This is a genomic window from Carnobacterium sp., from assembly GCF_040274945.1.
Classification (GTDB): Bacteria; Bacillota; Bacilli; order Lactobacillales; family Carnobacteriaceae; genus Carnobacterium_B.
Map to the genome: position 1 here is coordinate 1 of NZ_JBEMAR010000004.1, position 115343 is coordinate 115343.

At 35.5% G+C, this 115343-nt stretch carries 119 protein-coding genes and 1 pseudogene (1 of these 120 running past the window's edge); 104 read left to right on the plus strand and 16 right to left on the minus strand.

Going from position 1 to position 115343, the window contains the following annotated elements:
• Window positions 1–373: 373 nt before the first annotated feature.
• From ABS916_RS05125 to ABS916_RS05135, 3 genes are all read left to right on the plus strand, one after another.
• A complete protein-coding gene (locus ABS916_RS05125) occupies window positions 374–1054 on the plus strand; it encodes a hypothetical protein (RefSeq protein WP_350450860.1) in 681 nt (226 codons plus the stop codon).
• A 50-nt stretch (window positions 1055–1104) separates the two neighbouring features.
• Window positions 1105–1317 carry a hypothetical protein gene (locus ABS916_RS05130; protein WP_350450861.1) on the plus strand — a complete coding sequence of 71 codons (213 nt, stop codon included), beginning with the start codon at window positions 1105–1107 and terminating at the stop codon, window positions 1315–1317.
• Between the two features lie 159 nt (window positions 1318–1476).
• Window positions 1477–2028 (plus strand): tyrosine-type recombinase/integrase, encoded by a 552-nt coding sequence (locus ABS916_RS05135; protein WP_350450862.1) that lies wholly within the window; start codon window positions 1477–1479, stop codon window positions 2026–2028.
• A 21-nt stretch (window positions 2029–2049) separates the two neighbouring features.
• On the opposite strand, the gene ABS916_RS05140 is transcribed toward ABS916_RS05135, so the two are convergent.
• The 3 genes from ABS916_RS05140 to ABS916_RS05150 form a co-directional block, all read right to left on the minus strand.
• Complete coding sequence (locus tag ABS916_RS05140) at window positions 2050–2508, minus strand: DUF6568 family protein (RefSeq protein ID WP_350450863.1); 459 nt, start codon at window positions 2506–2508, stop codon at window positions 2050–2052.
• A gap of 155 nt (window positions 2509–2663) precedes the next feature.
• Window positions 2664–3455, minus strand: a complete 792-nt coding sequence (locus ABS916_RS05145) for a DUF2599 domain-containing protein (protein ID WP_350450864.1) — start codon at window positions 3453–3455, stop codon at window positions 2664–2666.
• Window positions 3456–3486: 31 nt separating this feature from the next.
• A complete protein-coding gene (locus ABS916_RS05150) occupies window positions 3487–3720 on the minus strand; it encodes a hypothetical protein (protein WP_350450865.1) in 234 nt (77 codons plus the stop codon).
• 286 nt (window positions 3721–4006) lie between these two features.
• On the opposite strand from ABS916_RS05150, the gene ABS916_RS05155 reads away from it, so the two are divergent.
• The 8 genes from ABS916_RS05155 (at window position 4007) to pepF (ending at window position 13063) form a co-directional block, all read left to right on the plus strand.
• Complete coding sequence (locus tag ABS916_RS05155; protein WP_350450866.1) at window positions 4007–4162, plus strand: hypothetical protein; 156 nt, start codon at window positions 4007–4009, stop codon at window positions 4160–4162.
• Window positions 4163–4229: 67 nt separating this feature from the next.
• Window positions 4230–4574: a hypothetical protein gene (locus ABS916_RS05160; RefSeq protein ID WP_350450867.1), complete on the plus strand. Its 345-nt coding sequence runs from the start codon at window positions 4230–4232 to the stop codon at window positions 4572–4574.
• A 1496-nt stretch (window positions 4575–6070) separates the two neighbouring features.
• Window positions 6071–6565: an RNA polymerase sigma factor gene (locus ABS916_RS05165; RefSeq protein ID WP_350450868.1), complete on the plus strand. Its 495-nt coding sequence runs from the start codon at window positions 6071–6073 to the stop codon at window positions 6563–6565.
• On the plus strand, window positions 6562–7116 hold the full coding sequence (locus tag ABS916_RS05170) for a zf-HC2 domain-containing protein (protein WP_350450869.1): 555 nt from the start codon (window positions 6562–6564) through the stop codon (window positions 7114–7116). The genes ABS916_RS05165 and ABS916_RS05170 overlap by 4 nt, the downstream gene beginning before the upstream one ends.
• A 2-nt stretch (window positions 7117–7118) precedes the next feature.
• Complete coding sequence (locus ABS916_RS05175) at window positions 7119–7802, plus strand: YfjL-like protein (protein ID WP_350450870.1); 684 nt, start codon at window positions 7119–7121, stop codon at window positions 7800–7802.
• A gap of 390 nt (window positions 7803–8192) precedes the next feature.
• Complete coding sequence (locus ABS916_RS05180; protein ID WP_350450871.1) at window positions 8193–9863, plus strand: peptide ABC transporter substrate-binding protein; 1671 nt, start codon at window positions 8193–8195, stop codon at window positions 9861–9863.
• Window positions 9864–9874: 11 nt separating this feature from the next.
• Window positions 9875–11104, plus strand: a complete 1230-nt coding sequence (pepT, locus tag ABS916_RS05185; RefSeq protein ID WP_350450872.1) for a peptidase T — start codon at window positions 9875–9877, stop codon at window positions 11102–11104.
• 147 nt (window positions 11105–11251) lie between these two features.
• Window positions 11252–13063 carry an oligoendopeptidase F gene (pepF, locus tag ABS916_RS05190; protein ID WP_350450873.1) on the plus strand — a complete coding sequence of 604 codons (1812 nt, stop codon included), beginning with the start codon at window positions 11252–11254 and terminating at the stop codon, window positions 13061–13063.
• A gap of 509 nt (window positions 13064–13572) precedes the next feature.
• Here pepF and ABS916_RS05195 read toward each other — a convergent pair.
• The 6 genes from ABS916_RS05195 to ABS916_RS05220 form a co-directional block, all read right to left on the minus strand.
• Entirely contained in the window at window positions 13573–13851 is a 279-nt protein-coding gene (locus tag ABS916_RS05195) for a hypothetical protein (protein ID WP_350450874.1), read from the minus strand.
• A 182-nt stretch (window positions 13852–14033) separates the two neighbouring features.
• Window positions 14034–15017 carry a permease prefix domain 1-containing protein gene (locus ABS916_RS05200; protein ID WP_350450875.1) on the minus strand — a complete coding sequence of 328 codons (984 nt, stop codon included), beginning with the start codon at window positions 15015–15017 and terminating at the stop codon, window positions 14034–14036.
• A gap of 2 nt (window positions 15018–15019) precedes the next feature.
• A complete protein-coding gene (locus ABS916_RS05205; RefSeq protein WP_350450876.1) occupies window positions 15020–15349 on the minus strand; it encodes a PadR family transcriptional regulator in 330 nt (109 codons plus the stop codon).
• Between the two features lie 137 nt (window positions 15350–15486).
• The gene (locus ABS916_RS05210; RefSeq protein ID WP_350450877.1) at window positions 15487–15735 is read right to left on the minus strand and encodes a hypothetical protein; all 249 of its coding nucleotides are present in this window, start codon (window positions 15733–15735) and stop codon (window positions 15487–15489) included.
• A 239-nt stretch (window positions 15736–15974) separates the two neighbouring features.
• The gene (locus tag ABS916_RS05215; protein WP_350450878.1) at window positions 15975–16787 is read right to left on the minus strand and encodes a DUF1129 domain-containing protein; all 813 of its coding nucleotides are present in this window, start codon (window positions 16785–16787) and stop codon (window positions 15975–15977) included.
• A 1-nt stretch (window position 16788) separates the two neighbouring features.
• On the minus strand, window positions 16789–17121 hold the full coding sequence (locus tag ABS916_RS05220; protein WP_502880583.1) for a helix-turn-helix transcriptional regulator: 333 nt from the start codon (window positions 17119–17121) through the stop codon (window positions 16789–16791).
• 165 nt (window positions 17122–17286) lie between these two features.
• Between ABS916_RS05220 and ABS916_RS05225 the strand changes: the two genes are divergently transcribed.
• On the plus strand, window positions 17287–17700 hold the full coding sequence (locus ABS916_RS05225) for a DUF4275 family protein (RefSeq protein ID WP_350450879.1): 414 nt from the start codon (window positions 17287–17289) through the stop codon (window positions 17698–17700).
• A 210-nt stretch (window positions 17701–17910) separates the two neighbouring features.
• Here the strand turns inward: ABS916_RS05225 and ABS916_RS05230 are convergent, their stop codons facing one another.
• Window positions 17911–18087 carry a hypothetical protein gene (locus ABS916_RS05230; protein ID WP_350450880.1) on the minus strand — a complete coding sequence of 59 codons (177 nt, stop codon included), beginning with the start codon at window positions 18085–18087 and terminating at the stop codon, window positions 17911–17913.
• A gap of 222 nt (window positions 18088–18309) precedes the next feature.
• Here ABS916_RS05230 and ABS916_RS05235 point away from each other — a divergent pair, with 222 nt between their 5' ends.
• The 3 genes from ABS916_RS05235 (at window position 18310) to ABS916_RS05245 (ending at window position 21657) form a co-directional block, all read left to right on the plus strand.
• A complete protein-coding gene (locus tag ABS916_RS05235) occupies window positions 18310–18729 on the plus strand; it encodes an Hsp20/alpha crystallin family protein (protein ID WP_350450881.1) in 420 nt (139 codons plus the stop codon).
• A gap of 187 nt (window positions 18730–18916) precedes the next feature.
• Window positions 18917–20038 (plus strand): NADH-dependent flavin oxidoreductase, encoded by a 1122-nt coding sequence (locus ABS916_RS05240; RefSeq protein ID WP_350450882.1) that lies wholly within the window; start codon window positions 18917–18919, stop codon window positions 20036–20038.
• Window positions 20039–20250: 212 nt separating this feature from the next.
• Complete coding sequence (locus ABS916_RS05245) at window positions 20251–21657, plus strand: uracil-xanthine permease family protein (RefSeq protein ID WP_350450883.1); 1407 nt, start codon at window positions 20251–20253, stop codon at window positions 21655–21657.
• 218 nt (window positions 21658–21875) lie between these two features.
• On the opposite strand, the gene ABS916_RS05250 is transcribed toward ABS916_RS05245, so the two are convergent.
• Window positions 21876–22823 carry a nuclease-related domain-containing protein gene (locus tag ABS916_RS05250; RefSeq protein ID WP_350450884.1) on the minus strand — a complete coding sequence of 316 codons (948 nt, stop codon included), beginning with the start codon at window positions 22821–22823 and terminating at the stop codon, window positions 21876–21878.
• A gap of 101 nt (window positions 22824–22924) precedes the next feature.
• Between ABS916_RS05250 and ABS916_RS05255 the strand changes: the two genes are divergently transcribed.
• The 51 genes from ABS916_RS05255 to ABS916_RS05505 all read left to right on the plus strand — a co-directional run bounded on the left by ABS916_RS05255 (window position 22925) and on the right by ABS916_RS05505 (window position 68392).
• Window positions 22925–23047 (plus strand): hypothetical protein, encoded by a 123-nt coding sequence (locus tag ABS916_RS05255; RefSeq protein WP_350450885.1) that lies wholly within the window; start codon window positions 22925–22927, stop codon window positions 23045–23047.
• A gap of 172 nt (window positions 23048–23219) precedes the next feature.
• On the plus strand, window positions 23220–24131 hold the full coding sequence (locus ABS916_RS05260; RefSeq protein WP_350450886.1) for an aldo/keto reductase: 912 nt from the start codon (window positions 23220–23222) through the stop codon (window positions 24129–24131).
• Between the two features lie 268 nt (window positions 24132–24399).
• Window positions 24400–26472: a methyl-accepting chemotaxis protein gene (locus ABS916_RS05265; protein ID WP_350450887.1), complete on the plus strand. Its 2073-nt coding sequence runs from the start codon at window positions 24400–24402 to the stop codon at window positions 26470–26472.
• A gap of 91 nt (window positions 26473–26563) precedes the next feature.
• A complete protein-coding gene (locus ABS916_RS05270; protein ID WP_350450888.1) occupies window positions 26564–27013 on the plus strand; it encodes a chemotaxis protein CheW in 450 nt (149 codons plus the stop codon).
• 34 nt (window positions 27014–27047) lie between these two features.
• Entirely contained in the window at window positions 27048–27530 is a 483-nt protein-coding gene (locus ABS916_RS05275; protein WP_350450889.1) for a chemotaxis protein CheD, read from the plus strand.
• A gap of 24 nt (window positions 27531–27554) precedes the next feature.
• On the plus strand, window positions 27555–28577 hold the full coding sequence (locus ABS916_RS05280) for a protein-glutamate methylesterase/protein-glutamine glutaminase (protein WP_350450890.1): 1023 nt from the start codon (window positions 27555–27557) through the stop codon (window positions 28575–28577).
• The gene (locus ABS916_RS05285) at window positions 28577–29347 is read left to right on the plus strand and encodes a CheR family methyltransferase (protein WP_350450891.1); all 771 of its coding nucleotides are present in this window, start codon (window positions 28577–28579) and stop codon (window positions 29345–29347) included. Before ABS916_RS05280 ends, ABS916_RS05285 begins: the two co-directional genes overlap by 1 nt.
• Before the next feature lie 38 nt (window positions 29348–29385).
• Window positions 29386–31440, plus strand: a complete 2055-nt coding sequence (locus tag ABS916_RS05290) for a chemotaxis protein CheW (RefSeq protein ID WP_350450892.1) — start codon at window positions 29386–29388, stop codon at window positions 31438–31440.
• A complete protein-coding gene (locus tag ABS916_RS05295; protein WP_350450893.1) occupies window positions 31391–32026 on the plus strand; it encodes a chemotaxis protein CheC in 636 nt (211 codons plus the stop codon). Before ABS916_RS05290 ends, ABS916_RS05295 begins: the two co-directional genes overlap by 50 nt.
• A 14-nt stretch (window positions 32027–32040) precedes the next feature.
• Complete coding sequence (locus ABS916_RS05300; RefSeq protein WP_350450894.1) at window positions 32041–32403, plus strand: response regulator; 363 nt, start codon at window positions 32041–32043, stop codon at window positions 32401–32403.
• Window positions 32404–32416: 13 nt separating this feature from the next.
• Entirely contained in the window at window positions 32417–32818 is a 402-nt protein-coding gene (locus tag ABS916_RS05305) for a chemotaxis protein CheW (RefSeq protein ID WP_350450895.1), read from the plus strand.
• 16 nt (window positions 32819–32834) lie between these two features.
• Window positions 32835–33833 (plus strand): flagellar motor switch protein FliM, encoded by a 999-nt coding sequence (gene fliM, locus ABS916_RS05310; RefSeq protein WP_350450896.1) that lies wholly within the window; start codon window positions 32835–32837, stop codon window positions 33831–33833.
• Window positions 33830–34912, plus strand: a complete 1083-nt coding sequence (gene fliY / locus ABS916_RS05315) for a flagellar motor switch phosphatase FliY (RefSeq protein ID WP_350450897.1) — start codon at window positions 33830–33832, stop codon at window positions 34910–34912. Before fliM ends, fliY begins: the two co-directional genes overlap by 4 nt.
• 544 nt (window positions 34913–35456) lie before the next feature.
• Complete coding sequence (gene flgM / locus ABS916_RS05320) at window positions 35457–35759, plus strand: flagellar biosynthesis anti-sigma factor FlgM (protein WP_350450898.1); 303 nt, start codon at window positions 35457–35459, stop codon at window positions 35757–35759.
• The gene (locus ABS916_RS05325) at window positions 35759–36127 is read left to right on the plus strand and encodes a flagellar motor switch protein (RefSeq protein WP_350450899.1); all 369 of its coding nucleotides are present in this window, start codon (window positions 35759–35761) and stop codon (window positions 36125–36127) included. Before flgM ends, ABS916_RS05325 begins: the two co-directional genes overlap by 1 nt.
• A 12-nt stretch (window positions 36128–36139) precedes the next feature.
• On the plus strand, window positions 36140–37561 hold the full coding sequence (gene flgK, locus ABS916_RS05330) for a flagellar hook-associated protein FlgK (RefSeq protein ID WP_350450900.1): 1422 nt from the start codon (window positions 36140–36142) through the stop codon (window positions 37559–37561).
• A 3-nt stretch (window positions 37562–37564) separates the two neighbouring features.
• Window positions 37565–38488 carry a flagellar hook-associated protein FlgL gene (gene flgL / locus ABS916_RS05335; RefSeq protein WP_350450901.1) on the plus strand — a complete coding sequence of 308 codons (924 nt, stop codon included), beginning with the start codon at window positions 37565–37567 and terminating at the stop codon, window positions 38486–38488.
• Between the two features lie 205 nt (window positions 38489–38693).
• Window positions 38694–39545: a flagellin N-terminal helical domain-containing protein gene (locus ABS916_RS05340; RefSeq protein WP_034537488.1), complete on the plus strand. Its 852-nt coding sequence runs from the start codon at window positions 38694–38696 to the stop codon at window positions 39543–39545.
• Window positions 39546–39680: 135 nt separating this feature from the next.
• The gene (locus ABS916_RS05345; protein WP_350450902.1) at window positions 39681–40550 is read left to right on the plus strand and encodes a flagellin N-terminal helical domain-containing protein; all 870 of its coding nucleotides are present in this window, start codon (window positions 39681–39683) and stop codon (window positions 40548–40550) included.
• 99 nt (window positions 40551–40649) lie between these two features.
• Window positions 40650–41021: a flagellar protein FlaG gene (locus ABS916_RS05350; RefSeq protein ID WP_350450903.1), complete on the plus strand. Its 372-nt coding sequence runs from the start codon at window positions 40650–40652 to the stop codon at window positions 41019–41021.
• A 4-nt stretch (window positions 41022–41025) separates the two neighbouring features.
• Window positions 41026–42510 carry a flagellar filament capping protein FliD gene (gene fliD / locus ABS916_RS05355; protein ID WP_350450904.1) on the plus strand — a complete coding sequence of 495 codons (1485 nt, stop codon included), beginning with the start codon at window positions 41026–41028 and terminating at the stop codon, window positions 42508–42510.
• A 34-nt stretch (window positions 42511–42544) separates the two neighbouring features.
• On the plus strand, window positions 42545–42910 hold the full coding sequence (locus ABS916_RS05360) for a flagellar cap protein (RefSeq protein ID WP_350450905.1): 366 nt from the start codon (window positions 42545–42547) through the stop codon (window positions 42908–42910).
• A 33-nt stretch (window positions 42911–42943) separates the two neighbouring features.
• Window positions 42944–43309: a flagellar export chaperone FliS gene (gene fliS / locus ABS916_RS05365; protein WP_350450906.1), complete on the plus strand. Its 366-nt coding sequence runs from the start codon at window positions 42944–42946 to the stop codon at window positions 43307–43309.
• A 427-nt stretch (window positions 43310–43736) separates the two neighbouring features.
• Entirely contained in the window at window positions 43737–44117 is a 381-nt protein-coding gene (gene flgB, locus ABS916_RS05370; protein WP_350450907.1) for a flagellar basal body rod protein FlgB, read from the plus strand.
• 28 nt (window positions 44118–44145) lie between these two features.
• A complete protein-coding gene (flgC, locus tag ABS916_RS05375; RefSeq protein ID WP_350450908.1) occupies window positions 44146–44583 on the plus strand; it encodes a flagellar basal body rod protein FlgC in 438 nt (145 codons plus the stop codon).
• Window positions 44584–44609: 26 nt separating this feature from the next.
• The gene (fliE, locus tag ABS916_RS05380) at window positions 44610–44930 is read left to right on the plus strand and encodes a flagellar hook-basal body complex protein FliE (RefSeq protein WP_350450909.1); all 321 of its coding nucleotides are present in this window, start codon (window positions 44610–44612) and stop codon (window positions 44928–44930) included.
• Window positions 44931–44957: 27 nt separating this feature from the next.
• Window positions 44958–46529 carry a flagellar basal-body MS-ring/collar protein FliF gene (gene fliF, locus ABS916_RS05385; RefSeq protein ID WP_350450910.1) on the plus strand — a complete coding sequence of 524 codons (1572 nt, stop codon included), beginning with the start codon at window positions 44958–44960 and terminating at the stop codon, window positions 46527–46529.
• Between the two features lie 8 nt (window positions 46530–46537).
• Complete coding sequence (gene fliG / locus ABS916_RS05390) at window positions 46538–47542, plus strand: flagellar motor switch protein FliG (protein ID WP_350450911.1); 1005 nt, start codon at window positions 46538–46540, stop codon at window positions 47540–47542.
• Window positions 47526–48284: a FliH/SctL family protein gene (locus tag ABS916_RS05395; protein ID WP_350450912.1), complete on the plus strand. Its 759-nt coding sequence runs from the start codon at window positions 47526–47528 to the stop codon at window positions 48282–48284. Before fliG ends, ABS916_RS05395 begins: the two co-directional genes overlap by 17 nt.
• A 2-nt stretch (window positions 48285–48286) precedes the next feature.
• Complete coding sequence (gene fliI, locus ABS916_RS05400) at window positions 48287–49618, plus strand: flagellar protein export ATPase FliI (protein ID WP_502880585.1); 1332 nt, start codon at window positions 48287–48289, stop codon at window positions 49616–49618.
• A 41-nt stretch (window positions 49619–49659) separates the two neighbouring features.
• Window positions 49660–50073, plus strand: coding sequence for a flagellar export protein FliJ (fliJ, locus tag ABS916_RS05405; protein ID WP_350450914.1), 414 nt, complete (start codon window positions 49660–49662; stop codon window positions 50071–50073).
• A 56-nt stretch (window positions 50074–50129) separates the two neighbouring features.
• A complete protein-coding gene (locus ABS916_RS05410; RefSeq protein WP_350450915.1) occupies window positions 50130–51617 on the plus strand; it encodes a flagellar hook-length control protein FliK in 1488 nt (495 codons plus the stop codon).
• A gap of 13 nt (window positions 51618–51630) precedes the next feature.
• Window positions 51631–52062, plus strand: coding sequence for a flagellar hook assembly protein (locus tag ABS916_RS05415; RefSeq protein ID WP_350450916.1), 432 nt, complete (start codon window positions 51631–51633; stop codon window positions 52060–52062).
• Window positions 52062–52442 carry a TIGR02530 family flagellar biosynthesis protein gene (locus ABS916_RS05420; RefSeq protein WP_350450917.1) on the plus strand — a complete coding sequence of 127 codons (381 nt, stop codon included), beginning with the start codon at window positions 52062–52064 and terminating at the stop codon, window positions 52440–52442. The genes ABS916_RS05415 and ABS916_RS05420 overlap by 1 nt, the downstream gene beginning before the upstream one ends.
• Window positions 52443–52515: 73 nt before the next feature.
• A complete protein-coding gene (locus ABS916_RS05425; protein WP_350450918.1) occupies window positions 52516–53385 on the plus strand; it encodes a flagellar hook-basal body complex protein in 870 nt (289 codons plus the stop codon).
• Window positions 53386–53432: 47 nt separating this feature from the next.
• Window positions 53433–53669, plus strand: coding sequence for a flagellar FlbD family protein (locus ABS916_RS05430; protein WP_350450919.1), 237 nt, complete (start codon window positions 53433–53435; stop codon window positions 53667–53669).
• A complete protein-coding gene (locus tag ABS916_RS05435) occupies window positions 53666–54475 on the plus strand; it encodes a motility protein A (RefSeq protein ID WP_350450920.1) in 810 nt (269 codons plus the stop codon). Before ABS916_RS05430 ends, ABS916_RS05435 begins: the two co-directional genes overlap by 4 nt.
• Complete coding sequence (locus tag ABS916_RS05440; protein WP_350450921.1) at window positions 54468–55181, plus strand: flagellar motor protein MotB; 714 nt, start codon at window positions 54468–54470, stop codon at window positions 55179–55181. The genes ABS916_RS05435 and ABS916_RS05440 overlap by 8 nt, the downstream gene beginning before the upstream one ends.
• A gap of 5 nt (window positions 55182–55186) precedes the next feature.
• Entirely contained in the window at window positions 55187–55657 is a 471-nt protein-coding gene (locus ABS916_RS05445) for a flagellar basal body-associated FliL family protein (RefSeq protein WP_350450922.1), read from the plus strand.
• A gap of 24 nt (window positions 55658–55681) precedes the next feature.
• Entirely contained in the window at window positions 55682–56074 is a 393-nt protein-coding gene (locus tag ABS916_RS05450) for a flagellar biosynthetic protein FliO (protein ID WP_350450923.1), read from the plus strand.
• A 47-nt stretch (window positions 56075–56121) separates the two neighbouring features.
• A complete protein-coding gene (gene fliP, locus ABS916_RS05455; protein ID WP_350450924.1) occupies window positions 56122–56841 on the plus strand; it encodes a flagellar type III secretion system pore protein FliP in 720 nt (239 codons plus the stop codon).
• 11 nt (window positions 56842–56852) lie between these two features.
• Window positions 56853–57116 carry a flagellar biosynthesis protein FliQ gene (gene fliQ, locus ABS916_RS05460; RefSeq protein WP_350450925.1) on the plus strand — a complete coding sequence of 88 codons (264 nt, stop codon included), beginning with the start codon at window positions 56853–56855 and terminating at the stop codon, window positions 57114–57116.
• 10 nt (window positions 57117–57126) lie between these two features.
• Window positions 57127–57879 carry a flagellar biosynthetic protein FliR gene (fliR, locus tag ABS916_RS05465; RefSeq protein WP_350450926.1) on the plus strand — a complete coding sequence of 251 codons (753 nt, stop codon included), beginning with the start codon at window positions 57127–57129 and terminating at the stop codon, window positions 57877–57879.
• 252 nt (window positions 57880–58131) lie between these two features.
• A complete protein-coding gene (gene flhB, locus ABS916_RS05470; protein WP_350450927.1) occupies window positions 58132–59199 on the plus strand; it encodes a flagellar biosynthesis protein FlhB in 1068 nt (355 codons plus the stop codon).
• A gap of 27 nt (window positions 59200–59226) precedes the next feature.
• On the plus strand, window positions 59227–61308 hold the full coding sequence (gene flhA / locus ABS916_RS05475) for a flagellar biosynthesis protein FlhA (RefSeq protein WP_350450928.1): 2082 nt from the start codon (window positions 59227–59229) through the stop codon (window positions 61306–61308).
• Window positions 61309–61405: 97 nt separating this feature from the next.
• Window positions 61406–62122, plus strand: coding sequence for a sigma-70 family RNA polymerase sigma factor (locus ABS916_RS05480; RefSeq protein ID WP_350450929.1), 717 nt, complete (start codon window positions 61406–61408; stop codon window positions 62120–62122).
• Window positions 62115–62873: a flagellar hook-basal body complex protein gene (locus tag ABS916_RS05485; protein WP_350450930.1), complete on the plus strand. Its 759-nt coding sequence runs from the start codon at window positions 62115–62117 to the stop codon at window positions 62871–62873. The genes ABS916_RS05480 and ABS916_RS05485 overlap by 8 nt, the downstream gene beginning before the upstream one ends.
• Before the next feature lie 12 nt (window positions 62874–62885).
• Window positions 62886–63641, plus strand: coding sequence for a flagellar hook-basal body protein (locus ABS916_RS05490; protein ID WP_350450931.1), 756 nt, complete (start codon window positions 62886–62888; stop codon window positions 63639–63641).
• Window positions 63642–63757: 116 nt separating this feature from the next.
• A complete protein-coding gene (ftsE, locus tag ABS916_RS05495) occupies window positions 63758–64474 on the plus strand; it encodes a cell division ATP-binding protein FtsE (RefSeq protein ID WP_350450932.1) in 717 nt (238 codons plus the stop codon).
• 347 nt (window positions 64475–64821) lie between these two features.
• Window positions 64822–66450, plus strand: coding sequence for a methyl-accepting chemotaxis protein (locus ABS916_RS05500; protein ID WP_350450933.1), 1629 nt, complete (start codon window positions 64822–64824; stop codon window positions 66448–66450).
• Window positions 66451–66697: 247 nt separating this feature from the next.
• The gene (locus ABS916_RS05505; protein ID WP_350450934.1) at window positions 66698–68392 is read left to right on the plus strand and encodes a methyl-accepting chemotaxis protein; all 1695 of its coding nucleotides are present in this window, start codon (window positions 66698–66700) and stop codon (window positions 68390–68392) included.
• Between the two features lie 305 nt (window positions 68393–68697).
• On the opposite strand, the gene ABS916_RS05510 is transcribed toward ABS916_RS05505, so the two are convergent.
• On the minus strand, window positions 68698–69141 hold the full coding sequence (locus tag ABS916_RS05510) for a YaiI/YqxD family protein (RefSeq protein ID WP_350450935.1): 444 nt from the start codon (window positions 69139–69141) through the stop codon (window positions 68698–68700).
• A gap of 104 nt (window positions 69142–69245) precedes the next feature.
• On the opposite strand from ABS916_RS05510, the gene ABS916_RS05515 reads away from it, so the two are divergent.
• From ABS916_RS05515 to ABS916_RS05525, 3 genes are all read left to right on the plus strand, one after another.
• A complete protein-coding gene (locus ABS916_RS05515) occupies window positions 69246–69668 on the plus strand; it encodes a secondary thiamine-phosphate synthase enzyme YjbQ (RefSeq protein WP_350450936.1) in 423 nt (140 codons plus the stop codon).
• A gap of 77 nt (window positions 69669–69745) precedes the next feature.
• Window positions 69746–70189, plus strand: a complete 444-nt coding sequence (locus ABS916_RS05520; protein WP_350450937.1) for a MarR family winged helix-turn-helix transcriptional regulator — start codon at window positions 69746–69748, stop codon at window positions 70187–70189.
• Window positions 70182–70613, plus strand: coding sequence for an organic hydroperoxide resistance protein (locus ABS916_RS05525; RefSeq protein ID WP_350450938.1), 432 nt, complete (start codon window positions 70182–70184; stop codon window positions 70611–70613). The genes ABS916_RS05520 and ABS916_RS05525 overlap by 8 nt, the downstream gene beginning before the upstream one ends.
• Before the next feature lie 99 nt (window positions 70614–70712).
• On the opposite strand, the gene ABS916_RS05530 is transcribed toward ABS916_RS05525, so the two are convergent.
• Window positions 70713–71201, minus strand: a complete 489-nt coding sequence (locus ABS916_RS05530) for an arginine repressor (protein WP_350450939.1) — start codon at window positions 71199–71201, stop codon at window positions 70713–70715.
• Window positions 71202–71440: 239 nt separating this feature from the next.
• On the opposite strand from ABS916_RS05530, the gene arcA reads away from it, so the two are divergent.
• The 20 genes and pseudogenes from arcA (at window position 71441) to ABS916_RS05630 (ending at window position 95279) form a co-directional block, all read left to right on the plus strand.
• Window positions 71441–72682, plus strand: a complete 1242-nt coding sequence (gene arcA, locus ABS916_RS05535) for an arginine deiminase (RefSeq protein ID WP_350450940.1) — start codon at window positions 71441–71443, stop codon at window positions 72680–72682.
• A 44-nt stretch (window positions 72683–72726) separates the two neighbouring features.
• Complete coding sequence (gene argF / locus ABS916_RS05540; protein WP_350450941.1) at window positions 72727–73743, plus strand: ornithine carbamoyltransferase; 1017 nt, start codon at window positions 72727–72729, stop codon at window positions 73741–73743.
• Window positions 73744–73877: 134 nt separating this feature from the next.
• A complete protein-coding gene (arcD, locus tag ABS916_RS05545; protein WP_502880584.1) occupies window positions 73878–75305 on the plus strand; it encodes an arginine-ornithine antiporter in 1428 nt (475 codons plus the stop codon).
• Window positions 75306–75320: 15 nt separating this feature from the next.
• Window positions 75321–76262, plus strand: coding sequence for a carbamate kinase (gene arcC, locus ABS916_RS05550; RefSeq protein ID WP_350451071.1), 942 nt, complete (start codon window positions 75321–75323; stop codon window positions 76260–76262).
• Window positions 76263–76408: 146 nt separating this feature from the next.
• Window positions 76409–77113 (plus strand): Crp/Fnr family transcriptional regulator, encoded by a 705-nt coding sequence (locus ABS916_RS05555; RefSeq protein ID WP_350450942.1) that lies wholly within the window; start codon window positions 76409–76411, stop codon window positions 77111–77113.
• Window positions 77114–77328: 215 nt separating this feature from the next.
• Window positions 77329–78189, plus strand: coding sequence for an ROK family protein (locus tag ABS916_RS05560; RefSeq protein ID WP_350450943.1), 861 nt, complete (start codon window positions 77329–77331; stop codon window positions 78187–78189).
• Between the two features lie 30 nt (window positions 78190–78219).
• Window positions 78220–79215, plus strand: a complete 996-nt coding sequence (locus ABS916_RS05565; RefSeq protein WP_350450944.1) for a LacI family DNA-binding transcriptional regulator — start codon at window positions 78220–78222, stop codon at window positions 79213–79215.
• A 220-nt stretch (window positions 79216–79435) separates the two neighbouring features.
• A pseudogene (locus ABS916_RS05570) lies at window positions 79436–80815 on the plus strand (sucrose-specific PTS transporter subunit IIBC); the annotation flags it as partial.
• Window positions 80816–80855: 40 nt separating this feature from the next.
• Window positions 80856–82265 carry a glycoside hydrolase family 32 protein gene (locus ABS916_RS05575; RefSeq protein WP_350450945.1) on the plus strand — a complete coding sequence of 470 codons (1410 nt, stop codon included), beginning with the start codon at window positions 80856–80858 and terminating at the stop codon, window positions 82263–82265.
• Between the two features lie 123 nt (window positions 82266–82388).
• A complete protein-coding gene (locus ABS916_RS05580) occupies window positions 82389–83048 on the plus strand; it encodes an undecaprenyl diphosphate synthase family protein (protein WP_350450946.1) in 660 nt (219 codons plus the stop codon).
• Between the two features lie 90 nt (window positions 83049–83138).
• Entirely contained in the window at window positions 83139–83933 is a 795-nt protein-coding gene (locus tag ABS916_RS05585) for a histidinol-phosphatase HisJ family protein (protein WP_350450947.1), read from the plus strand.
• 162 nt (window positions 83934–84095) lie between these two features.
• Window positions 84096–85490 (plus strand): 6-phospho-beta-glucosidase GmuD, encoded by a 1395-nt coding sequence (gene gmuD, locus ABS916_RS05590; protein WP_350451072.1) that lies wholly within the window; start codon window positions 84096–84098, stop codon window positions 85488–85490.
• Window positions 85491–85718: 228 nt separating this feature from the next.
• Window positions 85719–86999 carry a PTS cellobiose transporter subunit IIC gene (celB, locus tag ABS916_RS05595; protein WP_350450948.1) on the plus strand — a complete coding sequence of 427 codons (1281 nt, stop codon included), beginning with the start codon at window positions 85719–85721 and terminating at the stop codon, window positions 86997–86999.
• 170 nt (window positions 87000–87169) lie between these two features.
• Window positions 87170–87886 (plus strand): GntR family transcriptional regulator, encoded by a 717-nt coding sequence (locus tag ABS916_RS05600; protein ID WP_350450949.1) that lies wholly within the window; start codon window positions 87170–87172, stop codon window positions 87884–87886.
• Between the two features lie 79 nt (window positions 87887–87965).
• Window positions 87966–90620 carry a sigma-54-dependent transcriptional regulator gene (locus ABS916_RS05605; RefSeq protein ID WP_350451073.1) on the plus strand — a complete coding sequence of 885 codons (2655 nt, stop codon included), beginning with the start codon at window positions 87966–87968 and terminating at the stop codon, window positions 90618–90620.
• Between the two features lie 159 nt (window positions 90621–90779).
• The gene (locus ABS916_RS05610; protein WP_350450950.1) at window positions 90780–91097 is read left to right on the plus strand and encodes a PTS sugar transporter subunit IIB; all 318 of its coding nucleotides are present in this window, start codon (window positions 90780–90782) and stop codon (window positions 91095–91097) included.
• Window positions 91098–91128: 31 nt separating this feature from the next.
• Window positions 91129–91458 (plus strand): PTS lactose/cellobiose transporter subunit IIA, encoded by a 330-nt coding sequence (locus tag ABS916_RS05615; RefSeq protein ID WP_350450951.1) that lies wholly within the window; start codon window positions 91129–91131, stop codon window positions 91456–91458.
• Between the two features lie 127 nt (window positions 91459–91585).
• Entirely contained in the window at window positions 91586–93004 is a 1419-nt protein-coding gene (locus ABS916_RS05620) for a glycoside hydrolase family 1 protein (RefSeq protein WP_350450952.1), read from the plus strand.
• Window positions 93005–93133: 129 nt separating this feature from the next.
• Complete coding sequence (locus ABS916_RS05625; protein WP_350450953.1) at window positions 93134–93895, plus strand: sugar phosphate isomerase/epimerase family protein; 762 nt, start codon at window positions 93134–93136, stop codon at window positions 93893–93895.
• Between the two features lie 211 nt (window positions 93896–94106).
• Window positions 94107–95279, plus strand: coding sequence for a hydroxymethylglutaryl-CoA synthase (locus tag ABS916_RS05630; protein WP_350450954.1), 1173 nt, complete (start codon window positions 94107–94109; stop codon window positions 95277–95279).
• 334 nt (window positions 95280–95613) lie between these two features.
• Here ABS916_RS05630 and ABS916_RS05635 read toward each other — a convergent pair whose 3' ends face one another.
• Window positions 95614–96900: a hydroxymethylglutaryl-CoA reductase, degradative gene (locus ABS916_RS05635; RefSeq protein WP_350450955.1), complete on the minus strand. Its 1287-nt coding sequence runs from the start codon at window positions 96898–96900 to the stop codon at window positions 95614–95616.
• Between the two features lie 162 nt (window positions 96901–97062).
• Entirely contained in the window at window positions 97063–97674 is a 612-nt protein-coding gene (locus tag ABS916_RS05640; RefSeq protein ID WP_350450956.1) for a 50S ribosomal protein L25, read from the minus strand.
• A gap of 319 nt (window positions 97675–97993) precedes the next feature.
• Here ABS916_RS05640 and ABS916_RS05645 point away from each other — a divergent pair, with 319 nt between their 5' ends.
• From ABS916_RS05645 to ABS916_RS05675, 7 genes are all read left to right on the plus strand, one after another.
• The gene (locus tag ABS916_RS05645; protein ID WP_350450957.1) at window positions 97994–98632 is read left to right on the plus strand and encodes an SGNH/GDSL hydrolase family protein; all 639 of its coding nucleotides are present in this window, start codon (window positions 97994–97996) and stop codon (window positions 98630–98632) included.
• A 27-nt stretch (window positions 98633–98659) separates the two neighbouring features.
• Window positions 98660–99430 (plus strand): MurR/RpiR family transcriptional regulator, encoded by a 771-nt coding sequence (locus ABS916_RS05650; RefSeq protein WP_350450958.1) that lies wholly within the window; start codon window positions 98660–98662, stop codon window positions 99428–99430.
• Window positions 99431–99553: 123 nt separating this feature from the next.
• Window positions 99554–101158 (plus strand): PTS transporter subunit EIIC, encoded by a 1605-nt coding sequence (locus tag ABS916_RS05655; protein WP_350450959.1) that lies wholly within the window; start codon window positions 99554–99556, stop codon window positions 101156–101158.
• A gap of 34 nt (window positions 101159–101192) precedes the next feature.
• Window positions 101193–102521, plus strand: coding sequence for a 6-phospho-alpha-glucosidase (locus ABS916_RS05660; protein WP_350450960.1), 1329 nt, complete (start codon window positions 101193–101195; stop codon window positions 102519–102521).
• Between the two features lie 246 nt (window positions 102522–102767).
• Complete coding sequence (locus ABS916_RS05665; RefSeq protein ID WP_350450961.1) at window positions 102768–104318, plus strand: gluconokinase; 1551 nt, start codon at window positions 102768–102770, stop codon at window positions 104316–104318.
• Between the two features lie 254 nt (window positions 104319–104572).
• Window positions 104573–105337 carry a threonine/serine exporter family protein gene (locus tag ABS916_RS05670; RefSeq protein WP_350450962.1) on the plus strand — a complete coding sequence of 255 codons (765 nt, stop codon included), beginning with the start codon at window positions 104573–104575 and terminating at the stop codon, window positions 105335–105337.
• The gene (locus ABS916_RS05675) at window positions 105334–105792 is read left to right on the plus strand and encodes a threonine/serine exporter family protein (protein WP_350450963.1); all 459 of its coding nucleotides are present in this window, start codon (window positions 105334–105336) and stop codon (window positions 105790–105792) included. The genes ABS916_RS05670 and ABS916_RS05675 overlap by 4 nt, the downstream gene beginning before the upstream one ends.
• A 106-nt stretch (window positions 105793–105898) precedes the next feature.
• On the opposite strand, the gene ABS916_RS05680 is transcribed toward ABS916_RS05675, so the two are convergent.
• Entirely contained in the window at window positions 105899–106723 is an 825-nt protein-coding gene (locus ABS916_RS05680) for an aminotransferase class IV (protein WP_350450964.1), read from the minus strand.
• A gap of 151 nt (window positions 106724–106874) precedes the next feature.
• On the opposite strand from ABS916_RS05680, the gene ABS916_RS05685 reads away from it, so the two are divergent.
• The 8 genes from ABS916_RS05685 to ABS916_RS05720 form a co-directional block, all read left to right on the plus strand.
• On the plus strand, window positions 106875–107507 hold the full coding sequence (locus tag ABS916_RS05685; protein WP_350450965.1) for an NUDIX hydrolase: 633 nt from the start codon (window positions 106875–106877) through the stop codon (window positions 107505–107507).
• A gap of 134 nt (window positions 107508–107641) precedes the next feature.
• A complete protein-coding gene (locus ABS916_RS05690; protein WP_350450966.1) occupies window positions 107642–108733 on the plus strand; it encodes an ABC transporter permease in 1092 nt (363 codons plus the stop codon).
• Window positions 108734–108748: 15 nt separating this feature from the next.
• Window positions 108749–109429, plus strand: a complete 681-nt coding sequence (locus ABS916_RS05695) for an ABC transporter ATP-binding protein (RefSeq protein ID WP_350450967.1) — start codon at window positions 108749–108751, stop codon at window positions 109427–109429.
• A gap of 47 nt (window positions 109430–109476) precedes the next feature.
• Window positions 109477–109932 carry a MarR family winged helix-turn-helix transcriptional regulator gene (locus ABS916_RS05700; protein WP_350450968.1) on the plus strand — a complete coding sequence of 152 codons (456 nt, stop codon included), beginning with the start codon at window positions 109477–109479 and terminating at the stop codon, window positions 109930–109932.
• A 59-nt stretch (window positions 109933–109991) separates the two neighbouring features.
• Window positions 109992–111500 carry a phytoene desaturase family protein gene (locus ABS916_RS05705; protein WP_350450969.1) on the plus strand — a complete coding sequence of 503 codons (1509 nt, stop codon included), beginning with the start codon at window positions 109992–109994 and terminating at the stop codon, window positions 111498–111500.
• A gap of 45 nt (window positions 111501–111545) precedes the next feature.
• Window positions 111546–112406 (plus strand): phytoene/squalene synthase family protein, encoded by an 861-nt coding sequence (locus ABS916_RS05710; protein WP_350450970.1) that lies wholly within the window; start codon window positions 111546–111548, stop codon window positions 112404–112406.
• 92 nt (window positions 112407–112498) lie between these two features.
• Window positions 112499–114004: a phytoene desaturase family protein gene (locus ABS916_RS05715; protein WP_350450971.1), complete on the plus strand. Its 1506-nt coding sequence runs from the start codon at window positions 112499–112501 to the stop codon at window positions 114002–114004.
• Window positions 113994–115343 carry the 5' portion of an aldehyde dehydrogenase family protein gene (locus ABS916_RS05720; RefSeq protein WP_350450972.1) on the plus strand. It continues 63 nt past the right edge of the window, so only the first 1350 of its 1413 coding nucleotides appear in the window; it begins with the start codon at window positions 113994–113996; its stop codon lies off the right edge, out of view. Before ABS916_RS05715 ends, ABS916_RS05720 begins: the two co-directional genes overlap by 11 nt.

Below are 115343 nucleotides of genomic sequence, written 5' to 3' on the forward strand. Positions count from 1 at the left end.
AACGGTAAGTTTGAAATGAAATGAGGTTATTCTTTTTAATACACCAATTTACATAAAATAATGTATTAATAAAAATGCAGTTTCATTTAAAGACTGCAGCAAGAGACTAATTACTTTTATTTAGTAATTAGTCTCTTTTACTAAATATTTTATAACAAATGTACTTTTTTTATTTGATTGTTAGTCTATGTAAACCAGTGGTTGCTAATTGTAAACTAATAGGTGCGTTACTTTTTAAGCGAAAATTGAGAGAATATAGTTATTAAGTTAAGGAGGATAGTAATGATTCAAAATTTTAAGTTATTATTTACAGGAGATAATAATATCAAGATTGTGGTATCAACAATAAAAAAATAAGGTAGGTAATTTTATTATGAAAATAAAAAATATTATAGTAGGAAGTTTTGTTCTGTTATTAAACATTTTAGTTTTAAATCCAAGCACTACATATGCTGAAAGTTTAGATGAACAAGTGATTACGATTGATAATACGATGTCTTTAGTGGAACAAAATGAAGCTATTAGCGAGTTTGAAAGTAATTCTGATATAACTGAATTAATTGTGCTAGATGAAACATTACTTGAAGATAATAGTTATGAAGATGAAACATTAGATGATGATATCATTCAAACAAGAGCAATTATTAATCAATATAGAATAACTGGAGTTTCAACGGGTTCTGATTATACAGGAGGGGCTATTGCTACGACTTCTGGAGGTCCGGGGATTAATTTAGCAATATCTCAAACTAAATCTGTTGCAACTACTGTTAGTGCTTCTTTTGGTGCTAGTGCTAAAGTCTTAAATGCGGGTATTGGATGGAATACAACAGGTTCTACGTCAATAAGCATTAGTGGTTCTTACAAAGTTCCTTCAAAAGTTGGAACTAAACAAGTAAAAACAGGTACATTAAAGGCTCATACTGTTTATAAAACCAAAAAATATAATGTTCAAAAAATGGCTTGGAATTCTACAACATGGAAAACAAGTGGTTCAGGTACAGCAAAAAAAGCATATGGAGTTAGTTTTAAAAAAACCTTTACTTATAAATAAAATCCATATATATTTTCTTATGAGTTAGAAAAACTGGAAGGAAATTAGTTATGAAAAATTATAAAAAAATTATAGGCTATATTTTAGTTTTAGTCGCTGTTTTAATATTAGTTAGTTTACCCAATATAGTCTATCCGGTACCTAATGAGGATGGAATGGATATTTATCTCTATATCCTAGAAACAAGTTTAAATGTGGTAAGATATGTTGTTCTTTCAATCTTTTCTTTTATTTTAGGTATCAAATTTGTGTTTAAGAGTTAGACATAAATTTGATATTATTAATACATGAAATTGTATAAAAACGTGTATCGGGAATCCTATTCCAATAGGGTTCTTTTTTTATATTGTCCTCCAATACATGATTGTGTGGTATACTAAATAAAATCATGTATCTCTTTTGTGAGAGGAGAGGGCTTTTAAATGAGTTACAATGTCCAACCATTACGGACTCAACAAGAAATAAACGACTTTTTATTCTGTTTGAGGCGCAATAAAAACGCAGATCGGGATGTTTTTCTGTTTTTGATCGGCATTAATAGCGGGTTGCGCATGTCGGATATCGTAAAATTGAAGAAATTAGATCTAATTTCTTCAAAAAATCCCCGAATCGTCGAGAAAAAAACAGGAAAAACCCGTATTTTGTATTTAAGTAGTTTGCAGGACTTGATTCAGGAGTATACGAAAGACCTAGAACCAGAGGATTATTTGTTTCCTAGCACCAAAGGTGGTCATATAGAAGTGAATACGGTCTATCAGATGTTTCAAAAGGTCGCTCAGCTGTTAGGAAGAGACGATATCGGCACGCACACGCTGCGTAAGACGTTTGGGTACCACTATTATAAGAAAACAAAAGACGTAGCTACACTGATGGAAATCTTCGGCCACAGCAGCGAGAAAATCACGAAGCGCTACATTGGGATTAATGAAGATGAAATCAGCGAGACCTTATTGAATTTTCGTTTAGGATTTTAAAAATTTTAGTCTAACAAAAATTTATTTTATAAAGTTACTTATTTCCTCAACAGTTATATTTTCACTATCTATATCTAAGAATTTTTTTTCATTAATTTTATTAAAGTAAATTAAACTAGGAACATATTGTAGTTCTATTGATTGTAAAAAGAGATCAGTATCGTCATTTTCACTAATATTTTCTGTATCTAAGTAATAAATTTTAATATTTTCTTTTTCTGCAGCAGTATGTAATTTAGGTGCGAAAATTTGACAGTATGGACAAGTTTTTCTCCCAATATACAATAAAAATTTATCATTATCATCTCTTTTTTCTTTGATTTCTGCAATAGTTATTATTTCAAAATCTTCCACTAAACTTTCATAATTAGATGAATCTGATTGTTGTATATCGTCAAAATTATCTGAGCTTTTACTTTTACAACCAGAAAACACTAAAAAACTTGTCAAAAATAAAAATACTAGTACTTTCTTTTTCATTTTTCTCTCCCTTTTTTTTTATTATTTGCTATATAGTTTTTTATAAAGCAAATATCTAGACCGTATAAAATTGATTACGGTCTAGATATTACTTATAAATCTTACAAGAATAACTACTTTTAATTTTTATGATCTTTAGACTTGGAATCCAGGTTTTAAGGATTACATAAATTCTTTAAAGTAGCGGTTCCTGTTCTACGTGGTTCCAAATTCCAAGGAGTTTTAAATGATTTGGCATTGTTATAATGACATATATATTGAGATTTCATACTACTAGTATTTTTCCATTTTGAATCTTTTGAATGTTTTTCAACAATACGATTCCAACTATCAGAAGCTCGTATCGCACCATAGTTAGGATTGCTTGTTCCTGCAGTTAACGTTGATTTTGGTTGTATTGATAGGGAAATACCATCAGTTCGAGTAATCCATTTACTACTGCTGAAATAATGAGAATAAGAATAAGCACCACTTGCATAAGCGGTAGCAGTTAGAGTACCTTGGATACCAGAAACATCTACTCTTTGAGTAATATTATTTCCATCAACTGTTTGTGAAATAACTCTATCTGTTAAATCGTTTCCGTTCTCATCTTCAATATCAAAAAATGAAATCTCGGTTTCTACAATATTTTTAGCCTCATCTACTACCTCAATAGTATTAAAATCATTGTCGATTTCAAGTTTTTTATCGCTATTGTCCATAACGTCACTTATAGCCATTTTGAAGTCAATAAAATCTTTATTTCTTACTTCAGCTTCAATCACGATAGCTTGATTTTCTGAATAAGTACCATCTTTTTCAATATAAGTATAAATTTCTGAGTCATTAGTTGAATTTTCAATTTTTACTTCTTCTAATTTTACCTCGTCTAGTTTTATTTCTTCTGCTTTTACATGTGTAGTAGAAATAAAAAATAATCCGCTTAAAATTTTTATAGATTTCATAAATATCCTCCTTGATAATATTAGTTTATGCTTATTTTTTTAATCTCAAACTGAAAAAAAATATAATTAAATTTAATAGAAAACCTAAAATAAATAAACCCATGGCCCATTTTATAACAAAAACATCAGCGTCTAACCACTTGCCTAAATCAAAATTATTTGTACCAACTGCAAGTATTGAAGGAGAAACTAACAAGAATCCCGCTAGCGATATTCCCAGAATTATAATAGATAATACTTGAAATATTAGTATTTTATTTTTCATATTCATCCCACACATTCTTATTTATTTTATTATCTTTTTATTAAATACCTGCCCTCCTTTTATAAATTTAATGTTATGCACATGAAGTTATAAAATCTATTTATTCCTTTATGTACTTAATAGTATCTCGTAATTCTTTAATAATAGAAAGAACGCACTGGTTTACATGGTAGCAACCATTAGTTGCTACCATGTAAACCAGTGCGTTCTTTTCGTTTTAGTAAATTAAATAGATAATAGGATTAAGAATTAGATGGTGAGGAGATTAACTATGGGAGATATCATAATGAAAAAAATAACTAGAAGAAGTTGTTATCAGGTTGTATCGATTCTTATTTTTTGTGGGGCTATTTTGGCTGTATTAAATACAGAACTTATTTTTGGCTATTTTTTAATTATTCTAGGTTATTATCTCCTGAGAAAATCAGATTCAGAAAACTAAAGAACCGAAATAATCCTGTCTATCGAACAACAAATAAAATTTATAAACAATTGAATTGAGGTTTTTTTTGATACATACTATAACTACTACTTTTTTATCGCTACTTATTTTAGGTAAACTGATTGGCATACTCAATATTTTACTGGGTAGATATACTTCTCCTTTTGTAAGCTATTTTACGGTAGCGCCTATTGACTCCTATCAAATCAACGAACTAACTAAAGAAAAACAGACTAAATTTAAACGTTTAGCTATCTTAAGTGGATTGATAGACATCTTTATTTCTATTATTGTGATCCTAATTCTCTCAAAAGTAGAAACAGAAGTGATACTACTCTTTGCCTTTATTCTCTATGCAAATGCCACTTTTTTTTCTAACTATATGGAAAAAAATTTACGACTTAACTATTAATTGGATTACCGGAAACTGTAGTATGAGGCTTGTTGACAGCATGAGAATAGACTAAATTAGTAAATTAGCTAAAACAGCAGTTGCATAACAATGGAATCAAAGTAACTATTTAGGTTAGAGGTGAGATTATGTTTAATAAATATAAAATATTTACAGAAAACCACCCGTATACTTATGTCGTATTACTAATGGTATTTACTAGTTTTATTGGTATTTCAATAGAGTATCTAGTAAGTAAAGACTTTATTGGTGCAGGACTATATAGCTCCCTAGGGATTACTTTAATCGAAATTTTAAGAGTCAGAAGAAAAAATAAACAAAAGAGATAATCATCCAAATAATGACTACATAGATTTTTACTAATTAAGGAGTTGTATCATTGAAATATATTATTATTATTATCTGGATTTTCTTAGTTAGTTATATTAGTGGCGAAATATTTAACCTAAACAAAGATATCTATTATTTTATTATTACCGGTATTTTAAAATTTGGCGGGTCATTTTTTATACTAAATGTTTTTGAGAAAAAAAGGGGATAGCATGCAAAAAATCTAAGTTAACATAAAACCCATTAAACAAAGAACCCCTCCATAATAAAATGGAGGGGTTCTTTGTTTAATTACTATGAAAAAAAAACAACAAGGTACCATACTTGTGAAGATTCTTGGTCACTATAGCGAAAAAAATTACTCAACGCTTTAGCGGAATCAATGAAAATAGATTCAGTGAAAATTTATTAAATTTCAGATTAGTTCTTTTATTTTATTAGGGAATTAAATTCTTTTCGATATCCTTACAAAGAAGTTTAGCATCTTCTTGGTATTCGATAATAAACTTGTCTTTATCGTCTATTTCAAAAAAGACAAGTTCAACATCGGTTAATAAATTTTTAAGTAAGGTATTCTTTTTACTAGAACTTAATTTTGTAGATTGGATAATCGCTCTATGGTTCGCATGAAAATTTTCAAGTAGTCCTCTCAAAATAACTCACAGTCCTCTCGGCTAAGTGCTGCCTCCCTTGAGTATACGTTTTAAAAGTATTAGAACGATGAATAGTCACTTATAAATGAATTGTTTTTCCTGAAAAACGACACTTCCTGTCCACATGTCTCCATTTTCATGTCTATATTCTTTTTCTGGATATTATTTTTAATGTTAAGGTTTATTTTATTAAATATTTTTCATATGATTAGTCTTTAGTTTTAATAGTTGATTTGTAATACTCTATTTAGCATAAAAATCAATTATCAGAAGCTGGTTAAATACGAAAGAAGAGAATAAAGAGGATTTCGGTACATTGAACCGAAATCCTCTTTTTTTGCCATTCGAAGTCGCTTATTTTTAATTTTTTCTTGAGGTTCAAAAATATTTTTTAACTTTTGTTATTAAAAAGTTATAGAATGATAGGTTAAAGATAAATTATTAAAAAAAATTTGTAACGAAATAGAAATTCGGGGTATTAATACTAAGAGCAGCAAGAAAGAGAGGGCAGTTATGAATAGGCTTGATGAAGAATACGAAAAGATTTATCCAAAAATATATGCATTTTTCTATGCTAAGACAGGAAATCAGACGACTGCTCAAGACCTTTGCCAAGACACCTTTTATGAGGCATGTAAAAATATAACCTCTTTTAATAGTCATTCTACCTTATCGACTTGGATATTTTCGATTGCAATTAATTTATTGAAAAAGTATTACCGCAAAAATAAGTATCAGCAGAGCTTAATGCAAAAACTCGCAATAATTCCAGAAACTGAAATTCATTCAATAGAAGGGTTGACAGAAATCAATGAAGATACAAAAATACTTTTGCACCACATTTCGAAATTGGATGATGCTGCAAGAGAAATAGTGTTGCTGCGCATATACGGAGAGCTGAGTTTTACAGAAATCGGGTCATTGATCGGAAAATCAGAAAACTATGCGCGTGTGACCTTTCATCGATTGAAATTGAAGATTCAAAAATTAATGGAGGTGACAATATGAACAAGGATTGTGCAATTTTGCAAGATCTTTTACCATTATACGAAGAAAAGTTATTGCATCCTGATACAGAAGAATTTATCGAGGAGCATTTGAAAATTTGCCAAGAATGCAGGCAAATTGCAAAAAAATCACATATTCCTCTACCTCTACCTGCGGAAGTAAAACCAAGTGGGTCTTCCAAAAAGATGATCCGGAAAATAACCCTGCGGTTAACGACAGTACAAATTTTCTTTGTGGCGATTGCATTTATGTTAGCGATGAGTACAACTGTTATGAATGATAAAGCAGGATTTATCCTGACCTATACTATTTTGGGAGCAGTAACGTATCTGTTTTACCGTTCGGTTCTAGTTGCCGTATTGCTTGCAGGCGTGCCGACATTCATTTGGAACTGCCTGATATATATGACGGATCTGTTTGGTGACTTCCCTATTGATAGTTTTTCAGATGGGATATCACTAATCTTGTTTTCACTAATCTTGAATTTGATGTTTACTTTTATTGGAATTGCCATCGGCTTTTGTATTCTTAAACTAACGGAGGGAAATTAATTATGAAAAAGAAAATAATATACAGTGTGATTGCGATCTCATTAATTGCCATCGTAGTGTTTGCTTATATACAAATGAACGGAAATCCCATTGAAAAAAATAAATCAAAGGAGAGTTTGGAAGAGTTTTTAGAACAAACGTATCCGGAAATGGATTACAAGATCAAGCGGTCGGCAGAGTATGGCTGGGTCGATGGCACGTTCCGTTTTAATGTAGTAACAAAGGATTCTTTAGAAGTTGAAACCACCTATCCATTTGATGTCTCCGCTTTCGAACCGTATGAAATTCTTGGCGATACGATCCACGTATCCAACATAGATAAAGAGGCATCAAATAAATTGAATATGGAGGCAGAACAGTATATTCTAGCACTTCTCCAGGAAAAAGTTCCAGAAATCGATGGAGTCTCAACAGATGTAGAGGTTTACGACAATGTTTCCGAGGAATGGACACCACAGTTGCAAACACCAAAGCCTATTCATATTATGTCGGGACTTGAAAAAGGCGATTTGACAAGAGAGCAAATGCTGGAGCAAAGTAAGAAAATCCAACAGCAATTGAATGATGAATCCATTGATTATTATATAGCGGAAATAGGCTATCACAGCATTGTAGATGGTGAAGAAATTTATGATTATATTAGTTTTACGCCAGAACAAAAACTAACGCTAAAGGATGTTAATTAAATAGAAAAGAATAAACTCCTTTAGTCAAACGGCATTTAGTAATAAGAAAATCACTAAGCACATAAGTTAGTGGTAGATGATGAATCAGCTTGACAGGTATACGAGTAAAAAAAGAAAAAAAACAATGAAGTTTATTCTCGAACGGAGAATGACTTCATTACACGCCTTATAGTCAATGGTATTAAATAAAATCAGCGAAACTGTAGATTAGTGTTTTAGTAAGACTAGTAAGTAGTCCTATAAGGATTTACTTACTGGTCTTACTTTCAGTTATAGTTTCATTCGATTAGCTCGTTTATAACAAATTATGGATATTAAATGATAAAAAGGTTAAAAATAAATGTGTAATGTGTTAAGATAAGCATACTTTAAATTTTTGGGGGTATATTTGTGAAAAGAAACAAAATAGGCGTGTTGTCTGTAGCACTTACACTAACCGCTGCACTAACTGCAGCGTGTGGAGGAGCTAATGGCGATACAAAGTCAGCGAGTTCAGGTGAATCAAACAATGGGGAAAATCTTGCAGCAGATCAAAGTATCTCTGTTGGAGTATTAAATGAATTATCTACAGGGGACACCTTACTCGTATCGGATATTGGAACGAATACGGCAATGAATCAATACTTAGAAGGTCTCTATCGATTGGATGAAAATAATCAGCCGATTCCAGCTCTTGCCGAAGAAACAATCGTATCGGAAGATGGTTTAACGTATACCTTTAAACTTAAAGAAGATGCTACATGGTCAAATGGAGATCCAGTCACGGCACATGATTTTGTGTATGCTTGGAGACAAGCTGTCAATCCTGAAAAGGCTGCCCCGTATTCCTATATGTTTACTTCAGTGGTAAATGCAGAAGAAATTATTAATGGCGAAATGCCACCAGATGAACTAGGTGTAGAGGCAGTCGGAGACTATGAATTCAAGGTTCAATTAAACGTGCCAGTCTCTTATTTCTTAGGAGAAATGGCCTTTATGCCTTTCTTCCCTCAAAATCAAACATTTGTAGAAGAAATGGGTTCAGATTATGGGACAAGCAGCGATACAACACTTTCAAATGGACCATTTATTTTAACTGGTTGGAATGGAACAAACCAATCTTGGAGTTATGAAAAAAATGAAGACTATTGGGATGCGGAAAAAGTCACTTTAGAGAGCATTAATGTTCAAGTGATTAAAGAGGTTTCAACAGCACTTAATTTGTTTGAGTCTGGTGGGATAGATGACGCCATTCTTTCAGGTGAAATTGCTAAACAATACGTTGATCATGAAGCTTATGTAGTTGAACCAGAAGCTCGTACAAATTTTCTGCAATTTAATTATACTGATGTACCAATGCTTTCTAATGCAAAATTGAGAGAAGCTTTCTCTTTGGTATTAAACCGTGAAGAATTAGCAAATACGATCTTAGGAAATGGTTCTCTTCCAGCAAAGGCACTTGTTCCACATGATTTTGTCACAAACCCTGTTACTGGAAATGATTTTGCAGACGATGCAGGAAATTTTTTGACTTATGATAAAGAAAAAGCTATGCAACTTTATGAAGAAGCAAAAGAAGAATTAGGGACAGATACGATTGAAATTGCGTTGGTTGCAGATGATGATGAAACAAGCAAACTTGTAGGACAATACGTTCAGGGGGAACTACAAAATAACTTTGAAGGGTTAACCATTAATCTGACAAATGTACCGAAGAACAACCGAATTGAAAAAGGTCAATCTGGTGATTTTGATATGATTCTAGGCGGTTGGGGTGCCATCTTGCCTGATGCTATCAACTTGTTGGATATTATGAACAGCGAAACGACTTTCAATAATGGGCCATATAAAAATGAAGAAGTCGATCAATTGTTAAATGATGCAGAAACAAGCAATGCGAATGATCCAGAAACCCGTTGGCAAAATATGTTGGATGCTCAAGGTCTTATGTTAAATGAAAAAGGGTTCATTCCTTTGTACCATACAGCAGAAGTGCATTTGCGCAATCCAAAATTAAAGGGTGTTGAAGTTCATTCCGTAAGTTCTCGTTATGATTACCGCAATGCTTATGTTGAAGAATAGGAGAATAAAAAATGAATGAACGCTTACTCGAACGATTTGTCAAATACGCTAAAGTCAATACACGGTCTGATATGAATAGTCAGACCGTTCCAACCACCTATTCACAAGTTGAATTTGCTTTAAAATTAGCTGAAGAATTGAAAGAAATAGGGTTGGAAGAAGTCGAATTCAACGAAAAAAATGGATTTGTAACAGCCACATTGCCGAGCAATTTGCAGCATGAAGTTCCGACGATTGGATTTATTGCTCATATCGATACGGCCGATTTTAATGCAGAAAATATTCAACCACAAGTCCACACAAATTATGATGGCCAAGATATTTTACTTAATGAAAAATTAGGTATTGTCATGTCAACAACTGAATTTCCTCAGCTAGCGAACTATGTGGGAAAAACGGTGATCACAACAGATGGGACAACTTTATTGGGAGCAGATGATAAAGCGGGAATGGCTTCTATCGTTACGGCTATGGAAGAATTTATCCAGCATCCAGAACTTCCGCATGGAAAAATACGGATTGCTTTTGGACCAGATGAAGAAATTGGCCGAGGTGCATTGCTATTTGATGTCGACCATTTTCAAGCTGATTTTGCTTACACATTAGACAGCGGAGTAGTTGGGAAATTCGAATACGAAACGTTTAATGCAGCTCAAGCAGAACTGACAATTAAAGGAACAAGTGTGCATCCTGGAACAGCTAAAGACAGTATGATTAATGCGTTATTAGTTGCTGCTCAATTTGCCACAGCGTTGCCGCAAGAAGAAGTACCCGAAAAAACAGAAGGGTATCAAGGGTTCTACATGCTTTCAAGTCAAGTGGGAACGATTGATGAAGTCAAAGCAACCTACATTATTCGAGATCATGATAAAGAAACTTTTGAACATCGGAAACAACACTTTATAGCTTTGGTTGATCAGTTCAATGAAACCTTTGATCAACCACGTATTGACTTGAAATTATACGATCAGTATTACAATATGCGCGATATTATTGAAAATGATTTATCTATAGTAGAGTTAGCCATAGATGCCTATAAATCGTTGGGCATTGAACCAGATGTAAAAGCTTTTAGAGGTGGAACAGACGGCAGTATTATTACCTATAAGGGACTGCCTACTCCAAATATCTTTACTGGAGCTGAAAATTTACACGGTAAGTATGAATTTGTTTCGGTAGAAGGTATGGAGCAAGCTGCTCAAGTTGTTATTGAGATTGCTCGGATGAACGCAGAAAAATAAAGGCTACACAAAATCAGACTCAGCAGTACTGGGTCTTTTTTTTCTAAGATAAATAAATTTGGCAACCGATAAATTAGTAGTGTTATACTAGATAAGTAATTCTATTAAACGAAGTAAATAAAGTACTGGATGAAGGAGCGCGATAAAATGGCACAAGAAGAATTGAAAAATAGAGCAGATGTCTCTGAAGCATTAACCTGGGATCTTACAGGTTTATACCCAACGAAAGAAGCATTCGAAACAGCAGTAGCAGAGCTGAAAGCAGCTGTTACACAGTTCAGCACAACTTATGAAGGCAAATTAACGAATGCCCAAACCATTCGTGCGGCTTTAAAAGAATATGAAGCTATCATGCAAACAGCTGACTGGACGAATCATTATGCTTTTTTACCAGCCACGACTGATTTAACAAATCCCGCAAATACTGAATTATCTCGTTCAATGGACAATGTGTTAGCTGAAGTAGGCGCACAATTATCTTTTTTTGATTCAGAATTAAAAGCAGCAGATACAGCTGTCTTAGACCAAGTTGAAACAGAAGAGCCACAATTTGCTTCTTTTATCCGTCACATTAAAGAAGATAAATCGATTCAGCTGGACCCTAAAGTCGAAAAAGCACTAGCTCAACTTTCGCCTGTTCTTGGAGCTCCTGAAGCTATTTATGAACAAGCTCGTTTGGCGGACATGGATTTTGGAATGTTTAGTGTAGCAGGAAAAGAATACCCATTAAGTTTTGTTTTGTACGAAGATCACTATATGTACCATGCGGATACAGCTATTCGACGTGCGGCATTTGACCAATTTTCAGCAGTCCTGAGTGATTATCAAAATGTTGTGGCAGCTGCTTATTACACGCAAGTGCAAAAAGAAAAAACACTTGCTACGATGCGTGGTTTCGATTCTGTAATTGACTATCTTTTGTACGATCAAGAAGTCGACCGCGACTTATACAATCGCCAAATCGATCGCATTATGAATGATCTAGCTCCTGTTATGCAAAAATACATTACCCATGTTAAAGAAATTAATGGGCTGGATAAGATGACTTACGCCGACTTGAAAATTGATTTAGACGCTGATTATTCGTCAACGATTACAGTGGAACAGTCAAAAGAAGTTGTGGCAGATGCATTGAGTGTTTTAGGACAAGATTATGTTGACCTTGTTATGAAAGCTTATCCAGAACGTTGGGTAGACTTTGTTCAAAATAAAGGGAAATCAACTGGTGGATTCTGTACGTCTCCATATGGCAAACACCCTTATATCTTGATGTCATGGAATAATCAACTATCAGATGTGTACACATTCATCCACGAAATAGGACATGCTGGACAAGGGATACTTTCTGCTGAAAACAACAGCATTTTGGGGGCAGAACCATCTCTTTATTTGATAGAAGCGCCATCGACATTCAATGAATTGTTGTTGACTGAATCATTACAACGCAAAAGCGAAGACCCGCGTGAAAAACGCTATGCCTTATCAAATATGATCTCAAATACGTACTTCCATAACTTTATCACTCATTTATTAGAAGCCGCTTATCAACGTGAAGTTTATCAATTGATCGATGAAGGCAAAAGTTTTGATGCTGCCAAATTAAGCGACATCAAACGTTCTGTATTAAACCAATTCTGGGGAGATGCTGTTGAAATCAATCCAGGGGCAGAATTAACCTGGATGCGTCAAAGTCATTACTATATGGGATTGTATTCATACACGTATTCTGCAGGATTAACGATTGCAACTCAAGCATTCTTACGGATTAAAGAAGAAGGACAGCCAGCTGTAAACGAGTGGTTAGAATTTTTAGCTCTTGGGGATCAGTGCCGTCCAGCTCCAGCTGCTAAAATGGCAGGTGTGGATATTACTACTGATAAACCTTTATCAGATACGATTCAGTATTTAGATGAATCCGTTGATACGATTATTGCCTTGAGCAAAGAAGTAACCATTTAAAGATAGCTAAGGGAAATGCTTATCCTTAAACACATTCTAAATTTTGATGATCTCATTCATCAGAATTTAGAATGTTTTTTTTATCTATTTTGCTTGTAGTTTTGTGTCACTCTTCCGAGGAATGACTGTTAACGGAAAAGTGGAGCAGAAAAAAGGTGTCACTTTTCCATGAAACGGCTCTTCATGGATGAGTGGCACCAAAAAAGATCATCACTCTTCCATCAAAGTGGGTTTCATGGAAGAGTGAAGCTAGAAAAAGAGCGTACTTGTCCATGAAAAGGTAAACCAAATCTATAAAAAAAGCCTTTGCTATTTATCGCAAAGGCTTGAAAAGGGGTATAACTATTTATTTATGGGGGTAAATAAATAGAAGAGAAAAGAAAAGGTTTAAGGTTTGGTATGTCTTTAGTATAACTAGTCGATGTGAAAAAATAATGTTCTTTTCGTCTTATTTTATGATGACGAATGAAAGAAAATGTGAAGATTTTAGGAATATTGCTTCAGCTGATCTAACCAATTAAAAGTGTATAGATTGTAAAAGCTATAAAAGCAATAATCAGCACATTAAGAACAAATAAAAGAATGGTATAAGCTTGGTTTCTAGATTTTGTTGCCAATACTAATGATAGTGTGTTTAATAAAACTGCGACAATCAGCACGCCAAGAAAAATCGGAAAGCTAAACAATGAAAATTGATTTTGAATAAAAATAGAGACAACCGTTAAGATGAAAGAAATAGAAATTAAAACCGTTGGCCATTTGGTAGTGTTTTTTTTAGTGTTATACATAAGTTTAAACTCCAGTCTTTTTTTATGAACTATCGATAAACTTAAGTATACAATTTGAGAATCCGCTTCACAATAGTTTCTTAGAAGAAGACTTATTTTTGTAAGAATAGTCATGAAGCAATTGGAATCATTATAGATAGAAAAAAAACCTCCACTCGGATCAGAGTAGAGGTCTTAGAACATTATTTTCTTCGTTTTGTCTTAATGAGACTTTGGTATAAGGAAGAAAATGCGGCAAAGAGGATACCGGTTATTGGAAAAATGATCCAAGCTGTTCCCCAAGCATTATAGACAAAACCTAAAAGTAGATAAACGGCTGTCGCTATTGGAAATACAACTCCTGCAATGGTATCCGTCAGCTTACTGGCAATAACTTTTTCAGGCTGATAGTCTCCTAGCGAAAGGAGTTTTTCATAGGTGGAGTATAAAACACCATAGAAGACAAACAAGAAAACACCAACGGATACAAAACCTAGAAGAAAGATAACAGACCACGCGTTATCGTCTCCTAGAAGAACAATTGCGAGCAATAAAGAGATAGGGGCTAAGATGCATAGGATAACTCCAGCTGCGATCGCTTTTGCAAAACTAGGTTTGAACTCCTGCATTTCTCGATCTAAGTGGATACGTGTAGAAGGATCAAGAATTACAACTTTTTTATCAAGGTTGTATTGTTCTTCTTTTAAACCAAAGATAATAAAAATTCCAACAGCAATAGCGATGAAAATAAAAAGTGGAATAATCGATAATAAATCTATGCCTTCCATATTTGCGGGAGAACTAAAGGAAAACAAGTTTGCTAGTTCATTGAACAAGAGCATCATAGCTGGAGCGAGAATACAAAGAGCAACTCCTGTCGCAATTCCCATTCCAAATTTTGTTCGATGCTGCATAAAATCCTCAACTTCTGCTTCTGATAAAAAGACAGAGTCCTTGTCAACTTCTTCCGATTCCTTCTCTAAATTGTACTCTTCGATGATTTCATCGATATTGCCAAATTCGGATAAAACAGTTCCAATTGCTTCATTTTCACTTTGACCTTCTGATTTTAACTGAAGGTATTTATCTTCCATATTGGTCAGCATATCTTCTTTGAGTCGCTGCATCTCGGGAGTGCGTGGCAATTGAATAAAAACTGATTCGACATAACTTTTAATTGTATCCATTCTTACGATTCCTCCTCAATAAATCTATCCATCACATTTTTTGTATCCAGCCATTCGCTTACTTTATCGGTATACGTTTTCTTACCTAATTCTGTAATTCGGTAGTAGGTTCGCGGTTTGCCATTGGTTTCGGTACTAGAATAAGATTGAATAAGAGCATTTTTTTCTAATCGGTTAAATGCAGAATAAAGAGTGGTTTCCTTCATGACATACTTTCCATCTGTTATTTCTTTAATTGTATTTGAAATTTGATAGCCATAAGAGTCCTCTTTCATCAAAATAGACAATAAAATTAAACTATTAAATCCGCGCATGACATCACTTGATATCACATCATCACCCCGTTTTTTTACTTCATCTATCGTAGTAATTAAAGTATACTCCTTTTACTACGACAGGTAAAGTAATTTGAACGAAATAGGCAAACAAAAAAAGAGATAGCTTATAGAAAGCTCATCTCTTAAGCGAATTAATTGCTTGATACGTTTACTATTTTTTTAGAACGAAAGATGTTTAAGATAACGGTTCCTGTATGAAAGAAAAAGACGATTGTCGAATACCCCATTAAAAAAAGGATTAAATTATCTGTGGGAATATTTAACTCATCATACAAAATACCAGAGAAAAAAGAAGCAGAAATAACGGTTATAAAGGTAGTCAATGAAGGAATCCATAACAACAGTAAATGTTTTATTGAAGTTTCTTTTCCTTTATTCATCAAGAAGGAGGCCACCAATAACGCTGTTAAGGTAATGCTTAAAAATATAAAAATAGTTTGAAATGAAGACCAATATAAATTATAAATAGGATGCATTGTCAAAATCCTTTCTTCCGTTAAAATTTTTATCTGTATTCTTTATTATGATATAAGCGTACATTATAACCTTTGTTATGCCTAGATAGAAGTTGACAAATTAATGAAAGTTTAAACTATAGAATTTTAAACTAGATTGTTTATTACCTTAATTTTCGATTATTTAAGAAAATTAATAAGTACTGAAGAAAAAGGATGATGATGAGAACAGTCATTGTTCCTGTTTTTCCTTCTTTTGTATGTAATAAATCTGAAAAAGTATCTAGCCTAACCATAATTCCTAGGATAGCAGAAGTGACTAGGACTGGGATAAAGAATGACCATAATTTTTTATCCGTTTCTTTATAAAATAGATAGAGTAAAATTACAGAGATAGAAATGATTATGAAAATTCCTAGATTGCCATTAAGATTTAACTTTAATGGGGTAGATACATAAGAACCAAGTGTAAAACCAATTGTGACTCCTACACCAAGTAATAATAGAAAAAATAATTTGAATAATTTATTTTTAAAACGATATAAGTTAATTCCTAAAATCCATAATCCAAAGATAGAAAAAAGCATCCAGTAGATTCCAATAACTGTAAATCGTCCTATATCTAATCCTTTTTCTGGAAGAATAAGCGCTGGTAAAATACAAATGATACTGTAAACTCCTAGTGAACTTAAAAAGATTTTTAAGATGTCGAGTAAGTTAATAGGCAATTGTTTAATAATTTCATCAGCAATCTTTTTAGGATTTCTACCAAAATAATGTTCTGCAGAAACACCTTGATTTTGTGCATCTAAAATATCTTGTAAGACTTCTAACAGCAACTCTTCACTCTTTTTTTCATCCCTAAATAATGACATCGCTCTAACATAGATAACTAAATTTCCGTAGTATTCATTGTTTTCTTTTGTTAAGGATTCTTGTAAGGTGGCGTTTGCTTTTATTAGTTCACTTGTTTTCATTTCATTCACGTCCTTCAATCAAATTATCAACACTACTTTTAAGATTATGCCATTGTGTAATAAACTCATTTTTTTCATCTGATCCTGTATTGGTAAGGGAATAATATTTTCGTTGAGGACCTGTATCAGATGGTTTCATTGTTCCTTTAATCAGCTTCTTTTTCTCAAGTGAGAGCAGAAGAGGGTAGATCGTCCCTTTGGGTATATCGCTAAAGCCAAAGTCTGTGAGTTTTTCACTCAACTTGTAACCATATAGTTCTTCTTGAGAAAGTAAGAGTAGAATGCTGCCTGATAAAATACCTTTCAGCATCTGGGAGTTTACTTTGCTATCCACGGAATTCCTCCTCTAGTATGTTTTACAAGTTAGTTATATCAAATATAAACTAGTTTGTAAAGCAAGATAGCTAGTGAATTTACTTATTTGGAAGATTCCCAAATGTTATAGTAAGATAAAGGTGTTTTTTAAGGATGTTAATTAACAGATTGAGGAGATTAGAATATGACAATCAAACAAGTAGACGGTTATGGACCATATTTCCGATCACAATTCAAAAAATTATTTGCTAGTGGATTATCAAAAAAAGAGCAAGAGAACATCTATTTAGATTATATGCTTTGGCATTTATGCAGTTATCAAAAAACTGACTGTTTAAGTGGAAGATCTGCAGTGGAGCATTTTGAAAAAATAAAAAAAAAGAAGTTTACAATATTTTTTCAATTTTCTAATACTGTTTTTGTAGTCGAAAACGAAGTGGATTTTAACATTACAAAATTAAATCAAACAGTGCAGTACTTTAATACCTTTGAAACAAGCGATTGTTATGTAATGGATAATTATGGTGAATGGTGTTTTATTACTACTCATGAACAAGAATATGGACTAGGACCGTACTTTATAGAAAATAATCACTAACAATAAATGATGAGTAGCTATAGATTTAAATAGCTAGTTTGCTTATAAAAGATACTACTATTTTTTTAAAGTCAGCTGATTAATAAAAATATCCATAGTTAACTGACTGCAAAAAAAGATGGATCAATCTTTAATAGATTGATCCATCTTTTTTATTTAAATCTAATAGCAACAGTAATTTCAACGTCGTACTTTTGATGGTTAGATTGATTATACTCTAGGTGGTAAGTTACGGCCAAAGACAAAAGCTAAAGCTGCAATAATGATACCAACTACAATAAATAGGGTTCCAATAATTGGGTCGCCAGACTTAACAGGTCCAAAATAACCAAAAATGATGATAATGATACCAACGATTAATAAAATTTTTCCTAAAAGGTTAAACATAGCACACACCTCCATTACCGTATTTGTCTAGTTAGTATAACAAAAAAAGGTGAGGAGAAATAATAATATGAATGCTATAAAAATAAAGTAAAAAAAATTGAGAAGAATAAAGTTTTAAAATAATGGTACTTCTTTGACTAGGGTAGCTGATTTGACTATACTAAATGTGAGCGAGGATAAAACTTGTTCAAAAGTCTAAAAAAAAGAAAGAAGGAGAGATTTGTGAGTAATTTATTTCCAGTAGGACGTGATTTCATGAATTTTGGCAGAAACTTTTTCGAAGACCCTTTTGATCACTTGTTAGAAAGTACATCAAACTTTAATGTAGACATCCGTGAGGAAGAACAGGCTTATATTGTAGAAGCCGAGTTACCGGGTATGTCTAAAGATTCTATTCAGTTAAAGTATGAAGACAATGTATTGTCCCTTGGCGCAACTCAAGAAGAAAGCAAAGATGAAAAAGACGATAAAGGCAATTACATCCGCAGAGAACGTTCAACTAAATCCTTCAGCCGCCAGTTTCTTTTGAAAAATGTCAAAGAAGAAGACATCGCTGCATCTTTTGAAAATGGAGTTTTAACAGTAACTTTACCTAAAAAGGATTCAGACGAAACAACTCCTAAACAAATTGAAATCCAATAAATAAATACAATATTATTAAGAGTAGTTGAGAGGAAGTTTCTCAATTACTCTTTTTTTACATAGACAGACGTAGTTTTTTACAAATTGTAAGTAAAAACAATTGAAAAAAGATGGCCGTTCTTTTACCATTAGAAGAATGATGTTAGTTGCTTAAAAAATAAATGAATGAAGAAGTAGGAGAAAATTTATGAAACCAAAATACGATCCACTGTTTGAACCTTTTACATTTGCATCAGGAGTTAAAATTGATAACCGTCTGTTTATGGCGCCGATGACGACGAATTCTTCATTTGAGAATGGTATGGTCACGACTGATGAAAAAGATTATTATAAAAGACGTGTTGCTGGACTAGGCGCTGTGGTGACTTCGTGTGCTCAAGTCATGGAAAACGGACGCTTTGCTGGATCATTAAGTGCAGCATCTGACGACCGAATCGACAGTCTTGCGGGGTTAGCAAAAACGATTCAAAATGAAGGTCCCAAAGCTATTTTACAAATTTTCCATGTAGGAAGACTTGGCTCAAAAAGAACGTTACGAGGTGAGCAGCCGGTTAGTGCAAGTGCTGTCCCGATTGATTTTGAAGGAGCCGAAGTACCTAGAGCGTTAACAGATAAAGAAGTACGTGAATTAGTTGATGCATTTGGACAAGCGACTAGAAGAGCCATTCAAGCGGGGTTTGATGGAATCGAATTGCATGGAGCAAATAATTATTTGATTCAACAATTTTTCTCTCCACATTCCAATCAAAGAGAAGATCATTGGGGCGGATCGCTTGAAAAACGAATGAACTTCCCCTTAGCTGTTGTTCAAGCGGCAAAAGAAGCGATTCAAACTTATGCTAAAAACCCCTTTATTTTTGGCTACCGTATTTCCCCTGAAGAAATAAAAGAACCTGGGATCACTATAGAAGATACCTTACAGTTAGTAGCTAAGTTAAAAGAACAAGGACTAGATTACATTCATGTTTCAACAAACAAATGGACGCAAGGTTCGGTTCGTGATCTGTATGAAACGAGACCCGTAGTCCAACGTATCCAAGAACATGTAGGAAAAGATTTTCCGATTATTGGTGTCGGTTCAATTATAACGCCAGATGATGCTGTGGAAACGATGGCATTAGGTATACCACTTGTGGCGATTGGACGAGAGTTAGTCGTTGAACCGGACTGGATTCAAAAAGTGAAGTTAGGAAACGAAACTGCCATCCGTAAAAAAATCAAACCAGAATACCGTGAAGATCTCACACTACCAGATGCAATGTGGGAATATATCGAAAGCAGACCAGGTTGGTTCCCAATCGTAGATTAAGAATTTCAAGAAATCATCAAAAGACCTTTCACTCCAAAGTGAAAGGTCTTTTCTTGTAAAACACGAACATTAAACAATAGGAAATTATAAAATAATTCGCTTTTAGGTATTTACATCTTGTTTAATTGAGGTTATACTACAAATGAATCATCAATAAACGAAGTATAATTAAAATTAAAAAATAAATGTTCGTATTTAATAGGAGGGTTATTTTGGAAGAAAGAATGAAACAGCCAGCAGGAACAATTATATTGCCGAAAAGAGAAGGGAAGAAAGCAAAGGTTACGCCAAAACCTGAATCAAATCTTATTTATCAAGTAGACGATAAACCAGGATTTGTCTTGATGACACTTTTAGGTTTTCAAAATATACTGACTGCTTTTGGTGGAATTGTTGCTGTTCCTTTAGTTATTTCCGGTATGGCAGGATTTGGGGTTGCGGATACTTCTTATATGATTAGTGCAGCTTTATTGGGTTCCGGTGTTGTTTCAATCATTCAGTCTAAAGGATTTGGACCAAAATGGTTTCGTGTAGGAGCTGGGCTTCCAACAATTATGGGAACCGATTTTGGATTTGTTGGACCTGCAAATGCGGTCATCAACACGATGGGTGGAGGTATTGCCGGTTATTTTGGCGGAACCATGATGGGTGCCGTTTTAGAAATTATCTTGAGTTATTTTATTAAACCGCTAATGAAATTTTTCCCTCCTGTTGTTACAGGTACCGTTATTTCACTGATGGGATTAACGTTGATGCCTGTAGCATTCGATTGGGTGGCTGGTGGAGTTGGTGCAGCCAACTACGGATCGCCTCTTAATTTAGCAATTGCTACTATTGTATTTTTATTGATCGTGGTATTGAATCACTATGGCAGCGTCAAAATTGGACCTGCTGCTGTATTGATTGGTATTGTAGCTGGTTATATTATGTGTATCCCACTTGGAATGGTGGATTTTAACCAAGTAGCTCAAGCCAATTGGTTCGCTATGCCACAATTGTTTAAATATGGCGTTAATTTTGATTTGAAATTTGCAATTCCATTTATTTCTGGTTACTTAGTTACAGTTATCGAAACTGTGGGTGTGATGCAAACAATTGGAGAAGTCACAGAAACAAAATTAACGGATGAAGACATTGCAAATGGTGTTCGTGCTGATGGTGTCGGTTCATTTATTGGACCCGCAATGGGATCAGGTCCAGTAGCTACTTTTAGTCAAAATGCTGGATTGATTCCTTTGACCCGTAATGCTTCTCGTTCCGTTGCGATTACTGCTGGTGTACTTTTAATGGCAATGAGTTTCCTACCAAAATTTGCTACGTTGGTTTCTATTATGCCAATGGCGGTATTAGGTGGAGCAGGAGTCTTGATGTTCGGAAATGTAGCAGCATCTGGTGTTAAGTCTTTGTCACGTGTGAATTTTGATAACCGCAATTTAGTGATAGTCGCTGCAGGTTTAGGCGTTGGACTTGGTGTAGCTTTTCGTCCTGAAGTGGTAGCTGGATTGCCTGGAATTCTTGGCGGACTGTTCTCATCTGGAATTTCAGCTGGAACGATCGTTACACTAGTGTTAAATATTATTTTAAAAGAAACACCAGAAATGGAAACTCAGGAAGTATAATAGGAAAAGCAAAACGTTTATCACTCAGATTTATAGGTGATGAACGTTTTTTTGTTGTAGGAGGGATGCCACTCTTACGTGGGATAGCCTTCCATGTAAAAGTGGAGTAGAAAAACTGTTTCACTCTTACGTCAAACAAGTCTCCTCGTAAAAGTAGACTATAAAAAAAATCTCACTCTTTCGTGGAACGGCTCTCCACGGAAAAGTGAGAATGAAAGTTAGGGTATTTTATCAAATAATGGGACTTTTGAGGGTGATTTTTCACTATAGTAAGTCATATGTCGTGATAAATGACTCTGGTAATTTTTTTTTAAGATAATACGAATACGTTCTTTGGAATAGTTTTTCCCACACCATTCGTAAATCTGACTTGTTGTCATTAAATTATCAGGAAATAGCAGTTTGAATTCTTTTATACTTCGCTCGATTGCAGTTGTAATGATTTCTTTGTGTTTGCATGCAGTACAAAGATAATTTTGCCTAGTATCTGTATGACTAAGCGAAAAGCAAATAGGGCACAAAATACCTTTCTTCAATTGCCCCAATTGATAGATAGGAAGATTATCGGGGCGATAATCTTCATTATGTAACTCTTTAAGTTTATGCGCTAAATCCAACTGTTCTTGTTTTATCAAGAAGTTTTGATTAGATAGAGCACTAAGATGTTTAGGCACTTGAGAGGAAAACAAGAAATGTTTATTTGGCAGGATAGAGTAGAGAGTGAATTCCGGATTAATAAAAACAACCATTGGGTGTATGGGAAATCGGTATCCTAGGCGAAGCAGCACGTTTTGTAAATAGGTCACGCTTCTATCGATTTGCCTTAATGGGTTAAGAATTTGATAGCCTGATTCTGTGAAAAAAGAATCTTCTTTATAAAAGTAAGAACCGGTATAATTTTTTACTTCATATAAATAGATAGAATCATTCACAATAAAGAGGGAATCAATTTGAAAAACGGTGTCTCTATAATTTAGAACGAGATCATTTAGTACAAGTCCTGACTGGTGAAATTGACTCATATAGAAATCGAATTGTTTTTCACCAGCCCAACCTTTCACTTGATTCTCATATTTTAGTTGTTCTTCAACAGGTAAGTTCATGCGAAAATTTAAAGATTCCAATACACGATGAGTAATCGATTTTGTTCGTTCTTTTAGTATCATGATTTTCGTGCGCTCCTTAAATTTAATCGTTCTCTCTTAATATAAGAAAAAATAGCGAGAATCATTTTTTATGTAAGGTATTTTTTGCAAATTGAGTCCTCATGGAAGAGTGGCAAGGAAAAGAAGCTTCAGTTGTCCATGAAACTGCAGTTAATGGACAACTGAAGCAGAAAAAGGGCATCACTTATCCATTAACAGGTCTTTCATGGAAGAGTGAACCATAAAACTACACTCACTTAGTCATTAAATGACAATTATGACAATTATATGGAAGAAAGAGTATTCAGAAGCCGGTATTATGATTTGATCGAGGAACAGTTTTATTTTAGTAAAAAATGTGTAGTAGTGGTATACTGAAAACGATTTCTTATAAGAGAAGAAAGAGGGTTGATGGACATGAAAAGAATGTTTTTAGGGAAAAGTGAGTTAATGGTACCGAATATTGCATTAGGATGCATGTCAATGGGAAAACTATCTCCTGACGAAGCTAGTAAAGTCATCAATAATGCATTAGACCATGAAATTGATTTTTTTGATTTAGCGGATATCTATGGTGGAGGAAAAGCTGAAGAAATATTTGGAAAAGTAATCGAAATGGATCCCTCTATTCGAGAAAAAATGTTGATTCAATCTAAAGTAGGGATTCGAAAAGGCAGTTATGATTTTTCAAAAGATTATTTGATTGAAAGTGTTGACGGAGTTCTTAAACGTTTGCAAACGGACTACCTAGATGTATTGTTGTTGCACCGTCCAGATGCATTGGTAGAACCTGAAATCGTCGCGGAAGTTTTTGACGAATTAGAAAAGAGCGGTAAAGTCCGCAACTTTGGAGTCAGCAACCACAATCCTTATCAAATTGAATTGTTGAAAAATTATGTTCAACAGCCACTTGTTGCAAATCAATTGCAATTTAGTGTGATGCATACCGGAATGGTAGACGCTGGAATAAATGTCAATACGAAGTTCGATAGTGGCATCAATCGAGACGGCGGAGTATTGGATTACAGCCGTTTAGAAGCTATGACTATACAAGCTTGGTCACCGATTAAGAGTGGTGGGGATATTTTTGTGGACAACAAAAATTATCCGGAAGTAAATGCTAAATTGCAAGAAATTGGAGAACGTTATGGTTTATCTAATTCAGCAACTGCTATTGCTTGGATCTTACGTCACCCAGCTAACATGCAAGCCGTTGTAGGCACGATGACTCCGGATAGATTAACAGATTACAGCAAAGCTTCCGAAGTGCGAATGACTCATGATGAATGGTATGAGATCTACCGAGCAGCTGGAAATGAACTGCCTTAAAAAGATATTGTAATTTTTTACAAATTGAATCGTAAAGAACCTCCTTTGATCAAAGATCAAAAGAGGTTCTTTTTTTATTAATTGAATAAGATGTGACAATAGTGGAAATAAATAAAAAAAGGAACCTTAACGACTTAAGAAAAAAGAAAAAATACCGATATGCTATTTAGTAAACGTTTAAATAAAAGTAGTGTTAGGGACTTCGAATAAAACACGTGAAAAATGGTAAAAGTGTTCTAAGGGAGTTTTACATAAGGAGGAGCAATTGGTGAAGAATGTGCGCAAAAAGAAGAGCCCGAGGAAAAAAAGTATAAGAGTCGTTATTATCCCTACGTTGATTGCTATGATCACGATACCCATTATTATTCTATTAGTCATCAATTATTACAGCACACAAAATTTATTGTCTCAACGTGTTGAGCAAAGTGAAAAAAATCTAGCAACACAATTTACTACACAATTAGATTGGATCGGTCAAGAATTAGAAAATACCATTAATTCTTTAGCAGAAAAACCTGAATTTCAAGAGGTTGCTGAGGATGAAGAAGCTCAAGCTTTCGTTCAAGAAGAATTACAATTTGTTTTAAACAACAGTATGTACATAGGAAATGCTTATTATGCTCCTGAAAATCAAGGAGTACTTGGAACAGTTGAAAATTTGGCTTCTGACTTTAATGCCAGTGCAACAACTTGGTACCAAAGAGCGGTTGACCGCAATGGTGCGCTGATTTGGAGTGAACCTTACCGTGATGCAACTACAGGAGTTATGGCAATGACCATCTCTAGAGCTATCATTGTAGATGATGTTTTTTATGGTGTTTTAGCAATTGATTTGAACTTAGAAAGAATGAACACGTATTTGACATCAGTAAAAAATGGGAGTACCGGACACTTTTTTGTGCTTTCTGAATCTGGGGATTATTTGATGTCAAATGATCCTAAGAAAATTGGGACAAACATTGGTGAAAGCGACTTGTTTAAAGAAGCAACCGAACAAACAGGCTATGTTTACGCTGATAGCAGCAATCAAGAGATTGGCAGTTATTACGCTAAAGTCAGTCGTCTAGGCATGACTGTTTATGGAGTAGTTGGCGAAGATGAGATGGCTAATGAAGTCGCTGCTACCAATAGAGCCGCGCTTATTGGTTTAGTGATTGGAATCATCATTGCGATTTTAAGTGCCTTACTTGCATCTAGATACGTTATGACGATTGCAGCAACATTAACTAAAGCCTTCCACAGAGTGGAAGACGGTGATTTAACTACTGAAATTACTGGAAATGATTTACACATTTTGCCAGATAAAAAATACTTTAAAGCAATTAGAAAACAAAAAGAGATCAATGAAAACAGCGATGAAATTGGTCGAATTGCATTTGCATTTAATCAAATGATGGTTCAGTTTAGACAAATGGTTGGAGGCATCCAACAAAAGAGCAATCATTTGATGGATATGACCCAAACACTGAATGATATTTCTAAACAAACGACTTCAGCAACAGAAGAAGTATCCGAAACCATCACTGGAATTGCTCAAGCCACAAGCATCCAAACCAAAGACACGGAAGATACAGTAGGGAAAATGGAAGAATTATCCAAAACTGTGGGTGAAATTGATCAAAATATTCAAAAAATGGGACAACATACAGATGATACAACGATTGCCAATGGGAAAAACAATCAAATGATGTCTGAAGTTCATGACAACTGGGAAACAACGGTTGATACCATGGCTAAGTTAGCCAAGAGCATTCATGGTGTAAACGAAGATATTCAAAACATTGAAAAGATCGTTAAAGTGATTGATGGAATATCTGAGCAAACCAACTTATTGGCGCTAAATGCTTCAATTGAAGCTGCTCGTGCAGGTGAAAGCGGTAGAGGATTTGCGGTAGTTGCAAATGAAATCAGAAAGCTTGCTGAAAAAAGTGATGCATCGACAAAAAATATCGCAACTATTATCAAAGATATTCAAGAAAAATCAAATGAAATGGTCAGCAAAGTCGAACAATCACATGCAGAAAGTGAAGTACAAACAAAAACAATCGATGAAGCAATTGATTCATCAAATAAAGTAACCGATCAAATGGATAAATTGGTTGAAAGTATATTAAATGTTGCTAGTTTAGGTTTCGTTATTTCAGCTAAAAAGGATGAAACATTGGTTGCCATTGAAAATATTGCGGCCTCAGCTGAAGAAAATTCTGCAGGGACGCAAGAAGTATCCGCAAATGCAGAAGAAATTTTAGCAACGATGGAAGAATTCTCATCAAGTATCGCGAAGTTAGAAACAATTGCAAATGAACTAAAAGAAGAAACGAACCAATTTAAATTACAGTAATGTGGGACGTAACAAATAGTTCAGTTGGCGTGCATCCTTATAAAGAGTGTGCGTCAATCAATTAAGAGGAAATCTAGAGGAGTAGAGAATAATGGAAAAGTTTGTTATTTTTAGTAGTGGTGGTCAAAGCTTTGCCATTCCAATTGAAGTAACCGAAAAAATCATACATGTTGAAGGACTAATTAGAATTCCAGATACATCTAAATATGTGTTAGGTGCGATAGATTATGATGAAACGGTTTTGCCAATCATTGATTTAAGAGAACGATTCTTTCAAAATAAAACAGAATTAACAGCTGACACTAAAGTGATTGTTGTGAATTGGCAAGAGAAAAAAATTGGATTGGTGGTAGATAAAGTAACCACTATTCGTTCTTTTGAAAGTGCAGATCGTGAAATTTCAGAAAATGTTGATCAAGAAGCTGCAAGTTATGTCATGGCTTTTATTCGAACAGATGATGGCATTATCATACAGCTAGACGTAGACAGTATTTTTAATGAACAAGGGGGAAAAGAACTGGTATCCTTAATGAATAGATAAAAATGGTTAGAATTAGAGGAATGGTGAAAAATGTATGGCAGATGAATTAAGGGTTGGGATCTCAGATTATAAAGTAACAGAGCAGCCTAAATCCTTGATAACAGTAGGGTTAGGTTCATGTGTCGGGATTGCTTTATACGATCCTAAAACAAAAATCGGCGGATTAAGCCATATTATGCTTCCAGACAGCACTGCTTTTAGAGAGGCCACTAAAATTGAGAAATTCGCTGATTTAGCTATTCCCCATATGGTATCAGAAATAAATAAACGAACAAATAACAATCCGCTAGTCGCTAAGATAGCTGGCGGAGCAAGCATGTTTGAATTTTCTAAAGATCTTCCACATGGCAGTATTGGAGATCGAAATATTCTTGCTGTTGAGGAAGTATTGAAACAACTAGGGATTCCTTTATTAGCCAATCATACTGGTGGAAAGATGGGCAGAACAATGATTGTAGATTTGTCCACTTTTACCGTAACGATTCGAATGGTGAATAGAGAAATAATTGTATTGTAAAAAGGGATAGGGGAGAAACAAAGAGTGAATGTAAAAGTATTGGTTGTAGATGATTCTCCTTTTATGAGAAAGGTTATCACCGAAACAATAGCAAGTATTGAAGGACTTGAAGTTATTGGTACGGCAAGAAACGGCCGAGATGCACTAAAGGCAATTCCGCAGCTTCAACCAGATGTCATTACGTTAGACATTGAAATGCCGGGATTAAACGGGTTAGAAACCCTTGAAATTATTAAAAAAGAACATTCTACACCCGTTATTATGATGAGTTCATTTAGTGGAGAAGATAACACGATTGCCGCATTGGATCTAGGAGCTATGGATTTTATAGAAAAGCCTCATGATATAAGAAACCAATCGGATGCATTTAAAAATGAAGTAGCGGATAAGATAAAACCCTTATTTGAACAAAAGAAAACAGAAACACCAGTAGAAAAGTCGTTATTACAAAAAAGTGAATTAGAAAATAGAGTGCCTAAAAAAATTAAAGCCATTGTGATTGGCGCATCTACCGGCGGTCCTAAAGCACTGTTTTCAATTATTCGATCGTTACCGGAAAATTTAACTTTTCCAATTTTTATCGTTCAACACATGCCTAAAGGATTTACCACATCCTTTTCCAAACGGTTGGATAAGGAATCAACTGCAATAGTGGTAGAAGCCGAAGATGGAATGGCCATAAAAGGTGGTATTGTGTATGTAGCTCCGGGTGGATACCACATGGTAATTGAAAAGAACTGCATTAAACTAAATGAAGCCGATAAAATACATGGTGTAAGGCCAGCTGTCGATTATTTGTTCGAAACCGCTGCTGAGGCTTACGGTAGCGAGTTAGCTAGTTTTATCTTAACGGGAATGGGCCAAGATGGCGCCCGTGGACTGGATAAAATCAAAAAAGCTGGGGGATTTACTGTAGCGCAAAATCGCGAAACATCTATTGTGTATGGCATGCCAGGTAATGCAGTACAAAAAGGCGTGATTGATGAAATTGCAAGTTTAAAAGACATATCAGAATTGATTAATTGGATGATAAGGATGAGAAGCTAATGTTGAATTTCGAATTTTTCTATGCATGGACAAAAGAACATTTGAATATTAATCTAGATGGATACAAAGAAAAACAGCTTCAAAGACGTATTGGAACGATTATGAAAAATACTGGTGCTGTGACGTTAGAAGAATATGCTGTGAAGATCCAAGCAGATCCAATCATTAAAAAGAATTTTTTGAACTACATTACAATTAATGTAACGGATTTTTTCCGTAATAGAGAAGTATTTGATGAATTTGAAGAGTTAATGGTATCGTATCTTGAACCTCGTTTTGGTGCGTTAAAGATTTGGAGTGCAGCGTGTTCTACCGGAGCAGAAGCTTATTCACTAGCAATGATCATGGATAAGCATCGTATCGCTCAAGCAGAAAAAATAACAGCAACCGATATTGATGAGACAATATTAGCAAAAGCTAAAAAAGGGATTTTCTCAAGTACAGAAATAAAAAATGTAGACGATGAAAATCGTCAGCAGTACTTTACAGAAGAAGAGAGTGTATTTTATTTAGCAGATCAAATCAAAAATAAAGTTGCATTCAAAAAACACGATTTAATCGGCGATCGCTTTGGAAAAGAGTATCATGTCATTGTTTGCCGAAATGTGACCATTTACTTTAAAAACGAAGTCAAAGAAGAGTTGTACCAAAAATTTAGTGATGCACTTGTACCGGGTGGTTTATTTTTCACAGGGGCAACAGAAACCATTTACAATCCAGAAAAATATGGCTTTGTTAAACGTGCATCTTTCATTTATGAAAAAGTATAACCAACAAAGTGCACGAACCAATGAAAGGGAGGGATACTATGGACGAAAACAGTAAATACCTCGATTTATTTTTTGAAGAAACAGATGAACATTTACAAAGTTTGAATGAACAAGTACTCGAGTTAGAGAATAATCCGGAAGATTCCAGCATTGTGGACGTAATGTTTAGATCAGCTCATACGATCAAAGGAATGGCAGCAACCATGGGTTACGATACAATGGCTAAACTGACACACAAAATGGAGAACGTATTTGATTTGTTGAAGCAAAAAATCATTGCGGCTGATACGATATCCATCGCTTTGATCTTTGACTGTCTAGATACATTATCTGATTTAGTGGAAGATTTGAGAGAAGGAAATGATGCAGAGCGAGATATTTCCAATCTTGCTAAACGTCTAGACCAAGTATCTTCAGGAGAAAGTGCCATAGAAGAGGCTTCAGAACTAGAACAAGAAACCGGATCATCACTTAATTTGGCTTTGGAAAAGGTTGAAGATTCAGATCTAATGATTATTGAAGCAGCCAAGGAAGACGGCTATAACGCGTATGTGTTAGCTATTCAAATCGATGAAGACAGTTCAATGAAAAATGCTCGTGTATACCTCGTTATGAGTAAACTGGAACAGCATGGAGATGTTTTGTACTCTGAACCAGGTACGGAAGTACTTGAGAATGATGATTTTGGAAACATCTTTAAACTGATTTACGTCAGTCAATTGGATGAAGAAACTGTTCATAATCTAGCACTAGATAATAGTGAAATTGAAGAAGTCTTGATTCAAACAATTCAACAAGCAGACGATTTAATGGTAAAAGCGGCAGAAACAGTTCATGTTACAGAAACTCCCATTGAAAATCAAAAAGTAGAATCTGTAGTTGAACCTCAAGCAACCACTAAAGCACCAACTAAAGGAAAAGCACAAAATCATGCGATGAATCAATCCATTCGAGTAGACATTGGGAAATTAGATTCCTTTATGAATTTAGTTTCTGAATTGGTTATTTACCGCACAAGATTAGAAGATTTAAGCGACCAATTGCAAGTGTCTGAAATGAATGAGCCACTGGATCATGTGGCTAGAATCAGTTCAGAATTGCAAGAGTTGGTTCTGAAAATCAGAATGCAGCCTGTTAGCACAGTGATGACGCGCTTCCCACGAATGATCCGTGACTTAGGGAATGATTTAGGGAAAGAATTTAACTTAGTTATCGAAGGTGAAGATACTGAATTGGATCGTACGGTTGTTTCTGAGTTGAGCGAACCGTTAGTGCATCTTTTGCGGAATTCAGCTGACCATGGAGTAGAAATGCCAGAAGACCGTGTGAAGTTAGGTAAAGATCCAAAAGGAACCATTAAGATTACGGCTTATCAAGAAGGCAATCGAGTAGTACTGACATTGAGTGATGATGGAAAAGGTGTTAATCCAACGATCATTAAAGAAAGTGCGGAGCGTAAAGGCATTTCAACAGAAGGTATGAGTGACAAAGAGATTCAGCAATTGATTTTCCATCCAGGTTTTTCTACTGCAAAAGAAGTCACGAGTATTTCTGGTCGTGGCGTAGGAATGGACGCCGTTAAACAGAAAATTACTGAATTAGGTGGAACAGTTGAATTAGAAAGTGTGGTCAATCAAGGGACAACATTTAAAATTAATTTGCCATTAACCTTGTCTATCATTCAATCCTTGTTGGTGACAGTTGGCCAAGATACATTTGCGATTCCTTTAGGGATCATCAAAACAATTGTTAAAGTAACTGAAGAAGACATTGTTCATGTGCATAATCGAGAAGTTTATAAATATGAAGGACTTGCGGTTCCGGTTATTCGTCTCAACAAAGCATTAAGTATGGAAACAAATGAAGAATCAAATCTGCATTTGGTCTTAGTGAAACATGGAGAAAGTTATAAAGCCTTGGCAGTAGATGATTTAGTTAGACAACAAGAAATCGTCATCAAAAAGCTAGGACAAGAACTAAAAATGTTGAAGAATTACTTAGGAGCGACTATTCTAGGGGATGGTAGTATCATCTTAATTTTAGATGTATCGGCTATTTGCAACGAAAGAATTGGTGAGTATAGTGAAGTCTAACTACTCAGCAATGGAACTAGATGTACTAAAAGAAGTAATCAATATTGGTGGCGGTCATGCAGCCACGAGTTTGTCTCAATTGATTGAAAAGCCAGTCCAAATGACTGTCCCGGTCATTGAAATGATGGAATATGCAGATGTTTATGAGCAGATCATGCCAGAAGAAGCTGTGATAAAAGCGATTATGATAAAAATGATCGGCGATGCAGAAGGTGTTTTTCTCTTTACGGTCGAACACCAAAATTCAGGAACGATCGTTGAGATGATGTTGCCAGAAAATACCCCCTATTCAGAAGATATGGCAGATTCTGCCTTGCAAGAATTAGGAAATATACTCGTGAATTCATTTTTGAATGCAGTAATGAAACTAATGGACGCAAACTTGGTTACGTCTGTGCCAATCATTATTGAGGATATGTTTGGAGCAATTATGAGCAGTGTGTATTTAGAACAAAGCCAGTATGATGATTCTATTATGATCATTAAGAATGAATTTTATTATTTAGGAGATCGATTAGAATCTTCATTGTATTTCGTCCCAAAACCAGGGATAATAGAAAAGATGTTAACAGCACTAACAGTTTGAGAGGAGAAAAACAAATGACAAAAAATGTAATGATCGTAGACGATGCAGCTTTTATGAGGATGAAACTGAAAGATATTTTAGAAAAGAATGGCTATAACGTAGTAGCAGAAGCACAAAATGGGGTTGAAGCCGTTGAAAAATACAAAGCTGAAAAACCAAACCTAGTAACAATGGATATTACGATGCCTGAAATGGACGGGGTAGATGCTTTAAAAGCAATCAAGGCTTTTGATCCAGCTGCTCGTGTGGTTATGTGTAGTGCAATGGGTCAACAAGGAATGGTTATGGATGCTATACGTTCTGGAGCAGTCGATTTTATCGTGAAACCATTCGATAGTGATCGTGTTATTAAAGCTTTAGACAAAGCAAGTTTGTAAAGGTGACAAAAATATGCAGATGATTATTTTTACTCTAAACGAAAATTATTACGCCTTTTCATCTGAAAACGTTGAAGAGATAACAAATAAAATGCCTTGGACCCCAGTCCCTCAATCTCCATCTTGGGTTCAAGGGCTCGTTAATTTGCGAGGAAATGTCATAACACTGATAAATTTTTATAAATTACTTTCTCCCACTGATGAAACAAAAGAATTATGGTACAATAATATCATCATTGTGAAAAATGATGAGGAAAAAATAGCATTTATGGTGGATGATGTCGCTTGGGTTTTGGATATTGAGCCATCCGCTATTCAACAGTTGGACGATAAAACTGATGAATTAGTGTCTAGTGTGATTCAAGTAAAAGACCAAATAGTGAGTGTTATCAACATGGAGAAACTATTTTTATAAAAATGAGGGATAATTAGTGAAGCAAGTTTTATCACAGCAAGAAATTGACTCGTTATTGCAAGCAGTAGAAAGTGGCGAAATTGACGCTAAAGGCTTAGATGAAAAGGAACAAGAGAATAAAGTTAAAAGTTATGATTTTAGACGTCCAGTTCGTCTTTCAAAAGAATACATAAGTACTTTGAATATGGTCTTCGAAGAATTTGCTAAAATAGCTGGAAATATCTTGTCTACTCAAGTTCGAACAAGTGTGGGTGTTCAGTTAGCTTCTATTGAACAAGTAAGTTTTGATGAATTTGTCCATTCTGTACCTCGGTTTACGCTAATGGGATTGTTTCGTTCTGTTCCTTTAGAAGGAACGCAAATCATTGAAATCAGTCCGCAACTTTGTTTGCAACTGGTTGATTTATTGTGTGGAAGTACCGAAATCCGAGATAACATAGATGAACTGTCAAAAGAAAGTTTTACGGATATTGAAATGGCTATCTTAGAGGAGATACTAAGCAATTTCATCCATTCTTTTGAATTGGCTTGGCGCGATGTTGTAGAGATCAAAGGAACCTTGGATTCAACGGAAACCAATCCACAGATCATGCAGACGATGTCACCAAATGAACCAGTAGTGTTGGTTACATTCACAGTTGAGTTGTACGGGGTTAAAACGTTTATTAATTTATGTGTTCCTTATATCTTTTTTGAAGGTATATTAGAAAAATTAAGCTTACGCAACTGGTTCCATTCTGAAAAAGAAACTGACCATACAGATAGTGGGAAAATTGAAAAAAGTCTGCATTCTGCACCAGTAAACATGGAAGTACTTTTAGGAGAAACAGTCATGACGTTGGAGAACTTTCTACAATTAGAATTGGGAGACATCATTCCTTTGGATGGTAAAACATCAGATCCGCTCATCCTGTCTGTGGAAAAACTTCCACGATATTTTGTTAAACCCGGATTAAAAGGAAAAAACATGGCGGTCGAAGTATTACAGTATATTGGAGGAGAGACAGACGAATGAGCAGTGAAAAATTAACGCAAGAAGAAATTGATGCAATGCTGAATGGTAATGCAAGCGCCCCTGAGCCAACAACAAACGACACCCTTGATCAAACACAAACGGATATTATCGGAGAAATTGGGAACATTTCTATGTCTCAAGCCGCTACAACCTTGTCTTCTATCTTAAGCCGCCGAGTAGCAATCACGACTCCAGTTGTTTCTTGTCTGAAATTCCAAGAAATTATTGACGCAAGTGTTACGCCAAAAGTCGTAACCACAATTGATTTTAAAAAAGGATTGACCGGTAGCAACTTGTTGATGATGAATGAAAAAGACGCGATTATTATTGCTGACTTAATGATGGACGGGAATGGCGATGCTGAGGGGAAAGAATTTACTGAACTTGAATTGAGTGCTGTAGGAGAAGCCATGAATCAGATGATGGGCTCTGCTGCAACAGCAATGGCCACGATGTTGGAACGAATTGTTGATATTTTACCTCCTGAAGTGGAAGTATGGAAAAATCAAGAGCAAGCAAATTACGATAGAATCAGTGGAGATACAACGGTTTGTAAGATTGCTTTTCAAATGACGGTAGATGACTTGATTGAAAGTGAGATCATGCAGATCTTTACGCTTGAAACGGTCAGAAATATCGCAAACATTGTATTAGCAGATGAAGGAGAAGTAATTCAAGACCGTGAATTGCCTCAGCCAGAAACACCAGTTGCTCCAACTGAACCAGCAGCTAACCAGGCACCGCAAAATACAGAAGATAAGATTGGCATTCAAAAACCTGAGTTCCAAGAATTGACGCATGCTGGAAGTTTAAAAAATCCGCGCAATTTAGATCTAATCATGGATGTGCCTTTGCAATTCAGTGTTATGTTAGGTGAAAGCAAAAAAACAATCAAAGATATTCTGTCACTAGGAACAGGTTCAGTTGTTGAATTAAATAAAATGACGGATGAGCCTTTAGAAATATATGTAAATGGAAAATTGATTGCTGAAGGTGAAGTTGTTGTGATCAACGAAAGTTTCGGAATTCGTATCACCAATATTTTAAGCAAAGAACAACGGATTCAACATTTGAACTAATTATGTACGAAAATGGGAAAAGCCAGAATGAAATGTTCTGGCTTTTTTGTTTTATCTTGAATATTGGAAAAGTAACCGCTAATATAGAAGAGTCTAGTTTATAAACAGATGTACATAAGAAAAAAGTTTCAGAAATAGTATTGGGGCTTCAAAAGAAATTTCTTCTGAAATGAACGGGTTTGCTTGTATAGAGCCATTTGACCCCCTGAAGACTTGGGCTTCAGGCTTTCAAGCCTCAAACAAAATGTAATCGCTGAAGCGCTGACGCTTTGTAATGTGCATTGAATCCTTTACACGGCTACAAGCAACCCTATTCCGCCAGAAATTTCAAGTAAGGGATTCTATTAAGCTACCAACCTTAAAATAATAGATCGCAAATATTAAATTGAAGATGTTTTTTAAATTCTAAGACTTAAGTATCTTAAAAAGCTGCCGATAGTAAACATGTAAGGCAAAATTGCCGATAGATAACAATTAACTTAATTCAAAAACTAAGTCAACTAATCAAAAACTTGAGAACATGCACTAGAAAGGAGCACTACCAATGAAAATAGGAAATAATGGCTACAACCAATACATTAATAATGTCCGTCAAAATCAAGAAAACACACATAGCAAAGGTTTATCTAAAACGAATGCAACTGTTAATGAAGATTCCGTAACAGTTGACATTTCGGATGCAGCTAAACAATTGGCGAAGGCTAAATCAACAGATACTGCAGCAATGTCATCAAATGTAGAAGCAATTAAAAAGGCTGTATTAAATGGTACCTATGACGTATCACCTGAAAAAATTGCGAATGGCATGATGCAAGCAATGAACAACCAAAGGGAGTTTACTGAGTAATGACTAAAGAAACGACTGCACTTGAGACACTACTGAAATTTAAAAATGTGCTTATAGATGAAAAAGAAGCATTAATTAAAAATGATAGTGCAAAAGTAAAAGCTCTTGTGGAACAAAAACAACTATTCTTAGACAGTCTGCCAACATTAATAACAGAAGGTTTAACAAAAGCAGACCTTGTTGAAGTGGTAGAAGACATTAAAAATTTGCAAGAAACAAATTTAACCCTAGCAAAACAAGCTTTGCAGTACCAAGAAACGATGATGGAAGCGATCACTAAAGGGGTTAAAACAGGTGGATCTACTTACTCCAAACAGGGAGACTATAGCACCACACAACAAGCTAATCTTATTGACCAATCCCTATAATGAGGTGAAAGAATGTCAGGTTTATTCGGAACATTAAACAATGCAACCAAAGGCTTGAATGTGCAGCAATCGGCTTTGCAAACAACCAGCCACAATATCTCTAATGCGAATACAGTAGGTTACTCTAGACAAAAAGTTACTATGGTAGCTGACAATCCCTATACTCTTGGAGGAATTGGCCAACTGGGTACAGGTGTCAGAATTTCTTCTATTGACCGTATCGTCGATCCATATGTGAATAAGCAATTAAGAAATGAAAACTCTTCTTTAGAAATGTATAGTAAAAAGTCTGAAGTTTTAGGTCAATTGGAAGGAATCTTTAACGAACCTTCTACAACTGGGTTAAACAATAACTTAAGCAAAGTTTTTTCATCTTGGACTTATTTAGGTTCTAACCCAGAACTTGCGACTGCTAAAACGATGGTGGCCCAAAACTCAGAAACGTTTACGGATACTTTGCACCACATGTCGAGTCAAATCGATAGCCTACATGAAGGTACAGTTCAAGACATTGAAAAAAATGTCTTAGATTTCAACGCAAAAGTAGAGCAATTGGATTCATTAAACAAACAAATTTTTAATATGACTTCTCAAGGTCAAGCTCCTAACGATTTATTGGACCAACAAGATAAAATCTTGAGCGAATTAACAGGAATTGCTGGTGTCGAAGCCAAGTACGATAAATTTAACCGTGTGAGCGTTAGTGTTGCTGGGCAACCTGTTTTAACTGAAGATTCTATCTCTAAAATGAGTGTTGCGCCAGACCCAGCTGGACAGTTGGCAGTTAACGATAAAAATATTGAAATCAAATCTGGTAACATCAAAGGATCTCAAGAAGCTTTAAATGAAATTGATACTAAAAAACAAGAATTAAATGAATTAGCTTATACTTTTGCAACAGCAGTAAATAAGGTACATAGCGATGGTGGTGAAGGTATACCTTTCTTTGATTTAGGAGAAGGTGAGAATTACGCTTCATCGATTCAAGTGAATAAAGAAATATTAGCTGATAATTCTAAAATCAATGCAGGAAAAAATATTGAAAATGTTGTAAGTGGAGACGGTACACGTGCTCAAGCGATTGCTGCATTGCAAAATACAAAATTAGAATATCCTGTTAATCCAACGGAAATCGAATACGATCCATCCACTATGACAATTAAAAATCAAGAGGGTGGATCAACAGTTTCCGGTGCTTACAACGATAGTGTTACGCAAATGGGAATTGTGAAACAACAATCGGATAATATGGTGGACAGTCAAGAGAGTTTAGTCAGTCTTCTAGAAGCCCGCAGAGATTCAGTTTCAGGTGTTTCAATCAATGAAGAAGTAACCAATACAATCGCTTATCAAAGTGCTTTTGAAGCTAATTCTCGCATTATTTCAGTGGTTTCAGAAATGCTCGATACGCTAATCAACCGAACGGGGGTATAGGAAATGCGTGTAACCGATTCGTTAATGTCGAGAAGTTTCTTACGCAATCTTTCGGCTAATACAACAAATGTCATGAAATACCAAAATCAATTATCATCCTTAAAAGAAGTCAGTAAACCTTCTGATGATCCATTAAAAGTGTCAAAAATATTAGATTTAAATAATTCAATTATTCAAAATGACCAATACAAAACAACCATCAATGACGCGATCCAATGGACCAATGTACAAGATTCTGCTCTAAGCAGTGCTACAGAATCGATGCAACGAATTAAAACATTGATTCAATATTCTGCAAATGGCACATTGAGTTCTGAAGATCGCCAAGCCAATAAGGCTGAGATTGAGTCTGAAATACAAGGAACTGTTGATGCGTTGAACACAAACTTTGGTGGACGATATGTTTTTGCTGGAAAGAATACGACAGAGAAACCATTTCAAGTACAAAAAAATGATGATGGTGAAATTACGGGGATTACTTATAGCGGAACTGCTGAAGGAAGTGGAAATCTTTCGCGTGAAATTGCACCAGGAGTTTCAGTTGAACTGAGTACAGATGGTCGTAATTTTATGAATGCACAAAATACGGATGGATCAGATAATTTGGGTACTTTCTTTTCTGAAGTATTAACCGCTTTAGATGCAGATGATACAGGGGAATTATCTAGTTTATTAGACAGAGCGGATCAAGAAATTGAAAATATTGTATCCAATCGTTCTAAAACCGGATCTATCTTTAATCGATTAACTGCAACATTAGAGCGTAATGACAGTGAAAAACTTAACCTTAAAACGATGTTATCTGAAAATCAAGACATTGACTTAGCTGAAAAATATATGCAATTCACCATGGAAAAATCAGCTTATGAAGCATCTTTGTCTATGGGAACTAAAATACTGCAAACAAGCATACTGGACTATCTTTAAGATAGTTCAGTATTTTTTTAATTAATTTTAAAAAAGTATTAACTATTTCTAAGCTATTCCGATATAAGAAGTATAAGGCAAACTTATTTAAATAAAATATGATTTGTTCAGTAACATAAAAAAAGCTTAACAGAAAAAGAAAGATACCGATATAAGATGTAGAAGGCAACACCTTCACAAAATAGACCTTAGGAGGAAATATAACATGAGAATCAATACAAATACAGCAGCAATGAATACTTACTCTCAATTAACATCAGCTAACGCTTCAAAAAGCAGCTCATTAGCTAAACTATCATCAGGATTACGTATCAACAAAGCTGGGGATGATGCAGCAGGATTAGCAATCTCAGAAAAAATGAAAAATCAAATCAGCGGTATGAATCAAGCTTCACGTAACGCTCAAGATGGAATTTCATTGATTCAAACAGCTGAGGGTGGATTAACAGAAACACACAGCATCTTAAACCGTATGCGTGATTTAGCTGTTCAATCTAAAAATGATACGAATACTGACGAAGATAGAGGAGCTATCCAAAAAGAAATGGATTCTCTTACTAAAGAAGTAGACCGCATTGCAAATCAGACAGAGTTTAACGGAAAAAAATTATTAACTGCAGATGATGGTACTAGTGGTACTAGCTTCACTTTCCAAATCGGTGCTAACAAAGGACAAGATATTACTTTAAGTATATCTAATATGACAGCTAGTGAATTAGGAGTAGGTACGGGTACAGGTGACACAATGACCGGTCCAGATGTATCGACTGCAGCAGCTGATTTTGATAAAGTAATTGAAGATCTAGATACAGCAATTAGTTCAGTATCAACTGAACGCGCAAACTTAGGTGCAACACAAAACCGTTTAGATCACACTGTTTCTAACTTAGCTACAACAAAAGAAAACTTATCAGAAGCTAATTCTCGTATTACTGATGTAGATATGGCTGAAGAAATGATGAGTTTCACTAAATCAAATATCCTTTCTCAAGCTTCAACAGCAATGTTGGCACAAGCTAATCAAATGCCTCAAGGCGTACTACAATTATTACAATAAAAATTTGAATCAGTCAGTAAGTATAAAAGTTGAAATAAATAATTTTTATTTCAATTTTTATATTAACGAAGCTAAAAATCGCCCGATATAAAACAAGAAAAGCAATTAAATTTTAAACTTAGGAGGAATAATATAATGAGAATCAATACAAACACAGCAGCAATGAATACTTACTCTCAACTAACTTCAGCTAATGCTTCAAAAAGCAGTTCACTAGCTAAACTATCATCTGGACTACGCATCAATAAAGCTGGGGATGACGCAGCAGGTTTAGCAATCTCTGAAAAAATGAAAAACCAAATCAGTGGTATGAATCAAGCTTCACGTAATGCCCAAGATGGAATTTCATTGATTCAAACAGCAGAAGGTGGATTAACAGAAACACACAGTATCTTAAACCGCATGCGTGATTTAGCTGTTCAAGCTAAAAATGATACAAATACTTCTGAAGATAGGGGAGCAATCCAAAAAGAAATGGATTCATTAACATTAGAAGTAGACCGTATTGCTAACCAAACTGAATTTAATGGTAAGAAACTATTAAAAGAAGGAGCTGTAGGAGAGGGAAGTAGCTTTACTTTCCAAATCGGTGCTAACAAGGGACAAGATATTACGTTAAAAGTAGCAGACATGACAGCAGCATCTCTTAAAGTTGGAACTGTTACAGATGGTGTATTAGATGCAGCAGATAAACTAGACGTTTCAACTGATACTTTATCAGCAGCTGATTTTGATACAGTTATTGGAAAACTTGACGATGCAATTAGTTCAGTATCAACAGAACGTGCAAACCTAGGTGCAACACAAAATCGTTTAGATCACACTGTTTCTAACTTAGCTACAACAAAAGAAAACTTATCAGAAGCTAATTCTCGTATTACTGACGTAGATATGGCTGAAGAAATGATGAGCTTCACTAAATCAAATATTCTTTCTCAAGCTTCAACAGCAATGTTGGCACAAGCTAACCAAATGCCTCAAGGTGTACTACAATTATTACAATAATAATTGCATAAAAACTTTGAAGCATAATAAAAAGCCGGCATTGTGCCGGCTTTTTATTTATAGTAAACTATACGATGTTGAGAAATGGAGTTGTCAAGTATGGATATTGTACAAGTTGTCACTAAATCTCTTCAGATTCGTCCGGTAGAATCGAATGCAATCCATCAATCTGCTATACAAAAATCATACATAAAAGGTACTTCAGGTACAAAAGAAATAAATGAACCTATAATCGTTTCTGAAATATCTAAAGAAGAACTGAGGCAATCTATAGAAAAAGCCAATCAGTTCTTATTGGGATTAAACATTCAATTTGATTTCAAAGTGCATAAAGGTACAGGCAGAACGGTTGTTAGACTGGTCGATAAACAAACAGAAGAAGTAGTAAAAGAAATTCCACCAGAAAAAATGCTTGACGTGATTGCGGGTATTTGGGACATGGCAGGGATAGTAGTAGATCGAAAGGAGTGAAATAATGGCTGGTAGTATTAGTTTTTTAGGATCATATTCAGGTATCGATTCAGCAACAATTGACTCAATGATTGAAGCCGAATCTGGTAAGCTTGTTCAATATACAAACAAGCAAACAAGCATTACAGCAGAAAAAAATGCTTGGAAAGATATCAATACACGGTTAGATAGTTTGTTTACAAAGCTAGGTACTCTCGGAGAGGATAAAACATTTCAATCAAAACTAGCAACATCCAGTGACGAAAGTAAAGTTGGTATTACAGCTAATACAGATTCGACAGCAAGTGATTATAGCATTGAAGTATCTCGATTAGCAACGGCAACCCAAACAACATCAGGTGTTATTAGTTCAGCTGCTGGAAAAACAATTAAAGAAAGTTTGGGGCTAACCGGAACATTTACCATTATAAATCAAGAAAAGGCTGGTCCAGTAGTAGAGGGTGAAACGCCTAAAGTAGGATTTGAAATTGAAATTTTAGAGAAAGACAGCTTGAAAGATATCGTTGGAAAAATCAATGAAAAATCAAAAGAATCAGGAATACAAGCTAAAATCGTGGATAATAGAATTGTTATGACGGATAGTAAAATGGGCGAACGCACAATGTCATTTGAAGGTACATTAACTGCTGGAGGCAACACAGGCACGAGCAGTATGATTGATGAACTAGGGTTAGGAGCAGACTCAAAACAAGTAGCTGGACAGTCTGCAATACTTAAGATAGACGGTATTGAAATGACTCGCGATACCAATAGTATCAACGATGCTGTCGAAGGTTTAACACTTGAACTAAAAGGCGTAACGGAAGCCTCTAAGCCTATTACTATTGGCATTAAAGAAGATATAGATACGTCAGTAAAAGCATTTCAGGAATTTGTGGATCAATACAATTCAACGTTAACGTTTATAGGCGATCAATTAGACGTAGGGGATCCTTCAGCAGAAGGGAATACTACTGGAGCACTAGCAGGTGATAGTTCATTAATGCGGTTGCAATCAAGTTTGCGTTCCTTAATGACTCAAAGCGTGAATACTGGAAATGCTGCATATAACAATTTAGAATCAATTGGGATTTCAGTAGATCGTTATGGTGCCGCAACTCTTGATCCAGGAAAATTAAAAACAGCACTAACAGATGATCCAATAGCTGTGAAAAAAATGTTGTTTCAAACAACTTCAACTGAAACAACGAATGTGGATGAGGATGGTAAAGAAACAACTGTAACCACTGAAGTTGAAGTGGGTATGGCTCAAAAAATGCGTGCGCTAGTGGATACGTATATTTCAGAAAAGACTGGGATTATTGCAACTAAATCTGACACATACGATAAATCATTAAAAGATCTTTCTAGCAGTATTACAAAATTCAATGAACGTTTAGTGAAGAAACGTGAAAATTATGTTGCTATGTTTACCCGCCTAGATACAGCTATGATGGAAGCTGAATCGCAATTAGCTTACTTACAAAGTCAATTTAGTACAACAGATTAGATAGAATAGCAAAATTAAGGAAGGAGTGCTCATCATGACGACCGATACTCAATGGGCTACACTTCGAACGGATGTATTGGAAAACATTAAGGCTTTGCTGGATTCATGGAATGGCAGTGCAGAAGAAGCTGTAACACTAATATCTGAAAATGAACGAAATATGGATCAATTAAAGAAGATTGAAGAACAGTTAAGTGAAGATGAGGCATTTCAGTACACTTCAGTTGAAAAACAACTTCTTAGTGTAATCATTCCAAAACAACAGCAAATGATTGCCACGATTCGCGGCGAAAAGACAAGCTTGATGAATAAAATGAAACAAATCAACCAAAAAAATAAAGTTAGAGATAATTATGTTTCGGTGCAACGCGCTCCGGTATTTGTAGACAGAGGCATCTAGTAAAGACTAGGTTAAAAAGCAGGAGGTAAAAGAATGTACCAAAAAAATGGATCAGCGATTTATAAAGAAAATCAAATTTTAAATGCATCTCCAAAAAAATTGATTGTCCTTTTATATGAAGGTTGCATCAAAAATTTGAAATTAGCTGAAATCAATATTGCTGAAAAGAATATTGAAAAGACAAATCAAGTATTGATCAAAGCACAAGATATTCTAGCGGAGTTAATGAATACGTTAGACTTTGAAAAAGGTGGAGAGGTTGCAGAAAACCTGTACCGAATGTATGAGTACCTTGCTAGTGAATTAGTCAAAGCAAACATATCGAAAAATGTTGAAGACGTCCAACATAGTCGCAAATTAATCGAGGAACTTCGGGATGCTTGGATTGAAATTGAGTGAAATATAAAAAAACAACATTTGTTGATTTTTAGACACATTTTTAAAATGTTTGAAATCATACTGTAAATTGAATGAGATACATCCTCCTTACTTTAAAAAAAGTAAGGTTTTTTTGTATGAAATTAGAGTAGAACGGCGTTTTGATTTGATGTTCAAATCAATAGGAAATAAATGAGAAAAAATTAAAGAGTGTAAAAAAACATAGTTGTTTTTTATTACTCTGTAATGTTTCTGTAAAGACTATTGCTGAAAAAAAACAATTAAGATATACTTTCCTAGGGCTGATATGACTGCATAGTTAACCATAAAAACGACTAATGATAGTATAAAGATTAATAACGTTTGTATTTTATTAATAAACGATGATAAAAAAAGAATACAATTATAATTTAGTAAGTTTAAAAATTATTATATGGGAGGAAATACAATGAGTGATCCTACTTTTAATTTAATGAAAAATGCATTAGATGCAGCGTCCATGAGACAAGAAATGATTTCAAGTAATATTGCGAATGTTAATACAGCAGACTACAAAGTGAATAAAGTAGAATTTGAAAGTATTTTAGAAAATGTTTCGAATGGTACAGCAATGGATAAGACTAACGATCTACATATCGGTTTTGGAAATTTAAATGAAGTGACACCGGTCGTATCAAAAAGGACGGATACTTCAGTAAAAGAGAATGGCAACAATGTTGACATCGATATTGAAATGGCTGAAGAAGCGAGCAATAGTATTTATTATAATTCACTGGTGAGTCAATTAAACGCGAAGTACTCTATGTTGCGTAGTGTAATTACGAAGTAGTGCCTAAAAAGATGAAGAAGGTGTAAGAATGTCCATTTTTGATTCGATGCAGATAAATGCGAGCGGGTTAAGTTTAGAACGATTGAAGTTAGACACGATTTCAACAAACATTGCAAATGTGAATACCACGCGAACAGAGGACGGCGAAGGTCCTTATTTAAAAAAAGAAGTCGTATTTGAAGAGAGTTTCAAACAAGTTGAAACGTCTTTAGCCGGTCAAGGTACTGAAAAAAGCTTTGGAGTTAAGCCGACTGAAATTAGAGGAAATACAGAGGACCTCGTGATGGAGTACAATCCTACACATCCTGATGCCAATGAAGAAGGCTACGTTCAAATGCCAAACGTGAATATGGCAGATGAAATGATTGATATGATGACGACATTGCGTACCTATGACGCTAATGTAACAGCTATGAATGCCAGCAAAGAAATGCTGACTAAAGCCTTGCAAATCACTATTGGGTAATAAAATGAGTTTAGAGGAGAATTTAAATGAATGTAGATGCACTTTTTAATAACTTAGTAAGTGGGCCAACTCAAACAACTTTAACCGGTGGACTGAATGAACAACCAACAGAAGCGGCAAATGGTTTATCGTCATTTTCAGGCATGTTGGAAAACGCGATGAGTTCATTAAATGAACAACAAGTTACAGCGGATCAAGGTGTACAAGACTTAATTACTGGTAACACAGACAATTTACATAATGTCATGATTCAAACATCAGAGGCACAATTGTCATTAGAATTAGCTTTACAATTAAGAAATAAAGGACTAGAAGCTTACAACGAAATAAAAAACATGCAATTTTAATGAGTTTTTGAGGGAGTTATGCTAATAATGGATGGAATGAAGAAAATCTGGACTGGCATCAAAGACGGTTGGAAGAATTTAGGCAAAGGCAAACAAATGGGGTTAGTTTTTGTTCTCATCTTTATCATCAGTATTGTGTCAGGTTTGACCTATTACACACAAAAGGTAGAGTATGCCACACTGTTTTCTGATTTGGAAGAAGCTGATGCAGGTACAATCGTTAATGATATAAAGACTAAAGGCATCAAGTATAAGTTAGAAGATGATGGGACAACGATATTAATTGATCAAGCTCAAGTAGATACATATAGAATTGAATTGGCTGTAAATGATATGCTGCCAAAGAGTACCACAGGTTTTGAAATATTTGATGAAACCAGCATGATGGCGACTGATGAAGACCGTAAAATCATGTACCAAAGAGCTGTCACCGGTGAGTTGGAACGCTCTATTTCTGCTTTGGACTCTATTGATCAAGCAAAAGTCATGTTATCACTACCAGAAGACAGTGTTTTTACAAGTGAAGAAAATCAATCACAAGCTTCTGCTTCTATTGTATTGACTCCAATAAGTGGGACTCAAATCCCAGTGTCTGCAGTTCAAGGAATTGCGTCATTGATTTCTGGAGCAGTTGATAATCTACCGAAAGAAAATATCAAAATTGTTGATACAGCGGGTAATTTATTGAGTACGGCATTGGAAGATGAAGGAAATCTAAATGCGACCGATCTGGTTAGCAAATACCAAGCGATCACTAAAAGTTATGAACAAGAATTGGAACAAAAATTACTCCAAACACTGGGACCAATTTATGGAATGGATAAAATGACGGTTGCAGTAAATGCGGAGATGAATTTTGATTCAAGTGAAAGCGAGATTATCAATTACGGTGATTCTTCTGTTCGGAGCGAAACGGTTTCTGCAGGTGGTGGAACGATTGATGTTGAAGAAGGCGAAGGGTTTGAAAATAGTATCAACCAAATTCAAAGTGGTGAAGAAGGTGGAAACTCTACCTATAACCGTACGACGAATTATGAGCTGAATTCGGAAACAACCAATACTATTAAAGCACCCGGAGAAGTGGAAAAACTAAGTGCTTCGGTTATTTTTGACGGCAATTTAAATCCAGCTGATCAAGAATCTCTTGAAGCAATCGTGGCTACCACAATTGGTTCTATTGAAGAACGTGACACCATTTCAATACAAGGGATCGATTTTGCAACCACTACGGATGCAACCGATACTACAGCACCGGAACAATTGAAAAGCAGTATTCGAGATACACTTCTGCGGTATTGGCCTTATCTTGTAGGAGGATTAGCCATTTTAATTATTCTTATCGTATTGTTACGTCTACTTCGTAAACGAAATGATGATGATGAGTTAGATTTCTTTGAGGAGGAAGAACCTGAACCAATCGTACAACCTATGCGACCTATTCAACCAACAGAAGAAGAAAGAAAAGCAAAAGAACAAGCGGACCTTAAAAGAGAGTTGAATAAAAATATGTCTGAAAAAGAAAGTACAGTAAGAGATTACGCGAAAGAAAGTCCGGAAGGCGCAGCTGACTTGATTAAAATTTGGATGAAAGATGAGTAGGTGAAGATATGAAAGAAGTAGACGGGTTAAAAAAAGCGGCTATATTGCTGATATCTCTAGGCTCAGAAACAGCAGCCAAAATTATGAAAAGTTTGCCTGACAGCTACATTCAAAAAGTGAGTTATGAAATAGCCAATATTGATTATGTGAACCCAGAAGAACGGGATGCAGTCATTAATGAATTCATCGAAATGTCTCAAGCAAGAGAATACGTCATCGATGGAGGAATCGATTACGCTAAAAACTTACTGAATATGGCCATTGGTCCTCAACGTGCTAAAGAAGTGATCGATATGTTGAATCAAATCCAATTACGTGAGCGTCCATTTAATATTGCACGAAAAGCGGATCCGCAACAACTGACTAATCTGTTGTTAAATGAGCAACCACAAACTGTGGCTTTGATTTTATGTTACATGCAGCCTGAAAAAGCAGCCATTATTTTAGCTGAATTTCCAATTGAACTGCAATCGGAAATTGCTGAAAGAATCGGAACCATCACGAGTACTTCTCCAGCCATTATTGAAAAGATCGAAAAAGTTATTGAAAATAAATTTTCTAATTACATTGAAAATGATTTGGAAACAGTTGGTGGCGTTCGTACATTAGTAGAGATCTTAAATTCTGTTGGACGAAGCACAGAGAAAAATATCATTAGTGTATTGGAAGAAAAACAACCCGAATTGGCTGAAGAAATCAAAGCAAGTCTATTTACATTCGAAGATATCATCACTCTTGAAAAAGGCGATGTGCAAAAAGTTCTTAGAGACGTTAAGAATGACGATTTGGCATTGGCACTTAAAGGCGTATCGGATGAAATCAAGAATTTCGTTTATACCAACCTTTCTTCACGTGCGGTTGAAACCCTTAAAGAGGATCTTCAATTCATGGGACCTATTCGCTTATCTGCGGTTGAGGAAGCTCAACAACGCATTGTAACCGTGATACGTCGCTTAGATGAAAAAGGCGAGATTTACTTGAGAAGAGGCGAACAAGATGCCATTATCTCATAAGATCATTAAGCAAGGACAGTCTTTTACTCAAGACAGCCGGTCATTTATCCAAACGGAGATGACAGCGGACAAGCGTCCTGAAGAGGAAAGTTATTCTAAAGAAGAGCAGATAGTGGAACCCATTGAAGCTCTTCAAGCTAGAGCTTTACTAGATGAAACGCGTAAAAAGAAACAAATTATTCTTTCTGAAGCAGAAAATGAAGCGATTAAATTAAAAGAAGCAGCTGAAAAACAAGGGTTTGAAGATGGTAAAACAAAAGGTTACGAAACGGGTTACACAACGGGCTATGCTATTGGTATGAAACAAGCGGATGAGGAAAGCCAGCGGATGAGAGAAACTATCCGACTAATGTTAAATGAAGCACAAGAAGTAGTAGAACATTATTATCAAGCGAAAAAAAATGAATTTATTGAGTTAGCAGGACATATGGCTGAAACTATTGTCCATAAAAACATTGATGCTTCATCAGACCAAGTCATGGACTTAATTAAGCCGGTGCTTCACCGTTTGAAGCGAGAAGATCAATTTATTACTTTATTGGTTCGACCAGAACAAAAAGAATTAGTAAAAGAAAAAGTTAAAGAGTTTGAAAAAGAAAATCAAGATATTCGATTTGCAGTACTATCTGATAATACCTTGGATAAAAACGGTTGTGTAGTAGAAAATGCTCATGCAATCGTGGATTTACAAGTGAGAAAGCAATTGGATGCCATGATAGATGAGATGAAGAATGTGGAGTGACGATAATGTTTGAGATTCCTTTTGAAACGTATCACAACCAATTGAATAAAAAGAACTACTACTTAAAGATGGGGAAAGTTAGTCAAGTGACAGGCTTGATTATTAAAGTAGAAGGATTAGATGCGTTTGTTGGTGAAGTGTGCGAAATCCACATCAAGTCATCTGGCAGAATTGCATTGAGCGAAGTCGTTGGATTCGTCGATGAAATGGTCTTGTTGATGCCTTTAGATGAATTAGAAGGCATTGGGCCAGGTTGTTTAGTGAAACCGACTGGTAAAACACTTAAAGTCGAAATCAGTGAAAAATTGTTGGGAAATACGTTGGACGGTTTAGGCCGGCCGATGGATACTTCTTTAGAAGTCGATGGCGTGTTTTATGACGTAAATAGAAGTTCACCAAACCCGTTTAAACGAAAAAAAATCAAAGATGTCATGCCGACCGGGATAAAAGCAATCGATGGAACGCTGACAGTCGGAGAAGGGCAAAGGGTCGGGATATTTGCGGGTAGTGGGGTCGGAAAAAGCACCTTACTAGGTATGATGGCTCGCTACATTGAAGCCGATGTGATTGTGATTGGTCTGATTGGAGAGCGTGGAAGAGAAGTTCTGGAATTTATCGAAAAAGATTTAGGCGAAGAAGGGTACCGGAAATCGGTCGTGGTCTGTGCAACATCTGACATGCCACCACTTGTGCGGTTAAAGGGAGCTTCCGTAGCAACTACAATTGCGGAGTATTTTCGAGATCAGGGCAAAAAAGTTGTGTTGATGATGGACTCGGTTACGCGTGTAGCGATGGCACAACGTGAAATTGGGTTGGCAACTGGCGAGCCACCAACAACTAAAGGGTATACGCCTTCTGTCTTTACGACATTACCTAAGTTGTTAGAACGAAGTGGGATGTCTGAAAATGGCTCAATAACGGCCTTTTATACCGTATTGGTTGAGGGAGATGACATGAATGAACCCATTGCCGATTCCGTACGTGGGATCTTAGACGGACATATCGTGTTGTCGCGAAAAATTGCTTCAGAGAACCATTATCCGGCGATCGATATTCAAAATAGTATTAGCCGTTTGATGAAAGATATTACGACCGATAAACATTCAACAACAGCTGGGAAATTAAAAGAGAATATGTCTGTGTATTCAGATTCAAAAGATTTGATTGATGTAGGGGCATATCGCAAAGGCAGCAACCCATTAGTCGATCGAGCGGTTCAGTTAAATACACCGATAAAAGACTTTTTAAAACAACGAGTGGATGAACGGTATGCATTTGATGAAGTTGTTGACCAGTTAAAAACGCTCTTTGAAGTACAGCAATTCGTCAATTAAAGTGACTTGGGGTGAACGATATAGCAAACTACAAATTTTCAATGGAAAAAGTTCTCGACTGGCGGTCAGATACCGAGGAAGAGAAAAAAAAGAACTTAGGGCAAGTTCAACAGCATAAAGATCAACAAGAAACTATTCTGCAACGGTTGATAGGTGAAAATATTAAAATAAAAAATGACAGTTTATCGACTAATCGCATCGATGTATTGCGTCGCCAACATCTCTATAAAAATATGATTGATGAGAAAATCATTCATCAAAAAAATCTCATTACTAAAGCTGAAAAAGAAGTAGAAGTGGCTCGTTTTGAGTTAATGGAAGCCCATAAAGATCGAAAAGTCATGGAAAAGTTAAAAGAAAAAGAATACATATTTTTGATGGAAAAAGAGAAACACGAAGAGCAGAAACAATTAGATGAGATGGCTACCTTAAGTTTCGGGAAAACCTATTATTAATAGACCTATTCATAAGTAAATGGACTTATTACCCATTGAAAGGAGGTGAAAAAGAAATGAACCCAACTCCTGTTGTAACCAGTAGTACTGGACCACAACAACTGTCTAATCAAAAGCAGGAAATATTACCTGAAGAATTCGAAACTCAACTTGCAGGGTACTTAAGTAAAGAGCAACCAAGCACGATACATAAAGAGGTTTCTAATTCCAAAGAGACGACTGAAAAAGAAAAAACAGATGAAGAAAGCACTGAAGAATCACCCGATGAAACACTTAATTTAGACACGCCTTTGCTTTACACGGGTCTGTATAACCCTAGGCAAGAGCTTCAACCAGCAGAAATGAATCAGAATGAGCCACCAAAAAATCAAGTGATCTCACCAATGAAAACTAGTGAGCTGACTTTTGACAGACAAGTGCATGGTGAAACTGAAAAAATGATTGCTCGTATTCAAGATGAAAATCTGGTAATGAATAGGCACCAAAATCTTCTGGAAGAATCTAATATGGAATCTATAACGAAAGAAGTTATTGAACCACAAGTGATTTTAAAAGACCAAATGGTAATGAGTGAAGAACTAGTACAAACAGAAAAAATTCCTGTTTCTAAACCAACTATAGCTATTGAATCCGTTAATAAAGCAAATGAAAAAGATGTTACTAACATTTTAATGGAAGAATCTAGTTTGGTTGAAACAGAGTCCGTTCAAATTTCTGTAAAAAAAGAAACTGTAATGGCTGATACTATTTTATCAACTGGTCGTTTTTTGACTTCGGAGTGGAAAAATGGACGAATCGTTAACCAACCCATTACTGAATCGGATAATTTAACGGTAAATTCACTAAATGAATTGCCAACACAGACAACTGAAACACCAATTGATAGTGTTCAACAATTAGAAGCAGATGGTAATGGAAGTAAGTCAACAGTATTAACTGAAACTCTTTCAACCGAAAGGGTTCTGAAAGACATAGATTCTCGTTCTAAAAAAGCAGAAAGTTATGATGCATTAACTAAAGTCACTGAAGTTGATACGCAAGGACAACCTGTTCAACAGCAACAAATCGTTGAAGCAACCTCTATCAAACAATCGAGTGTGGTAGAACCTGTAAGACAAGCAGGAATTCAGCAGGTAAGTGAAGTGATCATGCAACAAGCTGAAACAGTTTTAAGTGGCAAACAATCCATTGCACATGTGACATTAACACCTGAACGGATGGGTGAGGTCAAGATTACCGTAGAGTTGAAGGATAATGTATTGATAACAAAAATTGTTGTGGATACTATGGAGACCAAAGATTTATTAGCGAACGGCATGCACCAACTAACGGATAAGTTGGATCGCCAAAATATTCGACTAGGTGACCTAACCATTCAATTACAAGAACATGCTTCATCCGATTTTAATTCCCAAGAAAGACAGGGAGAAGAGAAGAAGAATGTCTTTGGAAAACAAATGAATTTTACAGCTACTGAAAATGAGACATTAACATCTGAGGAAACACTAAAAAGTGACACAAAAAGACTCAGCATATTAGTGTGAGAGGAAGAAAAGAATGGACTTTCCAACAGACTTCATGATGGGATCAATCAATAATGCCTCATCAACTGAAAAGAAAAATAACGAACTTGCAACAGAAGACTTTTTACAAATTATGGCAGCCTCAATAAAAATGCCTTCTATGCCGGGTGAAAGTGGAAGCAGTGGTGGCGGTGGAGAAACCGATTATCTTGCTCAATTGGCACAATTCAATACATTGGATCAATTGACAACTGTTTCAGAAACGCTGAATTTGAATGTCTTAATGACGCAACAACAACAAGCTTTGAGTCTTCTAAATAAAGAAGTCAAAGTAGCAGGTGCAGAATCAGGTTTTATCAGTGGAACTGTTGATAAAGTTAAATTTGATCAAGGTTACGCGACGATCCAAGTTGGTGGAAAAGATTACGCATTAAACGCTATTTTAGAAGTTGGTGATCAGACTTAATGTCTTTTCGCGTTGAAGGTACACTAAATCAAACAATAGAAAAAAGGTCTAACCCAATCAATCAAAAAATTGATCGAACATTCCAATCTTTCTTTAAGGAATCGTTGCAGACACAAACAACTTCTACAGAAATGAAAATTTCGAATCATGCTCAAAAACGTATGGAAGAACGAGGCATACAATTAAATCAATCTGACTTAACAACTATTGAAGGTGCAGTAGAAGAGCTGAATCAAAAAGGGTCAAAGAATTCATTGATCGTATATAAAGATATGGCGTTAATTGCAAGTATCAATAATCGAACCATTATTACAGCTATGAATGCGAGTGAAATGGAAACCATCACCAATATTGACAGTGTAAAAAAAATAAACGGATAAATCAGCTGGACTTAAAAAGAAGCTGGTATCCCATGGACCGACTGAAGTGGGATAACCGAACGGAGGAAAAGAAATGTTAAAATCACTATACTCAGGTGTTACTGGAATGAAAAATATTCAAACGAAAATGGACGTTATCTCAAATAATATTGCCAATGTAAATACAACTGCTTTTAAAACAGGAAGAGTGCGTTTTGAAGATATGTTAAGCCAAACAAATGCATCGGCACAAGCAGGAATCAATGCTCAACAAGTTGGGTTAGGGGTTCAAGTAGGATCAATTGATACAGTTATGACAGGTGGATCTTTGCAATCAACAGGAAGAGCATTAGACTTTGGGATTGAAAATGGCGATAGCTCATTTTTCACAGTAACAGATGGCACAAATACTTTTTATACTAGAGATGGTGGCTTATATGCTGATCCCAATGGTAATTTAGTTACCAGTAGCGGACTTCAAGTCCAAGGGTACTCACAAGGAGCTCCAGCTGCAAATGATGCAGCTTTTGTACCAGGTAGCCTAGGAACAACAATGGAACCTATCAATATTCCTCAAACAATTCCAAATCCAGATGGAGGAGATGCACTTGAATTACAAAGTTACAGCGTAGACAATGATGGATTTATTGTAGGATCATACAGTGGTGGGAAATCAATGGTCTTAGGCCGTGTGGGACTAACTTCTTTCTCTAACCCTGATGGATTACAAAAGAACGGTGGAAACCTGTACTCAGCTTCTGCTAACTCAGGAGACCCTGTAGCGGGTAATCCTGGAGATGCAGGTTATGGAAGTGTTCGTTCTGGTTTCTTGGAAATGTCTAACGTGGACTTAGCTAATGAGTTTACTGAAATGATTGTAACCAGCAGATCTTACCAAGCAAACTCAAGAAGTATCACGACTTCTGATACGATGTTGGAAGAATTGATTAATCTTAAGAGATAGTCCCTAGGTAAAAGGTTTTTTGAAACAGCAAAAAACCTTTTACGTTAATGACTAAACAAAAAATAGGATGGGGTTTAAGTATGATTGCTCTAACAGCTATTTCAGGAAAAGAATTTTATTTGAATTGTGAATTGATTTATCGAATAGACCGTTCTTTCGACACTATTATTACGTTAACGGATGGCAAAACAGTACGAGTCATCGAAACAGAAGAGGACATAGTAGAAAAAGTCATTCAGTACAAAAGAAAAATATACAACGGTTTTACAGAAGGAGAAATATGAAAAAGAATATTGTACCAATAGTTGGTTTAGTCTTAGGATTTGGGATGATCATCTGGTCGATCACTTCTAGTGGAAATATTGCCAGTTTTATTGATACACCTTCGTTAGTTATCACACTTGGCGGTTCGTTCAGTGCTATACTGATAAGCTTCCCATTGAAATCGATCAAAACATTGCCGTCTATTTTGAAAACATTAATACTTGATCCAAACCCTGATTACGCTAAACTGATTGAAACTTTTGCGGCATTATCTAGAAAAGCAAGAAGCCAAGGGATCTTAGCAATTGAAGGGGATATAGAAGAACAAGACAATGAATTGATGGTAAGTGGATTGCAAATGGTTGTTGATGGGTTAGAACCTGAAACGATTAGAGATATCATGGAAATTACGACGGAAAATATTGAAAAAAGACATAGTGTTGGTCAAGATATCTTTTTAAAATGGGGCGAAATGGCTCCGGCTTATGGGATGATTGGGACATTGATCGGATTGATCATTATGCTAGGGGAGTTAGATGATCCTAGTACAATTGGTGTAGGAATGGCAACAGCTTTGATCACTACTTTCTATGGAAGTTTCTTAGCCAATCTAGTCTTCATTCCAATTGCCAGCAACTTGCAAATGCAAACCATTGAAGAGGTGAAGACCTGTGAAATGATCATTGAAGGTGTCTTATCTTTACAAGCTGGTGAAAATCCGCGTGTCATTGAACAAAAATTAAAAGGGTATATGCCTTTTGAAAGTAAAGAAGAAGCAATGAAAGCAGCAGCTAAGCTCCAACAAGAGGAACAAAATTATGGCTAGAAGAAGAAAGAAAAAAGAAACCCAAAACAATTCTGGTGGATCAGGATGGATGACGACTTTTTCAGATTTAATGTCCTTATTGCTGACATTTTTTATTTTACTTTATTCGATGTCGAGTGTTAGTGCTGAGAAATTTGAAGCTGCAGCTCAGTCTATGCAATTGGCATTTGGCGGCGGAGAATCGATGCTTGAAGGAAGTACAGTCGTAAATACAACAACAGATACGACTGAAGAGACAGTGGATCCGGAATTGCTCAAAATGTATAACGAAGTCGTGCAATTTTTGGAAACAAAAAATATAACATCTCAAGCAAGTGTTGAATACGATCAAGATGGAATTTACGTAAATATTCAAGAATCCATTTTATTTGGAAGCGGAAGTGCTATTATAGCTGATTCTGGGAAGAATACGTTAAATAATTTAGGTGAGTTGATTCAACAATTCGATAATGAGGTCGTGATAGAAGGGTATACGGATAATGTTCCAATGCATAATGCTAATTTCAGCAGCAACTGGGAATTATCTACAAGTAGAGCTTTATCGGTCCTACGTTATTTAAGTGAAGAAAGAAAAGTCGATCCAACTCGGCTATCAGCCAAAGGTTATGGAGAATATCATCCAACGGTTTCAAATGATTCAGAAGAAAATAAAGCGAAAAATAGAAGAGTAAACATTGTAATTGTTTATGATCAACAGGAGGAGTAAGACAGATGAAAACTGAAGAAGCTAAGGCGGCTAAAGGAAAGAACAAAATAATTGTAAGTGTTATTGTTCTAGTTGCAATTTTGATAGGAGCAGTCGTCAGTTTTGGTTTTACTTCAGGTAAGGCACAGGATATGATAGCAAATTTTTCGAAAGAAGAAGTAATTGAAACAACGGTTCCTTTAGAAGAATTTTTAATTAATTTAGATTCTGGTGAATCAGCTAAAAGAAATTTTTTGAAAATTGAAATCTCTTTATACAGCACAAAAGAAGGTGCTGAAGAATTATTGAATGCAAATGTAGCTGAACTTCGTGATACAGTTATTTCTGTTTTACGTAAGAAAACCGTAGATACTATTTTTATAGAAGAAGAAGCTAATAAATTGGTAATAAAAAAAGAGTTAATGGAAGCCATCAATCAAAAGCTGGAGACAGATGTAGTTAATGATATTTATATCACGAACATTGTTACCCAGTAAGAATGAAGAAGGAGGAGTAGAAAGTTGGAACTTGGACTAAGTTATGTGTTGAAAAGTGTTGTGGCTCTGATTGTAATCATACTTGCAGCGAATTACGGATTGAAATATTTAAATACGTTTATGACGAAAAAAAATCAAGTGATCAAAGTGATTGAGAGAACTCCAATCAGCAAGAGTTCAGCCCTTAGCATTGTAGAAATTTCGGACACGTACTACTTAATGAGTTTTACAGATACGCGCAATGAAATATTAAGAGAACTGACTGCAGAAGAAAAGGAAAAAATTACAGCAAGTATAGATGAAACAACACTAGTTTCTCCGATGAAGTCTAAAAAACAACAATCGGGGAAAAAAGCCGTTCACACTTTTAAATCACTGCAGTCTCAGTACCAATCTTTCTATGAAAAGAGGAAATAAAGTTGCAAAAGAAAAAGTTTTTAGTTTTAACCTTTACCCTCTTTTTAATGAGTAGTTTACTCTTTCCGCAAGTCGTTACGGCTGCAGAACTAACAGATGGCTTAAGTGGATTATCGGAAGTTCTAGGCAGTGAAACTGGAGAAACTTCCCAAGTTGTGCAATTGTTTCTTTTGACGACTGCCCTTAGTTTAGCCCCAACATTTTTAGTATTGACAACTTGTTTTACACGTATCATTGTTGTACTTTCATTTGTCAGAAGCTCGCTAGGAACGCAACAAAACCCGCCTAACTTGGTGTTAATGGGAATCGCCTTGTTTTTATCGTTGTTTATTATGCAGCCTGTTTATACTGATGTTATGAATGACGCGATTACGCCTTACATAAATGAAGAAATATCTGGACAAGCAGCATTTGAATCAGCAGAGTTGCCCATAAAAGAGTTTATGTACAAGCAAACAAGAGATGAAGACATTCAATTATTCTTAGATATATCTGAGACTGAAAAACCAGCAGATGTGAATGATCTTCCTTTAACAGTAGCTATTCCAGCATTTATTATTAGTGAATTACGGACGGCATTCAGTATTGGCTTTTTAATTTTTATACCGTTTTTAGTGATTGATATTGTAGTGGCCAGTATATTAATGTCGATGGGGATGTTTATGTTGTCTCCGGTCATGATTTCTTTGCCATTTAAGTTATTATTATTTGTTTTAGTTGATGGATGGTACTTGGTGGTTGAATCGTTAGTCACAGGATTTCAGTAGAGGTGTAAAAAATGACAACAGTAAAAGTTTTAGACATTATAAGAGAAGCCTTTATGGTTATGATAACTGTAGCTGGACCAACATTGATCATTGCGTTAGTCATAGGGTTGATTATTAGTATCATACAAGCAACAACACAACTTCAAGAGCAAACACTAAGTTTTGTTCCTAAAATCTTAGCTGTGATTGTTTCGTTAATTGTTTTTGGAAATTTTATGCTGAATAGTCTGGTTGGATTTACTCAGAAAATTTTTGAAATGATTGCGGCACTTTGAGAGGGTAAACATGACTATACAACTGCAAACAATCATTTTAATATTTATACGGGTAACTTCTTTTATAGTAGTGAGTCCAGGGTTCTCCATTAAAGGTCTACCAAGTGTAGCTAAAATTGCTTTATCCATGGGAATCACGCTTGCAGCTTATTCAGCAGTGCCCGTGATGGAGCAAGAAGCAGGCACATTTTTCTTCGCCATACTGATCTTAAAAGAAGTTCTGCTTGGGATAGCCATTGGATTTATTACAAAACTCTTTTTTTCTGCAGTTGAAATTGCAGGGAATTTTGTAGACTTTCAAGTTGGGTTTTCAATGGGAGCTGTTTACGATCCAAGTATGGGAATAAACGTTTCCTATTATGGGAAAATTTATTATTGGTTGTCCATGTGTGTATTCTATTTGACCAATCTTCATCATGTTGTGATTAAAAGTTTGATTCAATCGTTTCAAACGATGCCAATATCTAGTACTAATATAGGTGATTTTGGTGTTGAAGGAATGATGAAGTTATTAGGTATTATTTTTGAGTTGGCGTTTAACTTATCCGCACCAATGGTAATTGTCGCTTTATTGACGGAAGTTATCTTAGGATTGATTTCACGATCGGTTCCTCAAATCAATGTCTTGATTTTAGGAATGCCTTTAAAAATCGTGGCAAGTTTTGTGATCATGCTGATTTTGCTCCCAACTTTAATTGAAAACATTCATGAAATATTGCCGTTAATGGTTAAATACATGAATGAATTTATTCAGTCGTTTTAAAAAATGGTTTTAATGATTTAAAAGGAATCTTTGGAGGAATAGAGGTGCTGGTAGCCATGCAAAGGATTCAATGCGAATGACAGAGCGTTAAAGCTTCAGCGCTTACGCTTTGTTTGAGGCTTGAAAGCCAGAAAGACTATGGCTTTCGGCGGTCTCATGGCTCTCCACAAGCAAACCCGTTCATTCCGGAAGAAATTCTGGATAATTAATTAAAATAATTTAAAAGCACAAAAAAATGTGAGGTGAAAGTGAATGGCGGAAAAAGATGGAAAAACAGAAAAAGCCAGTCCCAAGAAATTACGGGACACTAGAAAAAAAGGCGAAATTCCTAAAAGTCCAGATTTAACGTCCGCTGTTACCTTTATCGTGTTTATCCTCACTGCAACTTTTTTAGGAAATTACATATTGAAATACAGTTTACTGTATTTACAGAATTACTTATCGGCCGGATTTACCGTAAACGGACTAGAAAATAATCTAGCCGATATTGGGATGAAATCGATTGTGTTTGTTTTAATGTTAGCTGGTCCATTTTTAGCCATTGCATTTGTAGCAGCATTTGTATCGAGTATTGCCCAGACTGGATTTCTGTTTTCTGCGGAGCCCATTAAGTTTAAGTTAAGCAAAATAAATCCAATTAGCGGCTTTAAAAATATGTTTAGTAAAAAAACATTGTTTACGATGGTCAAAAATGTTGCCAAACTAACATTAGTCTTTTGGATGGCGTATAAAACACTTGAAACTTCTGTATACTTGATTCTTAATTCCAGCAATGTTGGAACGGAAAAGCTGTTTTTCTTAATGTCCGACCTTGTAATGGAACTGGGAACCCAATTGGGTGTACTACTTCTTATATTAGGTTTGGTGGATTACATTTACCAAGTTTATGACTACCGGAAAAATTTAAAGATGTCTAAACAAGAGTTAAAAGATGAGTATAAGGAATCTGAAGGCGATCCACAAATCAAGTCTCAAAGGAGACAGCGTTACCGTCAGCTGACAAAAGGCGCATTACAAGACGTCGAGACTGCAACCGCCATTATAACGAACCCAACTCATTTGGCTATTGCGATTCGCTATGAGAAAGGCAAAGATGACGTTCCAATCATTGTAGCTAAAGGGGCAGATTATCAAGCTGCCAAAATTAGAGAACGGGCCAAAGCCTTTGATGTTCCGATTATTGAAAATAAACCAGTTGCTAGAGCCATGTACAAAACAGTCGAGGTCGGCCAACCAGTGCCCGTTGACCTTTACCAAGCCATTGCTGAAATACTAGCATTGGTTTACCAAATGGAAGAAATAAACAAACACAAGATTTAATGCTTTTAAGATGAGGAGTTCAAAAACATGTCTACTGCTTTTTGGGGGAAAATTGAAAAACTAACTAGTTCTATGGATGTCATTGTTGCATTTTTTGTAATGATGATATTAGGAATGATCATTATTCCATTACCAGCTGGATTACTCGATTTTATGCTGATTATTAACATAGCATTATCGATTACGATATTACTGCTGACTTTGTTCACAAAAAATGTGTTAGAATTCTCAACTTTTCCGACATTATTATTGATTACAACCATGTTTCGTTTAGCACTGAATATCTCTTCTACGCGGTTAATTTTAACTGAAGGAGAAGCAGGAGCCGTAATTGAAACCTTTGCTAACGTTGTAACAGGAAGTAATTTCATTGTTGGAGCGGTAATCTTTATTATTATCGTTATTATTCAAATGATGGTTGTAACCAATGGAGCAAGTCGTGTTTCTGAAGTTTCTGCACGCTTTACTTTAGATGCTATGCCAGGTAAACAAATGGCAATTGACGCAGATTTGAACTCCGGGCTGATCAATGAAGATACAGCTAAAAAAAGACGTTCAGACCTTGAAAGAGAAACCCAGTTTTTCGGAGCAATGGATGGAGCGAGTAAATTCGTAAAAGGTGATGCTATCGCAGGGTTAATTATTACGGTTATTAACCTTATTGGTGGAATTGCCATTCATTCACTACAAAATGATATGGAAATCATGGAAGCCTTGACAACATTTGGTAAATTAACTATTGGGGACGGATTAGTTAGTCAAATTCCGTCATTATTGATCTCAGTAGCATCTGGGATATTAGTAACCCGTTCTGGAAGTATTAAAGGTTTTGGTAGTTCCATTGGAGAAGAATTATTCCATTCACCAAAAGTAATGATGATGCTATCAGCGATTTTGCTGTTATTTGCTGTTATGCCAGGATTTCCAACTATTCCATTTTTATTATTGGGATTAGTGGCTGGAGCGGCTGGATACTTATTGATGGAAAATGAAAAATCAAAGAAATCAAACCAACAAGCCAAAGAAATCCGGTCAAAAGCTGTACAGCGAACGAATCAAGAAAAAAGTACCGATGAATCAGTGGCTTCCTTCCAAGTGGATCCCATATCCATTGAAATTGGATATGGTTTGATTCCAATTGCGGATGAAAATCAAGACAATAACTTGATGAGCCATATCACAACCATTCGCAAACAAAGTGCTCATGAATTAGGTATCTTATTGAGTCCGATACGCATTAGAGATAATTTGCAGCTGAAAGCCAATGATTATGTAATCAAAATCAGAGGAAACGCTGTGGCTCGCGGGGAATTGTATTTAGATAAATATATGATCGTAGACCCAGGCGAAACAGAATTTGACTTTGACGGGATTCCAACAAAAGAACCTGCTTTTGGTTTGGATGCCATGTGGGTAAATGAAGGCGACCGGGAAACGGCTGATTTAAGAGGGTATACAGTCGTAGATCCGATAACGGTTTTAGTGACTCATTTGAAAGAGACCATTTACAAGTCAAGTTACGAATTATTAGGCAGACAAGAAGTGAAACAATTGCTCGAAGGAATCAAAGATAAGTATGGCGTAGTCATTGATGAACTGATCCCCGACATTCTTCGTTTAGGTGAAGTTCAAAAAGTCTTGCAAAACTTATTGAAAGAAAGTATTCCTATCAATGATTTAGTGACTATTTTGGAAACTTTAGCGGATTATGGAAATACAACTAAAGACATTGAAATGCTGACTGAATATGTACGTCAAGCTCTGAAACGGACAGTGGTCAAACCTTACTTAGACGAACAAAATGTTCTTCAAGTAGTTACCATAATGCCCGATACAGAAGAACTAATCACAAGAAGCATCCAAAAATCTTCTGCTGGTTCCATTCCAATCTTGCAACCAGAGACGGTTACGCGGATTTTTGACAGCATCACATCTATCCATAACCAACTGTCAGCAAGAGGAATACCGCATGTCTTACTAGCTTCGCCAAAAATTAGACCAGCAATGAAAAATTTAATCTCGTATAATTTTCCTGATTTAACGGTGGTTTCATTGAATGAAGTACCAAATGATATACCGATTGAAACAGTCGGGATGATCGAAGGATAAGTGCAAATAAAATAGTAAGCTGAGTGAAGGAAGGACTGGAATGTTAGAGATTCTATTCGTTCCAACTCATTCCGTTTTCTAAGGTGGAGGGGTATAAATGTATTATGAAAATGATAGGGAAAAGGAAATCATTAAATACCTTCCCCTAGTAGAAAAAATCGTTAATCGAATCGACGTTAAGCGAAGCGAGTATGACCGGGATGACTTGTACAATATAGGGGTTATTGGTCTTATGGATGCGCTGGAAAAATTCGATAAATCGAAAAAAGTTCCTTTCGAGGGATACGCGTATATTAGAATAAAAGGCTCCATCATTGATGAAATCAGAAAAACGGCTCCAGTATCTCGAACCAGAATGGGAAAGTTGAACGACTATTATCGTGCGAAAGAAAAGCTAGAAGCCACACTTATGCGTACACCTACTGAAAAAGAAATTTGCGAAGAATTGAAGATTGATGAAAAAGCCTTAACAAAAATTCACGAAACAGTACATAATCTTGCATCTGTCTCACTAGAAAAAGTTATGTTTAGCGATGACGGAAATTCGATCGAGTTGATTGATTTCTTAGAAGATAAGCATGAGACGGGTTCTGAAGACACCTTGTTAGACAAAGAACGTCAGCAGCTGCTAACAAAAAATGTCAGCAAGTTAGATAAGAGAGAACAAACCATTTTAAATTTGTATTATGTTGAAGAACTGTCACTCAAAGAAATTGCGTATATTTTCGATATTTCGGTTCCTAGGGTTTCACAAATACACGGCAAAATGATTTTGAAATTAAAAGAATCGATGAGGAGAGAATACGATGATTAGAAGTTTAACAACACTCAATAATAATTTTAATATCTTACAAAAAAAACAAGAGAACATTAGTGCAAATGTAGCCAACATCAATACCTCAGGTTACAAATCGCAAGAAATTATTCAAAGTACCCGCGCATCAGAAATGATGTCCAACCATTTAGATGGCCCGTTTTTAAATCAACAGCAAGATATCGGCGGCTTTACCTTTGGCAATCAGATTGATGAAATCGCTCAAAATTTTAGCCAAGGGGGTTTGAAAGCTACTGCTTCTGCAACAGATGTAGCGATTCAAGGAGACGGCTTTTTTACAGTAGAAGCGCCAAATGGTGGGAATTACTATACACGTAACGGGAACTTTGCTGTTAACGATACAGGAGAACTAGTCACTCAAGAAGGCTACCGTGTTCTTGGGACAACAGCAAATGGACAGCCTTCTCCAATTCAAGTTAATGGAACAGAGTTTTCAATTGACAATAGAGGCAATATTTCAGGAACAGGAATGAGTTTGATGGTAACTGAATTTGAGGATACAGCTGGATTAACCAGAGCTGGAGACACATTGTTCACTGGACAAGGTGGTACGGTACAAATGGGTGGAACAGTTATGCAGCAGAATTATCTGGAAACATCAAATGTACAAACAGTCGATGAAATCACGAACTTAATGCAAGTTTCAAGAGAATTTGAAGCCAATCAAAAAGCCCTCAGTGCTGCGGATGAAACGTTAAGAAAAGCGGTAAATGAAGTTGGGAAAGTCTAGGAGGAAAAGAAAGTGAGTATACCTTTAAGTATCAGTAAAAGTGGCATGAATGCGATCCAAAATCAAATGGATGCTGTATCGAATGATATTGCCAATATTAATACAACCGGATATAAATCTAAAAATATCAGTTTTAATGAGTTGCTGCTGAATGATATGAATGGTGAAGCAGATTTTCTATCAGATACGGTTCAAGATGCTGGGATCAATAGAGGTTCAAAAAGTGGTGTAACGTCTACGAATTTTGCGCAAGGATCACTAGTTTCTGATCCAAATGATTATCATTTAGCGATTGCTGGAGAAGGTTTCTTTGGAGTTGTTGGAGAAAATGGAGAACGTTATTTGACACGTGATGGAGCATTCCATGTAAATGAAGACAAATCGATCACAAATGATAACGGGGATACGTTAGAAATTCAAACGCTTATCCCAACCAATCAATGGCCTGAGGGTGATGTTTCTATTGCTGAAAATGGAGACGTAACGATTCATTCAGAGAATGGAAGTACATTAGTAGGAACAATTCCTTTATTTTATCCAACTCAAACAAATGAACTGGAACCTATTGGAGAGAACAAATATAGTTACAATGGTGCTTTTGGAACAGGTGAAGGTTCCATTCAACAAAATTATTTAGAAGCATCAAACGTTGACTTAGCCTCTTCTATTACTGAAATGATGTTGGCACAGCGTTCATATTCCTTAAATCTTAAAGTCGCTCAGGGAACAGATGAAATGTCTTCTGTGATCAACCAATTTAAACAATAGAATTTGGTGGACCAACAGATTGAGATGATAACTTTGGCACATGCACTATCGGATTTGGTTTGACGCATAGGATGATGACGTCAGGGAAGAATTTGAGGTAAATCAGGTGATAAAATATGATTAGAATGAAAAATGTTGTAAAAAATTATTCCAAAGGTGTAAAAGCTCTTAGAGGAGTTAACCTTACTATTGAAGATGGAGAATTTGTTTACTTGGTAGGAGCAAGCGGCTCTGGAAAATCAACATTGGCAAAATTATTGTATAGAGAAGAAAAAGCGACTAAAGGGCAAATTGAAGTCTGTGGACAATTATTATCTAAAATCAAAGAAAAAGATATTGCTAAACTTAGACGACAGATTGGTGTTGTTTTTCAAGATTTTAAATTATTATTGGATCGCACCGTTTTTGAAAATATCGCCTATGCATTGGAAGTCATTGGAACTGAACCAGATGCGATTGAACCGTTAGTGATGCAAGCACTGCGTTATGTTGAATTAGAAGATAAGGCGAATGATAAACCAACAGAACTCTCTGGTGGAGAACAACAACGAGTATCAATTGCACGTGCAATTGTCAATTCGCCCAAATTAATTATTGCAGATGAACCCACAGGTAATCTAGACCCTAAAACAGCTTTAGAGATCATGCGCTTATTTTACCGCATCAATCAAAAAGGTACTACAATAGTAATGGTTACGCATAATCGGGGAATAGTAGATAAATTCCGTAATCGCGTAATAGAGATTGAACAAGGAAAAATTGTTTGGGATGAAAAGAAAGATGATGATGTGATTCAATACGATATCTCACTTGGAGAATATGTGGCTATTTAAATGAACAAGTTAGTTTAATAAGAGATAGGTTCGGTCAAAAAAGATGCTAAAGGCATCTTTTTTTTTTTTGAAAATTAATTGAAAAGAAACTTTATTATTTATTAAGTATTCTGAAAAAATACCGATATAGTAAAAGATAAAGGAATACGCAAAAAGAATTTTTCAACTATAGGGGAAACTTTAACAATGAGAGGATGTAAGGTCAGGTGCAAAATAGTATAAAAGAGAAAATGAGTAAAATGAAAAAAATAGAATTTAAAAGTCTCGATTTGAGTAAACTCAAGAAAATGATCAATTTTAAAAGCTTGAAAGCTAAAATTTTGGTGCCATTTATGGTGGTTATAGGTTTGGTAATTATTATGGCTACAATAACGACTGTCAATATTATAAATACGAATAGCAATACAGAAGAAATGGTGGATGAAGAACTAGCCTTATTGATTGCTGATGACCAATTGAGTTTAAGCATCTCACAGAGAATAGCAGCAGCACGAGGATACATATTGTTTGGCGATGCCATGTATAAAAACTTATTTGATCAATATACGGAAAAAAGTAAAGAGTATCAAGAACAACTTTTAACTCTATCAGGATCAGAAGAAGTACAAAATGTTATCAATAAAACAAGCGATTGGGAAGAACAAGTAATAACGGATGTTTTTGGAAGATATGATAAGGGAGATGTTACTGGAGCTACTAGTTATCTTCATTCTTCAGTAGAACCGTATTCTAATGCTCTAATACAAGATTATGAAAAATTAACAACTTCACGAGTAGCATCTATCACTAATAAAGCAGACTCTGTAATTGATTTAGGAAAACAGTCCTTAATTTTAACGGTTATCATTAGTTTGCTAGTCATCTTATTCGGAATTTCAATAGCTTTATTAACGTCTAATTCTATTACTAAACCAATAAAAAAAGTGATGGAACGTATGAATATTATTGCTTATGGTGACCTCACTTCTGAACCTTTAGAAGTAACATCAGAAGATGAAACTGGTCAATTGGCTATAGCGATCAATCAAATGCAAGTTATGGAAAAAGAAGTGATGGAAGGCATGAAAATGGCTTCTGAAATGTTAACGAATCACAGCAATGACCTTACACAGTCTGCCAATGAAGTGAAATCAGGTTCTGAGCAAGTAGCCACGACTATGCAAGAATTAGCAACTGGATCAGAAGCACAAGCAACAACGGCAAGCAACTTGGCTGTTGTGATGGATAACTTTACTAAAAAAGTGCAAACGACCAATAAGAGCGGTGAGAAAATCAAAGATTCTTCTATTGGCGTTTTATATATGACTAATGAAGGCAAACAGTACATGGAAGATACGAGTCGCCAAATGGCTAAGATCGATGAAATCGTTTTGGACGCGGTATTTAAAATGGCCACTTTAGATAATCAAACAAAAGAAATCAATAATTTAGTTGTTATCATACAAAAAATTGCTGATCAAACCAATTTGTTAGCTTTAAATGCAGCTATTGAAGCAGCACGTGCTGGCGAACATGGAAGAGGATTTGCAGTTGTGGCAGATGAAGTACGAAAATTAGCTGAACAAGTAGCCGTTTCAATCGCAGATATCACTGGATTTGTCGGAAAAATACAAAATGAGTCTAAGAGAGTAATCGATTCTTTACAAACAGGCTATACCGAGGTTGAAGAAGGAACTAGTCAAATTAAAAAGACTGGAGAAACCTTTAATAAAATCAATAATTCTGTTACTAAAATGGTAGAAGGCATTAAAGATATTTCTACTAACTTAGAAAGTATTCAAGCAAACAGTGAACTTATGAATAGTTCAATCGAAGAGATCGCATCTGTCTCAGAAGAGTCTGCTGCTGGAATCGAAGAAACTTCAGCTGCTTCACAAGAAATCACGAGTTCTATGGAAGAAGTTGCTGGGAATTCAGAACAATTGGCTGACTTGGCAAAAGGTTTAGCTGATATGGTGGATGAATTTAAACTCTAAACTAGTGAGAAAATTTTAACGATAATGGATAATAAATAGAGAGGCTGGGAAATTTTCCCAGTCTCGTTGTATGAATCGGCAAAGAGTCGTTTGAAGGAACAGTAATTATAAGGTTGCCTGTTAATAAGGGCATAGCATTAAAGGTACAAGAAGAATTCTTTAAGAATAAAAAAGGGAGTTAGTGATTAATAGTTCCGCATAAGGCAGCAGCTTTAGATCAGCTAACAAATAAGAGGGAGCAAAAAAAATGAAAAACAGGTTTAAGTTTAAAAGTATTCGAGCGAAAATTTTAGCAGGTTTTGCAGTTACAATCGTATTAATGCTTGTATTGAGCTTTTACACAATCAACTCAATAAACAAAACAAATGATTCAGTAAAACAGATATTGGAACAAGAGATGGCGCTGTTAATTGTTGACGAAAAATTATCAACGAATATGAATAAACGAACTAGTTTGATGAGAGGGTTCATGTTATATGAGGATGAATCATATAGACAAGAATTTGAAGATGAAACAGACATAAGTATTGCGCTAGAAAATCAAGCATTAGAATTAAGTGATTCTGAAAAATTAGATGAGTTAATCAGTAAAAAAATCGAGTGGGGCATGCTGACTGATGAAGCTCTTGCAGCCTATGACAATGGGGATATGGAAAGTGTCCGTGAAATTATGGTAGGACAAGCACAACCAATTGAGAAAGAGCTAGTTGCAGGATTTTCTGAATTAGCTGAAGAACGCGAAAAAGAAATTAACACTATTGGTCAAGAAGCTATTGGAAATGGGGAACGTGTAGCAATAATTGGTATTATTATAATGATACTTGTTGCTGTTTTATCAGTAGTTGTAGCTTACTTGACATCTAACAACATTGTAAAACCGCTTAATGTAGTGATGCAAAGAATGCAGAGCATATCTGCAGGAGATCTTAGTTCAGAACCCTTAGAAATAACTGAAAAAGACGAAACAGGTAAATTAAGTATCTCTATGAATAAAATGCAAAAAACGGTCAAAAGCGTTATGAAGGGTATTGCAAAAGCTTCAGAAGATTTAAGCAGTCATAGTGAAGAACTGAATCAATCAGCAAGTGAAGTGAAATCAGGTTCTGAGCAAGTAGCCATAACAATGCAAGAGTTGGCAACAGGTTCGGAAACACAAGCAACGACTGCCAGTAATTTAGCCGTTGTCATGGAAAACTTCACGAAAAAAGTTCAAAGTACCAATAAGAATGGTGAAAAGATTAAAGATTCATCAATGGGTGTTTTATCTATGACAACTGAAGGAAAGCAATATATGGAAGATACTAGCCGTCAAATGGCTAAAATCGATGAAATCGTTCAAGATGCAGTAGCTAAAATGGCTACTTTAGATAATCAAACTCAAGAGATTAATAATTTAGTCGTGATCATCCAAAAAATTGCCGATCAAACTAATTTACTAGCTTTGAATGCAGCTATTGAGGCAGCAAGAGCTGGTGAACATGGTAGAGGATTTGCTGTTGTTGCAGATGAAGTCCGTAAATTAGCTGAACAAGTAGCAGTTTCCATCGCAGATATTACTGGATTTGTTGAAAAGATACAAACGGAGTCGAAACGAGTAAGTGATTCGTTGCAAACGGGTTATGTTGAAGTAGAAGAAGGAACAAGTCAAATTGCTAAGACTGGCCAAACGTTTAACCAAATCAATGCTTCTGTTACTACTATGGTAGATGGAATCAAAGGGATTTCCGAAAACTTAGAAAGCATCAAAGTTAACAGCGAGATCATGAATAGCTCTATTGAAGAAATTGCATCCGTTTCAGAAGAATCGGCTGCGGGAGTTGAGCAGACATCTGCAGCTTCACAACAAATTACTAGCTCTATGGAGGAAGTTGCAGGAAGTTCAGAACAGCTTGCCAACCTAGCTGAAAACCTAACTGAAATGGTTAGTCACTTTAAACTGTAAAAATTAAGTCAAAATAAGACCTAACTTCATACAAATTTTTGATCTCACTTTTCCATGGAAGAGTGAGATCTTTTTAGTGCTTCACTTCGCCATGAAACTAACTTTCATGGATAAGTGAAGCTCATTTTAGGCGTCACTTATCCATAAAGAGTCGTTTCATAGACAAGTAGAGCTACTTTTAGGTTCCACTCATCCATGAAATGCCCTTTCAAGGATGAGTGGAGCTTCAGGTAAGCGCAAAAAATAAACGGTATAAAAAAACATTCTTATTCTGATGAAGAGACCATCAAAATAGGAATGTTTTTTTATAGAGTAGAAAGAAGTTCTTTGAATCGCTGTCTAAATTCTCTGCGGTTCTCATCTGTAAATGGTTTTGGACCCTTTGTTCGTTTGCCGCTTTTTCGAACCATAGCACTCAAATAACGGGATTGCAGCAATTGATCGATATTTTCTGAGGTGTACGTATATCCTGTATGGTGAAGAACAGTACACCCTTTTCCTAATCCTAACGAAGCTAGACCGTAATCTTGTGTGATAAGGATATCGCCTTTTTCGATTAATTTTATGATCCGATAATCTGCAGCTTCAGCTCCCGTATCAACATAAACGGTATTTACTCCCGCAGGCTGCTCTTTGGTCGAGAAGTGCGAGATACTGGTTACAAGTGTGACAGGAATGTTCTTTGCTAAAGCTTCTTCAATAATAATATTTTTTACTGGACAGGCATCTGCATCGATATAAATCTGCAAGATTTCACCGACTTTCTACTTATTTTTATTCTCTTAGTATATCAGTTTCTAGCGTATATGTTTAGGATTACTTTAGAATACTGTATGATGGAGGCAAAGAAGAAATGGAGCTGAATAATATGACCAATAACCTTTATACATTTGAGCTTTCAACAGAAGAAAAACAATCGTTTATAAACATTGATGAGTATTTGCAACAAGCTTTATCTAGAAGTGGGATAAAGAATGGACTAATGTTAGTATTTTGCCCCCATACTACAGCAGCGATCACCATTAATGAAAATGCAGATCCAGATGTCAAAACGGATCTGAGTTTAGGATTAAACCAGACGTTTCCCAATAAAGAAGAGTATATACATATGGAAGGAAACTCAGATGGGCATATGAAATCTTCCGTTCTAGGGGCAAGTGAAACCTTAATAATCTCTAAGGGATGTTTGATTTTAGGGACATGGCAAAGTCTTTATTTTTGTGAATTTGACGGGCCGAGAGAACGAAATTTTATGGTGAAAATCATTGAAGGATAGAAAGCTAAAAACTATTGTAATTTAAAATTAAATAGTGTACAATTTAATTGTGCACAACTTATTTAGGAGGAACAAGTATGGAAGGAAACAACTTTTTGCTAGAAGAACAGTTATGTTTTTCTACTTATTCTTTATCGAAACAGTTTACGAAACTTTATCGTCCGGTATTAGAACCCTTTTCTCTTACGTATACTCAATATGTCACATTGCTTGTACTATGGGAAGAATCTGGGCTGAGTGTTCAATCATTAGGAACTAGACTTGGACTGGATAGTGGAACTTTAACACCGATGCTGAAGCGAATGGAAGCAAATGGATTTATTACTCGAAATCGTCATCCGGAAGATGAAAGAAGAGTAATCATTGCGACTACTTCAAAAGCTGATGATTTAAAGGATGAGTTGCTTGAGAAGGTTTCTGCCTGCCTAGACCTGTTAAATTTGGATGAAAAAGAATATTTTGACATTTTAGGAAAAATAAATGAACTAACAAAAATTTTAGGAGGAATTAATCATGACTGAATCAAAATTAATGTACCAAACAACTGCAATCAATACTGGTGGACGTAACGGTGAAAGTCGTTTACCTGATGGTTCTTTTTCTGTGAAAGTATCTACTCCAAAACAAATGGGGGGACCTGGTCAAGGAACCAACCCAGAACAATTATTTGCATTAGGTTACAGTGCATGCTTCAATTCAGCACTAGAAATTATGATTCAACAAGCTAAAATTCAAGCTAAATCAGAAGTAACTGCAGAAGTTTCTTTAAATTCAGACCCTACAGATAATGGTTTCAAACTATCTGTTGTACTTACTGTTGCTATTGAAGGACAAGATCTTGAAACAACCCAAGAATTAGCAGAAAAAGCACATGCATTCTGTCCATATTCTAAAGCTGTTCAAAACAATATTAATGTTGATATAAAAGCGATAGAATACAAATAAAATTGTAACAAATTAAAAACTAATCTGAAAAAGTGAGGTGTAAAAACCCCTTTTGTTCAGGTTAGTTTTTTTTATGTAAATTTTTTTAAAATAAAGGAGCTAATTTTTTTCTAAATCATCAGTAGATTGCTCAAGAATAATATCAGACAAACAAGTACACAATAGTTGAGCTTCTTGTTCTGTATTTAAAATGATCAAACAAGTATCGAAACTAGCAATTGTACCAGCAATGGCCGGTATCTTTAATTCATCAATCAGAGAAGCAATAATTCTTGGATGAGTAGGACGAACAAAAAGGACAACAAAAAAATTGATACACTTTATGCTTATTGCGTAGTTATGTAACGCTTTTTCTAGTCTATAATATAGACTTTTTTCGAGAAAAGCGTCGTGGAAAAATGTATATTTTGTTGTTCGGTCTAATTGTGTTACTTTGATTAAATTTAATTCTTTTATATCTCTAGAAAGAGTTGCTTGAGTAGTTTGGATATTTTCTTTTTTCAGGTGATCCATTAATTCTTGCTGTGTAGCAATATTATTATTGAGAATAAGTTTTTTTATCGTAAATAATCGATCTTTTTTCTTCATATTTCCCCTCCTTTCTAAAAAAATCAGTTAATAAAAAATGTATAAAGAACATTCATATACAGTATAAAGATTCGTTACATAGTGAATATTCTATAAAAAGAATATATATGAAAAAGAAGAAAAATAATGTGATGAAATCGACATTTCAAGTGTGAACTTTAAACTTTCATAAAAAAAAGGTAAACGGTATTATAGGTGTGTAATCAATAAGAAGCATCAAGAAGGGAAGGTTAAATACAATGACAACACCCATTCATGTCATGTCGGAAATTGGAAAATTAAAGACGGTATTATTGAAAAGACCAGGAAAAGAAGTAGAAAATTTGACCCCTGAAATTATGGAGCGCTTGTTATTTGACGATATTCCTCATTTACCAGTTATTCAAAAAGAGCACGATGCCTTTGCTCAAGCATTGATCGATCGCGGTGTTGAAGTATTGTATTTGGAAAAACTAGCCGCAGAAGCAATCGATGCTGGTAAGATGAAAGAAAAATTTCTTGATCGAATTTTAGATGAATCAAATATTGAAACGGATGGTGTTAGAGAAGGACTAAAGAAGTATCTGCTCAGTTTTGATACACAAGAAATGGTTGATGCCATCATGGCAGGTATCCGGAAGAAAGATGTCAGTATTGAAAGCCATCATTTAGCAGATGTATCAAGTGAAGAAGTTTACCCATTCTTTATGGATCCAATGCCAAATCTTTATTTTACTCGAGACCCAGCTGCTGCAATTGGAAAAGGACTAACCATTAATCATATGGCTTTTGAAGCTCGTAATAGAGAGCCGCTGTTTATTGAAGCAATCATGAAGTACCACCCAAGATTTGCTGATCAAGATGTCGAAGTATGGCGAGATCGTAATCATACGTCTCGAATTGAAGGCGGAGATGAACTGGTCTTAAACGATAAAGTACTAGCAATTGGTATCTCCCAACGGACTTCAGCTAAAGCTATTGAACAATTAGCAATCGAATTGTTTGAACGCAACTCTAATTTTGAAAAAGTATTGGCAATAAAAATTCCCAATGTTCGTGCGATGATGCATTTGGATACAGTGTTTACAATGGTTGATTATGATAAATTTACTATCCATCCTGGCATCCAAAAAAATAATGGTGAAGTAGACACCTTTATTTTAGAAAAAGGTGACAAACCTGGAACAGTGAAGATGACCCAGCGTTCAGACTTACAAGAAATTTTACGTGAAGCACTTGATGTGCCAAAATTGACATTGATTCCATGTGGTGGCGGAGATGCGATTGCTGCTCCTCGTGAACAATGGAATGATGGTTCCAATACATTAGCTATCGCTCCTGGAGTAGTGGTCACATATGATCGTAACTATGTTTCGAATGCATTGTTAAGAAGTCACGGAGTTGAAGTGATTGAGATTGCCTCAAGTGAATTGTCTAGAGGTCGTGGTGGTCCACGATGCATGAGTATGCCTTTGATTCGGGAAGATTTACCAAAACAATAAGAACTGTTTTAAAAATCAGATTTAAGTATATGGAGGAATAAGTAATGACAAAACAAATATTTCAAGGACGTAGTTTGTTAGCTGAAAAAGATTTTACAAAAAATGAATTGATGTATTTGATTGACTTATCCGCACACTTAAAAGAGTTAAAGAAGAAAGGAATCCCACATCATTATTTAGAAGGAAAAAATATCGCTTTGTTGTTTGAAAAGGCTTCTACACGTACACGGGCTGCTTTTACGACGGCTGCGATCGATTTAGGCGCACATCCTGAGTACCTTGGGAAAAATGATATCCAATTAGGTAAGAAAGAATCGGTTGAAGATACAGCACGAGTACTCGGGAGTATGTTTGATGGAATTGAATTTCGTGGATTCAAACAAAGTACTGTAGAGCAATTAGCAGAATTTTCAGGTGTTCCCGTATGGAATGGGTTGACGGATGAATGGCATCCAACGCAAATGATCGCAGACTTTTTGACGGTTAAAGAAAACTTCGGACAGCTTGAAGGACTTACGTTAGCTTATGTTGGAGATGGCCGTAACAATGTAGCAAACAGTTTGCTAGTCACAGGTGCAATTTTAGGAGTAAACATTCGAATCGTCTCACCTGAATCTTTATTCCCAGAAAAAGAATTAGTCGATATGGCTCAAACGTTTGCTGACCAATCTGGTAGTAAACTAATGATTACAAAAGATGTTGCAGAAGGCGCTAAAGGGGCAGATGTTTTATATACCGATGTTTGGGTATCTATGGGAGAAGAAGAAAAGTTTGCAGAACGGATCGAGTTATTGACTCCTTATCAGTTAAATATGGATATGGTTCGTGCAACTGGCAAAGATGACATGATTATTCTTCACTGTCTACCAGCCTTCCATGATACCAATACCGACTATGGAAGAGACGTAAAAGCAAAACATCATATCGATGCGATGGAAATTACTGACGAAGCATTCAGAAGCAAACATGCACGTCAATTTGAGCAAGCTGAAAACCGGATGCACTCTATCAAAGCTATTATGGCTGCAACGTTAGGGAACTTATTCATTCCTAAAGTCTAGGTTACAAAATAAATTATATGAACCCACAAGTATGAGAAGTGATTGTTCTCATACTTGTATTTATACGAGTAAACGAATACCACACTTTAGTTTAGGCTACACAGTAAAGTCATTAAAACTGAGGAGGAAAAATCGTGGAAGATAAAAAAGTAGGCTTGGTTCCTTTAATTGCTCTAGTTGTAGGCTCAATTATTGGGGGCGGAATTTTCAATTTAATGTCCGATATGGCTGTAGAAGCTTCTGTAGGTCCGGTAATCATTGGTTGGATTATAGCCGGTGTAGGAATGGGATTCTTGGCATTTTGCTTTCAAAATTTATCTGCTAAGCGTCCTGACTTGGATGCTGGGATTTATAGTTACGCTAAAGAAGGATTCGGAAAATATATGGGATTCAACTCAGCATGGGGGTATTGGTTGTCAGCATTTTTAGGAAATGTTGCTTACGGAACATTACTATTCAGCTCAATCGGGTATTTTTTTCCTATTTTTGGAGACGGTCAGAACTTAGCTTCTGTTATCGGGGCATCTGTTATGCTTTGGTTGGTTCACGCACTTATATTAAAAGGAGTCGAAACAGCTTCCTTTATCAATGCAATCGTCACAGCAGCAAAATTGATTCCGTTAGCCATCTTTTTTGTGGCCATGTTTGTAGCCTTTAAATTAGATGTTTTTACAGCTGACTTTTGGGGAACGATCTCCGGAAATTTTTCATTTAAAGAAGTGATGGACCAAGTTCAAGGTACGATGTTAGTTACGGTATGGGTATTTATTGGTATTGAGGGAGCAGTGGTCTTCTCCGGTCGAGCTAAGCATAAATCTGATGTTGGTAAAGCAACGATTATCGGTTTAGTAACCGTGATTGCCATTTATCTACTAACTACGATTTTATCAATGGCTGTTTTAACTAGACCTGAATTAGCTGACTTGCCTCAACCTGCAATGGCTTATTTGTTAGAAAGTGTTGTTGGTAAGTGGGGTGCAGTGTTGATCAATATTGGTGTGATCATATCTGTATCGGGCGCTTGGCTTGCTTGGACTATGTTTGCGGCTGAATTGCCTTTTCAAGCAGCAAAACAAGGTGCTTTCCCTAAATTTTTTATTAAAGAAAATAAAAATGGGGCACCAGTTAATTCATTATTATTTACAAATGTACTGATCCAATTGTTCTTATTCACTTTTTTAATCAATTCAAGTGCTTATAATTTCGCTTTTTCATTGGCTTCATCAGCTATTTTAATTCCTTATGCATTTACAGCCTTTTATCAATTAAAACTGTCATTAATGGAAACAAGTGATACAAAACGTCGGAACCAAAATATTTTTATTGGAATAGTAGCGAGTATTTATGCTATTTGGTTGATTTATGCCGGTGGAGTGGATTACTTACTGCTAACCATGTTGTTGTACGCACCAGGGATTATTATTTATGCTTGGGTACAAAAAGAAAATAATGAAAAAATATTTTCTAAGAGTGAATGGATTGCAGCAGCCGTCATTGTGTTTCTGTTTATACTAGCGATTATACAGATTGTAAATGGGTCAATTGACATCAGTAATATGTAGAGGAATGTGATAATGATGACAAAAAGAAAAATCGTTGTAGCTTTAGGTGGAAATGCAATATTGTCAAATGATGCAAGTGCGCAAGCACAACAACAAGCACTTGCAGAAACAGCAGAGTATTTGGTGAAATTTATTGAGAATGGTGATGACTTGGTTATTTCACATGGTAACGGACCACAGGTAGGAAATTTATTATTACAACAGATTGCAGGAAATACACCTAATAATCCTGCTATGCCATTAGATACCTGCGTAGCTATGACACAAGGCAGTATTGGGTACTGGATGCAAAATGCGCTTGGGCGAGCCTTAGAGAAAAGAAATATAAATAAGCAAGTGGTCTCATTGATCACTCAAGTGGTTGTTGATGAGGCAGACCCTGCCTTTGAGCAGCCAAGTAAACCCGTTGGGCCATTCCTGTCAAAAGAAGAAGCTGAAGCAGAAATGGAAAGATCTCAAGCCGTTTTTAAAGAAGACTCTGGAAGAGGTTGGCGCAAAGTCGTTCCTTCACCAAAACCCATCAGTATTAAAGAGTATAGTGTGATCAATCAATTAGTAGAAAATGGAGTCATTCCAATAACGGTAGGTGGAGGCGGTATTCCAGTCGTAAAAAGAGATAATGAACTAAGAGGTATTGAAGCTGTAATCGATAAGGATTTTGCCTCTCAAAAACTAGCAGAGTTGATACAAGCGGACTTACTAGTGGTGTTGACAGGCGTCAATAATATCTATATCAATTACAATCAACCCAATCAAAAACAACTTAATGAAGTAACGGTTACCGAAATGAAAAGCTATATTGCTGAGCATCAATTTGCTGCAGGAAGTATGTTGCCTAAAGTAGAAGCTGCAATTGCGTTTGTAGAAAATTCAAAAAATGGAAAAGCAATTGTTACATCTTTAAAAAATATCGAATATGTTTTAACAGAAGGGGCGGGAACAATTATTACAAAATGATGTAAGCGCTATTAAGAGAAACACATAATAAAGCAAAAAAGCCTTTATTCAGAAGGCTTTTTTTGCTTTTGTGTTATACTTATATTGTGAATAAGTTATCTATCGGCAAGTGTTTAAGGATGAACAGCATGAATAGGAGTGTTTTGATGACAACCATTCAAAAAAAGGTAATCAACTTATATGAACTACGGTACAAGCCTGTCTTTTCAGAATTTACTGATTCCGAATTTAATCTTCTGCGAAAGAATATGTATCTGCGTAAGTATAAAAAAGGACAAATTCTCTTTGACGAAGGAGACATTCGTGAAAAAATATTTTATTTAGTCGACGGATTGGTTAGACTTGAAAAATATGACGAAAGTGCTTTTTACACGTACACTGACTATGTGAAAAAAGAAACATTGTTCCCGTATGGTGGAATGTTTTCCGATAAGGTTTATCATTACTCTGCGTATGCTTTAACAGATATAGAGTTGTATTATATTCCAACAACTCTTTTTGAAAGTCTGATAGAAAAAAATCCTAAACAAATGATTTTCTTCTATCATAAACTATCTAAAATTCTTAAAAGTCATGAAGAAAGATTACAGTATTTGGTCGTATCAAATGCCACAAATCGGATCATTAAAGCATTAAATTATTTAATGAAAGAGTTGGGAGACTACTCCAATCCAACAATGGTCAACATACCTTATCCAATTACGATTAATGAAATAGCGAATATGAGTGGATGCTCAAGAGAAACGGTAGGAAACACGATTAAAAAACTAAAAGAAAGGGAAAAGTTAGAATATGAACACAAGCTTTTTGTATTTAAAGACTTGATTTATTTTAACTCTTATACAGAATAAATTAGGAATCTACTAGCGTTGACTTAAACCGTAAATAGCTAGTAGGTATAAAGCTCTTAAAGCAGGAAACTACTTTGGAGCTTTTTTATTAAGGTTAATTTTATCACCTGTAAAGAGTCATTCCTCGTCTAGTACTCTTGAAAATTCTGTGGTAATATGATGATTAAGAAAACCTTTTCTAAAGTTATTATGGAGATTCATTAGGAGGAAAAAGTATGATGTATGGTGCAATTGAAGCAGGCGGAACAAAGTTTGTCTGTGCAGTGAGCGATAAGCAATTAGAGATAAAAGAACGTGTAAGTATTCCTACTACTACACCAGAAGAAACCCTGAAACAAGTTTTTGACTTTTTTGATCAGTATATATTAGCTTCTATTGGAATTGGATCTTTTGGACCAATTGATGTTAATGAAAAATCAGCTACATATGGATATGTAACATCGACTCCAAAAACAGCATGGAAGAATTTTGACTTCTTAGGAGCAGTTAAACAGAGATACGGTATTCCAGTTGCTTGGACGACAGATGTAAATGCAGCCGCTTACGGAGAACTTAAAAAAGGAAGCGCTCAAGGAACGGAAAGCTGCCTTTACCTAACTGTTGGTACCGGAATCGGCGGTGGAGCTGTAGTTGATGGGAAAGTACTAAGCGGTTTTGGGCATCCTGAAATGGGACATCTTTTAGTTAGCATGCACCCTGATGATGATTTTGAAGGCGTTTGTCCTTATCATGGAAATTGTTTAGAAGGTGTTGCTGCAGGCCCAGCTATTGAAAAACGCTATGGAAAAAAAGGGTATGAGTTAGCAGAAGATAAAAAAGTCTGGGAGATAGAAGCGTTTTATTTGGCGCAAGCTCTAGTGAATTATACATTGATTCTTAGCCCTGAAAAAATCATTTTGGGCGGAGGGGTTATGAAACAAACTCAATTGCTCTCTATGATCAAAGAACAATTTACTCAATTGATGGCTGGTTATGTTGCGACTCCTTCTTTAGATGAGTACATTGTCACTCCAGAACTTGAAGACAATGCAGGAATAACGGGTTGCTTGTTGATGGCTATTGAAGCAAATTTATGAGTAAAGATCAAAGAAACGTAGGGTGATAAGATGGTAACCATAAAAGATATCGCTCATAAAGCTGGGGTAGCTAAAAGTACGGTTTCCAGGTATTTGAATGGCGGATCCGTTAGTAAAAAAACGAAAACCAAGTTAGATCAAATTGTTAGTGAAACCGGCTATACACCGAATACTTTTGCGCAAAGTTTAAAAGCGAAAAAAACAAAGATGATAGGTACCATCATTCCTCGACTAGATTCCTTCGCAACAAATACGATATTAGCGAGTATCGATGAAGAATTAAGAAATAAAAACTATCAATTAATTATTACAAATACAAATCAAAATGTTGAACATGAAGTTGAAAATATTTATACTTTAGCTAAACAAAAAGTAGATGGAATCATTTTATTGGCGACGGTTGTGACTCAAGCGCATAGAAAAGCAATTGCAGACGTCAATATTCCGGTTTTGCTACTGGGACAGTCTGCAGATGGATTAAATACGATCGTTCATCAAGAGTATGAAGCTGGGTTTAAAATGGGAAGTTATGCAACTAATTTAGGTCACAAAACCTTTTTGTATTTTACCGTTCTTGAAGAAGATGAGGCAGTAGGACAGTTGAGATCGAAAGGCGTTTTAGATGCGTTGAAAAGCTCTCCAGAGACGACTGTTGAAGTTGTTGAAACAAGTTTTTCCTTTTCAAAAGCTTATGAAAAAGCGATGAGTGCATTGACAGAAACATCGGCGACGTATATTCTGTGTGCAACTGATAATATCGCGTTAGCCGTTATGAAAGCTGCGCACACATTAGGATTAACAATTCCAGAAGACTTCTCATTGTCTGGATTTGGTGGCTATGAAGTTACATCAATCGTTACACCAACTATTACAACTGTAAAATACCCATATGAAGAATTAGGTTCAGTTTCGGTAGCGAACCTTATTGGATTAATTGAAGGTGAGGATAGCATACGTAATTTAGAATTGCCTAATGTTTTGGTAAAGAGAGAATCAACTACTTCTTATAAAAAAAGTTCGATATAATTTTGAAATTATATCGAACTTTTTTTGATTTTTATATCGGTAAGATACATTTTATTTAACCGATATGGTAGTCAAAGTATTCTTATGCGCTATAAGGTGAATTTCATTAAGCTCATACGGTAGTCATAGGATTTTTATATACATTAAGCTAGACAGAACAAATGAAATCGGTTAAACTAAAAATAGAAACCGGTTCCAAAAATGAAAAGGAGGAAAAGTCATGTCGAATAATAAAAAAATAGCAAAAGAAGTTATTGCAGCAGTTGGTGGAAAAGAAAATATTCGTTCTGTAGCTCATTGTGCAACTAGATTAAGGATTATGGTAAACGATGAAAATAGAATAGATAAGAACAAAGTAGAAGGCATTGAAAAAGTAAAAGGAGCATTTTACAATTCTGGACAATTTCAAATCATTTTTGGAACCGGTACCGTTAATAAAATATATGAAGAAGTTGTTGGTTTAGGTGTCAATGAAGGATCAACTGGTGAAATGAAACAGGAAGCAAAAAAACAAGGTAATGCCTTCCAACGTGTCATTCGTACATTTGGTGATGTGTTTGTTCCTATTATTCCCGTATTAGTTGCTACAGGGTTATTTATGGGATTACGTGGATTATTAACACAAGAACAAGTTTTAGCTGTCTTTGGAATGGTACCAACTGATATTAGCCCTAATTTCTTATTATATACTCAAGTGTTAACGGATACAGCTTTTGCTTTTTTACCAGCTTTAGTTGCTTGGTCTTCATTTAAAGTTTTTGGCGGATCACCCATCATTGGAATTGTCTTAGGATTAATGTTGGTTAATCCAGCTCTTCCAAATGCCTATGAAGTAGCGGGTGGGACAGCAGATCCAATCACCATGTTTGGTTTCATTCCAGTTGTTGGCTATCAAGGAACCGTACTACCAGCCTTTATTGCTGGTTTTGTAGGAGCAAAAGTAGAAAGATGGATCCGCAAACGGGTACCAGAAACGCTTGATATTCTCTTAACACCATTCACAACATTATTGATCATGAGTATTTTGTCATTATTTATTATCGGACCAATTTTTCACTCTTTAGAAGAGGTTGTATTAAATGCAACTATTTGGGTATTAGGATTGCCATTTGGGTTAGCTGGGTTAGTTATAGGAGCGGTAAATCAACTGATCGTTGTGACAGGGATTCATCATCTCTTCAATTTCTTGGAGATTCAATTGCTAGCCAATACTGGTGTGAACCCATATAACGGAATTATTACAGCCAGTGTTGCAGCACAAGGCGGAGCTTCATTAGCTGTAGCTATGAAAACAAAATCTAAAAAATTAAAAGCATTAGCCTATCCGTCTACCTTATCTGCTTTTTTAGGTATTACTGAACCGGCAGTGTTTGGAGTGAATTTGCGATACGTTAAACCGTTTGTCTTTGCATTAGTTGGTGGAGGAATCGGTGGTTTCTTCGGTGATCTAGTTGGATTGGAAGCAACTGGTATGTCTGTAACGGTTATTCCAGGAACATTACTTTATTTGAATGACCAAATCCTTCTCTATGTTTTGACGAATGTTATCGCGATTGCAGTAGCATTTACACTAACTTATTTATTTGGTTACAGTGATAAAATGAGAGAAGAAATAGAAGGTTGAAAGGATGTATAGCTTTATGGAACAAATCGATAAAATCCATGACTATGAGTTAGGCTATCATATTACGCCACCTAAAGGACTTCTAAATGATCCAAACGGACTCGTTTACTATAAAGGTGTTTATCATGTCTTCTATCAATGGAATCAAACGGATACAACACATCAGTCAAAAAGTTGGGGGCATATGACAACGAAAGATTTTATTCGTTGGGAAACTCATCAGCCAGCATTGGAACCTATTGATTGGTATGATAAAGACGGATGTTACTCTGGAAGTGCCATCGCCTTTGAAGGGAAATTGTATTTATTCTACACTGGAAATGTTAGAGATGCGAATGGGGAACGCAAAAGTTATCAATGCTTAGCTGTGTCAGAAGATGGTATCCATTTTGAGAAAAAAGGCCCGGTTTTAGAGCACCCAATAAAAGGTTACACTGCACATGTTAGAGATCCAAAAGTTTGGCAAGGAAAAGACGGCAATTGGTGGATGATCTTAGGAGCACAAAAAGAAGAAACCTTAACGGGTGATGCATTAATGTATCAGTCTACTAATTTAATTGACTGGTCCTTAACTGGATCGTTGATGGATGAACCTCTCTCGTTAGGGTATATGTGGGAATGTCCGGATGTCTTGAGATTTGATGACAAAGATGTATTTGCATTTTCTCCCCAAGGCTTAACAGCAGAGGGGGAAAAATACAATAATATCTATCAATCTGGTTATTTTACAGGTGAATTGTGTTATAATGGTAAATTTATAAAGGATGAGCAACCGTTTAAGGAACTAGATCATGGCTTTGAATTTTATGCGCCACAAACCTTTAATGATGACGCTGGACGTACGATTTTATACGGTTGGGTCGGAGTGATGGAGCCTGAAGTAGAAGCAGCTGTACCTACTAGAAAGAATGGCTGGTTGCATGCATTATCGATCCCACGAGAGGTAAAGTATAAGAGTGGGGAACTTATCCAATACCCTATTGCTGAAACAACTCATTTAAGAGAAATAAATCCTGTAACTATCAAAAGTATGCAAGATGAAAGGTTTACGTTAACGTCACTCCAACAAGACATTCTTATTGAATGGTATTCAGCAGCAACAGATTTTGTCATTCATTTAAGAAATGAAATTGAAATCAATTATCAAGCAGTAAACAAAAAATTAACGGTAGTACGAACCAATTGGCTGACAAATAATAAAGAAAAACGAACAACTTTTTTAAAGCAGGATTTGATGGAATTACGGTTATTGATTGAAAGTTCAATGATAGAGATGTTTTTAAATAAAGGTGAAGAAGTATTCACGTTAAGATATTTTACAGATGAAACGAATCATGTGTTTAGTTTTAAGTACCTAAATGCAAAAATAGAAAAGACGATTACTGAGTACGCTCTTCGTTCATTTATAGTAGAGAATAGAAGTTGAATACAAAAAAATCACTCAAAGGAAACTTCTTTGAGTGGTTTTTTGTAGAATAAAGTGATTTATTATTTATTTAACACGAATTCAGTTACAATAATAAGAGGATAAGTTAAAGGGGGAAATCAAATGGCACTATACAAACGTCTGCCTAAACATATTGGCATTATACCAGATGGCAATAGACGATGGGCTCAAGAAAATGGGTTTAAAAAACAAGAAGGCTATAAATTTGGTATAGAACCTGGATTGGAATTGTATCATCTTTGTTTAGAATTAGGCATCGAAGAAATGACTTTTTATGGTTTTACTGTAGACAATACCAAACGACCAGCTGAACAAACTAAAGCTTTCCAAAAGGCTTGCGTAGATGCGGTCAACAAACTGAAAGACAGAGATGCAGATTTATTGGTTGTTGGAAATACTAATTCCCCACTATTTCCAAAAGAGTTGCTCCCTTATACTAAACGGACTAAATTCGGAAAAGGATTAATGAAAATCAACTTTTTAGTGAATTACGGTTGGAATTGGGATTTAAACTATGGCATAAAACAAAGCGATTTTGATCCTAAGCAAGATTTCACAAAAAATATTGCATCTTCAGATATCTCAAGAATGGATCTTATTATACGATGGGGCGGCAGAAGAAGGTTAAGCGGCTTCTTACCGATCCAATCGATCTACTCTGATTTTTATGTAGCTGAAGAAATGTGGCCGGATTACAATCTCGATCAAGTACATGCAGCATTGCAATGGTATCAAGACCAAGATATTACATTAGGTGGATAAAAAGTTGAAAGTAAATTAAAATAAGATAGCCCTTATCAATTGGGTTATCTTATTTTTTGAGAATAAATTAAATTAAGGAGTAATAATTTCATGTATCTTGCAGATTACCATCACCACACGGATAACTCATTTGATTCTCAAGCATTAATGAATGAAGTGTGTGAACAAGCTATAAAAATGGGATTGGATGAAATTTGTTTTACTGAGCATTTTTCTGTAAATCCAAAAGCCCCAACGTATGGTCATATGAATTTTAACCGCTATTTTTCTCAAATAACAGAGTGTCGTGAATCATTCGGGAACGAATTAGTGATTAAGGCTGGAATCGAATTATGCGAACCGCATTTGATGAAAGAAGAATACACAGAAGCGCTAGTTTACTTGGAACTCGATTTTATTATGGGTTCAGTTCATAATATCAAAGAAGAAAAATTACGCACATTCATGGTAAATAAAACAAAGGAAGAAATCTATCAACAATATTTCGAAGAAGTTTATACAATGGTTGCTGAAGCTGATATTGATGTGATTGCACATTTAGACTTAATTAAGCGTTATGCAGTAGAGTCAGTAGGTAATTATGATTTCATAACCTACAAACCTATTATAGAAAAAATAGTACGCAAAGCAATTGAACGTGGTATTGGGATTGAAATCAACACATCTGGATTAGCAAAAAAAGCATTAAATGAAACCTTACCTTCAATAGAAGTTTTACGGTTGTATCATTCAGTAGGAGGCACAATTTTAACAATAGGCTCTGATTCACATTTCTCAGAAACAGTAGGGTCAAATCAAGAAATAGCTATTGAGATGGCAAAAGAAGTTGGATTTGATGGGATAACTGTATTTAAAAAAAGAATTCCGAGTAAAATTTATTTCTAGTAGGTATAAAAAGAGAAAATACCCTTAATGGGTATTTTCTCTTTTTATTTTTAAAATATAGCGCTAACATCTTGTAATATTCCGTTTTTAAATGTATACTTGTTTTATGCAAAAGACTAGACAATTAGTCTGGTTGTGAAGATAAAAAAAGGAGTGTTTAATATAATGAAGTATGAATTTCCAGAAGGATTCTGGTGGGGATCTGCAGCTAGTGGACCACAAACAGAAGGCGTTTTTGAAGGCGATAACAAAGGGGATAATATTTGGGATCATTGGTACCGTGAAGAACCAGAAAAATTCTTTAACCAAGTAGGACCAGAGAAAACTTCTTACTTTTATGAAAAATATAAAGAAGATATTCAATTAATGAAAGAAACAGGACATACAACATTTAGAACTTCTATTCAATGGAGCCGTTTAATTCCGAATGGCACAGGAGAAGTCAATCAAAAAGCTGTTGAATTTTATAATGATGTGATCAATGAATTGCTTGCAAATGATATTGAACCATTTATTAACTTATACCACTTTGATATGCCTATGAAATTGCAAGAAAAAGGTGGTTGGGTAAACAGAGAAACAGTGGACGCTTATGTAGAATTTGCTGAAAAATGTTTCGAATTATTTGGTGATCGAGTTAAAAAATGGTTTACACATAATGAACCTATCGTACCGGTTGAAGGTGGATACTTATACCAATTCCATTATCCAAATGAAGTGAATATGAAAAAAGCTGTTCAAGTTGCTTATCATGAAGTGCTTTCAAGTGCTAAAGCGATTAAAGTTTATCATGAAATGAACTTAGGTGGTGAAATCGGAATTATTCTGAACTTGACACCTAGTTATCCAAGAGATGAATCCAATCCTGAAGATGTAAAAGCAGCACAACTTGCTGATGCATTCTTTAATCGTTCATTCTTAGATCCTTCAGTTAAAGGGGAATTTCCAACAGATTTAGTTGAATTGTTGAAAGAAATCGATCATTTACCAGTTATCGAAGAAGGCGATTTAGAAACAATCAAAAATAATACAGTCGATTTGTTAGGCGTTAACTACTACCAACCTCGTCGAATCAAAGCGAAAGAATCATCAGAAAAACTTGCTGATGGTCCTATGCCGGATGATTATTTTGACAACTACATCAAACCTGATCGTAAAATGAATCCATACCGTGGATGGGAGATTTACGAAAAAGGGGTTTATGATATTTTAACAAACCTAAGAGAAAACTACGGCAATATTCGTTGCTACATCTCTGAAAATGGAATGGGTGTAGAAGGTGAAGAATCATATATAAATCCTGATGGAAGTATAGAAGATGATTACCGTATCGAGTTTGTAAAAGATCATCTAACATTTATGCATCAAGCGATTCAAGAAGGCAGCAATGTACTGGGTTACCATATGTGGACATGTATGGATAACTGGTCATGGACAAATGCTTATAAAAACCGCTATGGGTTTATAGCCGTTGATATTGAAAATGAAGGCAAAAGAACGGTTAAGAAAAGTGGACGTTGGTTTAAAGAAGTATCCGACGCTAATGGTTTTGACTAATTAACTGATAAAAAAAGCGTAATTTCCTTTTGGGAATTACGCTTTTTTAAATAAGTTCAGTTTTTTTAAATAAAAGACTAGACATATAAAATTAAAAGTGATATTATTCATATGTAATCGATTTCAAGTAATTGATGAAAACTAAAAAGAGGCCTATTTTTAGTTTGTTATACAAAGTGTTACGTATTTATTTTACTTAGAAAATAAGAACAGAAAAGAGGAATACCAGTGAATGGATTTATAGATATGCTTGGTGAAAAATTACTTCCTATTGCCGGAAAATTAGGTGAAAATCGTTACCTTAAAGTTTTACGTGACGCATTCATGCTTGCTTTTCCAATTACCATGTTTGGTTCGATTGTAGTTGTATTAAATAACTTGCCATTTTTCAGTGATGCTACAAAAGGTAATTTAGGGAACTTGTTCGGTAATGGACAAAATGCTACAATGTCGATTATGACCATTTTTGTTACGTTTGGTATCGGATTTTATTTAAGTAAATCATATGATGTCGAAGGTATCTTCGGTGGAGCAGTATCATTAGCTTCTTACTTGATTTTGACACCGTTCTCAATGTTAACTGAATCAGGAGAAGCAGTACCTGGTGTGTTAGCTCTAGACCGTCTTGGTGCAAAAGGAATGTTTATCGGTATGATCGCAGCATTTATTGCAGCTGAGATATATACACGTGTTGTAAAAAAAGGTATTGTTATTAAAATGCCCGATGGTGTTCCACCGGCAGTTGCAAATTCATTTGCAGCCTTATTACCTGCTATTATTACTTTAACAACTTTCTTATTGCTTAATGCAGCAGTTATTGGATTCTTCGAAACAAACTTACATGATGTTGTTTATACAGCTATTCAACAGCCTTTAACAGCTCTTGGTAGTGGATTACCAGCTACATTGATCGCAGTATTCTTTGTTCAATTCCTATGGTTCTTTGGATTACATGGTCAAATTATTGTTAACTCAGTAATGGACCCAATCTGGAACACATTAGCTTTAGAAAACCTTGATGCTTATAAAGCTGGAGAAGCTTTACCACATATCGTAACTAAACCATTTATGGAAATTTACACTGTTGGTATGGGTGGATCTGGTAGTACATTAATCGTTGTGTTATTGTTAGCCTTCATTATGAAGAGTAAACAAAATAAAGAAATCGGTCGCTTAGCTTTAGGACCTGCAATCTTTAACGTTAATGAACCATTGATTTTTGGAATGCCGTTAGTATTAAATGCTTCTATCTTTATTCCTTGGATTCTTGCTCCATTGGTAACAACAGCATTCAACTATGCTATGATGTCTACAGGAATATTCCCGATACCAACAGGGGTTACAGTACCATGGACAATCCCAGTTGTTATTAACGGAATCATGGCGACAAGTTCAGTAATGGGTGGAGTACTTCAAGTTATTGATATGGCTCTTATCGGATTGATTTGGTTCCCATTCCTTAAACTAGTTGACAAAGTAAATCTAAACACTGTTTCTATGGCTGATTAATAATAGACAAAAAGGCATAAAACAACGAATAAAAAGAACTTGCCTCTTTAGGCAGGTTCTTTTTTTAGTATAAATTTTGAGGGGAAACAATCCTTTTTTATCATAAGGCTAGTCTTATGATTTTAATTAAGCTATGATGATTGTGAGTACAAGAATAAGGAGGCACCACTATGGTAAAGTATGAAGCGATAGCAGATGAAATAAGGAATCGCATTACAAATGGCGAATATAAAGTGGAATCTCTTATCCCAGATCAAGTAACCTTGTCTGAAGAATTTAAAGTTAGCAGAATGACAATAAAAAAAGCACTAGACATTTTAGCTATGGAAGGGTTAATTTATCGCCAACGTGGTTCTGGAACATTTGTGATGAAAAATTCTCCCTTAAATGAAAAAAATGCTGCTGTTAATGAATACGATGGACTAACCAAACAGATGCAAGGTCATAAATTAGAAAGTAAAATCATTAAATTTACAGTTGAATTTCCAGATGAAGAAATGATGCAGCATTTAATGATTGAAAAAAATATGCCGGTATATAATCTCATTAGATTAAGAATTCTTGATGGTAAGCCTTATGTCCTAGAACACACTTATATGCCAACGGATTTGGCAGTCGGTTTAACGGAAGACATCATTAAAGGTTCCATCTATAAATACCTTCACGATGAATTAAATATAACTTTTAGCGGAGCGTTTCGTAAAATTCGTGCAGACAAGTCCTCTAAATACGATCAAGAGTATTTGAACTGTGGTGTTCATGATCCTGTATTAGAGGTTGAACAAATCGTGTACTTAAAAGATGGTCGCCCTTTTGAGCATTCACGAAGTCGCCATCGTTATGATACACGTAGTTTCACATTTATAGATATGAATCAAAAGTTTTAAAAGAATAGAACTCTCAAAGTAAGGGGGAGGAAAAGTGACGAATAACCGAAAAAAATTAGTATTAGATTATTTAAATGATATGAATAAAGGGACAACAGCCAAAGATATTGCCTTAGCTTTATCGTTGGACCGTGCAAATGTTAGCCGTTACTTAAATGAATTGTATAAAGAAAACCAAATAGAAAAGATAATTGGACGTCCAGTATTGTATCAAGCAATAGCAGTCAAAGAAAATGAGCAAGAAGAATACTCTAAAATGAATGCTTTTTCTCGCTTAATAGGCTACGATGCTTCTCTAAAAGAAATGGTACAACAAGCAAAATCGGCTATTTTGTATCCTCCCAATGGGTTGCATACGATTATTTTTGGACAAACAGGAACAGGAAAATCGTTATTTGCAGAATGTATGTATCAATTTGCGATTGAATCGAGAGCATTATCTAAAGATTCTCCTTTTGTAACGTATAACTGTGCAGACTATGCCCAAAATCCACAATTGCTTTTTGGGCATATTTTTGGTGTGAAAAAAGGGTCTTATACTGGTGCTACTCAAGATCGAACAGGCCTTATTCACCAAGCCGATAACGGTATTTTATTTTTAGATGAAATTCACCGATTGCCACCTGAAGGCCAAGAAATGTTGTTCACATTTATTGATAAAGGAATTTACCGTCCTCTAGGAGAAAGCAATGAAACGCATCATGCAAATGTATTGATTATTGGAGCAACAACAGAAAAATCTAATGTATTACTGTCAACGTTTACGCGCAGAATCCCAATGGCCATAACCTTACCTGTGTTAATTGAACGTACAGTGGAAGAACGATATGAGTTAATAGACAGTTTTTTAAAACAGGAAGCACAACGTCTTAACCAAAAAATTACCATTGAAAGAGAAGCTTTATTAGCCTTTATGTTGTATCAACCAGAAGGAAATATTGGGCAATTTCAACGAGATTTAAAATTAGTCTGCGCCAAAGCTTTCTTGAATGTTCGAATGGAAAACAGACATTCTTTAAAAATTGATCAAAAAGACTTGCCTCTGCAAGTTCAAAAAGGACTATTATCCATAAAAGAAATGCCCAAGCAAATGGAACGATTGATTCAGCTAGACCAAGCAGAATTTACGTACATGCCAATAACGGATTCAACTAACTCCTTAGCTTATCAACAGAAGGAAAAAGCAATCGTACCCTTGATAGAAAAGAATCTTTTGAAAAAGACAAATGAGAATCTTTTAGAAAATTATCACTTAGACGGATTAGGACATAAAGAACAGAAGACTTATTTTAATGAATACATCAAAACACTTTCGACCACATCCGATGTACGAAAACACATTATTGATCCAGTACTAAAAGATTTAGTTGAACAAATGTATTCTCTTGCTAAAGAAAGGTTGCACCGTTCATATTCTACTAAAATTGAATTTGCTTTTGCTCTTCATCTGCAAAGTGCTTTGGAGCGAATAGAGGAAAATCAACGAATCGATTTTCCAAATTTGAATGAGATACGAAAGAACTACTCGAAAGAATTTCAAGTAGCAATCGATCTTTCAGCTATGATTGAAGAAGCCTATTCTGTGGAGATTCCTTTTGAAGAAATTGGGTTTATCACGTTGTTTTTAACAAAACAAGAAGAAGTCGAAAAGGCTCAAAAACAAGAAGCAATGACAGCTGTTATGGTTTTAATGCATGGGAAAACTACCGCAAGCAGTATGTTGGAAACTGTAAAAGAATTATTAGAAACGACAGATGGTGTAGCAGTCAATATGCCATTGACTATGAAAGTTCAAGAAATGTACCAACTGGTGCGTCAAACAATTGAGGGAAACAAGGAAATCTATCAACAAGGATTGCTGATTTTAACTGATATGGGTTCATTAAATACTTTTGGAAACATGTTAGCAGAAGATTTAGGTATACGAGTTAAAACACTTCCTATGGTGAGTACTTTAGTCGTTTTGGAAGCTGTAAGAATGGCTAGCATTGGCCGTACATTAGAGGAAATGTACCAAAGTTGTCAAACGGTATTAAAAAGCAGTACAAAACAACTAACCTTAGTGGATGCAAAGAAAAAGAAAGCCATATTAGTTACCTGTTTTACGGGAGAAGGAGTAGCTAAAAAATTAGAACAACGCATTCTTCCAGTAGTGGATTCTACAAAAGTGAAAATTATTCCTTTGCAATTTTTACACCGCGAAGCATTCAAACAACGAATTGATCAGTTGATGGAAACGTATGATATCAAAGCTATAGTAGGGACTGTTGAATTTGATTATCAAAATATTCCCTTTTATACCACATATGATATATTTAATGATGAAAAATTACTGCTGCTAAGCAATCAACTAGAAGAAGAGCTTCCCATAAACGAGATCATACATTCATTGACGGGTACTTTAAAAAAAGTTGGTTCTATCCAACAACTGATGCGCTTTTTGCAAAAACTAATTCAACAAATGAAAAATCAGATGAATGTTATGATTCCAGCAGGCGTGGAAACGGGTATGCTGTTACATTTGGCATTTTTGATTGAAGGACTACAAACAGGTACGATTATCCGCGAATTCCATGGATTAGAAGCATATGCTAAAAAAAATCGCATGACGATGGATGTAATCAAAGCGACTCTTATTCCATTAGAAAAACACTATCAAATGGACATTCCAGAGGATGAGATTGCCTATATTGCACAAATGATTATTGAAAATCAAGTGAAATTGCATAGATAAAAAAATACACACTGACAAAGTGTGTATTTTTTTATCAATAGTGTGTAATCTGAAATAACAAAAGAAAAGGCTTTCTGAATGTGTTTACATTTGAAAAAGTTGGCACGATACTTGCATTATAATAAGTGTAAACCAAATAACTTAATGGAGTGATAAATAATGGCAGAAAAAACGATTATGTTAGTATGTTCAGCAGGTATGAGTACAAGTTTATTAGTAACTAAAATGCAAGCGGCTTCAAAAGCTCGCGATATGGATACAGAAATTTTTGCAGTATCAGCGGCAGAAGCAGATAAAAACATTTCAAGTAAAAATATTGACGTTATGTTATTAGGGCCACAAGTTCGATTTATGAAAGGCCAATTCGAAAAGAAATTAGCTGGAAAAAATATTCCATTAGACATTATCAACATGCAAGATTACGGTAAAATGAACGGTGAAAATGTATTAGATCAAGCTATTAAATTAATGAATTAATCAGTAATGGTTATGAAAGGAAGTTTTTGAAGTGGGACAAGCAATAAATATAGAAACAATCATGGGCTTAATTATTCATGGAGGAAACGCTAAAAGTGATGCAATGGAAGCTATTCATGCTGCAAAAACAGATGATTTTGCATTAGCAGCTGAGAAATTGGATTCAGCAGATAAATCTTTAGTTGAAGCTCATCATGCTCAAACGAGTTTATTGACACAAGAAGCTTCTGGTGAAGAACTAACGGTTTCTTTATTAGCTGTGCATAGCCAAGACCATTTGATGAATGCTATAACATTTAGAGATATGGCGTCTGAAGTTGTTGACGTATATAAAAAACTTGCAGGTGTAACAATAGACTAAATGTAAGTTCATAGCAAGTCATAAAAAGTCATAAAAATTTCATTTTATGGCTTTTTATTGTCTGTCAAGTGAATAAAACTGTCAGGCATAATGTTAACTAAATATATAAATGAAGGAGAGTATAAAATTGAAAAAACAAATTCCAAAGGATTTTATTATTGGCGCTGGTTCATCTGCATGGCAAACAGAAGGTTGGAAAGGCAAAAAAGAAGGGCAAGATTCATACCTTGATACATGGTACAAAAATGAGAGACATGTTTGGCATGAAGGCTTTGGTCCAGGAGTCGCAACCAATTTTTATGAACGCTATCAAGACGATATTGATCTAATGAAAGAAATTGGATTAACCCATTTTCGAACTTCAATAAACTGGTCAAGATTTTTTACGAATTATGAAACTTTGGAAGTTGACGAGGACTACGCTTCATTTGTTGACCGTTATGTAGATAGTTTGATTGAAGCCGGTGTAGTACCGATGTTGTGCCTTGAACATTATGAATTGCCGACTTATTTGCTAGAAAAATATGATGGTTGGAGTTCTAAAAAAGTAGTTGATTTGTTTGCACAATATGCTGAAATCGTTTTTGACCGTTACGCAGACCGTGTGAAACACTGGTTTACCTTTAACGAGCCAGTAGTGATTCAAACGCGTACTTATTTAGATGCTATTCGTTATCCACATGAGCAAAACACAAAAAAATGGATGCAATGGAATTATCATAAAGTTTTGGCAACCGCAAAAGTTGTAGAAATATATCATAGAAATAATTATGACGGTCAAATTGGTATTGTACTTAATCCAGAAGTAACGTATCCAAGATCTTCTTCAGAGGCAGATAAAAAAGCGGCAGAAATGTACGATTTATTTTTCAACCGTATTTATTTAGACCCGTTGGTTAAAGGAACGTATCCTGAAGAATTGTTCCCACTACTAGAAAAACACGGTATCTTATTTGATCATACAACTGAAGAGTTGGCTATTATCGCGCAAAATACGGTAGACTATTTAGGAATCAATTTGTATTATCCAAATCGTGTGAAGGCACCAAGCTACCAATGGAATGAGCAAACACCTTTCCATCCAGCGTTCTATTATGACCATTTTGAATTACCTGGTCGAAAAATGAATAAGTCTAGAGGATGGGAAATTTATCCTCAAATGATGTTTGATTTCGGCATTCGTATAAAAAATGAGTACGGAAATATTCCGTGGATGGTCACAGAAAATGGGATGGGTATTGAAGATGAAGAACGGTTTATGGACAGCAATGGAGTCGTACAAGACGATTACCGCATCGAATTTATTACAGAGCATTTGAATAGCTTGATTGAGGTAACTGAAGCTGGATCAAACTGTAAAGGGTATATGTTGTGGGCATTTACCGATTGTGTATCTCCTATGAACGCATTCAAGAATCGTTATGGATTAGTCAGAATCGATTTAGATAATAACAGAGACCGCTCATTAAAAAAATCAGCTTTTTGGTACCAAGATATCATTAAAAATAGTGTTTTTGAAGTTCCAGATAAAACACAAATCAGATAAATAACACTTAACTCAAACAGTTAATAAGAATATAGAGAATAAAAATGGTAATCTAGTATTAATGGATTACCATTTTTTTTATGTTATAAATAAAAATTTCAAAGAGTTTTACTAAGGAGGAATGAAACAATGAACGAAACAATCGTAGTAAATATGCTTGTTTTTGATGAGTTAGTTAAAGAAGGAAAGAAACAATTGGATTTTTTTGAAGGTCTTTCTCAATTAGGGATAAAAAAAATAGAAATCAGAAGAGATTACATTGAAGAACAATCTGAATTTAAAGATCTTAATGAAGCAGCAAAAAAATATGGATTTGAATTATTGTATTCTGTTCCGGATGTGCTTTATGCAGAGCAAATGATGAAGGAACCGGACTTAAGGTTATATGCAAAAGAAACAAAGGAGTTAGGTTCAAAGCATTTAAAATTTGGAGCAGGTTACGTTAAAGACGTTTCAACAGAAGATGTTATAGTTTTAAATAACGTATTAAAAGAATACGGGATAAGCCATTTTACGATTGAGAATGGTCAAGAAAGCTATTCAACAGCGGATAAATTAAATAAACTATGTACTCAATTAATTGAAAAAGGGGCAGATATTTCGATAACCTTTGATACTGGAAATTTTGTGTTTGTTCATGAGGACCCCGTTAAGAACGCAGAATTTTTAAAGGAGCAGGTAACCTATGTCCATTTGAAAGATATCAAAGAAGAGACATTGGAAATGACGCTTTTAGGTGAAGGAGATATACCTATAGCAGAGGTTTTAAGTAAATTTCCAACTGATATCAATACAGCTATTGAATACCCATGCGGCAATGACCCTTTAGCCGTATTGAAAGAAGAAATCACAAAATTAATAAGCATTAAACAGGATATCGAAATTTCTTAAATTAAAAGAAGACGATTGAGTGTATATTAAATCTCTATCTAGTGATTAGATTCTTAAGCTTCTCTTTAGATTGCAAGCAAACAGTTGTTTTTTAACTGTGAATAACTTATGATTTATTAGAATGCTGATGTAGAACAGGTTAATAGGCAGGTATGCACTGAATATAAAGCTGTATAAGAGAAGTCATTAAATAAAAAAGGGGTCCTTTCTTTTGAAAATTGGAATAGACAAAATTGGGTTTTATGCACCGCATATGTATGTAGATATGAACAAATTGGCAGTAGCTAGAAATGTAGAGCCAGAAAAATTTACTATTGGGATTGGTCAAGAAAAAATGGCTATAGCTCCTATCACACAAGATCCAGTGACATTAGCCGCAAATGCAGCATTAATGATACTAGATGAGACGGATAGAGAAAAAATTGATTTTGTTATTTTTGGTACAGAATCAGGTATCGACAATTCAAAATCTGGTGCCGTGTACGTGCACCATTTGCTAGGATTAAATCCAAATGCGCGTTCTATTGAAGTGAAGCAAGCTTGTTATGGCGCTACTGCAGGAATCCAAATGGCAAAAGGGCATATCGCTTTAAATCCAGATAGCAGAGTATTGGTGTTGGGATCTGATATTGCGCGTTATGGATTGAACACTTCGGGAGAATCTACTCAAGGAGCTGGTGCGGTAGCCATGGTTATCAGTGCTGATCCAAAGATCATGGCATTAGAAAATCAAAGTGCCTACTTAACAGCAGATATTATGGATTTTTGGCGTCCAGTGTATTCAGATACAGCTTTTGTTGACGGTAAATTCTCAAATGAACAGTACATTCATTTTTTTACAACGGTTTGGGAACAATACAAAGCCAAATCAGGTTTAGATTTAAACGATTTTGAAGCCATTTGTTTCCATTTGCCTTATACTAAAATGGGTCTTAAAGCATTAAGAACTGTAGTAGAAGAAGCAGATGAAGCTACTCAAGAAAAATTATTGGCTAATTATCAATCAAGCACAACCTATAATCGCAATGTTGGAAACATTTATACCGGTTCGCTATACTTAAGTTTTATTTCTTTACTTGAACAAAGCGAACAGTTGAAAGATGGTTCAAGAATTGGATTATATAGTTACGGTTCAGGTGCAGTTGGGGAGTTCTTTACAGGTATCTTGCAACCGAACTATCGCGAGTATCTACAAACAAAAAGTCATACTGAGTTATTTGCTTCAAGAACAGAGATTTCAATTGAAGAGTATGAGGAAGTTTTTCAACAAACAATTCCAATCGATGGATCTACTGCAACATTTGAAGCTACAAAAGATCCAGCAACTATCTATTTGGCGGGTATGAAAGACAATATGCGTCAATATGTAAATAAAGCAAACTAAAACGATTAGAAAATGCTCCAAAAAAAACTCATTTCTGTCCTTGATGATTACGTTCATCAGAGATGGGAATGAGTTTTTTTTGTCTTTGCTAATTGATAGGATAAGTCACTCTTCCATGAAACAGGCTTTGACGAAAGAGTTGAGCGTAAAAGTAGCCCCACTTGTCCATGAAACACATCTTCATGGACAAGTGAGCTTCAAATGGAGAGTCACTGTTCCATGAAAACCATTTTCATGGAACAGTGAACTAACAAAAAGATCCAACTCTTCCATGAAAGAGTTGGATTGAAGAATAGCACGAGTTTCAGGCACCATTTTAAGTATTCTTGTTTAATTATGATTTGATCTCTTTGAGTAGAGCTTTAGCGGTAGACAGATTCATGTTTTCAGCTGATTTTAACTGCTCAGCGACTTTTTCGATGTCTACACCCGCTGCTCCCGCACTGATAGCCAAAGAACGAGCTTGCAGGCCCATATGCCCTTTTTGGATGCCTTCAGTCACTAATGCTTTAAGTGCTGAAAAATTTTGAGCCAATCCAACGGAAACGATGACGGCTTCTAACTCTTTAGCCGATGGATCGCCCAATAAGCGTTTACTGAACTGAGCAGCTGGATGGATGGAAATCGATCCGCCAACTGAGCCAACAGGCAGAGGCAAAGTCAATTGACCAATCAAATCGCCATTTTCAGCTTTTTTCCATGAAGATAGAGCACGGTACTGTCCATTGCGTGAGGCATAAGCATGTGCACCAGCAGAAATAGCACGCCAATCATTACCAGATGCTAAAACCACGGCATCAATGCCATTCATGATGCCTTTATTATGAGTAACTGCTCGGTAAGGATCAACATAAGCTAATTGACCAGCTTCAATCAAACGATCGCGCACTTCTTCACCGGAATACCCATTTTTTTCCAAGAGGCCTACGGGTATTTGGCAAATTGCACTAGCCAGACATTCTGTCGCATAGTTAGAAAGGATACTCATTAAAGCCGATCCTTTTGTTAACTCTTCAAGATAAGCTGTAATGCCTTCCATCATAGTGTTAATGATATTGGCGCCCATAGCTTCAAGTGTAGATACATGCAAATGAACCATTAAAAACTCAGGTGTGTCAGCATCAACATCAGCTTCAATGACACGGATGAACAAATCTGTTGCACCGCCTCCACGCTTAACGATAGAAGGGTGAGCGTCATTAGCTTTTTTTAGTATATCATTTTTGTGTTGAGTCAAATTGCTTTTGGCAATAGGAATATCAGGAACATTTTTTAAGGCAACTTGTCCAATCATAATGCGTTCTGAAATAGTTGTTTTAAAACCACCTGCTTGAGCAATGATTTTTGCTCCGGCGCTAGCGGCAGCAATGACAGAGGGTTCCTCAATAGCCATTGGTATGATATAGTCCTTTTCATCGATTAAAAAGTTCAAAGCGATTCCTAACGGCAGTTCATAATTAGCTATATGGTTTTCAATCATATTATCGGCTAACTCATCTGATAAGAGTAGGCCTTTGGTTAGCAACAAGTCATCTGTAGTTAGTCTACCTGAAGCAACAAGAGCATTCATTCTTTCAGTATGGTTCATTTTATAAAATTTATCTAAATACGTTTTATCCATCTTAGTATTCTCCTTGTGATTCTCTCTTACTCAAAGTTTACCATATTCTATTCTTATACTTGAAATTATTTTTATGATTAAGACAAATAAAAAACCTTCCATCCAGAGCTCTTAAAGCAATGGATGAAAGGTTTGGTTCATTTATTAATTGATCAAGAATGATTATTTTGCTTCTTCTTCTTTTTCACCAATTAATTCAGGTTCAACAGCTTCAACAGCCGTTTCAGGTTCTTCAGCTGATGGAGGCAATACGCTCACAACAGATTGTTCAACATCGTTTAATACAGTGATTTCTTTGTCAACTTTAATATCTGAAACATATAATGCGTCACCAATTTCTAATGCGCTAACGTCAACAGTAAATTCAGTTGGGATATTCGTTGGAAGAGTTTCGATTTCTAATTCGTTTAATGTTTGAGAAACAATGCCGCGTTTAACTTCATCAGCATTTAAAACATTAATTGGAACAGTAACCGTTAATTTTTCTCCTTTTTGAATAACTTGTAATTCAACGTCTAAAATTTGATTTACAAGAGTTGCATTTTGAATCTCTTTGATAATAACTTGATGAGTTTCACCATCTTGAACGGCAACATCAAAGATAGCATTTTTACCTAATGTTTTTAAAACGTTATCTAATTCTTTGCTGTCTAATAATACTGCAGTGCTTGTGATACCTTTTCCATTAACGACGGCTGTTACTTTTTTTTCTCTTCTTGCACGATTAGCCGCTGAAGATCCGACCTCTGTTCTTAAAGTAGCATTGACTTTCATATTATTTTCCCCTTTCAAACTATGGTGATGAGTGGTTTGAGTTAACTTAACTAGTGTTAAACTAGAAAGTAGTTTTAAAACCCTTACAATGCAGTTTAACAAAGAAAAGTATAAAAAGCTAATTTAACGACTTTATAAATAAAAATAACAGACTAAATTTTCACATTTTTTAATCTGGAAATTAAAGTTTGAATTGCTGCTTTAAAAGAATAAAGGTAAACTGAAGTTATAAAAATAAATAGTGAGTTAAAATTATTGCGTATGGAATTGTACACGTTTACAGTCAGCGTGTACACAATGAAGGGAAGGAACCGTATTTATGAAGTTAAATCTTAAAGACCATATTCTATTCATCGGGGACAGTATTACAGATGTTGGCCGTGATAGAACGAATGTTGCAGATTTAGGTCAAGGCTATCCTCTAATGATAGCAACCGCTTTAAAGGAAAATTATACCGAATTAGAGCTGACTTTTTCTAATCGAGGAGTTGGAGGAGATAAGTTGAAGGACATGGCTGCTCGTTGGGACGTGGATTGTCTTTCTTTAAATCCAACAGTTGTATCTATTTTGATTGGAATCAACGATACGTGGCATACGGTGGGACAAAATCAGTTCGGCAGTCAAGAAGATTTGCAACAATTTGAGCAGCAATACCGCACTTTATTGACAGCACTGGTAGAAAAGTCTGTCCGTCAAATTATTTTAATGGAGCCTTTTGTCCTGCCTTATCCAACTGATCGTGAAATGTGGCGTAGCGATTTAGATCCGCGCATTCAAGTAGTACGCAAACTTGCTTACGAATTTCAAGCTGATTTAATTCCACTAGATGGCTTACTGAATGCTAATGGAATCAAACAAGGTTTTGCTTTACTAACAGGAGAAGATGGGGTGCATCCTACGCAAGAAGGTCACGAGATAATTGCGGAAATATGGCTTGATACAATAGAAAATGATTGATGACCAGATGGATAGGAGGGAAGCTAAGTGAATGATATCAGTAAATTGATTCAAGGAAAAAATCTTTCCGAATTGGATATAAAAATTTTGCATTACATTATTGAGAATATCGATGATGTATTAGAACGAGGTGTACGTGAGATTGCTAAAGACAACTTTACTTCTCCTTCAACCATTATTCGGCTGTCCAAAAAAATGGGATACACAGGTTTTATTGACTTGTATTACCAATTACTACCAATGGTTAAGAAGATAGAGGATCACCCTGCAGACAATGATGAAGATTTTTTGCGTATTAGTCAGAAAGATTTTTTTAAAGAGAACAGCAGAGAAGACATCAACCAGTTTATTCACCAGGTTTTGCATTTAAAACAAAAATACATTTTTATTTATGCAACGGGTTTTTCGGCCATAGCAGCAGAGTATTTGTACAAAAAATTGTTGGTTTTAGGTAAAAAAACAGTTATCGCAACTGGAACGGACTCAATAGGTGTATTTGAAAACAATCTAGAAGATATTGGAGCCTTTATTGTGATCTCAAAATCTGGGGAAACCCAACAAGTGATTGATAAACTATTGGTAGCAAAGGATCAAGGGATTTTTACGATCACGTTTACAAAGGAAACAAGCAATCGAGCAGCAGAACTATCAGATTTAAACTTTAAGATTAATGACAATAATAAACTGGATGATCGCAATATGCTGCCGAATAGTTTTTTTCCTAGACTATTGATGTTAGTAGAATTTATTTTCAAAACTTATCTTGAGGAATTGCAAAAGAAAATAGTGAATGAGTGAAACGTGTTTCTAAAGTGCGAAACACGTTTTTTATGTACCCAAAAAGCTATACAATAAACCGTTTTCAAGATAAACTAAATTTATTAAAAGAAACGAAACAATAAAAAGTTGGAGGCAAGAGGTATGAAAGAGAAATTAATGGATGGTATGCAGCGTTTTTCTAAAGCTATGTTTATTCCGGTATTGATTTTACCCATTGCAGGGATTTTAATTGCAATCGGTAATTTATTTACAAATGCAAAACTAATTGAAACCGTTCCCTTTTTGAATAATCCAATTACCATGGGATTTGGAACGATTTTATCCGGTTCTTTAGTATCCATTTTAAATAATTTAGGTTTAATTTTTTGTATGGGTCTAGCAGTTGGTCTAGCGAATAAGAAAAAATCGGAAGCTGGATTTACAGCAGTTTTAGGTTACTTAGTCTTTATTAATGCAATGAACAAATTTATGGAAATCAGCGGATTATTATTCGAAGGAGAATCTTTACAAGGAACGGGACAAACGATGGTATTGGGTGTTCAAGTTCTGGATATGGGTGTTTTCCTTGGCATTATATTAGGGGTAGTAACAGCAATTGTACACAATAAATTTTGTGAAAAAGAATTTAATAATGCATTCCAGATTTATGGGGGTACTCGTTTTGTATTCATTCTATTGATCCCAGTGGTTGTATTATTAGCTATTGCATTCACTTATATTTGGCCATTTTTCCAAAGTGGTATCAACAGTTTAGGAACATTGATCAATCAAAGTGGAAATTTTGGGATTTTCTTATATGGAATGTTAGAGCGTTTGCTCATTCCAACCGGACTACATCACTTAGTTTATACACCTTTCTTATATACTTCCCTAGGAGGCATTCAAGAAGTAGGCGGACAAATTTTCGAAGGGGCTAGAAATATTTACTTCGCTGAAATTGCAGATCCTAGTGTCAGTATCTTATCTCCAAGCGTGATTTGGGATGCACGTGGAATTTCTAAAATGTTCGGTTTAATTGGTGCTTGCCTAGCGATGTACCAAACAGCAAGTCCTGAAAATAAAAATAAGGCAAAAGCTATTTTAATTCCTGCAGTAGTGACATCATTTGTAGCAGGAGTAACAGAGCCCATTGAATTTTCATTTATGTTTGTAGCGCCGTTGTTGTTCATCGTCCATGCAGTATTAAGTGGATTAAGTATGGTTGTATTAAACTTATTGAACGTTCGAGCTATCGGACCAAATGGTTTTATTGATTTCTTATTATACAATGTACCTTTGGGAATTGAGAAAACCGGATGGCCAATGTATATCTTAGTAGGACTTGTATTCTTCGCTATCTACTACTTTACTTTCCGTTTCTTGATTACAACATTCAAATATAAAACAATCGGTCGTGAAGATACCGGTCAAGAAACAAAACTTTATTCTAAAAATGAGTACAACGAAAGTAAGACTAAAAATGTACCTGCTAAAGAAGGAGTACCTCAAGATGAAAAAGGTTTAGCAAGCACGATTGTTGCAGCTTTAGGAGGACCAGAAAATATCAATACGGTAACCAATTGTTACACACGATTGAGGTTAACCTTGCATCAGCCAGATAAAGTGGATGAATTAGCGTTAAAAAATGATACAGGAGCAAGCGGGGTCATCGTTAAAGACCACAATGTCCATGTTGTTTACGGCTTGCAAGTTAGTAGCGTCAGAAAAGCTGTCGATCAGTATTTAGGTAGAGAATCAGACGAGTAAACCAATTAGACAAAATGAAGGGAAGTCATTAAAAATGAAAAAATTTTCAATCGTAATTGCAGGAGGCGGAAGTACGTTTACGCCAGGAATTGTTATGATGTTATTGGATAATATGGATCGTTTCCCCATTAGAGAGTTGAAACTATACGATAATGATGGCGAGAGACAAAGTATTTTAGGAGATGCCTTAGAAATCCTCTTAAAAGAACAAGCTCCTCAGGTGAAGTTTTCACACACAACAGATCCCGAAATGGCCTTTACAGATGTGGATTTTGTTATGGCACATATTCGTGTTGGGAAATATGCCATGAGAGAACAAGATGAAAAAATTCCTTTAAAATATGGAATCGTTGGTCAAGAAACTTGTGGACCAGGCGGAATCGCTTATGGGATGCGCAGTATTACGGGAATGATGGAAATCATCGATTATATGGAAAAATATTCTCCTGACGCTTGGATGTTAAACTATTCAAATCCAGCTGCAATTGTAGCGGAAGCTTGCCGTGTAATGCGTCCGGATTCAAAAGTATTGAATATTTGCGATATGCCTGTTGGAACGTTGAGAAGAATGTCTCAAATCATTGGCAAAACACCTGACGAATTAGAAGTTCGTTACTTTGGATTAAATCACTTTGGTTGGTGGACTAGTGTGAAAGACATAGCTACTGGTCATGAATATTTAGATGAAATCAAAGAATATGTTGCTGAGAATGGTTACTTGACTCAAGTAGAAGTGGATACACAACACATGGACGAAAGTTGGCAAGCCACTCATAAAAAGGCAAAAGATCTATTAGCGATTGAACCGCGTTTCTTACCAAATACGTATTTGAAATACTACTTCTATCCGGATTATGAAGTAGCTCACTCAAATCCAGAATTTACTCGAGCAAACGAAGTAATGGCTGGACGTGAAAAAGAAGTATTTACAGCAGCTAAAGGAATTATTGAAAAAGGGACTGCTGAAAACAGCGGTTTCCACATTGACAGTCACGCTTCCTTTATCGTTGACTTAGCTCGTGCGATTGCCTTCAACACACATGAACGTATGTTGCTGATCGTCGAAAATAATGGCGCCATCGCCAACTTTGATGATGACGCTATGGTAGAAGTCCCTTGTATTGTGGGCAGCGATGGCCCAGAACCATTAGCTCAAGGGAAAATTCCAAATTTTGAAAGAGCATTGATGCTGCAACAAGTTACAGCTGAAAAAATGGTCGTTGAAGCCTATATTGAAGGAAGCTACCAAAAATTATGGCAAGCGTTAAGTCTATCAAAAATCGTTCCAAATGCAGAAGTGGCTAAAAATCTATTGGATGATTTAATTGTAGCGAATAAAGGGTTCTGGCCAGAATTAAACTAAAAAGAGTGTAACAAATAAAAGGCAAGAAAAGTGACCTGCATTCACCTTTCTTGTCTTTTTTATGTAATGAAAATTTGACTGGAAATCCAGCGTCTCAATACATTTGTTTTCTTTATAAAAACGTTGACAAAATTATCGTCAAACGCCATGATTATAGGTGAGGGATTTTTTATTTTGAAGAAAAATAGTCGCATGATTGCGCAATGAATTCGGAGATATTCGATTCAATGCAAGGGGGATTAGTGAATGGTAAAGCAAAAACGGTATACAATTGGAGTTGATATTGGTACAACAAGCACGAAAGCTGTCTTATACCAAGAAGATCTTCAAGTAATAGATAGTACTTATGTAGGATATTCTATTCATCAAACTGAAGTAGGTATGGCCGAACAAGATCCAAAAGTGATTTTTCAAGCTGTACTTTCAGTTATACGTACATTGATGGAAAAAGATAAAGGAATCAGCCATCTAGTTGATTTCATCTCTTTTTCAAGTGCCATGCACAGTGTTATTGTCGTAGATGAACAAGATGAATTGTTGACCAACTGTATTATTTGGGCGGATAATCGTCCAGCAGATCTAGTTTCTCACTTAAAAGAAACAACGGATTGGAAAGCCTTATATAAAAAAACTGGGACTCCAGTTCATTCTATGAGTCCATTCAGCAAAGTTTTGTGGCTGAAAGAGCATCATCCTGCTATTTTAAAAAAAGCTAAGAAGATTATTGGGATTAAAGAATATATCTTATTTCATTTGACTGGAGAATACAAAATTGATTACTCGATTGCTTCAGCAACAGGATTATTCAATATTCATGAATTATCATGGGATAATGATATCCTGAAACTTGTTGGGATTGAGAAGTCGCTTTTATCTGAACCTGTAGATGTTACATACAGATGGAATAAAATTCAAAAGCGCTATGCTGAAGAAATGTTCATTGATTCTACAACAGACTTGGTCATTGGTGCCAGTGACGGTTGTTTATCTAACCTTGGCGTTGGGGCAATGGATCCTGGGGAAACGGCGATTACAATTGGTACTAGTGGAGCTATTCGAATGGTTACCAATCGTATTGTATTGGATGCAGAAGGCAGAACCTTTTGTTACTACCTGTCGAAAGACCGCTGGGTTATCGGAGGGGCCGTAAATAATGGTGGGAATGTCATGTCATGGCTGACGTCAATTTTATACCCAGAAGGCAGCAAAATAATGGACAATGGTATCGAAACAAGGTTAGAACAGCTTAATCGATTTGCTGAAACAATAAAACCCGGTGCAGAAGGCTTATTCTTTTTACCTTATTTAAACGGCGAACGTGCTCCTTTATGGGAGTCGGAAGCTACGGGTAGCTTTATCGGATTGGCTTCTAGACACACTACTGGACATATGGTACGTGCAGCTATGGAAGGCGTACTCTTTAATCTTTATGATGTTTGGCAGATCATTCAAGAGGTTGGCGGTCCATCTAAAACAATAAATGTAACAGGTGGCTTTTTAAATTCGCCACTATGGAAACAAATGATAGCAGATATATTCAAAAGAACGATGCAGCAGCCAACTAGTTTCGAGAGCTCTTGTTTAGGTGCAATCTTGATTGGTAAAGGAACGGAAGAAGCGATTGAAACAGTAGTTAGCCATGAGGAGAAAGAGCTCATAGAAGATACAGTTGAATCAAAAATCAGCATACAGTATAACGAACAAGCGGCAACAGACTACCAAAAAATTATTCCTGTGTATCAAAAATTAGCAAAAGAGATGACAAAAGTTCGTGGAATGTTGAATGAAGCACACTGAATGAGCAAAAAAGAATAAAACAACTACTGATAAGTACATACAGTGACTTAACTAGTAAGATTTTTTTACAGGGCAGAATTTTCTGTTCTGTTTTTTTTAACTAAAAAGGTTCTTATTAAAAAGAAGTAAGAATGAAATGAAAGGTTCAAATGGATTCATAAACTATGCTATACTAAGTTAAAATTTACATGTACAGAGAAAGCGGTAGTTTAAAGAATGCGGTTAGCCATTGTGGGAAAGGAAGAGACGATAGAATGGATTACAAAACACTAATGGATGTCGCCATACTAGCAGGGAAAATTATGCTAGAAAGTAACGCTGAAACGTATCGAGTAGAGGATACGATGAACCATATTTTAAAAACGTCAAAATTTGAAACAACTGAAGCATTTGCTATTGCTACTGGATTGGTCGCTACACTAGATGACCCTAGCTTAGAAGATCCAATTACGATTGTGAATCGAATCAACGTGCGCGATACGAATTTAAATAACATTGCTAGTGTAAATACGATCTCGAGGCAATTGACTAGTGATGAAATTACAATTTCAGAAGCCTATACAGCTTTGCAAACTATTGGGAAAGTACAATATAAGCCTATCCATAAAGATATTGCTACATCAGCTTTAGCTGCTTCATTTGCTTTACTTTTAGGTGGAGGTCTTTTTGAAATACTAGCTGCTGGAATAAATGGTGCTTTATTGGCATTAATCTTAAAAGGCGAAAAGAAGTTAGATATGGGTTCTTTTGTTCGAAATGTTCTATCTTCTGCTGTTATATCTGTGGGTGCTGGATTAATGCAGATGTTTATTTTTCCAACGCTTATGATAAGTGTTGTTATAACGGGTACGATAATGCCTTTAGTTCCAGGAACGGCTATTACAAATGCCATACGTGATACTTTACAAGGAGACTACATGTCTGGCGGTGCTAAAGCTTTAGAAGCATTTGTTACTGCTCTATCAATTGCTTTAGGCGTTGCGATAGGGTTAGTACTTATTGGAGGTGTGCTATTTTGATCAGCCAAGTCATTGGAGCTTTTTTAGCAGTTGCGGCAGCAGCAATTAGCTTAGAATCGCCAAAAAAACATATTTTTGCAACAGCTGTAGTAGGAGCAATCGGTTGGGGAGTTTATCTGGTTTGTCTTGAAACATTAGGATCTGTTATGGCAACATACATTTCTGGATTAGTGATTTCTACTCAATCACACATTTTTTCGCGTATTTTTAAAGTCCCTGTAACCATTTTTTTCTTACCAGGTTTTTTTCCATTAGTACCAGGTTCGGGAATGTACTTAACGGTTTATGAATTTATTCAAGGAAATACCAATTTGGCACAAGGCCACCTTCAAAATACCATCCAAATAGCAGGAATGATCGCTTTGGCTATTTTTACAATCGACACAGTATTTAAAGTAATAAAAAGAGCGCAATATTTAAAAGGAAAACGAATCGCATCAATGAAAAAAGAATAGAAATCTTTTCCTAATAAACATAAACCTATTCGAAACAAAAAATCCGAGATCGCATTTTAGATCTCGGATTTTTTGTCTATTTTTTTGATGGTTACAAATGAGCAAATCAATGAGGAGGTTGATGTTCTAAGATATACGTTTCGACAAGATGAGCATATTCTGTCATCAGCGTTTTGATAATCGGGTTGGTTGTAGAATGCAAAGGTACTTCCCCAATTGATTTGATGGGTAAGATGTTGTTTCCCGTACCCGTTATAAAGGCTCCATCAATTTCAGGTAGCTTTGAAACAGCAATCGTTTCTTCTCTAACCTCAATTTTTAATTTCGTACATAATTCCAATGTTTTTTTTCGAACAATACCAAGCAAAACATTTTTAGCTGGAGAAGTGTATAGTTTATTATTTTTTACAATAAATAAATTTGACCGACTGCCTTCAGTTACATGATCTGTTTGATCAACGAGCAATACCTCATGAGCTTGCTGCTTTTTACGTTCAGCTAAAACAGCTTGCTGGTAGTCCTTACGCAATGTTTTAACATTAGGATCTGTTCGTTCTAACTTTAATAACGTGGTATGCATACCATTGAGATAGTAGTCTTGTGGAGGATAAATAGATGTCGTGAAAAAAATCAATAATCCTTTTGTGTTATTTAAAATGAGTTTGATATTTTTATTAACGACATGATTCAGTGCTACCAAGTGGTAAATACGTTTTGTTAAAACTGTATCGGAGTCGTTTAAGAGTAGACCAGTAGCAGCTGCTGAAGCTCTAAAACGCTCCAAATGATCTTCTAGAAAAAGAGGAATACCTTGTTGAACACGGATAACTTCATAAATGTTTTTTCCGTCTAGCTCGTCAAATATAGCGTTTTGTTTGGTTGGTATCTTTTGATTGTCTATAAAATAAAAGGTCTCTTCTACTTGTTCCATAATTAAACTCCCTTTTGTGTGAACGAATAAATTGTTTGTTTTCTTCTATTGTAATGAACTTACTGTACGATTAGCAAGAATAAGATTAGTGTATGACCGTTTGATTCCTTATAATGAAGGTTAAAGTGTAGCAAATGAAGGAGGATTAATAATGTTAGATGAAATCAAAGGATTACTAGAAAATTATGATGCAAAACCCCTTACCCACCAGCGGCACTTTGCTGTATTGATTCCTTTAATAAAAATAAACGGTGAGTTGCATCTTTTATTTGAAGTACGCAGCAAGAATATTTCTCAACCAGGCGAGACCTCTTTTCCAGGTGGAAGAGTAGAAAGGGGAGAGACTTACGAAGAAGCTGCCATTCGCGAAACAATGGAAGAATTATCCCTTTCTAGAGATTCCATCCGAATTTTAGGAGAAATGGATTACATTGTTAACGAGCGCGTCATCATCCGATCTTTCGTAGGGGAACTAAGAAATGTAAAAGTAAAAGAAATTCAGTTTAATGAAGAAGTGGAAGAAGTCTATACGGTACCAGTGAGTTATTTTTTAACACATGATCCTATTTATTACGAGGCACATGTGAAGTTAGAACACGAAGAGAATTTTCCGTTTGATCGAATTCCTGGTGGTAAAAAATACAACTGGAAGCAAGAAAAGCATGTAGTACCTTTCTATACATTGAATAATCGAACACTGTGGGGCTTCACAGCTAATTTTACGGATCGTTTTATCCAACTGCTAAAAGAGCATAAAACTAATTTTTCTTCGGAAAATAAGTAAGATTAGTTTACAATAAATTTTATTCTGAGTATACTATATCGTGTAAGATGTAAAATTTGTTTAATAAACTGAAAAACAAACCATTGCATTTATTATTCTAAAAAGAACGAGCTATTATAAAAGGGGGATACAACATGTTTTTAGCATGGAAAGAAATAAAGCATTCAAAAACTAGATTTGCATTAATTATTGGGGTAATGATTTTAGTGTCTTATTTGGTTTATTTCTTAACTGGATTGGCATATGGGTTAGCTCAAGATAATCGGACAAGTGTAGATAAATGGGAAGCAGATTCCATTGTTCTAACCGATGAATCAAATACGAATATTAATATGTCCATGATGACATTTGAACAAGCAGAAGAAGTTACAGCGGATGATACTGCTTTACTAGGTTTAGCTCCTAGTGTGATACGAAAAGAAGGTGAAACGGGTGAATCATCAAAAGTAAATGTAACTTTTTTTGGGATTGATCCAGATGAATTTATTATGCCCGACGTGATTGATGGTCGAGTATTTGAAAATGATGATGAAGTTGTGGCTGATATTAGTTTGAAAGAAGAAGAAAATATTGAACTAGGCGATACGATCCAACTGGCTGGAAGCGATAAAGAAGTAGAAGTTGTTGGATTTACTGAAAACGCTAAATTCAATGTGGCTCCTGTTTTGTACACGACGATTCCTTCTTATCAAGAAGTTCGTTTTGAAGAAGCAGATGATTCGGAGAATGGGCGTATCAGTGCAGTAGTTGTTCGAGATTCAGCAGAATCGTTAGAAGATGTTGTCGCAGACTCTGATGACTTGGTAGCCTATTCTATTGGAGATTATATCTTTAAGATACCTGGATACAGTGCACAAGTTTTAACATTTGGATTGATGATTGGATTTTTAATTGTGATAGCAGCAGTTGTTATTGGGATTTTTATCTATGTATTGACCTTGCAAAAAACGAGCATGTTTGGTGTTATGAAAGCTCAAGGAATCTCTTCAGGTTATATAGCGAAGTCAGTTGTTGCACAAACTTTCTTATTGTCCACTATTGGCGTCGGAATTGGATTGATTTTGACTATTATCACATCATTTGTATTGCCGGCTACCGTTCCTTATAGTTCGAATGTTCTATTTATTGCTGGAATAACAGCTTTACTTATCATTGTAGCTGTACTAGGAGCGTTATTCTCAGTGCGTACAGTAGTTAAGATTGATCCATTAGAAGCAATCGGATAAAGGAGGAAATCAAAAATGAAATTAATAGAGTTGGATAACGTGAGCCGTTCATTTGGTGAAGGACATAAACGAGTAGAAGCATTAAAAGAGACCACTTTTTCTGTAGGAGAAGGAGAGTTTGTTGCGATTATTGGTCCAAGTGGTTCTGGTAAAAGTACACTTTTAACGATTATTGGAGGGCTACAAAAGCCTTCAAAAGGTACCGTTATGATTAATGAAAAACCTTTTAGTGAGGTTGCTGAAAAAAAACGAGCTGCTTTACGCTTTGAAGAAATTGGATTTATTTTGCAAGCGTCAAATTTAGTTCCATTCTTAACCGTAAAAGACCAACTGAATCTGGTTAACAAAGTTGAAAAAACAAAAGTAGATAAGCAGAAGCGAGACGATTTACTAGATGAGCTAGGTATCTTAGATTTGAAAGATAAATACCCAAGTGATCTATCAGGTGGAGAACGCCAACGAGTTGCAATCGCTCGCGCATTGTATCATGAGCCATCTGTTATTTTGGCAGATGAGCCGACAGCAAGCTTGGATTCTGAAAAAGCCTTTGAAGTAGTAGAAATACTAGCACGCGAAACAAAAAACAAAAAGAAAGCGACTATTATGGTCACCCATGATGAACGATTGATCAGCCAATGTGATAAAGTGTATGTTATGAAAGATGGTATTTTGTCTTTAAGAGAATCAAGTGAATAGGATCTGAAAGACGAAAAAAAGCACTTAGGTTGGAAGGAGAGATTTATTTGGATGAAACCATGTTTGTTCGGTCTTTAGAAGACCAACTATGTTTTGAAGTATACAAAGCTTCAAATGGATTTTCAAGAATATACGGAAGAGCATTAAAACCATTTGGACTAACTTTTCCTCAATACCTTGTTTTACTAGCATTGTGGGATGAAGATCATGTATTTATAAAGAATATTAGTGACCGCATAGGTATGAGCATAGGAACACTTAACCCAATCCTTAATCGATTGGCAACACAAGGGTGGATTGAAAAAGTCACATCCGATATAGACAAACGTGCTGTAATTGTCACATTAACTGAGAAAAGTCAGCAAGCTAAAAAACCTATTTCAAAAGCGATTTTAAATGAGATCAAGCATTGCAATATGACAGATATAAATAATGAAGCTTTTTTTAAAGGGTTGAAGTCATTAAATAATGAATTTGATCAATTAGAAGAAAAAAATGATTAACGTGACATAAACTCAAAAAATTCAGTAGAGTAAATGATGGGAAATGAGGGGTGTTTTTGATGAAAAAAATAGCAGTCATCGGAGCTGGCGTAGCCGGTCTAGCGAGTGCTATACGTTTGCAGCACGAAGGATATGAAGTAGAAATTTATGAAAAAGAAGCCATACCTGGTGGGAAAATGCACCAAATTAAAAAGGACGGCTATACTTTTGATTTAGGGCCTAGTATCGTTATGATGCCACAAATCTATCGAGAAGTTTTTGAATTAGCAGGAAGAGATCCAGATGATTATATCCCAATGAAAAGGCTGGATCCGATGTATACTGCCTTTTTTGGAACAGAAGAGAAAGACAAGTTTAATGTCTCTTCTGATTTGGTCAAATTAATGGAGTCTCTAGAAGGAATCAGTGATGAAGATGCGAAGGGTTTTTTGAGTTATCTTCAAGATATTTATGGGCGTTTTATTGTAGCAAAGGATCATTTTTTACAACGTCCTTTCCGTAACGCATTGGACTTTTATAACCCGTTTATGATTAAACAGGCTTTGAAATTAAAAACGTTTGATAGCGCTAATCATTCCATTGGCAAATTTGTAAAAGATAAACGATTGCAGCAAATGCTTAGCTTCCAAACTTTATACATAGGAGTTTCACCGGTTAACGGACCTTCTCTTTACACCATTATCCCTATGATTGAACTGCTCTATGGCGTTTGGTTTATCGAAGGTGGTATGTATACGATGGCTAAATCGATGGAACGCTTATTTCTAGAATTGGGTGGAAAAGTTCATTACAATTCACCAGTAGAAAAAATCTTGATTGAAGATAAACAAGCGTATGGAATTTTACTACGCGATAAAGAGATTCTTGCGGATTATGTTGTCTGTAATGCCGATTTCCCATACGCTATAAAAAATTTAGTGCAAGACACTGCTGCTAAAGGGAAATACACAGATAAAAAAATCGATAGTATGAAATATTCTTGTTCTTGCTTTATCATGTATTTAGGTATGGACCGTAAATACGAAGGTGTTGATCAATTGCATAATTTTGTGTTTGCTGAGGATTTAGATAAAAATCTTGAAGATATTTTCGCTGGTAAGTTGCTAGATAATCCTTCTTACTATCTATATATGGGTTCAAAAATGGATCAATCTATGGCTCCAGAAGGAAAAGACGGACTTTATCTATTAGTCCCTGTTTCTGATTTATCTACTGCGGATTATGAGTGGACTGAAGAAACGATCCAGCATTACCGGTCAGAAGTTTTAAATTCGTTAAAACAACTTAAAGGTTTTGAAAATGTTGAGAATGAGATCGTATCAGAAACTTACATGACACCGATTGATTTCAAAGAAAAATTTAATGCGTATAATGGTGCTTGTTTTGGATTAAGACCTAATTTATTACAAAGCAATCATTTTCGTCCACAAGCTAAAGCTAAAAATTGTGAAAATCTTTACTTTGCTGGAAGCAGTACCCACCCTGGAGCTGGTGTGCCGATCGTATTGATGTCTGCAAAAATAGCTACTGAAGAATTGATCTTAGATGATCGTGGTGTTAAGCCATAGTCCACTACTGTATGAAACTTAATCAACACTATGGGAGGCCTGGATATGGAAGCGAATAGACAAGAAACCATAAAACAAGATTATCAATACTGCGAAGAAATTATTAAACACCATTCAAAAAGTTTTTATTATGCTTTTTCGCGTTTACCAAAAGCCAAAGCACAAGCTATATTTGCCATTTATGCTTTTTGTCGAAGGGCTGATGATAGCGTAGATTTGGTTGACACAAAAGAAGAACAACTGTTGGCAGTAGCAAATTTAGAAAAAGAATTGTCGCTGTTCGAACAAGGTCATCCTATTGATCACCCCATTTGGCGTGCGTTAGCAGATGTTTTTGAACGTTATGACATGTCTGTTGAGCCTTTTTATGATCAGTTAACAGGCCAAAAAATGGATATAGATTTTGCTGAACCAAAGGATCTATCGGAATTAGAAACCTACAGCTATTATGTTGCTGGATCAGTTGGATTAATGTTGTTGCCTGTTTTGGCTTCAAAATCGCACCAAGACCTCACTCAACTAGCGATTAATTTAGGGATCGCTATGCAGTTGACAAACATTTTAAGAGATGTTGGCGAAGATTTCCAAAAAATTGATCGAATTTATTTACCAGCTTCTGAGCTGGCTGCCGAAAGTTATACAAAAAAAGAGTTAGAACAAAAAATCATCAACGCTAATTTTATTCGTATTTGGGAAAAAATAGCTCAACGTGCAGAATATTTGTATGATGATGTACAAGAGAGCTTTCGCTACTTTGATGAAGATAGTCGATTGCCTGTCAAACTTTCATCAGCGATATACCGTGGTCTACTGAATGCTGTACGTAAGAATAATTATGATTGCTTTACTAAGCGTAATTATGTATCACCATTAGAAATGCAACGTATTTACCGATCAATAAAATAAGAATTTGTCCTTGACCAATAAGCTGCATAGCTTTAGTTTAGGACTTTTCTTGTCTATTCGTTATAATAAACTACATGAGGAGTGGGTTAACTATGTCAACTCAAAAGAAAACAGTTATCGTTATAGGTGGAGGTTTAGGTGGCCTTTCAGCGGCTATTTCACTAGCACAAAGTGGTTATGCCGTATCGCTTTATGAAAAAAATCAACATCTTGGAGGCAAATTAAATCGATTGGAGCAAGATGGTTTTGGGTTTGATTTAGGCCCTTCCATTTTAACGATGCCACACGTATTCGAAAAGTTATTTACAGGTAGCAATCGCAAAATGGCTGACTACATATCGATTATTCAACTAGACCACCAGTGGAGATCTTTCTTTCCAGACAACTCTGTTATTGATTTGTATAGCGATTTAGAAAAAATGAGCTATAAAAATAGTGAGTTAAGTGAAAAAGATATGAAGGAATATGCAGAATTTTTAGAGTATGCTAAAAAACTATACGATGCAACTGAAAAAGGGTATTTTGAAAAAGGGTTAGATAAAACGGGAGAAATTTTCCGTGAGCATGGCTTAGTTGGTTCGATGAAAGACTTTGATTACTTTTCATCCATGTACGATGCCATTGAAAAAAGAATCAGCAATCAAAAAGTGCGTGATATGTTAGCCTATTTTATTAAATACGTTGGCTCTTCTCCGTACGATGCACCAGCGGTACTAAACATGATGATTTATATGCAACATGCTCAGGGGGTATGGTATGTTCCAGGAGGTATGCATAAAATCGCTGAAGGATTAGTTAAACTAGCAACTGAGATAGGTGTAGAACTGCATACTGGTCTTGGTGTTACCTCCTTTATCAAGGACGGACAAAATCAAATCAGTGCTGTAGAGCTAGCAGATGGCTCTTTAAGAAAAGCCGACTATTATATTTCTAATATGGAAGTTATTCCGGCTTATCAAAAATTACTACATGAGGAACCTGCTTTTATTGAAAAATTAGAAAAACGTTTTGAACCTTCAAGTTCGGGATTGGTGATACATCTTGGAGTGGACAGAGAATATCCGCAACTTGCTCATCATAATTTCTTTTTCTCAGCTGATCCAGCCAATCATTTTGATACAGTTTTCAATCAGCATAAATTACCTGAAGACCCGACTATTTATTTAGTAAATGTGAACAAAACAGATAAAGCTCAATCAAAACCAGGACATGAAAACATTAAAATTTTGCCTCATATTCCATATATTCAAGATGAGCCATTTACTTATGAAGAGTATCTTTTACTTCGTGAACGTGTACTGATCAAGTTAGAAAAAATGGGCTTGACCGATTTACGGAAGCATATTGTGACAGAAGATCTGTGGACACCGGAGGATATTGAAAAAACTTATGGATCTCACAAAGGTTCAATTTACGGAACCGTTTCTAACCGTAAGAAAAATCACGGCTTTAAGCATGCTAAACATAGTGAACGGTATGACAATCTCTATTTCGTTGGCGGAACTGTAAACCCAGGTGGAGGTATGCCAATGGTTACGATGAGTGGGCAACAAGTGAGAGATAAAATCGTTCAAAGAGACCAACAAGATGAGAACTAAAGCAGGCGTTAGCGACAATAAAATAAACTGGTCCATTATTCAACAGCATCAAAAAACTCGAGTAGCGGATAGTAATCATTTAAATCCAACTGAACGAAAACAACTTTTAGAGGTCTTGCGCTTGCTGTTAATGGAAAATGAATCTGAATTGCTCAATGCTTTATATAAAGATCTAGGAAAATCACTAGAAGAAGCGTATGCTTCTGAACTGGCAGTCTTGCTTCAAGAAATTGATTTTATGAAACGTCGTTTAAACAACTGGCAACGACCTAAGCATAAACGTCATATTAAATTAGGTTCTATGAGCAAAACAACAGTTGAGCATCACCCTTATGGTTCTATATTGGTTATTAGTCCATGGAACTACCCTTTACAATTAGCGCTTATGCCTGTAATTGGAGCTCTTGCGGCAGGAAATAGCTGCTTTATCAAACCCTCTGAATTTGCTCCAGAGACAGCCAAGCTTCTAGCTAATTTAATAGGGGCTTACTTTTCGCCAGATGTTTTGATGGTTGTGAATGGAGACGCCGCAGTTGCTACTGAGTTATTAGAATTACCTTGGGATTTTATTTTTTTTACAGGGAGCAAAAAAGTTGGAACCATTGTGCATCGCGCAGCTGCTAAAAAACAAATCCCTGTTGTATTGGAGTTAGGCGGTAAAAATCCCTGTATTGTTGATGAGACAAATTTAACGAGAGCTGTTGTGCAACGAATTGTATGGGGAAAATTTTTAAATGCTGGTCAAAGTTGCATTGCTCCAGATACTGTTTATGTTCATCAAACGATTTATCCACAATTCCTTCAAATGGCAGTTGAACAAATCAAACAGTTTTATGGTCTGCATCCGCTTGAAGAGGAAACGATTGGGCGAATGGCTCATGAAAAACAATTTGAAAAGATAGTCGATTTTTTGAAACAAGGAAGTATTTATTACGGCGGAAAAACGGATGCTACAAAAAAAAGGATAGAGCCAACGGTATTGACAGATATAACAGCGCGTAGTTCAATTCTTTATGAAGAAATATTTGGTCCGATTTTACCAGTCATCCCATATACAAACTTGTCAAAATTAGTAAATGAACTGAAACGAATGGATGACCCGCTTGTCACATATATTTTTAGTAAAAATAAAAGAAACATTGGGTACATTAAAACTAAATTACGTTCAGGAGCTTTTAGTCTGAATCAAGTAATTTTACACGCAATCAGTTCGGATAGTTCATTTGGCGGAGTAGGGGCCAGTGGATTTGGACGTTATCATGGCTCAGCCAGCTTAGCCACATTTAGTTATGAACGAACAATCTATACTCATCTTTTGCCATTTAATATCCAAAAACAA

Coding starts and splice junctions, on each gene's coding strand:
- ABS916_RS05255 (WP_350450885.1), top strand. CDS start 22,925: ATGGAAGAGTGGCAAGGAAAAGAAGCTTCAGTTGTCCATGAAACTGCA.
- ABS916_RS05140 (WP_350450863.1), bottom strand. CDS start 2,508: ATGAAAAAGAAAGTACTAGTATTTTTATTTTTGACAAGTTTTTTAGTG.
- ABS916_RS05420 (WP_350450917.1), top strand. CDS start 52,062: ATGTCTTTTCGCGTTGAAGGTACACTAAATCAAACAATAGAAAAAAGG.
- pepT (WP_350450872.1), top strand. CDS start 9,875: ATGAATGAACGCTTACTCGAACGATTTGTCAAATACGCTAAAGTCAAT.
- ABS916_RS05610 (WP_350450950.1), top strand. CDS start 90,780: ATGGCAGAAAAAACGATTATGTTAGTATGTTCAGCAGGTATGAGTACA.
- ABS916_RS05560 (WP_350450943.1), top strand. CDS start 77,329: ATGATGTATGGTGCAATTGAAGCAGGCGGAACAAAGTTTGTCTGTGCA.
- arcA (WP_350450940.1), top strand. CDS start 71,441: ATGACAACACCCATTCATGTCATGTCGGAAATTGGAAAATTAAAGACG.
- flgB (WP_350450907.1), top strand. CDS start 43,737: ATGAGTGATCCTACTTTTAATTTAATGAAAAATGCATTAGATGCAGCG.
- ABS916_RS05445 (WP_350450922.1), top strand. CDS start 55,187: ATGAAAACTGAAGAAGCTAAGGCGGCTAAAGGAAAGAACAAAATAATT.
- ABS916_RS05690 (WP_350450966.1), top strand. CDS start 107,642: ATGTTTTTAGCATGGAAAGAAATAAAGCATTCAAAAACTAGATTTGCA.
- ABS916_RS05350 (WP_350450903.1), top strand. CDS start 40,650: ATGGATATTGTACAAGTTGTCACTAAATCTCTTCAGATTCGTCCGGTA.
- ABS916_RS05670 (WP_350450962.1), top strand. CDS start 104,573: ATGGATTACAAAACACTAATGGATGTCGCCATACTAGCAGGGAAAATT.
- ABS916_RS05345 (WP_350450902.1), top strand. CDS start 39,681: ATGAGAATCAATACAAACACAGCAGCAATGAATACTTACTCTCAACTA.
- ABS916_RS05485 (WP_350450930.1), top strand. CDS start 62,115: ATGATTAGAAGTTTAACAACACTCAATAATAATTTTAATATCTTACAA.
- ABS916_RS05225 (WP_350450879.1), top strand. CDS start 17,287: ATGACAATCAAACAAGTAGACGGTTATGGACCATATTTCCGATCACAA.
- ABS916_RS05145 (WP_350450864.1), bottom strand. CDS start 3,455: ATGAAATCTATAAAAATTTTAAGCGGATTATTTTTTATTTCTACTACA.
- ABS916_RS05395 (WP_350450912.1), top strand. CDS start 47,526: ATGCCATTATCTCATAAGATCATTAAGCAAGGACAGTCTTTTACTCAA.
- ABS916_RS05645 (WP_350450957.1), top strand. CDS start 97,994: ATGAAGTTAAATCTTAAAGACCATATTCTATTCATCGGGGACAGTATT.
- ABS916_RS05200 (WP_350450875.1), bottom strand. CDS start 15,017: ATGGATACAATTAAAAGTTATGTCGAATCAGTTTTTATTCAATTGCCA.
- ftsE (WP_350450932.1), top strand. CDS start 63,758: ATGATTAGAATGAAAAATGTTGTAAAAAATTATTCCAAAGGTGTAAAA.
- ABS916_RS05605 (WP_350451073.1), top strand. CDS start 87,966: ATGAATAAAGGGACAACAGCCAAAGATATTGCCTTAGCTTTATCGTTG.
- ABS916_RS05680 (WP_350450964.1), bottom strand. CDS start 106,723: ATGGAACAAGTAGAAGAGACCTTTTATTTTATAGACAATCAAAAGATA.
- fliJ (WP_350450914.1), top strand. CDS start 49,660: ATGGAAAAAGTTCTCGACTGGCGGTCAGATACCGAGGAAGAGAAAAAA.
- ABS916_RS05415 (WP_350450916.1), top strand. CDS start 51,631: ATGGACTTTCCAACAGACTTCATGATGGGATCAATCAATAATGCCTCA.
- ABS916_RS05195 (WP_350450874.1), bottom strand. CDS start 13,851: ATGTATAACACTAAAAAAAACACTACCAAATGGCCAACGGTTTTAATT.
- ABS916_RS05695 (WP_350450967.1), top strand. CDS start 108,749: ATGAAATTAATAGAGTTGGATAACGTGAGCCGTTCATTTGGTGAAGGA.
- ABS916_RS05715 (WP_350450971.1), top strand. CDS start 112,499: ATGTCAACTCAAAAGAAAACAGTTATCGTTATAGGTGGAGGTTTAGGT.
- argF (WP_350450941.1), top strand. CDS start 72,727: ATGACAAAACAAATATTTCAAGGACGTAGTTTGTTAGCTGAAAAAGAT.
- ABS916_RS05655 (WP_350450959.1), top strand. CDS start 99,554: ATGAAAGAGAAATTAATGGATGGTATGCAGCGTTTTTCTAAAGCTATG.
- ABS916_RS05270 (WP_350450888.1), top strand. CDS start 26,564: ATGGAAAAGTTTGTTATTTTTAGTAGTGGTGGTCAAAGCTTTGCCATT.
- ABS916_RS05480 (WP_350450929.1), top strand. CDS start 61,406: ATGTATTATGAAAATGATAGGGAAAAGGAAATCATTAAATACCTTCCC.
- ABS916_RS05710 (WP_350450970.1), top strand. CDS start 111,546: ATGGAAGCGAATAGACAAGAAACCATAAAACAAGATTATCAATACTGC.
- ABS916_RS05165 (WP_350450868.1), top strand. CDS start 6,071: ATGAATAGGCTTGATGAAGAATACGAAAAGATTTATCCAAAAATATAT.
- ABS916_RS05240 (WP_350450882.1), top strand. CDS start 18,917: ATGAAACCAAAATACGATCCACTGTTTGAACCTTTTACATTTGCATCA.
- ABS916_RS05215 (WP_350450878.1), bottom strand. CDS start 16,787: ATGAAAACAAGTGAACTAATAAAAGCAAACGCCACCTTACAAGAATCC.
- fliD (WP_350450904.1), top strand. CDS start 41,026: ATGGCTGGTAGTATTAGTTTTTTAGGATCATATTCAGGTATCGATTCA.
- fliF (WP_350450910.1), top strand. CDS start 44,958: ATGGATGGAATGAAGAAAATCTGGACTGGCATCAAAGACGGTTGGAAG.
- ABS916_RS05505 (WP_350450934.1), top strand. CDS start 66,698: ATGAAAAACAGGTTTAAGTTTAAAAGTATTCGAGCGAAAATTTTAGCA.
- ABS916_RS05640 (WP_350450956.1), bottom strand. CDS start 97,674: ATGAAAGTCAATGCTACTTTAAGAACAGAGGTCGGATCTTCAGCGGCT.
- pepF (WP_350450873.1), top strand. CDS start 11,252: ATGGCACAAGAAGAATTGAAAAATAGAGCAGATGTCTCTGAAGCATTA.
- ABS916_RS05425 (WP_350450918.1), top strand. CDS start 52,516: ATGTTAAAATCACTATACTCAGGTGTTACTGGAATGAAAAATATTCAA.
- ABS916_RS05515 (WP_350450936.1), top strand. CDS start 69,246: ATGGAGCTGAATAATATGACCAATAACCTTTATACATTTGAGCTTTCA.
- ABS916_RS05175 (WP_350450870.1), top strand. CDS start 7,119: ATGAAAAAGAAAATAATATACAGTGTGATTGCGATCTCATTAATTGCC.
- ABS916_RS05440 (WP_350450921.1), top strand. CDS start 54,468: ATGGCTAGAAGAAGAAAGAAAAAAGAAACCCAAAACAATTCTGGTGGA.
- ABS916_RS05230 (WP_350450880.1), bottom strand. CDS start 18,087: ATGTTTAACCTTTTAGGAAAAATTTTATTAATCGTTGGTATCATTATC.
- ABS916_RS05435 (WP_350450920.1), top strand. CDS start 53,666: ATGAAAAAGAATATTGTACCAATAGTTGGTTTAGTCTTAGGATTTGGG.
- ABS916_RS05600 (WP_350450949.1), top strand. CDS start 87,170: ATGGTAAAGTATGAAGCGATAGCAGATGAAATAAGGAATCGCATTACA.
- ABS916_RS05125 (WP_350450860.1), top strand. CDS start 374: ATGAAAATAAAAAATATTATAGTAGGAAGTTTTGTTCTGTTATTAAAC.
- ABS916_RS05250 (WP_350450884.1), bottom strand. CDS start 22,823: ATGATACTAAAAGAACGAACAAAATCGATTACTCATCGTGTATTGGAA.
- ABS916_RS05210 (WP_350450877.1), bottom strand. CDS start 15,735: ATGAATAAAGGAAAAGAAACTTCAATAAAACATTTACTGTTGTTATGG.
- ABS916_RS05625 (WP_350450953.1), top strand. CDS start 93,134: ATGAACGAAACAATCGTAGTAAATATGCTTGTTTTTGATGAGTTAGTT.
- ABS916_RS05635 (WP_350450955.1), bottom strand. CDS start 96,900: ATGGATAAAACGTATTTAGATAAATTTTATAAAATGAACCATACTGAA.
- ABS916_RS05660 (WP_350450960.1), top strand. CDS start 101,193: ATGAAAAAATTTTCAATCGTAATTGCAGGAGGCGGAAGTACGTTTACG.
- ABS916_RS05275 (WP_350450889.1), top strand. CDS start 27,048: ATGGCAGATGAATTAAGGGTTGGGATCTCAGATTATAAAGTAACAGAG.
- ABS916_RS05555 (WP_350450942.1), top strand. CDS start 76,409: ATGACAACCATTCAAAAAAAGGTAATCAACTTATATGAACTACGGTAC.
- ABS916_RS05300 (WP_350450894.1), top strand. CDS start 32,041: ATGACAAAAAATGTAATGATCGTAGACGATGCAGCTTTTATGAGGATG.
- ABS916_RS05155 (WP_350450866.1), top strand. CDS start 4,007: ATGAAAAAAATAACTAGAAGAAGTTGTTATCAGGTTGTATCGATTCTT.
- fliG (WP_350450911.1), top strand. CDS start 46,538: ATGAAAGAAGTAGACGGGTTAAAAAAAGCGGCTATATTGCTGATATCT.
- ABS916_RS05410 (WP_350450915.1), top strand. CDS start 50,130: ATGAACCCAACTCCTGTTGTAACCAGTAGTACTGGACCACAACAACTG.
- ABS916_RS05340 (WP_034537488.1), top strand. CDS start 38,694: ATGAGAATCAATACAAATACAGCAGCAATGAATACTTACTCTCAATTA.
- ABS916_RS05530 (WP_350450939.1), bottom strand. CDS start 71,201: ATGAAGAAAAAAGATCGATTATTTACGATAAAAAAACTTATTCTCAAT.
- ABS916_RS05325 (WP_350450899.1), top strand. CDS start 35,759: ATGACTAAAGAAACGACTGCACTTGAGACACTACTGAAATTTAAAAAT.
- flgC (WP_350450908.1), top strand. CDS start 44,146: ATGTCCATTTTTGATTCGATGCAGATAAATGCGAGCGGGTTAAGTTTA.
- flgM (WP_350450898.1), top strand. CDS start 35,457: ATGAAAATAGGAAATAATGGCTACAACCAATACATTAATAATGTCCGT.
- ABS916_RS05285 (WP_350450891.1), top strand. CDS start 28,577: ATGTTGAATTTCGAATTTTTCTATGCATGGACAAAAGAACATTTGAAT.
- arcC (WP_350451071.1), top strand. CDS start 75,321: ATGACAAAAAGAAAAATCGTTGTAGCTTTAGGTGGAAATGCAATATTG.
- fliS (WP_350450906.1), top strand. CDS start 42,944: ATGTACCAAAAAAATGGATCAGCGATTTATAAAGAAAATCAAATTTTA.
- ABS916_RS05705 (WP_350450969.1), top strand. CDS start 109,992: ATGAAAAAAATAGCAGTCATCGGAGCTGGCGTAGCCGGTCTAGCGAGT.
- ABS916_RS05130 (WP_350450861.1), top strand. CDS start 1,105: ATGAAAAATTATAAAAAAATTATAGGCTATATTTTAGTTTTAGTCGCT.
- ABS916_RS05170 (WP_350450869.1), top strand. CDS start 6,562: ATGAACAAGGATTGTGCAATTTTGCAAGATCTTTTACCATTATACGAA.
- ABS916_RS05665 (WP_350450961.1), top strand. CDS start 102,768: ATGGTAAAGCAAAAACGGTATACAATTGGAGTTGATATTGGTACAACA.
- ABS916_RS05520 (WP_350450937.1), top strand. CDS start 69,746: ATGGAAGGAAACAACTTTTTGCTAGAAGAACAGTTATGTTTTTCTACT.
- ABS916_RS05305 (WP_350450895.1), top strand. CDS start 32,417: ATGCAGATGATTATTTTTACTCTAAACGAAAATTATTACGCCTTTTCA.
- ABS916_RS05565 (WP_350450944.1), top strand. CDS start 78,220: ATGGTAACCATAAAAGATATCGCTCATAAAGCTGGGGTAGCTAAAAGT.
- fliP (WP_350450924.1), top strand. CDS start 56,122: ATGAGTAGTTTACTCTTTCCGCAAGTCGTTACGGCTGCAGAACTAACA.
- ABS916_RS05150 (WP_350450865.1), bottom strand. CDS start 3,720: ATGAAAAATAAAATACTAATATTTCAAGTATTATCTATTATAATTCTG.
- ABS916_RS05580 (WP_350450946.1), top strand. CDS start 82,389: ATGGCACTATACAAACGTCTGCCTAAACATATTGGCATTATACCAGAT.
- ABS916_RS05295 (WP_350450893.1), top strand. CDS start 31,391: ATGTATCGGCTATTTGCAACGAAAGAATTGGTGAGTATAGTGAAGTCT.
- fliR (WP_350450926.1), top strand. CDS start 57,127: ATGACTATACAACTGCAAACAATCATTTTAATATTTATACGGGTAACT.
- fliY (WP_350450897.1), top strand. CDS start 33,830: ATGAGCAGTGAAAAATTAACGCAAGAAGAAATTGATGCAATGCTGAAT.
- flhB (WP_350450927.1), top strand. CDS start 58,132: ATGGCGGAAAAAGATGGAAAAACAGAAAAAGCCAGTCCCAAGAAATTA.
- ABS916_RS05685 (WP_350450965.1), top strand. CDS start 106,875: ATGTTAGATGAAATCAAAGGATTACTAGAAAATTATGATGCAAAACCC.
- ABS916_RS05525 (WP_350450938.1), top strand. CDS start 70,182: ATGACTGAATCAAAATTAATGTACCAAACAACTGCAATCAATACTGGT.
- ABS916_RS05575 (WP_350450945.1), top strand. CDS start 80,856: ATGGAACAAATCGATAAAATCCATGACTATGAGTTAGGCTATCATATT.
- ABS916_RS05585 (WP_350450947.1), top strand. CDS start 83,139: ATGTATCTTGCAGATTACCATCACCACACGGATAACTCATTTGATTCT.
- fliE (WP_350450909.1), top strand. CDS start 44,610: ATGAATGTAGATGCACTTTTTAATAACTTAGTAAGTGGGCCAACTCAA.
- ABS916_RS05430 (WP_350450919.1), top strand. CDS start 53,433: ATGACTAAACAAAAAATAGGATGGGGTTTAAGTATGATTGCTCTAACA.
- ABS916_RS05135 (WP_350450862.1), top strand. CDS start 1,477: ATGAGTTACAATGTCCAACCATTACGGACTCAACAAGAAATAAACGAC.
- ABS916_RS05260 (WP_350450886.1), top strand. CDS start 23,220: ATGAAAAGAATGTTTTTAGGGAAAAGTGAGTTAATGGTACCGAATATT.
- ABS916_RS05290 (WP_350450892.1), top strand. CDS start 29,386: ATGGACGAAAACAGTAAATACCTCGATTTATTTTTTGAAGAAACAGAT.
- flgK (WP_350450900.1), top strand. CDS start 36,140: ATGTCAGGTTTATTCGGAACATTAAACAATGCAACCAAAGGCTTGAAT.
- ABS916_RS05360 (WP_350450905.1), top strand. CDS start 42,545: ATGACGACCGATACTCAATGGGCTACACTTCGAACGGATGTATTGGAA.
- fliQ (WP_350450925.1), top strand. CDS start 56,853: ATGACAACAGTAAAAGTTTTAGACATTATAAGAGAAGCCTTTATGGTT.
- flgL (WP_350450901.1), top strand. CDS start 37,565: ATGCGTGTAACCGATTCGTTAATGTCGAGAAGTTTCTTACGCAATCTT.
- flhA (WP_350450928.1), top strand. CDS start 59,227: ATGTCTACTGCTTTTTGGGGGAAAATTGAAAAACTAACTAGTTCTATG.